Annotated in this window: 105 protein-coding genes and 6 pseudogenes (1 of these 111 cut by a window edge); 37 read left to right on the forward strand and 74 right to left on the reverse strand. The window is 64.9% G+C overall.

The window, feature by feature from the left end; translation table 11 throughout:
• Positions 1 to 391: 391 nt before the first annotated feature.
• The 4 genes from L6444_RS22185 to L6444_RS22200 all read left to right on the forward strand — a co-directional run bounded on the left by L6444_RS22185 (position 392) and on the right by L6444_RS22200 (position 6,084).
• Positions 392 to 2,023, forward strand: a complete 1,632-nt coding sequence (locus L6444_RS22185; RefSeq protein ID WP_012393911.1) for an alkaline phosphatase D family protein — start codon at positions 392 to 394, stop codon at positions 2,021 to 2,023.
• Between the two features lie 237 nt (positions 2,024 to 2,260).
• Complete coding sequence (locus L6444_RS22190; RefSeq protein WP_012393912.1) at positions 2,261 to 2,542, forward strand: DUF1490 family protein; 282 nt, start codon at positions 2,261 to 2,263, stop codon at positions 2,540 to 2,542.
• Positions 2,543 to 2,550: 8 nt separating this feature from the next.
• Positions 2,551 to 4,701: a manganese-exporting P-type ATPase CtpC gene (ctpC, locus tag L6444_RS22195; RefSeq protein ID WP_012393913.1), complete on the forward strand. Its 2,151-nt coding sequence runs from the start codon at positions 2,551 to 2,553 to the stop codon at positions 4,699 to 4,701.
• Between the two features lie 666 nt (positions 4,702 to 5,367).
• Entirely contained in the window at positions 5,368 to 6,084 is a 717-nt protein-coding gene (locus L6444_RS22200) for a hypothetical protein (protein WP_236977278.1), read from the forward strand.
• Positions 6,085 to 6,090: 6 nt separating this feature from the next.
• On the opposite strand, the gene L6444_RS22205 is transcribed toward L6444_RS22200, so the two are convergent.
• The 4 genes from L6444_RS22205 to L6444_RS22220 form a co-directional block, all read right to left on the reverse strand.
• Positions 6,091 to 6,882, reverse strand: a complete 792-nt coding sequence (locus L6444_RS22205; protein WP_236977279.1) for a CbbQ/NirQ/NorQ/GpvN family protein — start codon at positions 6,880 to 6,882, stop codon at positions 6,091 to 6,093.
• A 48-nt stretch (positions 6,883 to 6,930) separates the two neighbouring features.
• A complete protein-coding gene (locus L6444_RS22210) occupies positions 6,931 to 8,574 on the reverse strand; it encodes a nitric oxide reductase activation protein NorD (protein WP_236977280.1) in 1,644 nt (547 codons plus the stop codon).
• 119 nt (positions 8,575 to 8,693) lie between these two features.
• Entirely contained in the window at positions 8,694 to 9,869 is a 1,176-nt protein-coding gene (locus tag L6444_RS22215; RefSeq protein WP_236977281.1) for a spirocyclase AveC family protein, read from the reverse strand.
• Positions 9,870 to 9,916: 47 nt separating this feature from the next.
• Positions 9,917 to 10,747, reverse strand: a complete 831-nt coding sequence (locus L6444_RS22220; RefSeq protein ID WP_236977282.1) for a mycofactocin-coupled SDR family oxidoreductase — start codon at positions 10,745 to 10,747, stop codon at positions 9,917 to 9,919.
• Positions 10,748 to 10,939: 192 nt separating this feature from the next.
• Here L6444_RS22220 and L6444_RS22225 point away from each other — a divergent pair, with 192 nt between their 5' ends.
• From L6444_RS22225 to L6444_RS22250, 6 genes are read left to right on the forward strand one after another with little or no spacing between them, the layout of a single operon-like run.
• Positions 10,940 to 11,527: a PaaI family thioesterase gene (locus L6444_RS22225; RefSeq protein WP_236977283.1), complete on the forward strand. Its 588-nt coding sequence runs from the start codon at positions 10,940 to 10,942 to the stop codon at positions 11,525 to 11,527.
• Between the two features lie 51 nt (positions 11,528 to 11,578).
• On the forward strand, positions 11,579 to 11,881 hold the full coding sequence (locus tag L6444_RS22230; protein WP_236977284.1) for a nuclear transport factor 2-like protein: 303 nt from the start codon (positions 11,579 to 11,581) through the stop codon (positions 11,879 to 11,881).
• 44 nt (positions 11,882 to 11,925) lie between these two features.
• On the forward strand, positions 11,926 to 13,119 hold the full coding sequence (locus L6444_RS22235) for a thiolase family protein (protein WP_236977285.1): 1,194 nt from the start codon (positions 11,926 to 11,928) through the stop codon (positions 13,117 to 13,119).
• Positions 13,120 to 13,155: 36 nt separating this feature from the next.
• Positions 13,156 to 13,923 (forward strand): SDR family NAD(P)-dependent oxidoreductase, encoded by a 768-nt coding sequence (locus tag L6444_RS22240; RefSeq protein ID WP_236977286.1) that lies wholly within the window; start codon positions 13,156 to 13,158, stop codon positions 13,921 to 13,923.
• 7 nt (positions 13,924 to 13,930) lie between these two features.
• Positions 13,931 to 14,983, forward strand: a complete 1,053-nt coding sequence (locus tag L6444_RS22245) for an acyl-CoA dehydrogenase family protein (protein WP_236977287.1) — start codon at positions 13,931 to 13,933, stop codon at positions 14,981 to 14,983.
• Positions 14,980 to 15,738, forward strand: coding sequence for a hypothetical protein (locus L6444_RS22250; protein ID WP_236977288.1), 759 nt, complete (start codon positions 14,980 to 14,982; stop codon positions 15,736 to 15,738). Before L6444_RS22245 ends, L6444_RS22250 begins: the two co-directional genes overlap by 4 nt.
• Before the next feature lie 91 nt (positions 15,739 to 15,829).
• Here the strand turns inward: L6444_RS22250 and L6444_RS22255 are convergent, their stop codons facing one another.
• From L6444_RS22255 to L6444_RS22265, 3 genes are read right to left on the reverse strand one after another with little or no spacing between them, the layout of a single operon-like run.
• The gene (locus L6444_RS22255; protein ID WP_255730854.1) at positions 15,830 to 17,008 is read right to left on the reverse strand and encodes a wax ester/triacylglycerol synthase domain-containing protein; all 1,179 of its coding nucleotides are present in this window, start codon (positions 17,006 to 17,008) and stop codon (positions 15,830 to 15,832) included.
• Positions 17,001 to 17,141 (reverse strand): hypothetical protein, encoded by a 141-nt coding sequence (locus tag L6444_RS22260; protein ID WP_236977291.1) that lies wholly within the window; start codon positions 17,139 to 17,141, stop codon positions 17,001 to 17,003. The genes L6444_RS22255 and L6444_RS22260 overlap by 8 nt, the downstream gene beginning before the upstream one ends.
• A complete protein-coding gene (locus L6444_RS22265) occupies positions 17,138 to 18,178 on the reverse strand; it encodes an alpha/beta fold hydrolase (RefSeq protein ID WP_236977292.1) in 1,041 nt (346 codons plus the stop codon). The genes L6444_RS22260 and L6444_RS22265 overlap by 4 nt, the downstream gene beginning before the upstream one ends.
• Positions 18,179 to 18,306: 128 nt before the next feature.
• Between L6444_RS22265 and L6444_RS22270 the strand changes: the two genes are divergently transcribed.
• The 5 genes and pseudogenes from L6444_RS22270 to L6444_RS22285 all read left to right on the forward strand — a co-directional run bounded on the left by L6444_RS22270 (position 18,307) and on the right by L6444_RS22285 (position 22,859).
• Positions 18,307 to 19,104: a tetratricopeptide repeat protein gene (locus tag L6444_RS22270; RefSeq protein ID WP_236977293.1), complete on the forward strand. Its 798-nt coding sequence runs from the start codon at positions 18,307 to 18,309 to the stop codon at positions 19,102 to 19,104.
• 61 nt (positions 19,105 to 19,165) lie between these two features.
• Positions 19,166 to 19,885 (forward strand): alpha/beta fold hydrolase, encoded by a 720-nt coding sequence (locus tag L6444_RS22275; RefSeq protein WP_236977294.1) that lies wholly within the window; start codon positions 19,166 to 19,168, stop codon positions 19,883 to 19,885.
• 51 nt (positions 19,886 to 19,936) lie between these two features.
• On the forward strand, positions 19,937 to 21,367 hold the full coding sequence (locus L6444_RS22280) for a hypothetical protein (RefSeq protein ID WP_236977295.1): 1,431 nt from the start codon (positions 19,937 to 19,939) through the stop codon (positions 21,365 to 21,367).
• Positions 21,368 to 21,730: 363 nt separating this feature from the next.
• Positions 21,731 to 21,928: pseudogene (locus L6444_RS30805) on the forward strand (acyl-CoA reductase); the annotation flags it as partial.
• A 112-nt stretch (positions 21,929 to 22,040) separates the two neighbouring features.
• Positions 22,041 to 22,859: an acyl-CoA reductase gene (locus tag L6444_RS22285; RefSeq protein WP_255730861.1), complete on the forward strand. Its 819-nt coding sequence runs from the start codon at positions 22,041 to 22,043 to the stop codon at positions 22,857 to 22,859.
• Between the two features lie 7 nt (positions 22,860 to 22,866).
• Here L6444_RS22285 and L6444_RS22290 read toward each other — a convergent pair whose 3' ends face one another.
• Positions 22,867 to 23,673, reverse strand: coding sequence for an SDR family NAD(P)-dependent oxidoreductase (locus tag L6444_RS22290; RefSeq protein ID WP_236977296.1), 807 nt, complete (start codon positions 23,671 to 23,673; stop codon positions 22,867 to 22,869).
• A gap of 79 nt (positions 23,674 to 23,752) precedes the next feature.
• On the opposite strand from L6444_RS22290, the gene L6444_RS22295 reads away from it, so the two are divergent.
• Positions 23,753 to 24,871: a phosphotransferase family protein gene (locus L6444_RS22295; RefSeq protein ID WP_236977298.1), complete on the forward strand. Its 1,119-nt coding sequence runs from the start codon at positions 23,753 to 23,755 to the stop codon at positions 24,869 to 24,871.
• Here the strand turns inward: L6444_RS22295 and L6444_RS22300 are convergent.
• Together L6444_RS22300 and L6444_RS22305 are read right to left on the reverse strand one after the other, a co-directional pair.
• A complete protein-coding gene (locus tag L6444_RS22300; protein ID WP_236977300.1) occupies positions 24,868 to 25,446 on the reverse strand; it encodes a TetR/AcrR family transcriptional regulator in 579 nt (192 codons plus the stop codon). The genes L6444_RS22295 and L6444_RS22300 overlap by 4 nt on opposite strands.
• 53 nt (positions 25,447 to 25,499) lie before the next feature.
• Entirely contained in the window at positions 25,500 to 26,099 is a 600-nt protein-coding gene (locus L6444_RS22305; RefSeq protein ID WP_236977302.1) for a TetR/AcrR family transcriptional regulator, read from the reverse strand.
• Between the two features lie 94 nt (positions 26,100 to 26,193).
• Between L6444_RS22305 and L6444_RS22310 the strand changes: the two genes are divergently transcribed.
• On the forward strand, positions 26,194 to 27,288 hold the full coding sequence (locus L6444_RS22310) for a TIGR03857 family LLM class F420-dependent oxidoreductase (RefSeq protein ID WP_255730864.1): 1,095 nt from the start codon (positions 26,194 to 26,196) through the stop codon (positions 27,286 to 27,288).
• A 31-nt stretch (positions 27,289 to 27,319) separates the two neighbouring features.
• Here L6444_RS22310 and L6444_RS22315 read toward each other — a convergent pair whose 3' ends face one another.
• Both L6444_RS22315 and L6444_RS22320 read right to left on the reverse strand, forming a co-directional pair.
• Complete coding sequence (locus L6444_RS22315) at positions 27,320 to 28,603, reverse strand: sulfotransferase family protein (RefSeq protein WP_236977306.1); 1,284 nt, start codon at positions 28,601 to 28,603, stop codon at positions 27,320 to 27,322.
• The gene (locus L6444_RS22320; RefSeq protein WP_236977308.1) at positions 28,600 to 29,961 is read right to left on the reverse strand and encodes a hypothetical protein; all 1,362 of its coding nucleotides are present in this window, start codon (positions 29,959 to 29,961) and stop codon (positions 28,600 to 28,602) included. The genes L6444_RS22315 and L6444_RS22320 overlap by 4 nt, the downstream gene beginning before the upstream one ends.
• 62 nt (positions 29,962 to 30,023) lie before the next feature.
• Here L6444_RS22320 and L6444_RS22325 point away from each other — a divergent pair, with 62 nt between their 5' ends.
• Positions 30,024 to 30,629, forward strand: a complete 606-nt coding sequence (locus L6444_RS22325; RefSeq protein WP_236977310.1) for an acyl-CoA-like ligand-binding transcription factor — start codon at positions 30,024 to 30,026, stop codon at positions 30,627 to 30,629.
• 87 nt (positions 30,630 to 30,716) lie between these two features.
• On the opposite strand, the gene L6444_RS22330 is transcribed toward L6444_RS22325, so the two are convergent.
• Genes L6444_RS22330 through L6444_RS22340 form a run of 3 tightly spaced genes read right to left on the reverse strand, consistent with a single transcriptional unit; the run spans position 30,717 to position 34,337 of the window.
• Positions 30,717 to 31,703: a DUF7065 domain-containing protein gene (locus L6444_RS22330; RefSeq protein ID WP_236977312.1), complete on the reverse strand. Its 987-nt coding sequence runs from the start codon at positions 31,701 to 31,703 to the stop codon at positions 30,717 to 30,719.
• A 29-nt stretch (positions 31,704 to 31,732) separates the two neighbouring features.
• On the reverse strand, positions 31,733 to 32,266 hold the full coding sequence (locus L6444_RS22335; RefSeq protein ID WP_236977314.1) for a PEP-utilizing enzyme: 534 nt from the start codon (positions 32,264 to 32,266) through the stop codon (positions 31,733 to 31,735).
• Positions 32,235 to 34,337, reverse strand: coding sequence for a PEP/pyruvate-binding domain-containing protein (locus tag L6444_RS22340; protein ID WP_236977315.1), 2,103 nt, complete (start codon positions 34,335 to 34,337; stop codon positions 32,235 to 32,237). The genes L6444_RS22335 and L6444_RS22340 overlap by 32 nt, the downstream gene beginning before the upstream one ends.
• A 124-nt stretch (positions 34,338 to 34,461) precedes the next feature.
• Here L6444_RS22340 and L6444_RS22345 point away from each other — a divergent pair, with 124 nt between their 5' ends.
• The gene (locus L6444_RS22345) at positions 34,462 to 35,160 is read left to right on the forward strand and encodes a TetR family transcriptional regulator (protein WP_236977317.1); all 699 of its coding nucleotides are present in this window, start codon (positions 34,462 to 34,464) and stop codon (positions 35,158 to 35,160) included.
• On the opposite strand, the gene L6444_RS22350 is transcribed toward L6444_RS22345, so the two are convergent.
• A complete protein-coding gene (locus L6444_RS22350; RefSeq protein ID WP_236977319.1) occupies positions 35,157 to 35,813 on the reverse strand; it encodes a TetR/AcrR family transcriptional regulator in 657 nt (218 codons plus the stop codon). The two genes, L6444_RS22345 and L6444_RS22350, sit on opposite strands and share 4 nt — an antisense overlap.
• Positions 35,814 to 35,920: 107 nt before the next feature.
• Here L6444_RS22350 and L6444_RS22355 point away from each other — a divergent pair, with 107 nt between their 5' ends.
• A complete protein-coding gene (locus tag L6444_RS22355) occupies positions 35,921 to 39,460 on the forward strand; it encodes a PEP/pyruvate-binding domain-containing protein (protein ID WP_236977321.1) in 3,540 nt (1,179 codons plus the stop codon).
• A 3-nt stretch (positions 39,461 to 39,463) separates the two neighbouring features.
• On the opposite strand, the gene L6444_RS22360 is transcribed toward L6444_RS22355, so the two are convergent.
• Positions 39,464 to 41,158: a PEP-utilizing enzyme gene (locus tag L6444_RS22360; protein ID WP_236977323.1), complete on the reverse strand. Its 1,695-nt coding sequence runs from the start codon at positions 41,156 to 41,158 to the stop codon at positions 39,464 to 39,466.
• A 295-nt stretch (positions 41,159 to 41,453) separates the two neighbouring features.
• Here L6444_RS22360 and L6444_RS22365 point away from each other — a divergent pair, with 295 nt between their 5' ends.
• From L6444_RS22365 to L6444_RS22380, 4 genes are read left to right on the forward strand one after another with little or no spacing between them, the layout of a single operon-like run.
• Positions 41,454 to 42,569 (forward strand): TIGR03857 family LLM class F420-dependent oxidoreductase, encoded by a 1,116-nt coding sequence (locus L6444_RS22365; protein WP_236984335.1) that lies wholly within the window; start codon positions 41,454 to 41,456, stop codon positions 42,567 to 42,569.
• Complete coding sequence (locus L6444_RS22370; RefSeq protein WP_236977325.1) at positions 42,562 to 43,743, forward strand: sulfotransferase family protein; 1,182 nt, start codon at positions 42,562 to 42,564, stop codon at positions 43,741 to 43,743. The genes L6444_RS22365 and L6444_RS22370 overlap by 8 nt, the downstream gene beginning before the upstream one ends.
• A gap of 11 nt (positions 43,744 to 43,754) precedes the next feature.
• Complete coding sequence (locus tag L6444_RS22375; protein ID WP_236977326.1) at positions 43,755 to 44,513, forward strand: SDR family NAD(P)-dependent oxidoreductase; 759 nt, start codon at positions 43,755 to 43,757, stop codon at positions 44,511 to 44,513.
• Between the two features lie 21 nt (positions 44,514 to 44,534).
• The gene (locus L6444_RS22380) at positions 44,535 to 45,191 is read left to right on the forward strand and encodes a TetR/AcrR family transcriptional regulator (RefSeq protein ID WP_236977328.1); all 657 of its coding nucleotides are present in this window, start codon (positions 44,535 to 44,537) and stop codon (positions 45,189 to 45,191) included.
• Between the two features lie 27 nt (positions 45,192 to 45,218).
• Here the strand turns inward: L6444_RS22380 and L6444_RS22385 are convergent, their stop codons facing one another.
• Entirely contained in the window at positions 45,219 to 46,376 is a 1,158-nt protein-coding gene (locus L6444_RS22385) for an LLM class flavin-dependent oxidoreductase (protein ID WP_236977330.1), read from the reverse strand.
• Positions 46,377 to 46,488: 112 nt separating this feature from the next.
• Here L6444_RS22385 and L6444_RS22390 point away from each other — a divergent pair, with 112 nt between their 5' ends.
• Positions 46,489 to 47,079, forward strand: coding sequence for a TetR/AcrR family transcriptional regulator (locus L6444_RS22390; RefSeq protein ID WP_236977332.1), 591 nt, complete (start codon positions 46,489 to 46,491; stop codon positions 47,077 to 47,079).
• Between the two features lie 26 nt (positions 47,080 to 47,105).
• Here the strand turns inward: L6444_RS22390 and L6444_RS22395 are convergent, their stop codons facing one another.
• From L6444_RS22395 to L6444_RS22420, 6 genes are all read right to left on the reverse strand, one after another.
• Complete coding sequence (locus L6444_RS22395; RefSeq protein WP_236977334.1) at positions 47,106 to 48,092, reverse strand: DUF7065 domain-containing protein; 987 nt, start codon at positions 48,090 to 48,092, stop codon at positions 47,106 to 47,108.
• Between the two features lie 30 nt (positions 48,093 to 48,122).
• A complete protein-coding gene (locus L6444_RS22400; RefSeq protein ID WP_236977336.1) occupies positions 48,123 to 48,398 on the reverse strand; it encodes a cytochrome C oxidase subunit IV family protein in 276 nt (91 codons plus the stop codon).
• Between the two features lie 5 nt (positions 48,399 to 48,403).
• Positions 48,404 to 48,565, reverse strand: a complete 162-nt coding sequence (locus L6444_RS22405) for a cytochrome c oxidase subunit 3 family protein (protein WP_236984337.1) — start codon at positions 48,563 to 48,565, stop codon at positions 48,404 to 48,406.
• Positions 48,498 to 49,007, reverse strand: coding sequence for a cytochrome c oxidase subunit 3 family protein (locus L6444_RS22410; RefSeq protein ID WP_236984645.1), 510 nt, complete (start codon positions 49,005 to 49,007; stop codon positions 48,498 to 48,500). Before L6444_RS22410 ends, L6444_RS22405 begins: the two co-directional genes overlap by 68 nt.
• The gene (locus tag L6444_RS22415) at positions 49,004 to 49,741 is read right to left on the reverse strand and encodes a hypothetical protein (RefSeq protein WP_236977337.1); all 738 of its coding nucleotides are present in this window, start codon (positions 49,739 to 49,741) and stop codon (positions 49,004 to 49,006) included. The genes L6444_RS22410 and L6444_RS22415 overlap by 4 nt, the downstream gene beginning before the upstream one ends.
• A gap of 103 nt (positions 49,742 to 49,844) precedes the next feature.
• Positions 49,845 to 50,873, reverse strand: a complete 1,029-nt coding sequence (locus L6444_RS22420; RefSeq protein ID WP_373877982.1) for a type 1 periplasmic-binding domain-containing protein — start codon at positions 50,871 to 50,873, stop codon at positions 49,845 to 49,847.
• Between the two features lie 227 nt (positions 50,874 to 51,100).
• On the opposite strand from L6444_RS22420, the gene L6444_RS22425 reads away from it, so the two are divergent.
• Entirely contained in the window at positions 51,101 to 51,736 is a 636-nt protein-coding gene (locus L6444_RS22425) for a TetR/AcrR family transcriptional regulator (protein WP_236977338.1), read from the forward strand.
• Here L6444_RS22425 and L6444_RS22430 read toward each other — a convergent pair.
• The 7 genes from L6444_RS22430 to L6444_RS22460 form a co-directional block, all read right to left on the reverse strand.
• On the reverse strand, positions 51,724 to 53,355 hold the full coding sequence (locus L6444_RS22430; protein WP_236977339.1) for an FAD-dependent oxidoreductase: 1,632 nt from the start codon (positions 53,353 to 53,355) through the stop codon (positions 51,724 to 51,726). The two genes, L6444_RS22425 and L6444_RS22430, sit on opposite strands and share 13 nt — an antisense overlap.
• A gap of 181 nt (positions 53,356 to 53,536) precedes the next feature.
• Complete coding sequence (locus L6444_RS22435; protein WP_236977340.1) at positions 53,537 to 54,262, reverse strand: hypothetical protein; 726 nt, start codon at positions 54,260 to 54,262, stop codon at positions 53,537 to 53,539.
• Positions 54,259 to 55,002: a hypothetical protein gene (locus tag L6444_RS22440; RefSeq protein ID WP_236977341.1), complete on the reverse strand. Its 744-nt coding sequence runs from the start codon at positions 55,000 to 55,002 to the stop codon at positions 54,259 to 54,261. Before L6444_RS22440 ends, L6444_RS22435 begins: the two co-directional genes overlap by 4 nt.
• A 76-nt stretch (positions 55,003 to 55,078) precedes the next feature.
• Positions 55,079 to 56,602, reverse strand: a complete 1,524-nt coding sequence (locus tag L6444_RS22445; protein ID WP_236977342.1) for a PEP-utilizing enzyme — start codon at positions 56,600 to 56,602, stop codon at positions 55,079 to 55,081.
• Positions 56,603 to 56,697: 95 nt separating this feature from the next.
• Positions 56,698 to 57,477, reverse strand: a complete 780-nt coding sequence (locus L6444_RS22450; RefSeq protein ID WP_236977343.1) for a hypothetical protein — start codon at positions 57,475 to 57,477, stop codon at positions 56,698 to 56,700.
• Positions 57,478 to 57,487: 10 nt separating this feature from the next.
• On the reverse strand, positions 57,488 to 58,915 hold the full coding sequence (locus L6444_RS22455) for a cytochrome P450 (RefSeq protein ID WP_236977345.1): 1,428 nt from the start codon (positions 58,913 to 58,915) through the stop codon (positions 57,488 to 57,490).
• Positions 58,912 to 59,880 (reverse strand): TIGR03857 family LLM class F420-dependent oxidoreductase, encoded by a 969-nt coding sequence (locus L6444_RS22460; protein ID WP_236977346.1) that lies wholly within the window; start codon positions 59,878 to 59,880, stop codon positions 58,912 to 58,914. The genes L6444_RS22455 and L6444_RS22460 overlap by 4 nt, the downstream gene beginning before the upstream one ends.
• A 447-nt stretch (positions 59,881 to 60,327) precedes the next feature.
• On the opposite strand from L6444_RS22460, the gene L6444_RS22465 reads away from it, so the two are divergent.
• Complete coding sequence (locus L6444_RS22465; RefSeq protein WP_236977348.1) at positions 60,328 to 60,756, forward strand: TetR/AcrR family transcriptional regulator C-terminal domain-containing protein; 429 nt, start codon at positions 60,328 to 60,330, stop codon at positions 60,754 to 60,756.
• A gap of 335 nt (positions 60,757 to 61,091) precedes the next feature.
• Positions 61,092 to 61,790 carry a DUF7064 domain-containing protein gene (locus L6444_RS22470; protein WP_236977350.1) on the forward strand — a complete coding sequence of 233 codons (699 nt, stop codon included), beginning with the start codon at positions 61,092 to 61,094 and terminating at the stop codon, positions 61,788 to 61,790.
• A gap of 40 nt (positions 61,791 to 61,830) precedes the next feature.
• Here L6444_RS22470 and L6444_RS22475 read toward each other — a convergent pair whose 3' ends face one another.
• Positions 61,831 to 62,706 (reverse strand): hypothetical protein, encoded by an 876-nt coding sequence (locus tag L6444_RS22475; RefSeq protein WP_236977352.1) that lies wholly within the window; start codon positions 62,704 to 62,706, stop codon positions 61,831 to 61,833.
• Positions 62,707 to 62,745: 39 nt separating this feature from the next.
• Between L6444_RS22475 and L6444_RS22480 the strand changes: the two genes are divergently transcribed.
• Positions 62,746 to 64,344 (forward strand): PEP-utilizing enzyme, encoded by a 1,599-nt coding sequence (locus tag L6444_RS22480; protein WP_236977354.1) that lies wholly within the window; start codon positions 62,746 to 62,748, stop codon positions 64,342 to 64,344.
• 39 nt (positions 64,345 to 64,383) lie between these two features.
• Here the strand turns inward: L6444_RS22480 and L6444_RS22485 are convergent.
• From L6444_RS22485 to L6444_RS22495, 3 genes and pseudogenes are all read right to left on the reverse strand, one after another.
• Positions 64,384 to 67,255, reverse strand: a pseudogene (locus tag L6444_RS22485) (MMPL/RND family transporter).
• A gap of 267 nt (positions 67,256 to 67,522) precedes the next feature.
• Entirely contained in the window at positions 67,523 to 69,151 is a 1,629-nt protein-coding gene (locus L6444_RS22490) for a PEP-utilizing enzyme (RefSeq protein WP_236977356.1), read from the reverse strand.
• Positions 69,152 to 69,160: 9 nt separating this feature from the next.
• On the reverse strand, positions 69,161 to 70,051 hold the full coding sequence (locus L6444_RS22495) for a hypothetical protein (protein WP_236977358.1): 891 nt from the start codon (positions 70,049 to 70,051) through the stop codon (positions 69,161 to 69,163).
• On the opposite strand from L6444_RS22495, the gene L6444_RS22500 reads away from it, so the two are divergent.
• Complete coding sequence (locus tag L6444_RS22500) at positions 70,041 to 70,280, forward strand: hypothetical protein (RefSeq protein ID WP_236977360.1); 240 nt, start codon at positions 70,041 to 70,043, stop codon at positions 70,278 to 70,280. The two genes, L6444_RS22495 and L6444_RS22500, sit on opposite strands and share 11 nt — an antisense overlap.
• A 31-nt stretch (positions 70,281 to 70,311) precedes the next feature.
• Positions 70,312 to 71,109 (forward strand): SDR family NAD(P)-dependent oxidoreductase, encoded by a 798-nt coding sequence (locus tag L6444_RS22505; protein WP_236977362.1) that lies wholly within the window; start codon positions 70,312 to 70,314, stop codon positions 71,107 to 71,109.
• Between the two features lie 34 nt (positions 71,110 to 71,143).
• On the opposite strand, the gene L6444_RS22510 is transcribed toward L6444_RS22505, so the two are convergent.
• From L6444_RS22510 to L6444_RS22525, 4 genes and pseudogenes are all read right to left on the reverse strand, one after another.
• Entirely contained in the window at positions 71,144 to 72,298 is a 1,155-nt protein-coding gene (locus L6444_RS22510; protein WP_236977364.1) for an acyl-CoA dehydrogenase family protein, read from the reverse strand.
• A 75-nt stretch (positions 72,299 to 72,373) separates the two neighbouring features.
• A complete protein-coding gene (locus L6444_RS22515) occupies positions 72,374 to 72,979 on the reverse strand; it encodes a MarR family transcriptional regulator (protein WP_236977366.1) in 606 nt (201 codons plus the stop codon).
• Complete coding sequence (locus tag L6444_RS22520) at positions 72,972 to 74,600, reverse strand: pyruvate, phosphate dikinase (protein WP_236977368.1); 1,629 nt, start codon at positions 74,598 to 74,600, stop codon at positions 72,972 to 72,974. The genes L6444_RS22515 and L6444_RS22520 overlap by 8 nt, the downstream gene beginning before the upstream one ends.
• A gap of 11 nt (positions 74,601 to 74,611) precedes the next feature.
• Positions 74,612 to 75,753: pseudogene (locus tag L6444_RS22525) on the reverse strand (epoxide hydrolase family protein).
• 292 nt (positions 75,754 to 76,045) lie between these two features.
• Between L6444_RS22525 and L6444_RS22530 the strand changes: the two are divergent.
• Entirely contained in the window at positions 76,046 to 77,749 is a 1,704-nt protein-coding gene (locus L6444_RS22530) for a phytoene desaturase family protein (RefSeq protein ID WP_236977370.1), read from the forward strand.
• A gap of 44 nt (positions 77,750 to 77,793) precedes the next feature.
• Here the strand turns inward: L6444_RS22530 and L6444_RS22535 are convergent, their stop codons facing one another.
• The 11 genes and pseudogenes from L6444_RS22535 to L6444_RS22585 form a co-directional block, all read right to left on the reverse strand.
• Entirely contained in the window at positions 77,794 to 78,327 is a 534-nt protein-coding gene (locus L6444_RS22535) for a hypothetical protein (protein ID WP_236977372.1), read from the reverse strand.
• A complete protein-coding gene (locus L6444_RS22540; protein ID WP_236977374.1) occupies positions 78,324 to 80,897 on the reverse strand; it encodes a PEP/pyruvate-binding domain-containing protein in 2,574 nt (857 codons plus the stop codon). The genes L6444_RS22535 and L6444_RS22540 overlap by 4 nt, the downstream gene beginning before the upstream one ends.
• A gap of 42 nt (positions 80,898 to 80,939) precedes the next feature.
• Complete coding sequence (locus L6444_RS22545) at positions 80,940 to 81,935, reverse strand: hypothetical protein (protein ID WP_236977384.1); 996 nt, start codon at positions 81,933 to 81,935, stop codon at positions 80,940 to 80,942.
• A 37-nt stretch (positions 81,936 to 81,972) separates the two neighbouring features.
• Positions 81,973 to 83,043, reverse strand: a complete 1,071-nt coding sequence (locus L6444_RS22550) for a hypothetical protein (RefSeq protein WP_236977385.1) — start codon at positions 83,041 to 83,043, stop codon at positions 81,973 to 81,975.
• Positions 83,044 to 83,165: 122 nt separating this feature from the next.
• Entirely contained in the window at positions 83,166 to 83,852 is a 687-nt protein-coding gene (locus tag L6444_RS22555; RefSeq protein WP_238304888.1) for a TetR/AcrR family transcriptional regulator, read from the reverse strand.
• Positions 83,819 to 84,010, reverse strand: a complete 192-nt coding sequence (locus L6444_RS22560; RefSeq protein ID WP_236977387.1) for a ferredoxin — start codon at positions 84,008 to 84,010, stop codon at positions 83,819 to 83,821. The genes L6444_RS22555 and L6444_RS22560 overlap by 34 nt, the downstream gene beginning before the upstream one ends.
• Positions 84,010 to 85,396, reverse strand: a pseudogene (locus L6444_RS22565) (aldehyde dehydrogenase family protein). Before L6444_RS22565 ends, L6444_RS22560 begins: the two are co-directional and overlap by 1 nt.
• A complete protein-coding gene (locus L6444_RS22570) occupies positions 85,386 to 86,207 on the reverse strand; it encodes a coniferyl-alcohol dehydrogenase (RefSeq protein ID WP_236977388.1) in 822 nt (273 codons plus the stop codon). The pseudogene L6444_RS22565 and the gene L6444_RS22570 overlap by 11 nt, the downstream one beginning before the upstream one ends.
• Before the next feature lie 7 nt (positions 86,208 to 86,214).
• A complete protein-coding gene (locus L6444_RS22575) occupies positions 86,215 to 87,480 on the reverse strand; it encodes a cytochrome P450 (protein ID WP_236977389.1) in 1,266 nt (421 codons plus the stop codon).
• Positions 87,477 to 89,015 (reverse strand): acyl-CoA synthetase, encoded by a 1,539-nt coding sequence (locus L6444_RS22580; RefSeq protein ID WP_236977391.1) that lies wholly within the window; start codon positions 89,013 to 89,015, stop codon positions 87,477 to 87,479. Before L6444_RS22580 ends, L6444_RS22575 begins: the two co-directional genes overlap by 4 nt.
• A gap of 4 nt (positions 89,016 to 89,019) precedes the next feature.
• Positions 89,020 to 89,424 (reverse strand): SCP2 sterol-binding domain-containing protein, encoded by a 405-nt coding sequence (locus L6444_RS22585; RefSeq protein ID WP_236977393.1) that lies wholly within the window; start codon positions 89,422 to 89,424, stop codon positions 89,020 to 89,022.
• Between the two features lie 169 nt (positions 89,425 to 89,593).
• Between L6444_RS22585 and L6444_RS22590 the strand changes: the two genes are divergently transcribed.
• Positions 89,594 to 90,340, forward strand: a complete 747-nt coding sequence (locus L6444_RS22590; RefSeq protein WP_236977395.1) for a hypothetical protein — start codon at positions 89,594 to 89,596, stop codon at positions 90,338 to 90,340.
• Between the two features lie 129 nt (positions 90,341 to 90,469).
• A complete protein-coding gene (locus L6444_RS22595) occupies positions 90,470 to 91,486 on the forward strand; it encodes an NAD(P)H-binding protein (protein ID WP_236977397.1) in 1,017 nt (338 codons plus the stop codon).
• A gap of 62 nt (positions 91,487 to 91,548) precedes the next feature.
• Here the strand turns inward: L6444_RS22595 and L6444_RS22600 are convergent, their stop codons facing one another.
• From L6444_RS22600 to L6444_RS31240, 12 genes and pseudogenes are all read right to left on the reverse strand, one after another.
• The gene (locus L6444_RS22600) at positions 91,549 to 92,733 is read right to left on the reverse strand and encodes a DUF1214 domain-containing protein (protein WP_236977400.1); all 1,185 of its coding nucleotides are present in this window, start codon (positions 92,731 to 92,733) and stop codon (positions 91,549 to 91,551) included.
• Positions 92,734 to 92,748: 15 nt separating this feature from the next.
• Complete coding sequence (locus tag L6444_RS22605) at positions 92,749 to 93,909, reverse strand: sulfotransferase family protein (protein WP_236977401.1); 1,161 nt, start codon at positions 93,907 to 93,909, stop codon at positions 92,749 to 92,751.
• Positions 93,906 to 94,292 (reverse strand): DUF4286 family protein, encoded by a 387-nt coding sequence (locus L6444_RS22610; RefSeq protein ID WP_236977402.1) that lies wholly within the window; start codon positions 94,290 to 94,292, stop codon positions 93,906 to 93,908. The genes L6444_RS22605 and L6444_RS22610 overlap by 4 nt, the downstream gene beginning before the upstream one ends.
• 15 nt (positions 94,293 to 94,307) lie before the next feature.
• Positions 94,308 to 95,450 carry an LLM class flavin-dependent oxidoreductase gene (locus L6444_RS22615; RefSeq protein ID WP_236977403.1) on the reverse strand — a complete coding sequence of 381 codons (1,143 nt, stop codon included), beginning with the start codon at positions 95,448 to 95,450 and terminating at the stop codon, positions 94,308 to 94,310.
• A gap of 45 nt (positions 95,451 to 95,495) precedes the next feature.
• The gene (locus L6444_RS22620) at positions 95,496 to 96,122 is read right to left on the reverse strand and encodes a TetR/AcrR family transcriptional regulator (RefSeq protein WP_236977404.1); all 627 of its coding nucleotides are present in this window, start codon (positions 96,120 to 96,122) and stop codon (positions 95,496 to 95,498) included.
• 64 nt (positions 96,123 to 96,186) lie between these two features.
• Positions 96,187 to 97,882, reverse strand: a pseudogene (locus L6444_RS22625) (class I adenylate-forming enzyme family protein).
• A 9-nt stretch (positions 97,883 to 97,891) separates the two neighbouring features.
• Entirely contained in the window at positions 97,892 to 98,755 is an 864-nt protein-coding gene (locus L6444_RS22630) for an SDR family oxidoreductase (protein ID WP_236977405.1), read from the reverse strand.
• 155 nt (positions 98,756 to 98,910) lie between these two features.
• Positions 98,911 to 99,249 carry a PaaI family thioesterase gene (locus L6444_RS22635; protein WP_236977406.1) on the reverse strand — a complete coding sequence of 113 codons (339 nt, stop codon included), beginning with the start codon at positions 99,247 to 99,249 and terminating at the stop codon, positions 98,911 to 98,913.
• Positions 99,234 to 99,740 carry a PaaI family thioesterase gene (locus tag L6444_RS30810; protein ID WP_459551873.1) on the reverse strand — a complete coding sequence of 169 codons (507 nt, stop codon included), beginning with the start codon at positions 99,738 to 99,740 and terminating at the stop codon, positions 99,234 to 99,236. The genes L6444_RS22635 and L6444_RS30810 overlap by 16 nt, the downstream gene beginning before the upstream one ends.
• Before the next feature lie 36 nt (positions 99,741 to 99,776).
• Entirely contained in the window at positions 99,777 to 100,421 is a 645-nt protein-coding gene (locus tag L6444_RS22640; RefSeq protein WP_236977407.1) for a TetR/AcrR family transcriptional regulator, read from the reverse strand.
• Positions 100,408 to 101,082 carry a hypothetical protein gene (locus L6444_RS22645; RefSeq protein ID WP_236977409.1) on the reverse strand — a complete coding sequence of 225 codons (675 nt, stop codon included), beginning with the start codon at positions 101,080 to 101,082 and terminating at the stop codon, positions 100,408 to 100,410. The genes L6444_RS22640 and L6444_RS22645 overlap by 14 nt, the downstream gene beginning before the upstream one ends.
• Positions 101,083 to 101,570: 488 nt before the next feature.
• On the reverse strand, positions 101,571 to 101,729 hold the full coding sequence (locus L6444_RS31240; protein ID WP_370653210.1) for a hypothetical protein: 159 nt from the start codon (positions 101,727 to 101,729) through the stop codon (positions 101,571 to 101,573).
• On the opposite strand from L6444_RS31240, the gene L6444_RS31245 reads away from it, so the two are divergent.
• On the forward strand, positions 101,653 to 101,997 hold the full coding sequence (locus L6444_RS31245) for a cytochrome P450 (protein ID WP_370652962.1): 345 nt from the start codon (positions 101,653 to 101,655) through the stop codon (positions 101,995 to 101,997). The genes L6444_RS31240 and L6444_RS31245 overlap by 77 nt on opposite strands.
• 133 nt (positions 101,998 to 102,130) lie before the next feature.
• Positions 102,131 to 102,734 (forward strand): annotated as a pseudogene (locus L6444_RS22655) (TetR/AcrR family transcriptional regulator).
• Here L6444_RS22655 and L6444_RS22660 read toward each other — a convergent pair.
• Positions 102,693 to 103,370, reverse strand: coding sequence for a TetR/AcrR family transcriptional regulator (locus tag L6444_RS22660; protein ID WP_236977410.1), 678 nt, complete (start codon positions 103,368 to 103,370; stop codon positions 102,693 to 102,695). The pseudogene L6444_RS22655 and the gene L6444_RS22660 overlap by 42 nt on opposite strands.
• Positions 103,371 to 103,436: 66 nt before the next feature.
• On the opposite strand from L6444_RS22660, the gene L6444_RS22665 reads away from it, so the two are divergent.
• Positions 103,437 to 104,309, forward strand: a complete 873-nt coding sequence (locus L6444_RS22665) for a hypothetical protein (RefSeq protein ID WP_236977411.1) — start codon at positions 103,437 to 103,439, stop codon at positions 104,307 to 104,309.
• A 101-nt stretch (positions 104,310 to 104,410) separates the two neighbouring features.
• On the opposite strand, the gene L6444_RS22670 is transcribed toward L6444_RS22665, so the two are convergent.
• From L6444_RS22670 to L6444_RS22720, 11 genes are all read right to left on the reverse strand, one after another.
• A complete protein-coding gene (locus L6444_RS22670) occupies positions 104,411 to 105,046 on the reverse strand; it encodes a TetR/AcrR family transcriptional regulator (protein WP_370653197.1) in 636 nt (211 codons plus the stop codon).
• 196 nt (positions 105,047 to 105,242) lie between these two features.
• Complete coding sequence (locus L6444_RS22675; RefSeq protein ID WP_236977413.1) at positions 105,243 to 106,439, reverse strand: acetyl-CoA acetyltransferase; 1,197 nt, start codon at positions 106,437 to 106,439, stop codon at positions 105,243 to 105,245.
• Positions 106,432 to 107,790, reverse strand: coding sequence for an OB-fold domain-containing protein (locus tag L6444_RS22680; RefSeq protein WP_236977414.1), 1,359 nt, complete (start codon positions 107,788 to 107,790; stop codon positions 106,432 to 106,434). The genes L6444_RS22675 and L6444_RS22680 overlap by 8 nt, the downstream gene beginning before the upstream one ends.
• Positions 107,790 to 108,998 (reverse strand): acetyl-CoA C-acetyltransferase, encoded by a 1,209-nt coding sequence (locus L6444_RS22685; RefSeq protein WP_236977415.1) that lies wholly within the window; start codon positions 108,996 to 108,998, stop codon positions 107,790 to 107,792. The genes L6444_RS22680 and L6444_RS22685 overlap by 1 nt, the downstream gene beginning before the upstream one ends.
• Entirely contained in the window at positions 108,995 to 109,249 is a 255-nt protein-coding gene (locus L6444_RS22690; protein ID WP_236977416.1) for a hypothetical protein, read from the reverse strand. Before L6444_RS22690 ends, L6444_RS22685 begins: the two co-directional genes overlap by 4 nt.
• A gap of 6 nt (positions 109,250 to 109,255) precedes the next feature.
• The gene (locus tag L6444_RS22695) at positions 109,256 to 109,774 is read right to left on the reverse strand and encodes an aromatic-ring-hydroxylating dioxygenase subunit beta (RefSeq protein ID WP_236984341.1); all 519 of its coding nucleotides are present in this window, start codon (positions 109,772 to 109,774) and stop codon (positions 109,256 to 109,258) included.
• Positions 109,775 to 109,782: 8 nt separating this feature from the next.
• Positions 109,783 to 110,973: an aromatic ring-hydroxylating oxygenase subunit alpha gene (locus L6444_RS22700; protein WP_236984343.1), complete on the reverse strand. Its 1,191-nt coding sequence runs from the start codon at positions 110,971 to 110,973 to the stop codon at positions 109,783 to 109,785.
• 77 nt (positions 110,974 to 111,050) lie between these two features.
• Complete coding sequence (locus L6444_RS22705; RefSeq protein ID WP_236977417.1) at positions 111,051 to 112,700, reverse strand: class I adenylate-forming enzyme family protein; 1,650 nt, start codon at positions 112,698 to 112,700, stop codon at positions 111,051 to 111,053.
• On the reverse strand, positions 112,697 to 113,482 hold the full coding sequence (locus L6444_RS22710) for an enoyl-CoA hydratase/isomerase family protein (protein WP_236977418.1): 786 nt from the start codon (positions 113,480 to 113,482) through the stop codon (positions 112,697 to 112,699). Before L6444_RS22710 ends, L6444_RS22705 begins: the two co-directional genes overlap by 4 nt.
• Entirely contained in the window at positions 113,479 to 114,282 is an 804-nt protein-coding gene (locus tag L6444_RS22715; protein ID WP_236977419.1) for an enoyl-CoA hydratase/isomerase family protein, read from the reverse strand. Before L6444_RS22715 ends, L6444_RS22710 begins: the two co-directional genes overlap by 4 nt.
• Positions 114,283 to 114,719, reverse strand: partial view of an enoyl-CoA hydratase/isomerase family protein gene (locus L6444_RS22720; RefSeq protein ID WP_236977421.1) — the 3' portion only. 331 nt of this gene lie beyond the right edge of the window; only the last 437 of its 768 coding nucleotides appear in the window; its start codon lies beyond the right edge, outside the window; the stop codon is at positions 114,283 to 114,285.

Consider the following 114,719-nt stretch of genomic DNA (forward strand, 5'->3'; position numbering starts at 1 on the left):
TGCTCGCCGTATCGACAAGATGACCCGAGGCGAGGGGGGCGCAGCAGGGATTCTCTTCGATCCGCCGGCGCTCATCGATGACACTTCGCCGGGGGGTCCTGGACCGCGGGGCGTAAGCGGTGTCGGCGACGGCGACATCGGGCGGCAGCGCGTGCCGCTAACAACCGCGGCGCACCTTACGCCACAGCAGCCACCTGGCGATCACGCAAAGCAGTTGCACGGCAAGTCGATCGGCCAGCCCGCATCGACGCGGCGTCTCCTTGCATCTGCTTTGCGCCAACACGGCCCTCGGCCTCAATTCCTACGCTTGTGCCGTATGTCCTCCGTTGAAGGAAACTGCTCAGTGCCCGCCGATCAACCGGGTCCGGCTGGAATCGTGCGATCCCGCGTCGTGGCCGAGCTTGTGCTGGGGCCGCTGCTTCGCCATGTCGGTGAGTGTGACGCCACCGTGTGGGTCGAGACCTCGAAGCCCTGCGAAGTTGAGATCCTGGGTCATCGAGAACGCGCCTGGACCGTTGCCGGCCACCACTATGCTCTGGTGGTCGTGCGAGGCTTGCAAGCCGATTCCAGCACTCCGTACGAAGTGCATCTCGATGGAAATCGGGTCTGGCCGCTGCCCGACGCAGTCCGGCTTTCAACCATTCGCACCCTAAACAATCGAGATTCTCTGGATCTGGTCTTCGGCTCCTGCCGGTTCGCCACGCTCACGGCCACCGCAGGCAACACCCACTTCAACGCCGACGCGCTCGACGCCCTCGCATGGCGGATGTACGAACAACCACCCGACCGCTGGCCCGACGCCCTGCTGCTTCTCGGTGACCAGATCTACGCTGACGACCTCTCACCGGAGACGCTACGGTGCGTCATTGATCGGCGCGGCATCGATGACCCGCACAGCGCCGAAGTGCGCGACTTCGAGGAATACACCTGGCTTTACGCCGAGTCGTGGTCCGACCCGCAGGTGCGGTGGCTGCTATCCACGGTGCCCACCTCGATGATCTTCGACGACCACGACGTGCACGACGACTGGAACACCTCACAGTCTTGGCGCCAGGAGATCCAAGCCACACCCTGGTGGAAGGAACGCATCGTCTCAGCGCTGTCGTCGTATTGGGTCTACCAGCACCTGGGTAACCTCACGCCGGCGGCCCTGGCCGAAGACGAGCTTTATCAACGGGTCCGCGCGCACCCCGGCGACGCCGCGCCGCTGATACGCCAGTTCGCCACGGCTGCCGACGAGGAAGCTGACGGCGGCAAGGGAGCCCAATGGTCCTACCGCCGAGATCTGGGCAACACCAGACTGCTGGTCATCGACACCCGATGTGGTCGTATCCTCTCCGCTGGGCGGCGATCCATGCTCTCGGAGAACGAATTCAGTTGGATCGAGCAGCAAACCGGCGGGGACTACGACCACCTGCTTGTCGGGTCCTCGCTGCCCTGGCTACTGCCCCGCACTCTCCACGACCTCGAGTCCTGGGACGAGCACCTCGCGTCGGGCGCGCGGGGCCGGCTACTGGCTGGTTGGGCTGAAAAGCTCCGCCGTGCCGCCGATTTGGAACACTGGGCGGCGTTCGGGGAATCGTTCGACCGACTCACACGGCTGTTCAGTCGTGTCAGCCGAGGTCAGGTGTCTGGCCCGGCCCCGGCCACCATATGCGTGCTGTCTGGGGACGTGCACCACGCTTACGTGGCGCAGGCGCGATTTTCCGAGCCAGTGCACTCACGGGTCTACCAGCTGACCTGCTCGCCGCTGCACAACTACGTCCCCGCCGCGATGAAGATGGCATTCCGCATCTCCTGGAGCCGCGTCACCGAGCGGGCGACGCGTTTCCTCCTCAACCGTGTGAGCACCGTACCCCCGCCGCCGATCGACTGGGATCCGATAGCCGGGCCCTTCTTCGGTGATCAGGTGGCGACCCTGCGGGTACGCGGCCGAACCATCGGAGTTGTGTTAGAGCAGGCGGGCACTGACGACACCGGGCATCCGCGCCTTCGCATGGTCGCCGACATCGCGTTGGCCTAAAGACCGACATGCAGGTGTTACCGCACACGTACCGGGTATGGGGCCGCAGTCCGACCGCAAACGGGGGACCAACCACTCACAACCGCGAGCCGCCCCAGATGCCCTTTGCGGCCGAAGGAACACCGGGTGAATACCGGAGTCGAGCATGCTGATATTGTGATATTGTTATATGAACATCAATCGACGTTCGGGTTGGCTGATGTCATAACAATGTCTGAACGGAAGGAAGGTTGGGCGATGATCGTGCACGGGCTATTGGCGAAGGCAGGCGCGACGGTGGTTACCGGAGTGGTCGGGGTGAGCGCGTATGAGCTGTTGCGCAAGGCGCTGGGTTCGGCTCCGGTTCACCGGGCTGCGGTGGCCACGACGGAGGTGGGTCTGCGCGGAACGCGGGGCGCGGAGAAGGTGGCGGAATCGGCCCGGCTCAAGGTGTCCGACGTGGTCGCCGAGGCCCGCGAACGTATCGGTGAAGAGGCACCACCGCCGGCCATTGGCAACCACGACCAGCACGAGCACTGATCGCCGGCATGACAGCGGTAATCGAGCCTGACCTCGAGGTCGTCTCGGATGCGGCCGGGCGGATGCGGGTGCAGGTTCCCTGGGTGGTCTGCGATGCACGCCGCGCGGTGGCGGTGGAAGATGCGGTGGACAAGCACAACGGTGTGCGGGCGGTGCACGCCTATCCGCACACTGGGTCGGTGGTCGTGTGGTATTCGCCGAAGCGCTGCGATCGCTCGGCGGTGCTGGCGGCGATCGACACAGCCAAACACATAGCCGCCGAGCTGATCCCGGCGCGCACGCCGCGGTCATCTGACGTCCGCAACACCGAGGTGCTGCGCATGGTGATCGGCGGTGCGGCGCTGGCCTTATTGGGAGTGCGCCGCTACGTCTTCAAACGACCACCGCTGCTGAGTCCGAGCGGTCAGCTGGTGGCGACGGGCGCGACCGTTTTTATGGGCTACCCATTCTTCCGGGGCGCGCTGCGCTCGATCCGGTCCGGCCGCGCCGGCACCGACACGTTGGTGACCGCGGCTATCGCGGCGAGCCTGGTGTTGCGTGAGAACGTGGTTGCGTTGACCGTGCTGTGGCTGCTCAATATCGGCGAGTACCTGCAGGACTTGACGCTGCGACGGACCCGACGCGCCATCTCGGATCTGCTGCGCGGTACCGCCGACACGGCCTGGATTCGCCTGGACGACGGCAACGAAGTGCAAGTACCGATGGACACCGTGCAGATCGGCGACGAGGTGATAGTCCACGACCATGTGGCGATCCCAGTCGACGGCGAGGTCATCGACGGCGAGGCGGCGGTTGACCAGTCCGCGATTACCGGGGAGACCCTGCCGGTCAGCATGATCGTCGGGTCGCCGGTGCATGCCGGTTCGGTGGTGCTGCGCGGTCGGCTGGTGGTGCGCGCCAGCGCTGTGGGCAATGAAACCACGATCGGGCGCATCATCACCCGGGTCGAAGAGGCGCAGCACGATCGGGCGCCGATTCAGACCGTGGGGGAGAACTTCTCGCGCCGCTTCGTGCCCATCTCGTTCATCGTCTCGGCGATCACCTTGGCGATCACCGGGGATGTCCGGCGCGCGATGACCATGCTGCTGATCGCCTGCCCGTGCGCGGTGGGGCTGGCCACACCGACGGCGATCAGCGCCGCGATCGGCAACGGCGCACGCCGCGGCATCCTGATCAAGGGTGGATCGCACCTGGAGCAGGCCGGCCGGGTCGACGCGATCGTGTTCGACAAGACCGGCACACTGACCATCGGGCGTCCAGTGGTGACCAATATCATTGCCATACACAAGGATTGGCAGCCCGAGCAGGTCCTCGCGTATGCGGCCAGCTCGGAGCTGCATTCGCGCCATCCACTTGCCGAGGCCGTGATCCGCTCCACCGAGGAACGCCGCATCACCATCCCGCCGCACGAAGAATGCGAGGTGCTGGTCGGGCTGGGCATGCGGACCTGGGCCGACGGCCGAACGCTGCTGCTGGGCAGCCCGTCGCTGCTGCGCTCCGAAAAAGTCCGGGTGTCGAAGAAGGCGACGCAGTGGGTCGACACGCTGCGACGCCAAGCCGAGACGCCGCTGCTGCTGGCGGTGGACGGCACCCTGGTCGGGTTGATCAGCCTACGTGACCAAGTGCGGCCCGAGGCGCCGGACGTCGTGAAAAAGTTGCGCGCCAACGGTATTCGCCGGATCGTGATGCTCACCGGCGATCATCACGATACCGCCGAGGCGGTCGCCGGTGAGCTCGGCATCGACGAGTGGCGCGCCGAGGTGCTGCCGGATGACAAACTCGAAGTGGTCCGCGGGCTACAGGACGAGGGCTACGTCGTCGGGATGGTCGGTGACGGCGTCAACGACGCCCCCGCCCTGGCCGCCGCCGATATCGGCATCGCCATGGGCCTGGCCGGCACCGACGTCGCGGTCGAGACGGCCGACATCGCGTTGGCCAACGACGACCTGCAGCGCCTGCTCGACGTGCCCGACCTGGGCGCCCGCGCGGTCGAGGTCATCCGCCAGAACTACGGCATGTCCATTGCGGTCAACGCCGTCGGGCTGGCGATCGGCGCAGGTGGCGCGTTGTCGCCGGTGCTGGCGGCGATCCTGCACAACGCGTCCTCGGTGGCAGTAGTCGCCAACAGCTCCAGGCTGATCCGCTACCGCCTCGACTGAAGCGCGCGTCTAGGTCTACCAACCGCTTCGCGGGGCGGCGATGTCTCGGGAACACCGTGGTCAGCTGCCGCCGCACGCGGCATGTTCGTCCGCCAAATCCACCACTTGGCCGCACTGGCCTCAAATTGTGCTCAACGCTGATGCGGTGACTGTCAAGGCCACGCCGCTTTGCGGTCGGCTCCATGCCGAGCATTGACAGCCACCGAACCACCGCGCAAACCGGCACCTGCCAGCGAGCGATTGCCGTGATGCAAGCCGCTTCGGCGGCGTGAAGAAAAGGTACGTCGCGGTGCACAGCCGCGCTCCGTGTCTTACCGTGGCGCGGCGGGTGCGGCCGTCAACCCATGGCAATGGTGTCGCTGGCTGCTTATCGAGCCCGCGGAACTGGCGGATACCGCGACCGATACCGCAGCACTTCCCTACACATCCAGCTCCGGCCAACGCGACAAGCCGTATCGACACAGCTAGAAGCACGTACGCCCAAAACGTTCCAACGCTAGCCGACGCAACAAACGCCCAGGTACACCAATTATGAGTCCGTCGACTACCCTCAAACGCGGCGTCGCCGCCGGCGACATCTCGGCCAAGAAGCCCGCCGCAAACCCGTTATCGCTCGCCGTTGACTTCGGGGGGCGGCATAGGGGGTAGTTTGAGAACTTGTAAGTAATGTTCGGTGCCTGGTGCGGCCCTGGGTACCTGCTGTTGCTCTTCCTGGGCTGGGGTGCCTTCGCCGGCTTCCTCCCACCAGTTGCGCCGTCCCGCAACGCCGATGAAATCGCCCGGATCTTCCAGGAGAACACCAACGGTATTCGTATCGGCATGGTGATGGTGATGTGGGCAGCCGGTGTCTTCATCTTCTTCGCCGCCGCGATCGGGCAGTTCTTGTCCAAGATCGAAGGCGGCGCGGGCGTGCTCACCTATGGCGTGGTCATCGGCGGCTGCGGAAACATGGTCCTGTCGTTCTATCCTGCCATTTGGTGGTTGGTCGCCGCCTACCGTCCCGAGCGGGCTCACGAACTGACCTACATTTTCAACGACATGGCGTGGCTGCAGTTCATCGGTGGGGTATCCATGTTCGCCGCGATGCCGATCGCGATCGCCATCGCGGCCTTCATCGACAAGAGCGCCGATCCGGTATTTCCGCGCTGGGCCGGCTACGTCAACATCATGATCGTCATGCTGATCCTGCCCGACCAGCTGCTGTTCTTCTTCCACTCCGGACCGTGGTCGTGGAATGGGCTGTTCGGCCTGTGGATCCCGGTGGTGTTGTTCGGCGGCTGGTTCCTGGTGACCTTCTACCTGATGCGCGCCGCGGTGCAGCGGGCCACGCGCAATCCCGGCTCACCGGTCGAGAATCTCGACACCGTCTCGACCGGCAGGTAGTCCGCTTCAGAGATACGACTCGATCAGCACCGTCAACCGCTCGCAGGTTTCCGCATCGTCGGTCAGCGGACTGGCGATCGCGGAGACGGCCGCTGCACGCGGGCGCAGACCCGCGCGCACCAGGGTAGCTGTCGCGACAAGCGCACGGGTGGAAGCGGTTTCACGTAGCGCGGCATCATCGAGGCGCCGAATCGCCTGACCCAGCCGAATGATGTCGTCGAGCAGTTCGGAGTCCAGCCCGCTCTCCTGCAGCAGAATCCTTCTCTCGATATCGGGCGGCGGGAATCCGAGGTCGATGCCGACGAGGCGCTGGCGCGTCGACATCTTGAGGTCTTTGAGGACGCTCTGATAGCCGGGGTTGTAGGAGACAACGAGCTGAAATCCCATTGCCGCTTGTATTTTGACGCCACCCAATCGCTCGATGTTCAGCTCGCGACGGTGATCGGCCAGCGAATGCACTGCCACGATCGCGTCCTGGCGGGCTTCGACCACTTCGTCGAGGTAACAGATGCCGCCCTGCCGCACAGCCTGGGTCAGGGGGCCGTCCACCCACTCCGTGTGCGAGTCACGAAGTACGAACCGGCCCAGAAGATCTGACGATGTCATGTCCTCGTGACAACACACAGTGAACAGCGGCACCCCGAACTGCTCCGCCATGTGCTCGACGAGCCGGGTCTTACCGCAACCCGTCGGCCCCTTGAGCATGACCGGAAGTCCAGACTTCCAGGCCGCGGCGAACACGTCGACTTCGTCGCCGACAGGGATGTAGCCCTGCTTGGCTCGACCCGTGTCAGGCATCGAATCCCTTTGCTCCATTGTCAATTCGCTCATTCCCACCTCGCAGCTTCAGCTATATGTGTTGATCACGTTGCGTCTGGCCGCATGCAGCGACCGTAGGTATCCGTGGTGCTCTTCGGATAACAACTCGCGTCGCCGGCCGTTACTGCGCGTCACACTGAGCGCGTTGAGCAATAGGCCGCGCAGGTGCTGGGTAATATCGCCGCTCTGTCCGATCACCCTGAACGATGCGTCCGACCACACGTCCTCGAGAACCTCGGGTTCGGTCGACGAGCGGATGCCGATTCCGGCCACGCCGATGCCCTGCAGCACCGCTTCCTTGATCGCCTGCCGGGCGTCCGCGCGCGCGTAGCGATCCTCGTAGCCGTCGTCGTAAGGCAATCCGTCGCCGATCACCAACAGCACCATATTCTTTGCCAGCGCCTGCGATTGCAGGACGTGGGTGGCGTGGCGGATGGCGGCGCCGATCCGGGTGAACCCGGACGGTTGGACCGACCGCAGGCGGCGCTTGGCGGCCGCGTCGAACCTGGCGTCGAAACTCTTGACCCTGAGAAAGCGCACCGCATCTTTGCCGCGGGAATAGAATCCGTAGGTCCCGACCCGGTCGCCCAGCCTTTCCAACGCCACAGTGAAATCTCCGGCGAGCCGGCGCTCCTCCTCGAAAACCACGCGGCCGCCGGAGTCTTCTGCGGTCGAACCCGAACAATCCAGCAGTACGAGTACCGATAGGTCGCGCTTGGTCAGTCGACTGGCCTCGTAGATGTAGGGGTCCGGATTGTCGCCGTGTCGGCGGTCGGTCTCGTAGTCCACCAGCGCCGACAGATCCAGGGAATCGCCCTCGGCCTGACGTCGATGGCGTTGCGGCTCGATGCCGACTCGGGCCAGGGGCCGCTGCAACAGGGTTCTGCTGACGGTGACTTCAGCGGCGGACTCGACGTCGGCCGGATCGTATTCGGCCACCGCGCACCAGTCGAAACGATAGGCCCCCTTGTGGCAATCCCACTCCGGGTAACGGGTTCCGACGACCGGCGCCGGTTCCAGCACCGCGGACATCAACCGGCCCAGTGCCCCCTTGCGCGCATTCCGGCCGACCGGACCGAACCGCTGCTTACCCGCCGGGATCTCGGCAGAACCTTGATTCTTGTCCTGGCCGCTGCGGCCCATGCCGAGGAGCTTCTGGATCGCGTCGCCCAGCGGATTGGGAATTCCCGGGGCGGACAGCAGATTGACGATCTTGCTGTCGTCGTTCTCGTCCGCGGGGCCGTCGTCCTCCTCGGGATCCTCTTCCTGCAACTGCCCCAAGCGCGTCAGGTCGTGATCGGTGGGCGAGGCACGCAGCTCCTCCTGGCTCACCCGGCGCAGCCGGGAAGGCCGCAACACACCGACCCAATCCGGGGGTGAGGCAACCGGCTGGCGACCCAGCGCAAGGTCGTAAGACTCATCGCTGGAGCCTGAAAGTGCTTGCAAACCTGCCGATTTGATGCGTCGCGCGGTTCTGGTCGGCAAGACCCGATCCAACTGCTCTGCGACACGGCCGACTTCCAGAGCGAGATAGCGCTGGGCTGCGGTCGTGCGATGTCGCGCCAGTCGCATCATCAGGTCTTTGCGCAACGCGCCACCGGCCAGCAGCGCCGCCTGTACCGCGACCGCGTCACGTACGTCCGCGTCGTCGAGGCCGGCAGCGACGAACACCGTGCGGCCGTCCGTGTGAGTTGACTCGGCGCGCGTTTCTTCGACAGTCAAGGGCCGAGAGGCGATCGCGGTCGCCAGCACTGCGAATCTGGTGATCGATGAAATGTCGCGCCCTCGGTCTACTTTCCGCGGTCGAAAGGCACCATGCTCGGCAGCACGGTGTTGGGCGGCACTACCAGATGACCGTTCGGGTCCAGATGCGCCGAACCCCCGTTGGGATCCTGATTGTTGTTGCGGAACTGGGGAACTGCCGGGCCCGGGCACATCTGGTCGGTGCCCTCTCCGCACAGACCATTGGTCAGATACGAGCGCTGCTGCAGGTCCACCGGCCATTCGGCCATCCGCGTCGCGGTCCAGGTGTTGAGCACGTTGTACAGGACGAAGAACAACATGTTGACGAAACCGATCATTGCCAGCCCGCGCAACAGGCTCTTGCGGCGATCCGATACTTTCAGTGACTCGAGGCCACGGTCTGCCAGCGTCTCGCCGCGGTCGTTCTTGAAAAAGCGCAGGATGGCGACGGACGCGAATGCCGAACCGGCGGTGATCATCTCGGTGAGCGGGAAGCGGTGGTAGGTGTTCGAGAAGATGCTGAAGTGCCCGCCGGGATACTCCCAGACACCCAGCGGCATGAACATGACGCCTTCGAGCAGAACGTCGAAACCCCACATCGCTACGACACACATGGCGGCCAGCTTGACCGCACTGAGTTGCGGCCAGCGCTTGCGTGCGGTTCGCATCACCCAGGACCCGGCGAACATCGCTATCACGAAGCAGTAGACGTAGGCGCCGGGAATGATCAGAATTGGCTCGACCAGCATCGCGCCGGGTGCGGCCTTGCCGGTGGCGAAGGGAATGCTGTTCACCCAGGAGCCGTAGTTGAGCGCCCAGGCGTTGTAGGTGAACCAGGTGCCGCTGTACGCCGACAACGGATCCTGGAACCACACCGTCGCAAAGGCGATCGTCAGCGCCCCGTCCACGCTGAGTTTGCCGTCGCGCCGCCACGGTTTGACGACCATGAAGTAGAAGCACGCCAACACCGCGGGGATCGAGATGACCTCGAAGAAAACCACCGCGACCTTCATGAAGGTCGGAACCGGGGTCGGACCCACCGGCACGGTCTTGAACAGCGGGCCAAGAACCCAGGCGCTCAGTACGACCACCATGAACACCAGGTAAGCGCTGCCGACGGCCGCCCACCACCTCACCGGGGCCGACGTGCGAGGTGCGGTATCGACTGGTCGAGAAGCGCTGTCCCGCGTCCCGAGATCCGGTCGTTCAACCACCTGCGTCATCGTTGGCCCCTTCCGATCAGCGACTTCGATGATTTCCGGTTAGATGATCATCGGTTATTGGTGAACCCAGCATCCATGACGAACGTGCTGCCGGTGATGTAGCGGCCCGCGTCCGAAACCAGGTGCATGATCGAGTCCGTCACGTCCTGCGGCTCGAGCAGTCCGTTGGGGACCGGCAGGGGATTCTGCAGGTTCTGCGCGATCGTCGGGAACTCCTGCACGTAGCGCCCGAATGCTTCGTTGGCGATCATCGGGGAGTTGACCCCGGTCGGGTGGATGGTGTTCACCCGAATGTTATCTGGGGCAAGCACATTGGCCCACGCGCGCATCAATCCGACTACCCCGTGTTTGGAGGCGGTGTAGCCCAGCACCCCCGGCGAGCCGTCGCCGAGGCCGCCGACCAAGCCCGCAGTGGAGCTGGTGATCACGATCGATCCTCCCCGCCCGCCGGCCTGCAGGTGCGGAATCGCCGGCATCACGGTGTTGAAGACGCCGACCAGCATGATGTCGATGCCGGCCAGGAACGCTTCACGCGCTAGGCGCTGCTGGCCGGTAATGGCCATCACGCCGGCGTTCGCCAGGACGATGTCCAACCGCCCCAACTCTGCCACGCCCTCGTCGACAATCCGCTTAACCGCCTCGTGGTCGCGAACGTCGGCGACCGACAGCAGCGCTTTGCGGCCGAACTTCTCGATGAGCTTGCCCGTTTCGTCGAGATCATCGCGGGTGGCAAGCGGGTATTCCACCGAGGGGTCGTCGGCACAGATGTCGAAGCCGATGATGTCGGCGCCTTCCTCGGCGAGTCGCACCGCGTGCGAGCGGCCCTGCCCCCGCGCTACCCCGGAAATGAAGGCGACCTTGTTGTCGGCGAGTCCCATGAAGTTGGTGTCCTTGTCTTCAGTCTCTCCCGAACGGACGTTCTGCCGACGGGCTACGTTTTTAAGGTTCAATGTCTCATAATTGCCGATTTGGGTCGTTTGTGTCAATGGCCACACACGGCCCGGGGGCGACTACCCTAGCGGGAACGATCGTTTACATTGTCTCAGGAAAACGAGAACCGGAGCCTGAAGATGCCTGAAGAGCGGATCCCGCCCGAAGCGGAGTGGTGGAACCCGCCGTCGGGCCCCACCGTGGATTGGTTGACCTGGGTCAACGCTCTGCCCTACTGCCGCGACGTGGGCCTGGTGTGCACGGAGTTCAATGCCATGTCGGCGATCTTTCGTATGGAACGTTCGACGCTGACCCCCAACCCCAATGGGGCCGTGAACGGGGGCACCGTAACCGCTGCGGCCGATCAGATCATGGGCGCTCTTACCGTGCGGATGAGCGAACCCGGACTGTTGCCCGCGACCGGGTCGCTGCATATCCAATTTCATTCACCCGCCCACGCGCCGCTGACGTTTCGCGCGACCGGCTTGGGCGGGGGGCGGCGCACCAAGTTCGTCGAAGTCGTGGTCGAGGACCGCGACGGCAACCGCTGCGCCACCAGCCAGGGCACGATGATCGCCGGTGGCTCCGGGGGGGCCGCCATTGCCCAGCCCTTAATGAGACGATACGGTTCTAAAATAATCCCCCGCTCCGGACACAGTGAGGTACCCGATGTCGAACGCCCAGATCGTCGCCGACTTCTACACCGCGCTCAGCGGCGCCGACCCTGATGCGGTGGCGGCCGCGATCGACGCTCACTTTGCCGAGGATGCCTCGATCGAATGGCCGCCGTCGCTGCCGCATGGCGGCCGGGTGGAGGGCAGTCGACGGCTACGCGGGGGCTGTTCACCGGGATCGCGAAAGCCGGTAACCAAGCGGGCGCCACGAATCTCACCCTGCTTCGGACCATCGGCGACGGCGACCACGTGGTCGCCTGGATCACCTTCGAATGGAAGAACCCGGGCTCCGAGGACACAGTTCCCAACTCTGCCCTGGAGGTGTGGTCGTTCTCCGGCGACCGGGTCCAGGAAATCAAGGCGTTCTACTGGGACGCCGCGGCGATCAGCCAGCCGCAGCACGCCTGAACCGCCGCAAGTCGAACCAAAAGACACACCGAAGAGAGGCCGAGATGTCCCGTAGCGCAGTGATTGTCGATGCCGTCCGGTCCCCGATGGCCAAGGGGAAGCCACCGAAGGACGGCCGCCCCGGCGGGGCGCTGAGCGGCGTTCATCCCGTAGAGCTGCTGGGTCAGGTGATTGGTCAATTGATGGCCCGCAACGACGTCGATCCCGCTCGCGTCGACGACGTGATCGCCGGTTGTGTGAGTCAGGTCGGTGAACAGTCCGGGCCGGTCGGACGCTGGGCGTGGCTCTCGGCAGGCCTGCCCGAGAGCGTGCCATCAGTGGCGGTGCACCGGGCCTGCGGATCCAGCCAGCAGGCCGCCGACTTCGCCGCACAGGCCGTGATCGCGGGCGCGTGCGACATCGTGGTGGCGGCCGGTGTCGAGTCGATGAGCCGGATCCCGATGTTCACCGCGCGGATCGGGCAGGATCCGTACGGTTCGGCAGTGGCGCACCGTTATGCGCCGGGACTCGTGCCGCAGGGCGTCTCGGCCGAATTGGTGGCCGCCCGCTGGAAACTCGACCGCGAGTCCATCGACGAGTTTTCCGCCCGGTCCCATCGCAATGCCGCCGCGGCCGACTTCAGCGCCGAGATCGTGCCGATCACCACGCCCGACGGACAGACGGTCAGTACCGACGAAACCATCCGGCCATCGACCACGGTCGAGGGTCTGGCGACGCTTAAATCGTCGTTCTACTCCGACGAGATGGCCGCACGCTTCCCCGAGATCACCGACTGGCACATCACCCCGGGAAATTCGTCCCAGCTGGCCGACGGGGCTGCGGCGGTGTTGATCATGGGCGACGACACCGCCGCGGAACTGGGCCTGACCCCGCGGGCGCGTTTCCATGCGTTCGGACTCGCCGCCGACGATCCGATCACCATGCTGACCGGCCCCATCCCGGCCACCGAGCGGGTGTTGCGGCGGTCGCGGATGTCGCTGGCCGATATCGACCACTACGAAGTCAACGAGGCGTTCGCGCCGGTCCCGATGGCCTGGGCACAACACTTCAATGCCGATCCCACCAGGCTCAACCCCCGCGGCGGGGCGGTTGCGCTGGGCCACCCACTCGGGGCGTCCGGTGCCCGGCTGTTGACGACGATGCTGCACGCGTTGGAGTCCACCGGCGGCCGCTTCGGGCTGCAAACCATGTGCGAAGCCGGCGGAATGGCCAACGCCACCATCATCGAACGGCTCTGAAAAGGCCCCGTAAGGATCCGAAAGGACAAGCAAACCATGCAGATTGACGGAATCAGCGCGGTCGTCACCGGCGGCGCATCCGGGCTCGGTCGCGCGACCGTCGAGCGCCTCGTGGCAGGCGGCGCCGCCCGGGTCGTCATCGCCGACCTGCCCTCCTCGAACGGCGAAACCGTCGCGAAAGAACTGGGCGACGCGGTGCAGTTCGTCGCCGCCGACGTCCGCAACCCCGAGGAAGTCACCGCGGCGATCAACGCCGCCGTCGAGGCGGCCCCGCTTCGGGCGGTGGTGCATTGCGCCGGACGTGGCGGTCCGGTGCGGGTGGTCAACAAAGACGGCTCACCCGGCTCACTGGAGACCTATTCCGAGGTCATCGGTATCAACCTCATCGGATCGTTCAACGTGCTGCGCCTGGCCGCCGCACAGATGGCCACCAACGAGCCGATCGACGGTGATCGCGGTGTGGTCATCCTGACCGCGTCCGTGGCCGCGTTCGAAGGCCAGATCGGACAGATACCGTATGCCTCGTCCAAGGCAGGCATTGTCGGCATGACCATCGTCGCCGCACGCGACCTGGCGTCCAAGGCGATCCGCGTCTGCACCATCGCGCCCGGCACCTTCGACACGCCGCTTCTGGCAAAGGTCTCCGACGAGGTACGGGCCTCACTGGCAAAGACCGTCCCGCATCCGAGTCGGCTGGGCCTGCCCGACGAGTTCGCCCGGTTGGCACTGGCGATCATCGACAACGGCATGCTCAACGGTGAGACCATCCGTTTGGATGGCGCGATTCGCATGGCGCCGAGGTGATTTCGGGGTGAGTTCGAAGCGCCGACGCTTCTTCGACGAGGATCACGCGGCGTTCCGCGACAGCGTCAAGCGTTTCATCGCCACCGAGGTGGCACCGAACCTGGACGCCTGGCGTGAGGCCGATGCGACGCCCCGCAGCGTGGTCGCCGCGGCCGGTGCCGCGGGCTTCCTGGGTACCGCGGTGCCCGAGGAGTTCGGCGGTGGCGGTGCCGACGACTTCGGGTTTTTGACGGTCCTGATCGAGGAGACGGTCGCGGCCGGGGCGATCGGCCTGGCCGTGCTCTGGGCACTGCAGGCCGGCGTCGCTATCCCTTTTCTGCTCGATCACGCCACCGCGGCGGACCGACAACGGTGGCTACCCGGTCTCAGCGCCGGTCAGCTGGTCGCGGTTCCCGCGCCCGCCATCCTCTCGAACGTCGCCGCCGGCCGCATCGCCGACGCGCTGCTGATAACGGGCACCGACTCCGTTGCCCTGCTCGCGCTCGATCAACCAGGGGTCGCCGTCACACCGATCGTTGGCAACCTCGCCGGACGCGACGCCGGCCTGGCGGACGTCACGCTCAGCAATGGCACGGTCGACACCGCCGGAACCGAGATCGGTTCCCCGGCCGCACTGCGTCGTGACATCGATCTGTGGTTCGCGGTGTTGGCGCTGGCGAGCGCACGGTCCGCGACGACGCTGGCGGTGGATTACGTCCACGAGCGCAAGGTATTCGGCCGGCCGCTGGCGGAGTTCGAGAACACCCGCTTTCGGCTTGCCGAGCTCTGGGCCGAGGTGGCCGGGCTGACCGCCTTCGTCGATCTCTGCGTGCACGCGCGCAGCACCGGTGAGCTGGATGCAGCCGACGCGGCTGCCGCCTGCATCACTGCAACCAGAGTTTGTGGCGAAGCCGTCGACCAGTCCCTCCAACTTCACGGCGGCTACGGATATATGCGCGAATACCCGGTCTCGCATGCGTTCGCCGACGCGCGTTTGCTGCGCGTGCTCGCGTCGTCCTACTCCGATCCCCGCCGAACGTTGGCATCCACCGTCGCCCTGGATACCTTGGTACAGCAATGAATACCTACGATCCCCGGACCACGCTCGACGCGATCTCGCACAACGCGATCGCCGTCGTTGCAATCGGCGGGCTGTCGATTGTCGCGATGTTCGTCTTCTTCATCGAAGGCGCCCGGATGGGAAAACGCGACCGGGTTTATCCGATGGCGCTGTGGATGACGGCCCTCTGGTGGCCGCACGACGGGTCCTATCTGCTGCACTTCAGCGACTGGTTCGGCGGCCGGCACAGTCACTGGTTCATGCAGCTGTTCTGGTTCGCCATCATCGTGACGTTTGCCGCCGAGTCGATTTTCGCTTGGCAGACAATTCAATACGGCCGCGACGAGCTCTCCCCCGGCCGGTCCCAGCGGGAGCACACCATCCGGATCGTCGGCGCCATGTCCGCCGGCGTGGTCAGCTGGGCACTGTTGAAAGGCGCACTCGCCGACGATCTGTACCTGTTGTCGTTCATGGCGACGCTGTTGTGGGGCGGACCCTCGGCGAGCGCGATGCTGGGCCGTCGCCCCGACGGGCGTGGTCAATCCCTGCTGGAGTGGATCGGCTACTCCGTTATGGCCGTGCTCTATTCGGTCGTGTCGATTTTCTTCTTCGGCGGCGGATTCTTTCACTCCTGGCAGTACGTCGGCATCTGCCTTGCCGCGTGCGTCTGGAGCTTCGTGATCATCGTCGATGCCAAGCGTGCTGGAGCGCCGATGACGTCGTGGCGGTCGAGCCCCGCGCCAGTCGGCCGTAGCCCCGGGGCGCGGTCGAGGTAGGTCTAGCGGCCGAGCGCGAGAATTTCGTCCAGACTCTCCTGCATCGAGTTCCACAGCAGATCAAGGTCTTTGAACACCTCGCCGTCGGCGTTCATGGCGATACAGCACACGCCCGCAGTGGGTGCACATGGCCGAGGTCAAAACGGTGCCCGGCAACGGCGCGAAGACGAACATCCGGTCGAAGCGCGCGCCCGCCATGTAGCGGTCCTCGGTAATGCCCGGCCATGAGCTGGTGGTGAGCACCGCTCCCCCCGACAGCGCCGAGGATCGCCGCGGCCACACCCGAAGGGGTGCGGTTGAGCACCGGGGTGATGGCACCGAGGAAGCCCAGGGCGGGTTCGGACCGCACGTGCTGGACCCGCTCGTGCATCGCCCGGATCCGCTCGGCAGGATCTGCCACGCCGGACGGCACCAGGAAATAGGCGGCGGCAAAGTCATTGCCGCCGGTCGCGTTGTCCGCAGAGCGCATGGCCACTGGCATCGAGATCGGAACATCTTCCAGTTCTTCGCCGTTGGCGCTGCAATACCGCCGCAGCCCACCGAGGAGCGCACTGACGTACGCGTCATTTAGCGTGCCGCCTGCCGCTTTCGCCGCACGTTTCAGGTCGTCGAGTTCGCATTCCATGGTCCCGAAGCGCCACATCTTTCGGGAACCGCCCTGCAGGACCTTGGACGGATTCTTCGGGGGCGGTCCGGCCACCCGCGCCAACGAAGTCACGTAGTCCGCGGTAGAGCGAAGGTTGCCGACCGCTTTGACTACCGCTCGCCCAGTCCCGAAAAGAGCCTTCGGGGTGCCGGCGATCTGATGGCCGATCTGTTCGACTGCCACACCGATGGGGCTGCGCCGCACCGGTTCGTGCACCGGCATGGGTTTGTCGGGCTGATGCTCACGGCCCGTGTTGAGGACACGCTCGTGCAACCGTGCCAGCGCCAGCCCATCCATGAAGACGTGATGAGCGTGCATAACGTAGGCCGCGCGGCCACCCTCCAGGCCTTCGACCAGGTAGCCCTCCCAGGGCGGGCGGGACCGGTCCAACGGCGTCAGCCCGATCGTCTGCGCGAGTTCGAGCAACTGACTGCGCGTGCCGGGTGCGGGCAACGACACCCGCCGCAGGTGGTAGTCCAGGTCGAAGGACGGGTCGTCCTCCCACATCGGTGGGCCGACCGGAAGCACCGGATCGACCACTCGCTGCGCGAACCGCGGAACGATCTCCACGAACCACTCATGAGCAGCCCGAAGCCGCTCCCAATCCGGGACGGTGTCAAGCAAGCAGCTGCACCACCACCCCAGACCATGCGCCCTGCGGGTGCCGATCGGTACGCCACATCAGCGCATCCAGTTCGGACAGCACTGGATCGCGGCCCCAGTTCTCCAGGTCGGACCAAAGTTCCTCCCGGTTCATCCCCAGTTCTCCTCTCCGAAAGTATTCTCCCACTGCGCAATCCGGGCGCCGGCCTGACTATCGTCACGGTCGACCACGTCCGTTGCGGAGTCTCTCGCGGCCCGGCCGGCCCTGGGGTCGCGGACGAAATCGATGATCAAAGCCGCAGTCTCGGCGGGCTTCTCGAGCATCGCGCAGTGTGCGACGTCATCGAGTACCACCAGCTGCGCATCGGGAATGGCTGCTGCCAGTTGGCGTCCCGACGAGAGTGGAACGATTCGGTCGCCACGGCCCCACACCACCAACGCGGGAGCGCGGACAGCTTCGGGGGTAGCTTCTCCCACCGCCTTGCCAGCGGCTTCCATGCCGGCGATGAACCCCGGCGCCGCCATCCGCGGCACCAGTTCGGCGGCCAACGACCGCGTGATGTGATGTGTCTCCGCCACGGCGAGCTTGAAGAACGCGGCCCGTAGGCGACGCCATCGCACGATAATGCGCGGCACGGTGGGAAACCGGAAAACCCGGTCGAACAATCGGAAGCCCAACAAGATCGCCCGCAGTCGCGCCGGACCCATGATGTTGCTACCGGAGCCGATCAACATCAACCCGTCGACCCGGTGGGGGTGGTCGCACGCAACTTTGAGCGAGACGAGGCCGCCCATCGAGTGACCCACGATGGTCGCTTTGGCCAGCCGCAACTCGTCCAACAGTCCGACCACGGTAGCGACCTGTTCCTCGAAGACATCCCCGGCGCCCACCGGCTCCGATGCGCCGAAGCCCGCGAGGTCGAGCGCAATCACCCGGTGGTGGCGCGCCACCGCGGGGATGACCCGCAGCCACCATTGCCATGCTCCGCCCTGGCCGTGCGTCAGCACCACCGGCCGGCCGGTTCCGACGTCGACGTAGTGCACGTACCGGCCACGTACGGCAGCGCCACGCACGTGCTGATTCCAGTCCATCTCCGCCCACTCGCGGTCGGGGTGTTCGGAGTGCGTCGCGCCGGTATTCGGTCGCCGACGTCCGCGCAGACCCAGGCGTCGGCGCGTGCGATCCCGCATCGATATTTTGACCATCAGTCGCAATAAGTCCGATCGTTCACAGCGTGATACGCACTACATTAGAGGTATTACCAGCTATGTCGATGCTATAAAGAAACGATCGTTATCGCAATTATCTAGGTTGAGACATGCCCCACGCTGAGTTCGAGGTCGAGGCGGACGGCGCCGGTGATGACGGCGATATGAGCTGCGAACGCGCTCGCCTGCTCTATGAGACAGGCAACGTCGCGCTACGGGCGGCGGCCGAGAAGTGGTGGCGGCGTGCGGCAAGATCTGGAGACCACGAAGCTCAATACAGCCTCGGTGTGATGCTGCACGAAGATGCAACAGGACGATCGGGCGAAGAGGCCGAATACTGGTGGCGCCTTGCGGCATCGGGAGGCCATGTCGAGGCGCGGTATAACCTCGGCGTGCGGTTGCAGCTGCGGGGCGACCCCGAGGCAGAGGACTGGTTGCGCCTGGTCGCCGGAACCGGCCACACCGATGCGCAATACAACCTCGGCGTGCTGCTCGATCTCACCGGCACCGAATCGGCGCGGTCCGAAGCTCGGTGTTGGTGGCGCGTAGCAGCACAGGCGGGGCACGCCGGGGCGCAATACAACCTCGGGGTCGATTGCCAAGATCGTGGCGCCCAACGGGCTGCCGAGCGCTGGTGGCGCAGCGCCGCCGAGTCCAGTCATGTTGACGCCCAATATCATTTGGGCGTCAGTCATCACATGCGGGGCGAACATGACGTCGCCGAACACTGGTGGCGCATCGCCGCACGGGCCGGACACCGCGACGCCCAGTACAACGTCGGCACCTACCGCTATCAGCACGGCGACATTGCGGCCGCCGAGCGATGGTGGCGCGCTGCGGCCGAGGCCGGGCAGCCCGAAGCGAGCACTACGCTCTGCTGGCTGCGGAGCCGACGTGCTGGTGACTGAGCGCGGAGCGATCTGCACTGTCGTGCGATGCTGTTGACCTACCCGGGAGAAGGGCGCCGAAATGTCAACGTTCGTTCTCGTCCATGGCGCGATGCACGGATCGTGGTGCTGGGACCGGGTAGCGGAACCATTGCGCGAACAGGGGCATCACGTCGAGGCGGTCGACCTGCCGGGGCGTCCGGGCGGCGCCACGTTGGCGCGCCCGCACCTGGCCTCCTATGCGGCGACGGTGATCGCGGCGATCGACCGTTGCCAGGAGCCGGTGATACTCGTCGCGCACAGCTTGGGTGGTCTTGCCGCCACCCTCGCCGCAGAGGCGCGGGCAAAGTCTTTGGCCCGAGCCGTCTTCGTAAACTCACTGATCCTGCGTGACGGCGAGGGCGCGTTGCAGACCATTCTGGCGCCCACATCACAGAGCTTCTTCGCCCGCGAAGGCACGTTGACCACATCGGATGACGGGGCCAGTATTTTCGTGTCGTCCGCGCAGGCCGCGGTCGAAGGGTTCTTCAACCGGTGCGACCACGCGGACGCGATGGCAACCGCATCCCGACTCGTCCCCGAGCCGCTGCCTCCGGTCCTCGAAATCGTGCGGGTGACGGGATCGCGATTCGGTGCCGTGCCGAAGACCTACATCGGGTCGAGGGAGGACCGTGCGGTGCCCTGGCAGCTGCAACGGGACATGAGCGAACGGGCAGGAGCCGAATTCATCGAGCTCGACGCCGACCACTCGCCGTTCCTGTCGGCCACCGACGACCTGATCGCGGCCCTCACCGGACTTTGAGGCCACAGCCGTCTTGACGCTGGCGCGCGGCCGTCGTTACAGTTTTACACTGTGGGCGTACTCGGTGTAAAGCAACCTCAGCGGTCTCCGTCGCTCGACGGCTTCCTCGAGGACCCGATCGACGCCTTCGCGGGCTCGCTGACCCGGATGAACGGCATCGAGTCCGACGCCCTGCAAGACCTGCAACGGGATGCGCTTCGCACCCGGTTCACGCAGTTGCGCAACGAGATCCCGCTGCTGCGCCGAGTGGCCGACGAGCTGAATGTGCAGCGCGTCGACACGCTGGATGATGTCGTTCCGCTGCTGTTCGATCACGCCTTCTACAAGTCTTACCCGGCATCGTTGATCGACCGGAAACGCTTCGCGGACCTCACCCGTTGGCTTTCGCGCCTGACCACCGTCGACCTCACTGGCTTCGATGCCGGCGAATGTCGTTGCCTTGACGACTGGTTCATGCAATTGGACGCACAGACTCCACTGCGGGTCTGTCACTCCTCGGGCACATCCGGTTCGTTTTCACTGGTGCCGTGGAGCCAAGCGGAATTCGACACCCTGGGCGCCGCATTCGCCGCCGTGTTCATCCAAGACTTCGGTACCGATGAGGACTGCCGCCAGACCGCCCCGATCGAGGTCTTGTTTCCCTATTTCCGCCACGGCAGCGCAATGGTCACCCGGCTCAACGACGCAATCGCGGCACACGTCGCGAAGGGCGAGGAGCACTTTCACGCCGCCCTACCGTCGCGACTGAGCTCCGACGTGATGTATCTGGCCGGACGGCTGCGCGATGCCACCGCCAAAGGCACAGTGCGCCAGCTGAATCCGGATCCAACGCTATTGGCCCGCAAGGAGGAGTTCGACACCTTGCTCTCGGCGATGCCGCAACTGCTGCTGGAATTCCTGGACCGGGTCACCACCGAGCTGGCGGGCCGCCGGATCTTCACCGTCGCGGTCTGGCATACCGTGCACAACCTGGCGCTGGCCGGCCTGGCCGCGGGTCGGCGCGACGTGTTCGCGCCTGACTCGGTACTGGCGTTGGGCGGTGGCGCCAAGGGCATGGTCCAGCCCGACGGCTGGGAAGACGACGTGGTGGAGTTCTTCGGCGCGAAGCGGATCCGTCCCGGCTACGGCATGTCCGAAATCACCTTGGCCGCACGCGAATGCGATCATGGCCGGTTTCATTTCAACCCGTGGCTGATACCGTTCGTGCTGGATTCCCAGACCGGCGCTCCGCTGCCCCGATCCGGTAGCGTGACCGGACGCGCCGCATTCTTCGACCTCGCGGTGAAGACCCGTTGGGGTGGATTCATCACCGGCGACAAGGTCAAGGTCCACTACGACCCATGCCCCTGCGGGCAAACCACCCCCGGTTGTGAGCGCGATATCGAGCGGTTCGGCGCGGCGCGCGACGGCGAGGACAAGATCACCTGTGCGGCCACCGACGCGGCCCACCGCGAAACCGTCGAATTCCTGTCGTCGATATGAACGCCCCGAAGCTCACGCAGAACGTGGTGCCACTGGTCGTGCGGGGCCGGGTTGTCACCGAGGATCTGCAGGAGTTCGGTGCGCGCTCCGACAGCGGGGTGTTCCTGGCCCCCGACATCTCGCGTCACCTGGCGTCGCTGCCGCTGACCGATCCGACCGCGCTGAGCGACCTGCTGGCGTTGCCGGTCGCCGAGATCATTGACTACCTGGTCGAACTCGGCGGCCGGCTGGACTGCCGCAGCAACCAACACCTCGCGCTGGCGCGGGAGATGTCGTATGCGGCGGCGCCCACGACCCAGCCGATCGTCGACGAGCAATACCGTTTGATGCCGGCGCTTTTTCGCGCGCCCCGCGCTCGACGACATGGTCGATATCGGCATCGGCCGTGCCTACCTCGACGGCTGGGTCCCCACCGTGCTTTCGGACGGCCGAACGCTGCGGGTCCGCGCATTCGGCAGCAGGTGTGTGCACATCACGGCGGGCAACTCACCAATGCTGTCCGCGCTGAGCGTGATTCGCAATGCGCTGACCCGGGGCGACGCGATCATCAAGAGCCCCTCCAACGACCCGATGACAGCCACGGCGATCGCGATGACGATGTGCGAGATGGCGCCCGATCATCCCCGTCACCCGGCATCTGAGCGCCGCCTACTGGCGCGGCGGCGACGAGCGGGTGGAACGGTCGCTCTACCAGCCCGCTCACTTCGACAAGGTGGTGGCATGGGGCGGGTTCGCGTCCATCAAACACCTGACCCGGTATCTGCAGCCCGGCCTCGAGCTGGTGAGCTTCGACCCGAAACGCAGTGCGAGCGTGATCGGTGCCGCGGCGTTCGCCGGTGACGCGGCTTTCGGCGAGGCGGCCCGCCGGCTGGCGGTCGACATCGGTCACCTGAACCAGGCCGCGTGCGCCAACGCTAGAACGGTGTTCGTGGAGTCCGGTACCGACGGCCGGGGTGTCGAACGCCTCGCCGAATTCGGCGATCGGGTTTACCGCGAATTGATCGCGCTGCCCGAGCACGTCAGCACCCGGCCCAAGCGCGGAATCGCCCCCGCCTTGCGCGGCGCGCTGGATGCCGCACGCTTCGACGAGGACTGGTTCACCGTCATCGGTGGTCGCGACGGCGAGGGCGCGATCATCGTCTCCCGGCTTCCGGAGCCGGTGGACTTTGCCGCGGCCCTCGACGACCGCGTCGCCAACCTGGTTCCGGTGGACTCGGTCGCCGACGCGGTCAACCAGTTCGACAGCTACACACAGACTGTCGGTGTTTATCCCGAGGCCCTCAAAGAACAGCTGCGCGACGCTGCCGCCTTGTGTGGCGCGCAGCGCATCGTGTCGCTCGGCTACTCGTGCGTACCGACTTTCGCGGGGCCGCAAGACGCGTTCGAGCCGCTGCACCGGCTCTGCAGGTGGGTGACCGACGAAGAGCTCACTCCCGCGTCGCACCCGCTCGGGAGCCTGTTCCTCGACGGCAGCCAAGCCGGTAGCTGCTGAACCGCGCTCAGACGCGGAAGAAGGCGGGCAGCACCCGGGAAGCGACCACGGCCGGTGTCCTGCGCGCCGCTGTGGCGGCAACGCGGACAACGGCGTTGGGGATGGCCTCCCGCCTGCCGCGCTGCAGCGCCGCGAAGGCGGCGGCGACGCAATCCGCGGGGGTGGCCTTGGCGAAAGCCGGCATCGCGGACATCGTCTTTTCCAGGCCGGAGCTGACACCGAACTCCGTGTCGATCGGGCCCGGGCACAGCGCGGTCACCGAAACGTCGACTTTGGCCATCTCGTAGTGGAGCGCGTGCGCGTAGCGCAACGAAGCCCCCTTGCTGGCCCCATAGGCTGCGAAATTGACTGGTGGACAGAGTATCCCGGCAAGGGACGAAACGATCACCACAGCGCCGGACCGGCGCGCGGCCATAGCCGGCGTCAGCGCCCCGCACAACGCGAACACCGCTTCCACATTGGTGCGCAGCATCTCCACCGCGCGGTCCGGGTCGAATTCGCACACCGGCCCGCCGCCGCCGAAGCCGGCGCAATTGATCAGCACGTCGACCTGCCGGCCCGCGTCGGTGATGGCGCCCAACAGATTTGCGCGGGATTGCGGATCCGCGACGTCGCATCTGACCGGCAGCGCGTCGCCGAGTTCACCGGCCAATTTCTCCAACCGGTCCGCGCGCCGGGCGGCCAGAGTGACGTGGTGGCCCCGGGCGGATAGTTGGCGGGCGAACTCGTCGCCGATGCCGGAGGACGCGCCGGTTACCAGAGCAGTGCCGGTGCGCCGCGGTGCGGGTAGGCCGCGTCGGGATCCAGATGTCATACAGAGTTCTTACAGCATGTCCGCACTGCGGGTAAGACATCGTTGACATTGAGTGCGCACTCTTCGTAAGGTCTTGCGAATGGCGCTCGTGAGCAACATCGATCCAGCCCTGGCGACCGAGTCGCTCGCCGGATGGCTCGCCGGGCGTCTTCCCGCCGGCGCGGACCCGGTGATCACCAATTTGCGCGTGCCGAAGGAAAGTGGGCTCTCGGCCGAGACGGTGATGTTCGATGCCGAGTGGACGCAGGACGGCGTACGCAGCGCGCGGCCGCTGGTGGCGCGGGTGGCGCCGACCGGACCCGGCATCTACATGGATTACGACGTGCTGCGCGAGGCTCGGGTATTGCGCGCGGTGGCCGAGCATTCGAGCGTCCCCGTCCCGGAGGTGCTGTGGTCGGAGGGCGACACCTCGGTGCTGGGTGCGCAGTTCTTGGTGATGACTCACCTCGACGGGCGGGTGCCGCGCGATGATCCGCCTTTCACCGCCGAGGGGTGGGTGCTCGACCTCACCCCTGGTGAGCAGGCGACGATGTATGACAACAGCCTCGCCGCGATGGCCGCGGTGCATGCGATCGATGTCGACGCCACCGGACTACGGTCTGCGTTCGCCCGACCCGATCTCGGCGACACACTGGTGGCGCAGCACGTCGGCTATGTGGCGTCGATGGTGGATTGGGCCTGCGGCGGCCGACCTAATCCGGTGATCGATGCGGGCCTTGCCTGGCTCCGCGCCAACCAGCCGGCCGAGCCCGATCGGTCGTGTTTATGTTGGGGCGACGGCAGATTGGGTAACGTCATGTTTGCCGACGATCTGTCGGTGGCCGCGGTGCTGGACTGGGAGGCCGCCACGGTCGCAGTCCCGGAATACGACCTGGGCTGGTGGCGCTTTGCGATGCGCCATCACTCCGATGGCATGGGATTGCCGCTGCCACCGGGCTTTCCGCCGGACGACGAGGTGTCCGCCCGGTTCGCGGCGATCAGCGGCCAAAACTTGGCCGACGTCGAGTTCTGGGAGATCCTCAACGGGGTGCGGTTCTGTTGCATCGTGGCCCGCGGCGCTTCCCTGATGATCGCCGGCGGGCTGCTGCCTCCGGACGCCCCGATGGCGGTGAACAACCCCGGCACCCGCGTACTCGCGGATATTCTCGGAATCCCAGCCCCCACTGGGCAATCCGCATACTACGTCGGAAATCGTTAGACGCTGCCCGCCGGTTGGTACAGCGTGAACCACACCGTATCGGCCCACGCTTCGACCAACTCCCGCACACCCCGCTCGGGTGCGGGACCGATAATGTGCCGCAGCCCGTTCTCGGTCAGATAGATCAACCACCGCGCCGTTTCGCCGTCGTCCAGCGCGGCGTTGGCCCACCCCTCCTGCTGGCCTCGCGAGATATGTTGGCGCAGCGCACCTTCCATCGACTCGAGCGCCGCCGCGAGCTGTGACCGCAGTTCGGCGTCGCTTGCCGCAGTTTCGTACACAGCGGCAACCAACGGCAACCGCGGCCGGTACACGGCCGCGACCTTCCGCATCCCTTCGGCCAGCCCGGCGCGAGTCGGTGCCGCCACACCGGACCATGTTCGCGGCGCCTGGTCGAGCAATTGGATGAATTCGCCGAGCCAGCTGGCCAGTACGTCGACTTTGCTATCGAAATATTTGTAGAAGCTGGTGCGTGAAATGCCTGCCGCAGTCACGAGCCGCTCCAGCGTCAACTCCGTGAACCGCGGTTCATCGGCGATCAGGCGCTCCAGCGTCGCGACCAACGTCCGCTCCACCTCGGAACGTCGCTGTGCCCGAGAGTCGGCCCGAGTCCCGTTTCGCACCACGACTAAACCGCCTCGTACAAGGTGAACCAGTGCACATCGGTCATCGCAGCGACCGCCTCGGGTGCGGCCGTCGAACGCCCGGCGAAAGCGCGCCGCAAACCGAGCTCGGTCATCCATGCCAGCCACCGCGCGGTCGCCAACGGGCGCAGACCGGCTCGGACCAGCCCCGAACGTTGGCCTTCGGCGATGTGTTCGGCCACGCGACGCGCCGCGGCCTCCATGGAGGCGATGAAGGCGTCGTGCAATTCGGCATCATAGGCCGCGACCTCGGCGGCCGCGGCCATCACTTTGCGGTGCGGAGCGTATCCCTCGAACAGCTGTGTCATCGCCTGATTCAGCTCGGCCCGGGTGGACTTCGGGGCGTCCAGCCAGGAGGCCGAGACACCGACCAGTTCGCCGATGGTGTCGGCGGCGATGGCGCGAATCAGCTCGACCTTGTCGTCAAAGTACGCGTAGAACGTCGGCCGCGAGGTGCCGGCTGCCGCGCAGATGGCGGCGACGGTCAGTTCGGTGTAGTTGCTGATCTCTTGCTCGAGAAGCGATTCCACCGCCGCGCGCAGACGTGCAATCAACGCTTCGCGGGCCGAAAGTGGGCTGCTCATCAGGACCAAGGTACTGCACCGCGCTGATTGACACGTAGTACGCACTCTTTGTAAACTGCCGCAATGTCAAGTCTGACCGCAGTTGATGAGATCGATGCTCCGGCGCCCGTGCTCGAGGACCTCGGTATTTTTTCTCACCGCGGGCCGCCAGCGCAGGCCCGGGGTGATCCTTGAGGAAGCCGTCCTGGCGGAGCGCCTCGGGCTGCGCCGGGGGTTCCTCTCCGAGCGGTACGACATCAAAGTGACCGGCCCGCTGCTGGGCGGTGTTGGCGCGGTCACCTCACGACTGTCGCTGGGCACCGGCGTGCTGGCCGCGGGTGCCCGTCACCCGGTGCTCACCGCCGCGCTCGGCGCCACGATGCAGGCCGCCTACGGTGAACGGACCGTGCTCGGGCTGGGCCGCGGCCACACCACCTGGATGGAAACCCTGGGGCTGGCGAACCAGCCGGGTGCCTTGGGCAAGATGTACTCGCTGGGCGCATTCGTCGACTACATCGACATCATCCGCAGGCTGTGGCGCGGCGAGACCATCGATTACGACGGTCCGGCCGGACGCTACGAAGGCATCTTCATGGCCGACCCGCCCCAGTGCGCGCCACCCCCGATCTGGTGGGGCCTGATGGGCGGACCCAAAGCAGCAAAGCTGGCCGCCACCGCCGCCGATGGGGCCATCATGCTGGATCTCGTCACCCCGGACGCCGTCGCGCGGACCGCACACATCATCCGGACCGAGCGGGAAAAGGCGGGCCTCGACCCCGCGGCATTCCGATTGGCCGTCGGCGTCATCACCACGCCCGACTTCGACGACGTCGGCGTGCTCAACCAGACCGCTGCTCGGTTGCTCACCTACATCGTCGGCATGCCGTCGGTCGTCGAGACCTACTCGAAGGTCAACGGCTGGGATGCCGAGACCTTGCACAAGCTCACCGAACACGAACTGTTCAAGGCACAGAAGACCAAGACCGCCGACCTGACCTATCACCGGCACCAGCTCATCGAAGCGGCCAAGCATGTGCCGATGGAATGGATGCGGGACAGCTGCGCCATCGGCACCGCCGCCGAATGCGTCACCAGCCTGCAGCGCTTCCGCGACGCCGGTGCCGACGAGATAGTCATCTACGGCAGCAACCCGACGGACAACGCCAAGCTGGTCGATCTCTGGCGTAACCGCCCGCACGCCGGCAACTGAGCACGGTCAACGCCTTCAAGGCAGTGACCGGCTACTCGATCGGGATTCCGAAGTAGTCCTGGTAGCCCTGCAGTGCCTGCCGGGCGCGAGCGACCACGTCGGATGAGCCGAAATTGAACCGGTGCGGCGGGCGGTTGTCGCGCGGGTTGTCGATCATGTACTGGCCCATGGCTTTACGTCCTTCTTCGGTCAGCTCGATGCCGAAGTGGCAGTACATGTCCTCGATCGTCCCCAGCACGTCGCCGACCAGATCCTGGTAGAGCACGTTGAATATCTGATCCGACGGAATGGCGCCCGTTTCCATCTGGTTGATCACCGCGGCGAACCGGGCCGCCGAAATATTGGGATCTGTCATGTATTCCAGTGACACGCCGTTGAACGGGTGGTCACTGCGGCTCCACTGGATGGTCCCGATGATGCTGACCAACGACGCCAATGCACGGGTGGGATCACGATGCGGCCAAACGAATTTGGCGTCGGGATAAACCTTGAGCAGGTCTGGCATCCGATCAAGGTGCATCGGATCTTTGAGCACCCAACGCTTGCGGGGATTGCGCCATTGCAGCAGCTTGAGAACCCGCTGGTGCCAGTGAAAAGCCGGTGCGGTGTCCTGGGCGAAGATGTAGGCGTCGTAACTGGGTACCTGGCCGAAACAATCCAGCCAGGTGGGCGCCATGAAGTTGATGGCCATCATCGCGCTGTCCTCGAACGGCATGTCGCCGGCGAGTTCGTGCATCGAGGGCATGGTCGGCGTGACCCGGTTCCATTGGTCGACAAGCTTGTTGGCCTTCGCGATGCGCGGATCGGTGCGGTAGGTCGCGGTTTCCGGTGGCGGACAGGGAAACATCATCTCCCAGTGCATCAGGGTGCCGTTGTCGGGGTGGGCGGCCAGGACATTCTGCAGTAGAGACGTTCCGGAACGGCCTTGCCCGACGATGATGATCGGCTCGACGATCTGCTCGTCGTCGATCTCCGGATGGCGTTTGTAGGTATCTTCGATACGAAGTTTTGCTTCGAGCAATATCAGGATGTCCGAGCGCGTCCGCAGTCGCCCCACGAGGTTCAACTCGGCTTCGTCCTCGAGCGCCCTGATGAAATATCGGAAGGGCTCGCGCCAGTCGTCGGCGCCGAAGTCATCCAGACCCGTGTTGCGCTTAGCCGTTTCGAGAAGGGAGCGTTCGTCCAATGGCACGATGCCCCGGATGTCCATGCAGGCGCCCTCTTCGTTGACCACCCGGACCCAGTCCGGGCGCGGTGGCGGCTGCCACTGCATGCGGTGGTCGGGTTGCGCCGTTGCCGTCCCGAGATCTGTCACCGTCGCACTCCTCCTGATACCGGTTGGCTGGTCAAATGATGTGACGCTGCTGGAAAGCCGCGAACCGCTCGGCGAGTTGGTGTTCGCGTTCCTGCGGCGACAGCCACGTCGTGCCCGTCGGCAACGTGACCTTGAGATCGACGAGCTTGACCAGTTCGCCACGCGCAGAAGGATTTCCGCCCGCCCACGGCTGGTCGTCGGCGCCCGTATCGGCGCGCGGCAACAGTTGCCAACGCTGCATGAACAGCGTCTCGTGCAGTCCCAGGGTGTCCACCCAGTTGTGCACCCCCGGGATCCTGAATGGAAAACACATAGGTGTACGTGCCGTCCGGGTTGGCGACGCTTTGGGTGGTGTTGAGACAACTGGTGCGACTCCAGAAGTTTCCACTCATCAGCCACCAGTCGTACAACGTGAGCACCCAGTAATCCGAGCCGCCCGGATCGAGCGTGAGCACGTAGGCCTCGTCGTCGGCCAGGCTCAGCCGACCGCGTAGCAGTTGTTGGGTCTGCATCCCTCCGACCCCGGAACTGTTGGCCGGCGCGGTGATCGTGTTGGGCTCCAGGAAGGCGACCATTTGTTTGAACCAGTAGTTCGTCGGGACATCGTCGATGATGAACCGTTTCGCCACTGCCGTGAGTTGTTCGACGGTCCGTGGCGGCGCTGTCGGCGCATCCAAGCGTTCGATCCGGTAAGCGTTGGGAACCTGCCCCCAATCGCGGCGGCCGTCGCGGATGAACAGGTACTTGGCATCGAGCGTCGTTTGCAGGTGATTGGGCCGCCCACTGGCCGGTTCGGGATCGATGGTGATGACGAAGGTGCCGTCATCGGCGATGACCACGTCGCGCCAGTCCAGCCAGGCTACGTTCATCGATTGGGACAGATTGCTGGTGATGAACATTGGACAGTCGCCGACCGGCTGGTCGGATACCTTGCCGTACAACGCAAACCGTGAATGCCCGTCGACCGGGACGAAGCTGTAGTGGTTGTCCGGGTTCTCCCCCGTGCCCAGGCCGCGGCAGCCGGGCACCTTCATGCCGAACCACTCGTGCGGCGGGCCGTATCCGTGGCCCAGCACCTTGGGGTAATTGGAATCGGAGTTCAGCGCCAGGATCACGTAGTGAAACGCCCACTCCGCCATCTTTTCGTCGATCCCGTCCAGCGCCTCCGCCGGAATGTCGGATCCGCCCATGATCTTGAAGCGCGTGGTGGCCTGCGCCTGCGCATCGACGATCGTCGGGGATTTCACGATTTCCAGCGCCAGTGCCTCCAGTTCGCGCTGATCGGCGGTGGCCGTCGGGTTGACCCGGGAGAGAAAGAATGCCTCGTCGGCGAAACGGTCGTTCACGGATCTCGACATAGCTGTCAACATAGGCACTGACTGCCACGACGTCAATACATGACAGTTGTATGCTGACTGCCATGGAACGTCCCACCCGTCTGATGGATCGCCGGCGGCAGGACGCACGGGCAGAGATCGTCGCCATCGCGCTTGACCTGTTCGTCCGCGACGGTTTCGAGGCGACGACCGTCGAGGCGATCGCGGGGGCCGCCGGGTGCGCCCCGCGCACGTTCTATCGGTACTTCGGATCCAAAGAAGACGTCATGTTCCACGACCTGCCGGATGTAATCGCTGGGCTTGGCACGCTTCTGGATGCCAAACTTGCAGCCGGAGTGGCCGAGTGGACCGCGGTGAGCGAGTCGTTGATCGACTTCATCGGGCGGTTCGATGCCTCCGACGTCCGCGCCGCGACCCAGCGAATGGACCTCTGGTTGCACGAGCCGGCGCTGCGAGCGCGCTACCTGCAATATGTCGCGCAAGCCGAAACCGTCGTCGTGGACTCGTTGTGCCGACACCGGGGCACCTCAGCGGACGAAGACGACGTCGCCAAGCTGATCGCGGTCGCCGCGGTCGGGGCGTACCGGGTCACCGTCAGCACCCACCGGGGTCGGGCACAACGCAGGCTCGGCGATCACCTTCGGGAGGCCCTCAGCACCCTGGGCGCCGGCCTCGCGGGACTTCGTTAACCACGACCAATCGACGACTGCTGGGTCGGGTGCGCACCGAAACCGTTGTGCCACAGCGTCTGTTGATGACTACCCGGATCGCTGTCGTTAGCTTTGCCCCGTCCGCCGCCGGCGTAAGAATGTGCGTGAGTGGTGCAGTGGCCAATAGTCTTGGCCTTCACCTAAAGCTGTTTGCCCGTCGAAGTCCCATTCGACCAACGACCAGAAGGTAGTCAGCCAGGCATATCCCTGCCAATTGAACATATTCCGCACGCGGCCCGTCGCCGCCAGGCGCCGGCCCAGCGAATCGGTTGCTTCGACCCGATAGGTCGCCGGTCGACCGGATTCGTCTCGCTGGGTCACCGCGATCGTGTTGCCTTCGCCAAGCGTCAGATCGCCGTAGCGTCCGTCCCTCAGGTAGTAGCCGAGGATCATGTCTTCTGCGGTGCCGATCACCGGATCATCCTCAGGTTTGCGGAAACTCACCGCCAGGGCATGGAAGCTGCTGCGCTCGCCCACCGCCCAGACCATCTGGCCGCGCGGGTTGTTGACGATGTCGCGGATACCCCATGACCGATCGCGCTGAGCGACACAGTTCACGGCGATCACTTCTCCGTCCACACACAGGGTTCCGGTCATTCGCCCCGGCTGGTCATAATGGCCCTTGCCCCACTCTTGGAGGCCACTCGGGAAACCCGTGTCGTGCGGGGGACAGTCGGCGACGAAGTCGAGGTCGACGGCCACGCCCGCGTTGAAGGCGGTCTGACCCCGATAGGTGAACCGGTAGTGGCGCAGTGGCTCGAGGAGTTCGACGCGCAACCCGTTGGCCAGCTCGAAGTCGAACATCTGTGCGCCGCTGGGAGTTTGAAAGCCTTCGCCCCAGTCGTACAGCAGGCAGTCGTACGTCTCGCTCCCGCTGCCGTCCCAGGCCGCTACTCCGCCCACCGTATAGCCGATGTTGGGCCGGTGATACAGGTAGACAAACCCCGAGAGGTCGCGTTCGGGGACCATAAAGGAGAACCAGCTGGCCTCGTTCCAGAATGGCTCGCCGTGCGGTGCCGGGTGAAACAAGTCGTCTTCGGCGGTGATGCCCATCGGCTCCTCCTCGTGATGGTCGGATGTGGCTACGTGGCCCGTTCGAGAACCTCGACCGTGCCGCTGGCGCCGTCGACGCGGACCCGGTCGCCGGTGCGCAGGCTCCTGGTGCCGGTACCGGTGTTCACGACGCACGGGATCCCCAACTCGCGGGCGACCACCGCGGCGTGGCTGAGCGTTCCGCCGATGTCGACCACCAGGGCCGACGAGATAAGCATCGCCGACGCCCACGACGGATCGGTGGTCGCGGCGACGAGCACATCTCCCGGTTGCGCCTCAGCCAAACTCGGGTCGGTGATCACCCGCACGACGCCCTCAACGACACCGGCACTCGCGCCGATACCGGACAGATCGGCAGTGGATTCCCCGGGTTCGGCGGACGTTGTCCAGACCGGCTCGGGGCAGCCCCAGAACGCGGTCGGGATGTCAAAGGAGCGGTAGCGGACCTGCTCTGCCCGGCGCTCGGCAACCAAGGTGCGCGCATGGTCGGGGATGACACCGGAGATCTCGGCGGCGGTCAAATACATGACGTCATCCACGGTGTCGAGAGCTTGCGTCGCCACGAGAATCTCGCCGATGCGGCGGGCGGCTGCACGAGCGACGTCGAGTGAGCGCAGGAAGTTGGCTTTGCCGATGCCTCGCATGGGCATGTTGCGACGGGCCAGCCAGAGGATGAGCCGCGCCGCCGTACGGCTGAGGGGGTTGGGCATCCGCGACAGCAGTTCGGCTTCCGCCGCCTTTCGCTCGACTGTTCGCCGCGCGGCGGTGCGACGAGGATCCTTGTCGTCCGGCTGGTTTCGGTAGATCTCGGCCAGCCGTCGGATGGGGGCCCGGATCTTCGCGCCACACGCGTCCGGCGATGTCGCCCTCCAACGTTCCGTGAAAACCGTGCCGGCGCAGGAACTCTTCCTCGGTCAGCCGGCCACGCCCGAGGTCCCATAGGTCGATGACCACTTCCGTTTCGGCGTGCTCGCCACCACCAGCGGTCAGCGCTCCGAAAGAGTCTGCCATGCCGGCGCGGGCGACGAGCTTGCGCAGCGCGTCGAAGACCGGTGGCACCCCGACAATGTTGCCCTGCGCCTGTAACGCGGTCGCTTGCCGGAAGCGTCGGTTAGCCTCGCGGAATTGTTCCTGCGCACCAACAAGATCCAACTTCGGGGCGCGGAGCACCTCCGCTGCCCACCATGGCGCAATCTCTTTGTTTTGTTTTACGAGAACAGCTTTGGCGCGAGCAAAATTGCGCGGCATGTTCCACGCGACATGCGGGTAGCGGCGCCGGGTCGCGGCCTTCCTCATGCCCTCGGGCACGCTGCCCAGTAACTGCTCGGCAAGCATTTCACCGCTAGCGCCCGGAATCCGTTCGCCCATCGCATAAAACGCACTGACCGAGGCGACGGCGCGCCCGTAGGCGATCTGGATGATCCGCTCATGCGGGTCGTCGGGAACCCCAGCGGACGAGCGCTCCAGCACTCCCATCTGGACGAAGCCGTAGCGGGCAGCGATCTCCGCGGCGGGACCCCACACCGACCAGGTCAGCGGGGACAGCACACCCGGCGCGGCCTCACCGAGGTTGGCCGTGGAGTAGAACTGGGCGGGGTCGAGATCGCCGTGCAGGGTGCTGGGTGTGCCCAGGTCGGGGCGGTTGCTCCAGACGGTTTCGGGACGCGCCTGCAGTAGCAGCAGCGTGCCGTCGCGGTCGAGCGCCCATTCGACATCCATCGGATGACCGAACGCGGTCTCGATCGTGGCGCCGAGTTCGGCGAGGGACCGGGCCTGCGATGCATCGAGACTGGGCTGAGCGCCGATGGCGGGGTCGAGTGGTTGCAACGTCACCTGGCCGGTGGCGCGGTCGAACGCATACTGAGCGGTCTGCTCGCTGATCCGCGTTTTCCTCGGTGCTGCCAGGTCGCCTTTGGCGAACCAAAACTGGTCGGACAGCACATCGCCGACCACCACACCCTCACCGAGTCCGTGCGCGGATTCGATGTAGATCAGCCCCCGGTATCCACTGACCGGCTCCAGGGTCATCATGACTCCGCCCGCAGCCGCCTCGACCATCCGCTGCACCACGACGCCCATGGCCGTATGGTCGGCGTCGACCTCGAAGCGGCCCCGGTATCCGATCGCACCGGCGTTGTAGAGACTGGCCCAGCATCGCTTGATCTGTTGGTGTAGCGCATCTCGGCCCTGCACCCACAGGTAGGTGTCATGCTGGCCGGCGAAGGACGCGGCAGCGGTGTCCTCCGCGATGCCACTGGATCTCACGGCGACGGGCCCATTTCCGATCTCGGCGTAGGCGGCGTCTATCGCGGCGACCAGATCGACCGGTAGCCGCACCGCGGAGATCAATTCGCGGATCGCCGTTGACTTGTTCTCGTCGTTGAGATCTTGGCGCGCAAGCACTTCGGCGATTCGCGGCCCGATACCGGCGGCTGCGATCACGCTGCGGTAGGCGTCGGCAGTGACCACGAAACCGGCAGGTACCGGCAAACCGAGTTGAATCAGCGCATACAGGCCTTTGGCTTTGCCGCCGACTTGGTCTGTACGTTCGGGCGAGCATTGCGCCAGCGGGAGGACGACAGGCCGGGACGACTCGAGGCCATCCCTGAACTGCTGCGCGTCGTCTCCGTCCATGGCGTGGTCCCTCACTCTGCGTCCACTCTGACCCGAACAGAGCTAACTGTACACAGTGTGGATAGATCCGTCGTCGGCGGGTTACGCTCGGGTGGACGTGTACGTCCGAATCCCAGGAGGGACCATGGCGGTGCGGCAGCACCAACGCGCGCGCCCGGGACCGAAGCCACGGCTCAACCGGGACGAGATCGTCAGCGAGGCGCTGCAGATCCTGGCGGTCGATGGACCCGATCAACTTTCGTTGCGTCGGCTCGCAGCTCGGCTCGGCGTCACGGCCCGCACGTTGTACGGCTATTTCGACTCCAAGGAATCGCTGGAGTCGGCCCTGGTGCGGCGTGTCATGCCGGTGCCGCCGGCACTGGATCCGGCTCAACCATGGCATCAGCAGCTTCGCTCCTACGTTCTGCGAATTCATGACGCCTTCGTCGAGCAGCCCGGGGCAGCCCAGCTTTTCGCGGCGCGTTCGGCACGCAGCAGCGCAATGGACCAGGTACGCGAATATCTGTTGACGCTCTTGGTGGATGGCGGTCTGAGCCATGCCGACGCAATCGCCGCCCTGGGCACTCTAAGTCGCTACCTGATGGGCTGTGTCGTCATAGAAGCGCAGCGTCATGCCGAGGCCGACGTCATGGCCGGTCGGTTCGCCGGGCTTTCTCCTGAGATGTTCCCCGTGCTGGCGTCCTTCGCCGACGAATACGACGGGCGCGACTCGGAGGAATCGACGCGATATGGCTTAGACCTGATCCTGACAGGACTGCGGGATGTGGCGAATCGTCAAGCGCCAAGTGGCCGGACCAACGGCGCTTTGCCGGCCCGGGACTAATCAGTACGCCCGGCGTCCATGGTGTCGAGGACGGCGTTGACACCATATTCGAATGCGCGTTCCGACCAGTGCTGCGCATACTCGCCGGCCATCGCGGTCAGGTGTGGGTAGTCGTCCGGCGAGAGCTTGCCCAACCGTTCGTAGGCGTGATCGTTCAGGCCGATGTTCCTGGCGCGGGCTCCCACGGCGAAACCCAGCGTCAGCGCCACCAGGCTGCCAAGACCGTCGACCGCGGTGCGGTCGTCGATGCCGGCGTTGCGCAGGATCCCCAGCAGGCCATCGCGTTGCCTGTCGGCGCTGGGCGCCTCGTCGTCTTGAAAGCCGAGCAGTTCGATGAGACCGGGATGCTCGCGCAACGCGGTCCGCAATTTTCCCAACTCGGTCTTCAGCTGGTCCCGCCAACTCAGCGCCGGGTCCGGCGCGGGCGCTATGGAACCCATTGCGTGCGTGCCCAATTGAGAAACCAGGTCGTCTTTGCTCTCGAAAAAGCCGTACAACGTCATCACGCCGATGTCCGCGGCTTCGGCGAGCCGGCGCATGCTCAGCGCCGCCAGCCCCTCCCGATCGACGATCGTGAGTGCGGCGTCGAGGATCTCGCCCTTGCTGATGACGCGCCGCCGCCGGCGCGCCGAGGCGGCCCTCGCTGACGTCATCTGCTTCCTCCGGCCCTTGACGCGAATTCCGTCACAGCGTAGCGTCCGTACGCATGTACGTAAACCGTACGTTTGTACGTGCCAGCGCCGACCCTCAGGAGAAGACGATGCCCCGCTATGTCGTCGGCTTGGCGGACTGCTCAGGCGAGCGAGCAGCGGAGGTCGGCGGGAAGGCGGCCGGGCTGGGCGCGTTGCTGGCGGCGGGCATGCCGGTGCCCACGGGCTTCGCGGTGACCACCTCGGCCTACCGGGACTCAATTGCGGCCATCCGCAGTGCAATCGAAGCGATTGCAGCGGTGCCCGAAATCAGCGACGACGACGCATCTGTACGACTGCGCGCGCTGTTCGAGGAGCTGCCGCCGCCCGAGGCAGTAGCAGCTCAGTTGCGGGAGGCCTACCTGGCCCTGGATCCTGCTGGCACCGCGCTGGTCGCGGTCCGGTCCAGCGCCACCGCCGAGGATATGGCAGACGCGTCATTCGCCGGTCAACAAGACACCTACCTCGGCATCCGCGGGGTGGATTCGGTCATCACCCACGTCGCACGGTGCTGGGGAAGCCTGTTCACCCCGCACGCGATCGGCTACCGGCGCCGCTTCGAGGTCCCCGTCGACGATCTCGCCATGGCGGTGGTGGTGCAACAGCTGGTGGACGCGCAAGCGGCCGGCGTGATGATGTCGCTGGATCCTGTTACCGGCGACCGCGCAACGGTTTTCATCTCCGCGGCACACGGCCTCGGCGAAGGCGTCGTGGTCGGCGACGTCGAGTCGGACAGCATCTGGGTCGACAAGGACGGTCCGTCGGTCATTCGCCTGGAATCGGCGCACCAGACAGAGTCCTACCGCTACGACGTCGACGGCCGCGTGCGCCGGCAGCCGCTGGCTGCCGAACTGCAAGACCAGCCTGCGATTTCGCCCCGGGAGGCGATCGAGCTGGCGTGCATCGCGATTCGGATGGAACAACGGCAGGGTCGCCCGCAAGACCTCGAATGGGCGATCGACCTCGACGACACGGGCTCACGCAGAATCTGGCTGCTGCAGTCGCGTCCCGAGACGGTGTGGGCAAACCGAACCACCGCGGACCGCCCGCCCGCCCTACACGGCCCGACCCGACCCGACACCACCTGGACCACCACCAACGTCGGCGAATCGGTGCCCGGAATCCCGACTCCGCTGGGTTGGTCGATGTGGTCGGTGGCCGGCGAAATCGCCATGCGTTCGGCGTTTCACGCGATCGGCGCGCTCTCGCGTGACGAACTCGCCATACCGGCCGCGCCACAAGACCGTCTGCTCGGCATATTCCTCGGGCACGCAGCGCTGAGCGTCAGCCTGCTGTGTGAGTGGGCCGAACGGGTACCGGGAACCGACCCCGTCACCATGTGCGAACAGATCTTCTCGGCGCGGCCGCGAGACTACGTACCGCGCAGCCAGAAGCGGTACTACCCACGGGTGGCCCTCAAGGCCGGGGTACCTATGTTCCGCGTCAAGTCGATGGTGCTGCGCGACCGCGCCGACGCCGAGGCATTTCGGTCGAAAAGCCTTCGCGCGCTTGCCAGCTCCGACGACGAGACCACTCGTCGTATTCTTGCGGAGGCGCTCGAAATCCACCGGCGTTGCCTTTCGACGCAGACCCTGCTCACGATGGCGGTCTGCCAGCCCATCACCGACGCATTGCTACGGATCGCGGCCAGCGTAGGGTTCTCCGGCGAGGAATTGATGGCGGGCTACGGTGGGCACGACGAAACCGCAGCGGTCACCGACATGTGGGCGTGCTCGCGCGGCAAGCTGGACCTCGACACGTTCCTGGCCAGACACGGATTCCACGCCTGGCAGGAGGGTGAGCTCTCGGCCCGCAGCTGGCGGGAAGACCCCACGCCGGTACGCAATCTCATCGAAAGCTACCGGGCACGCGGCGACGAGGCCGACCCGGCCATCGCCGAGTGGTTGCGGATGGCGGCCCGGGAAAGGCTGGAGCGGCAATTCCTGTCCGCGCTACCCCGCACGCGAAAGCCGTTGGGCCAGTTGTTACTTCGCATGGCTCGCTCGTATGTTCCCCTGCGGGGAATTGCCAAAGGGTCGTTCGTCCAATCGCTCGATGTGGTTCGCGCGGCGGCGCGCCGACTCGGCACTCTGCTGCGCGACCGCGGCGTACTGGCCGAGAGCGACGACATCTTCTACCTGACTCTGCCCGAGCTGCGCGGCGGGTTGCCGGCCGACGTGCGCGCGGTAATCACCGAGCGCAAGCGCGAACGTGCCAGTTATGCAGCGCTCGAATTACCCACCGTGTGGGTTGGCGAAGCGGCCCCGACGCAGACCACACCCATCGCCGACGACGACATGATCGTCGGCTCCGGGGCCAGTCCAGGCGTCGTCGAGGGACGGGCACGAGTGGTGACGCATCCCGACCACGCTCACATCGCCGAGGGCGAGATCCTGATCGCCCACAACACGGACCCCAGCTGGGCGTCGTTGATGTTCCTCTCGTCGGGGCTGGTGGCTGATATCGGCGGCGTCATGTCGCACACGGCGATCGTCGCCAGGGAACTCAGCCTCCCCCTGCGTGGTCAACACGAAATCCGCCAGCAAGGCGGTGCGGACCGGCGACCTCATTCGCGTCAACGGAGCGCGCGGCACCGTGGAAATACTCGAGCGATTCTCAACGCCGCCAACGACCGTCGAAACCCAGTCATTACCAACATCGCCGAGCGGACGGGACGCCAGATGACCATCAACGAGATAACAAGCACCGTGCAGGCTGCCGAATACCAGCGCGACCCGATCTGGGGCGCCATGAGCCATCCCGCGCTCGACAGCATCGCGGAAGGCTGCGCACCGTGGAAAGACCACATTTACATCGCCTTTTGGGATCCCACCCACGAGGCTTACGGGTTTTTGCACTGGAACTCATCGCCCAACCACGACACCACCAAGGTCCAGGCAAACATCTCGCTGCGCGGACAGCAGATCGACATCATCGAGGGACTCCGTCCGCAGACGGATCATTTCAGTAGTGACTCAGCCGAATTCGACCTCAAAAGCGAGATCAGGTACCACCACGAGCGACTTTCGGGGACGCTCACCATGGCGCCCCGCTTTTCGATCATCGACTTCGGCCCGGGCGGTTCGCTTCCGCCCCTCGGTGACAACGAACCCCTCCAGCACTTCGAGCACGGTCTCACCGTCACCGGACGGCTCACCCTCGACGGCGCGAGTCACGACATCGATGCAGTCGGATTCCGCACTCGCACTTGGGGTTACCGGGATGACTCGCAGCAGTTCGCCGAGTACTTCTTCCTTTGGGCGACCTACGAAGATTATGCGGTCGGCTTCATCAAGCAGCTGCACCCGGACGGCAGCCAGCGAACGGGCGGCGGGCTGGTCCGTGACGGTGCCGTGCAGACCATCGTCGATGCCCACCTACCGAAGAACCGGGCGGGTTTCGCCCAACGGGTCATCGTCGAACTGGACGACGGCACCGAAGTGACGCTGCAGCGCGGCGAGCGGGTCTGGGGCGGCTGGTGCCCGATCGGTCTACCCGAACGGAATGGTCCCGCCTTCAGCGCCTACGACGAGATCGTCGACTGGACCGGACCCGGCGGCGAAGTGGGCTTCGGACTCTCCGAATACGGCCAGATTCGCAACGTGTACTGACGCCTAGGCGTACTGATCGGGCGGTGCGCCGCCGAGGATCTCGACGCAACCCGTCGTGCCGTCCACCCGCACCCGCATACCGTCTCGCAGGGTGGTGGTCCCGGTACGGGTACCGGCAACACACGGCAGGCCCAATTCACGGCAGACGATGGCGGCATGGCTCATGGCACTCCCGACATCGGTGATCACGGCTTCGGCAAGCGGGAACAGGGAGGCCCAGCTGGGATCGGTCGCCCGGCACACCAGCACGGTGCCCTCGTCTATGTCCGCCTCGTCGAGATCGTGGATCACTCGCACGACGCCCTCGGCGATCCCGGCGCTGACGCCGAGACCCTCCAGCATGCCGGGCCACCGGCCGGCTTGCGTTGTGTCGATTTGCGTTGTGTCGTCTTGCGTTTCGACGGCCGGGGCGGTGACCTCGACCGGGGGTTCGCCGCGCCAGACGTGTGGAAGCACGATTCGGTCGAACGCCGCGTGTTCACGCCGGCGCCGGCCCACCAGCTCGGGCCAGCGGTCGCGATCGCCTTCGGCGATCTCGTCGATGGTCAGAAACCGGATGTCCGCGGGATCGTCGAGCACTCCGGCATCGGCCAGGTCACGACCCACAATCCGCGATGCCGCTCGGGCGCCGTCTACCGCTCGCAACATGCTGGCACGGCCGGTCTCACGCCAGGTCGGCGCGTGTGCGGCGAAGCGGACGAGAGCCCGCGCCGGTATGGCACGGATCGGGCCGAGCGCCTGTTCCAGGCGCTGGACCGCCGCGGCATGCTCGTGCCGGCGGCGGACTACCAACTGATCCACGTCCTCGGAGGCCTGACGCGAGCGGTAGGTCGCCGCCAGCTCGAGGATGGGCCGCGAATCCTCGCGCCACACCGTCGATTCCACCAGTCCCTCGCGCGGCCCGTGGTAGCCGTGCCGGCGCAGAAAATCCTCGACTGTGATCCGGTCAGCAGACAACCGCCACAGGTCGCGGACCAGATCGAATTCGGCGGTCCCCTCCTCACTCTTGATCAGTTCGTGTTGCAGGCCCTCGAGACCGGCATTGATCGCCAAAGTCTCGACCCGCCCCATGACACCTTGGCACGCCATCGACAACACCATGTGAATGACCAGAATGGTCTCGAACCGTCGGCGCGCTTCGACCAATGCACGCACCGCCGAATCACCCCGGAGCCCTTCGTGTTCGAAGACGGTGGCTCGCCACCATCGCGCGGTCTCATCAGCGCATGGCTCGAGGGCGCGCATCGCACGTCGCAGCGCGACCGGAAATTTCGCGATGACAAAGGGATATCGGCGCATCTTACGCAGGCCGGTGGGCTCGGGGTCCCCTCCGCGCTGCACCGAGCCGAAAAGCTGTGCTTCCATCAAGGCAGCAGATCCGCCCGGCACCCGTGCGGCCATTCGGCCCATCTGGTCGAGGTTGGCGATGGCATGACCGTAGGCCACAGACAGAAAGCGAGCGTCGACGTCGTCGGGAATGGGCCGCTGCGACTTCGGCAGCACACCCAGGTCCACCCAGCAACCGCGCATGGTGGCTTCGGTCGGCGGAAAGTACATGGACCAGGTCAACGGCGTGACCGTTCCGGGCAAGCCCTCGTCGACATTGGCTGTGGTCCAACGCAGCCGGGTACCGGGCCAGTGCACCGGGCTGGCGGCCAGCACATCGGGCGTGAGGTCAGCTGCGGGTTGCGGCTGCATATCAGCGCACCTTCGGCGAAAGGTGAAGGACTGTCGGTAGGGCGAGCACAGCCGAGGGGCCGTCGCCGATCGGTACACGGCGAACGATGGCAGACCGATGCATGCTCCAAGCATATGTAATCGCGATTAAATTCTTCGCAAGGTCGGGCGATCTGCCCGTCCCGGCGCGAAAGTGCGCTTGCCGAAAGATCGTAACGACTGCAAGCAACAGTGCGTCTCTTGACAAGGGACATTCTGTCCTCAATAGTGGGCGGCGTCACTGTCCGCAAAGGAGCCCGTCGTGTCAGTCGCCGCAATGTCCGAGGCAGGGAAAACCGGAGCGACGTCGATCCCGGTGGTCAACGATCTGAGCATCACGCTGCTGCCGGGGCGACAAAGCAGTTCACTGCCGGGACTACACGAAGCGATCGACGCGGAACGCCTCGGTTTCAAACGGGCTTGGTTGCCGGAGCGCTACAACGTCAAGGAAGCGGGTGTACTGCTCGGCGCGATGGGCGCCGTCACGTCGCGGATTCCGCTCGGACCGGGCCCGTTGTCGATCTCCTCTCGACCTCCGATCGTGATCGCCTCGATCGCGGCAACCTTTCAGTCCCTGTTCGGTGAACGCTTCATGCTCGGCCTGGGCCGCTCGAACGCGCTGTGGTTACAGGGCCATGGGTTCACCGAGCAGGGATACCGGGCCACGATCGACCGCGCGCGCATCATGAAGCAACTGTGGGCGGGTGAAGTGGTCGACTATGACGGACCTGCCGGTACCTACCGGCGGCTGACGATGATCGACCGCCCTGAAGGCCTGAGCCCACCGCCCGTGGTGTTCTTCCATCTGGGCGGCCCCGCTGCTTCTCGAGCGGCGGCCGACCCGGTGTGGGACGAGATAGCGCTGTGCAATCTGGTCAGCGCCGAAGCGATGGCCGAATCGATCGACATAACCAAAGCCGAGGCGGAACGCCAAGGCCGCGACCCCGATTCGCTGCACTTCATCGCCCCGGTCACGACGGCACCGGACATGGACGAGCTGGAAACCCGCGCCATGGTGGCCGCCCGGATCGTGATCGGGATACAACTACCCGGCATGGGCGATCGCCTCATAGAGCTCAATGGGTGGGATCGCGATGTGGTCGAGGACATCCGCAACCACCCACAGTTCGCCGACATGAACCGCGCCCTGATCGACCACAGCTTTCACCGCACCGGACTGCTGGGTCCCGCTGAACTTGTCCCCGAACGCTGGATGCGGCACAGCGCGGCAATCGGTTCGAGCGAAGAGGTGGTTGCCAAACTGCGCGAGTTCAAAGCAGCGGGCGCCCACGAGGTCGACCTCTACGGCTCCACGCCGGCGCAGAACGTACGGGTAATCGAACTTTGGCGCACCACTGCCGATAGCAAATCGGAAGCGGGACAACATGTCTGACAGCGAGGAAGTTACCCTATTGCAGCCAGAGGCACTGATGGCTGCGGCCTGCGCGCAGACGGGCCTGACCGACTTCCGCGACGAAAACTTCCGCGAGCCCCTAGCGCAGTTTCTCGCCTCGGCGCGTGCGGAAGCACGCATGAGCGATATCGGCGTGGCGACCCTGGCCCAGGACGTTATCCGGCTGCTTGCCAATCGGCTGCTGCTGCAGGCCGACTTCACCGCTCATCCCGAAATCGCCGCTGAGGATGCCGCAGACCCGATCGTGATCGTCGGCAATCCACGAACGGGCACCACGAAGTTGCAGCGCATGCTCGGCGCGCACCCCCACATCCAATCGGTGAAACTGTGGCAGATCCTGTTTCCCGGTCGACTGCCCGGCGATCCCGATCCCCGCCTGGGCCTGGCCACAGCGTTTCAGCAGCAGCTCACCGACGCCTTTCCGGCATTCATGGCCGCCCACCCGATGGTGGCCGACGAACCCGAAGAAGAAGCGCTGCTGTTGCAGATGACTTTTGACCGGGTCGGTGCGCACAACTGGTTTTACCGCACACCGACCTATCACTCCTGGCTCAAAGACCGCGACCAGCACGCCGCCTATGCCTACCTGCGCGAGGTGTTGCAACACCTGCAGTGGCAGGGTGGCGGCCGGCGCGGTCCGTGGGTGCTGAAATCGCCCCTGCACACCGGGAACATCACCACATTTCTCGAGACATTTCCGCGGGCCACGCTTGTCCATTGCCACCGTGACCACGTCAAGACGGTGCCCTCGTTCTGTGGGCTCGTCGAGCTCATCCGGATGTCGCGCGGTCAAGAGGTGGACCGGGACGAACTCGGCGCGTTCCTGCGCGACGAATTGGCCGAACACTGGCGCCAAAACCTGGCCGCCCGAGCCGCCCTGCCCGCAGAGCAGATCCTCGACGTCGGCTTCGACGAAATAGTGACCGACCCGATTGCGGTGATACACAAGGTATTCGCGGCGCGCGAGGATCGGCTCGACGAGGCGGACGCCGAGACGATGCTGAGATGGAATCTCGACAATCCCGCGGGAAAGTACGGTGTTCACCACTACTCGCTCGAGCAGTACGGGTTGTCCGCCGATTCCGTCCACGATGCGTTCGCGGATTACTACGCGCATTTCGGACGGCTGCTGCCATCGGTAGCGCTCCGGTGAAACTCCCCGGCATGCACGCGGTGGTCACCGGGGCCTCACGGGGCATCGGTGAAGCGGTCACGCGTGAACTGATCGCACGTGGTTGCCGGGTGACGATGGTCGCCCGAACGGTCACGGCACTAGACACCATCGCCGCCGAGACCGGCGCCGCGGCTGTACCCATGGACCTGGCCTCCGGCGGTGGAATGGACACGGCAATTGCCGGCATAGAGACCCAGCACGGTCCCATCGACATCCTGATCAACAACGCGGCCCTGGGCGACGTTGCGCCGTTTCTCGAGCTACCGGTCGACGCGAGCCGACGCCATATCAATGCCAACCTCATCGCCCCCATGGAAATGACGCGACAGGTGCTACCCGGAATGGTCGAACGCAGACGCGGCACCATCGTCAACGTCTGTTCCCTCGCGGGCGAGATCGCGACCCGTAACGCAGCTCCGTACGCCACGAGCAAAGCCGGCCTGAGCATGTTCACCTCGTACCTGCACAGAGAACTGCGCAAATCACCGGTGACCCCCTTGCTGCTCCTACTCGGCGAAGTCGACACCGCGATACTCGAGCAGGTCCGCGCGGACCCGGTGATGAGTATCGTCGCCAAGCGGGTGGGCAAGCTGCGGGCGCTGACCCCACAGCAGGTGGCGACGAAGCTGGCCGACGCAATCGAAAAAGACAAGCGGATCCTGGTGTTACCCCCCGCTGCCCGCCCCATTCTGGGCGTGCGCCACGTTCCGAGCCGACTGATGGATCTGGCGATGATCGGTGTCCGGTGAGCCCGCCGATAGCATCACGTGATGGCTTCAACCGGTCCAGCACGCCGCCGCACGTCTGCAGAGGTCGTGGCGCTCATCCTCGCTGCCTCGGAGCGGGTGTTCCATGAGAAGGGCTACCTTGCGGCAACGACCGATGAGATTGCGGCAGAAGCCGGGGTGGCACGCTCGGTGCTCTACCGGCATTTCGCGAACAAAGCGGACCTGTTCCGCAGGTCGGTCCTGCTACCTTTCGTCGAATTCTTGCGGGACTACGGCCGGGCTTGGCGCTCACAGCTCGAATCGCCCTGGCCTGACGAGCGACTCATGCAGACCATGGTCGGGCTGTTCTACGACAGCTTCGAAACCCACCGCGACACGATCCTCACCATCGCGATCGCCGCGGATGACATCGATGCCGAAACCAACGCCTACCTCGAGACCGAACTCGACGAGTTCTTCGCCACCATGCTGATGATCAGTGAGAACGAGATCCACCGGCGGCCCTGGATGTCGCTGGACGGCCTGGACTTGACCATCCGGCTCACGCTGGGTTCCGTCGCCGCTGCGGTCGTGTTGTCGCGGCTGTTCATGCCACACGGCACTGCTCGCCCCAGCCGTGACCAAGTGGTTGATCACATTGCGCGAATGACACTTTGGGGCCTTCGGATGCGTGATCCCGACGAGGTCGCGCAGGGATGAACGCTGCCGGAATTACCGCTTAGGCGCCTAACTCTGCACGGCGACAGGCTGTTTGATCAGCCGGCAGATCTCGGCTGAGGCCTCGATGGTGGCTTCGGGCTCGACCGGTACCAGGATCGGACCGAAATCAGCGACCAGATTGATCGTGGAGCCAGCTTCGACGAAAGGCCTTATCTCCTTGGCGATATCGTCGGGAGTGCCATAGAAGAAAGTCCTACGCACCATTTCCGGCGTGACTCGGTCCGTGACCGCTTTGATCTCGTCAAGCGTCATCGAATTGGGCTTCATGTGGAAGGCGTAATGCCAGTCGAGCGGCATCACCGGCTCGATTCCCTCTGGCTCCCAATCCCGTTGGTTGATCCGACCACCGGTCGCCGCGTACCACTTCACCAGCGGGTTGTCGACGTACTGTTCGAAGTCGTCTTTGCTCTTGGTGATGAATGCGATGTGGTGCAGCGCGAAATGGAATGTGTCGTCGCCGCGACCCAGGTCGTTCAAGGTCTGCCGGTGGCCCTGCACCAACTTCTCGAAGCGTGCGGGGTCGGCGTAGACGAACGGGGCACCGGTGCCGAAACCGTCGGCGTATTTCAGTGCCATCTCCGTCAGCCGAGGTCCGCCGCCCATCGCGATGACCTCGGGCCGGCGGTCCTTACCGGCGTTGCCGATGAACGCATCCTCGAGTTTGAAGATCTCGCCATCGAAACTGACGGGTTCGCGGGCCGTCCACAACAGCCGGAGCACCTGCAACGTCTCGTTGAGCCGCTTGAGACCCAGTGAACGCTTACGGCCGAAAGGCCCGATGTTGCGCATCTCGCCGGCTCCCAGCGACAGCAACGCGGGACCGGACGTCGACGAGGCAAGGGTAAGCATGGTTTGCGCCAATTCCGGTGCGTCGCGCCGCAGCGCGTCGGTGCATATCGCAAAACCCAACCGGTCGACGGCGCTGAGCGCGAACGCCATCGTCGCGAAAGGATCTTGCAGAGAGTCGATGTCGGGGAATTCCGCTGCCAGCGGCGTGTTCTCGGGAGTGAACAGCTTGTTGGGCCACCAGCTGGTCAGCTGGTCCCAGATCACCGCGTAGTCGATCTGGCCAGTGGCCTGCAACGCTGCCGCGTAAGGCCCCGCGACTTTGGGATCAATGTGCCTGGATGCCCAGATACCGATGCCGGCACGGATTTCGTTCATGAGTGCTCCCACCTGCGACAGTGCTGCGGCGACAATATGGCCAATTTGTAAAGCCATATTGTGCAAACGTAGGTGCAAGCATCGCGCGATGTCAACAGTTACTCTGCTGCTTATGGCGAGCATCAACGTTTCCCCGCCCACCGCACGCGACGCGGCACGTGGCCAGGTTCTGGACGCGGCCCGCCGCTGCTTCCTGCGCGACGGATTACGCGCCAACACCATGGAAGACGTGGCACGCGCCGCGCAGACATCGCGGCAAACCGTGTACAAGTACTTCTCCGGGCGCCGCGAACTGATCGAAGCCGCGATCGCCGCGCGCATCGCCGAACTCGCCGACGACATCCTCGCTCACGACTGGAGCGCGACCACGTTGGTCGATGCGTTCGTGGCCCGCACCGCGGCCATCGTGCAGTCCATCCGCGACGACCATGAACTGGGTGTGTTGCTCGGTGAGGGATCGCCGCTGACTTTGCACGAAGCGCTGTGGCAACCGTCGGTACGGCAGCGCGGACTGGCCGACTGGCGGCCGTGGCTGCGAGAAGCCAGACGTGCCGGACTGATTCGCGGCGACGTCACCGACGACGATCTCTACGACTGGTTGCAGACCGTGCTTACCTCGGTGATTCTGCGTCCCGATCCCGACCCACCCTACGAGCGAATGCTTATCGAGACTTTCCTACTGAAGTCGTTGCGCGATGGCTGATTGACACAGGCCGGCCGGCCAGGCCGCTACCGCGCCCGGAGCAGGGCACGAGCCTGCTCGGTCGGCAGGCAGGACCAATCCTCGCCACCCGCAGTGAGCCCGTCGAAGCTCCATCTCATGCCCGCGCACAACTGGTAGGTGCGGTCATAGACGGGCCACACCAAGGTGTTCAGACTTGTCCCAGCGGCATCGAGCACACGGCCCCGGTCGTCGACGGCGTGCAACTCCGCGCGTCGGGCGCTCAGATCGGGCCCACGCTCGAGGACACGGCACGTCCCACCGGTGACCAGCCCACTCTGCCCGTCTCTGCAGTAGAAGCCGAAGGCAACGCTGTCCTGGACCCCGAGAACCGGATCCCGTTCGGGCCCTTGGGTACTCACCGAAAGCACCGAGAAATAATTGCGCTCCGACGCGCAGCACCACATCAGTTCCATCCGCCGCGCGGCAACCGCATCGCGCGGACCCCAAGACCGGTCGCGGATCGACGGCTGGTCAACCACGAGCGTCTCGCCGCCCACGGTCACCGTTCCCGTCATCCGGCCAAACTGCTGATAGTGGCCGTTGGTGAAGCCCTCTTCCGCTGTCGTCCATCCGTCCAGACCCTGGTTCTGGCCGAACGCGAATGGGTCGGTAAGTCTGCGCCACTCCAGATCAAGGTCCAGCGCGCCGCGGTGGCGGATCCGGAAGTGCCCGAAAGGCTCGATCATCTCTACCGACAGCCCGTTTTCGAGAGTGAAGTCGAACATGTCCGCCCCGGCGGGAAGTGCGAGATGCCGGTTGTAGTCATAGCCCAGGCAGTCGTACTCGCTGCTTCCGGACGGATCCCAGACCTTCACACCGCCGGAAGACAGATTCATGTTCGGCCGATGGAAGAAGTACACGTAGATGGTGGTCCGGCGCTCCGGCAGGACGACGCCGAACCAGGCGCTCTCATTCCAGTGCGGATGGGCGCTGCGGGCATGGAAGTGTTCGTCGGCGGCGTCGATCTGGATCGCATGGGTTTCCACGCTCATCTGGTCTTCTCCTGCTGCGTATCGGCGCTTCTACTTGACGAAGATGTCGAGGCCCACCAGAACCAAGAAGACCACCAGCACGTAGGCCTCGAAGAGCGCCCGTAGGGCGAGCGGCGCGGACCGCAAATCCATGAAGTGGACCCCGATCAGGCGAACCTTGAACAGCGCGATGCCCACGATGATGATCGCACCCACCGAAGCGAATCCGGCGCCCTGCTCGATGCCGACCAGAAACGATCCGAAAGTCAGCACCAGCAGCAGTACCCACACCAGCGTTACGCGACGGGTTGCCGTCATTGCCGTCATGCCGGTCACCTCACCAGGTAGAACAGCGCAAAGAGGACGACCCACAGCAGATCGACCATGTGCCAGAAGATCCCGCCGGTCTCACACAGTCGCGCCTGCTTATCTGCGAACTCCGGCCGCCGGACAACGACGATCAACCGGCTCAAGATCGCCATCCCGATCAGCACATGCAACAGGTGGATACCGGTGAACATGAAGTAGTACGAGAAGAATTCCCCCGCTGCCCACACCTTTGTGGGCAGCGAACAGCTGGGTCCATTCGACAGCCTTGACGACGACGAAGCCGGCTCCGCACGCCAACGCACCCGCGAACAGCCGCCACGTGTCGGCCCGCCGTCCGGCGAGGACCCGCTGGACCGCCAGCACCACCAACAGCGAACTCGACAGCAGCAGAACGGTATTGATGGTCCCCAGCGCGACGTGCAACTGCGTGTGGTCGCGCGCGAAGATCTCCCGATTCTTGCCGCGGGAGAACATGAAGGTGGCGAAGAACAAGGCGAACACCGTCATGTCGCCCAGGACGAAGACCCAGATTCCTTCTTCGCCAGGGATTTTCCGCGAGGAATCGGCGGCTGCCTGGTGCACCCGCGATTGCTTGATCAAGGTCATCGCTGCAACTGGCTCCGTCGTAACTCATCCCCGGATGCCACCGGTTCGATCGGCTCGTCCTCGGAGACACCGACAGTCGCCCACAGCTGCCACGCCATGGTCAGGAACCAGACTCCGAAGAAAACCGCCACCAGCCAGAACGCCAGCAGACCGTTCCACGCGAACACACCGTTCTTGAACAACACCACCAAACCACCTGCGGCGAAAAGGAACCCACACCATACGTTGAAGTAGCCCAGCCAGCGGGGCCAAATCTGGTGCTTGGCACCGAAGATGGCAAATCCGATGGCCAAGCACTGGATGGTGGCGGCCGGCCAGTTCATGACGAAAGGCAGCCAGCCGAGGTCGTTGAGCGCCTGGGTGATCTGCGGATCACGCTCGGGACGGTAGGACGCCGCGGCGAAGAAGAAGACGGGCATGATGATCGCCATCACGGCCAGCCCGACCCCGACGAGCTCGGTATAGGCAAGCGCGGAGTATCGGCTACCCTCCATCTGCCTGATCCGCACCGCGACGAGCGCACCGAACGGCGCCTGTAGGCCCGAACCGGTCAACATCAAGACAAGCCCCAGCCGTTTGAGACCGGTGTTGGTCGACCAGAATTGAGCTATCTGATTGGCGTCCCGCATCGGTGATATCGGCGGCAGCAGACCGATCATGAGCATCGCCGGGAACAGGCACAGCACGAACGCCGCGCCGCAGATCGCCATCGTCTTCTGCATGCCTGGTGTCATGACAGGACTCCCTTATTGCCTAGGTGCAATTCGGCTCAGCGCCAATGGAACTCGCGTGGTGGGTCGTCCAGGGCTGCCCTGGACGACCCACCACGGAGATGCGTCAGACCGAGGCTTCGTGCCGACTCGGTTTCGCGGCCGCGCCGTTGGCGAACACCACCGTCGGGCCGACGATCAGCGCCTGCGTCGGGTCCTCGGGATCGGTCGCGATTCCGTCGCCGGGCTGCACGCCGCCTTCTTCGCACATCTTCTGCCACATGTGCATCCGCGTCGAGCGCTTCGGCGTCAGCTTTCCGTAGGCAAAGATCCGCCACAGCGTCCAGTTCGGCGCCGGCAGAGACTGCGGACGCCCAACAAGCTTGTGCAGGACGAACATCCAGCCCACCATCATCGCCATCATGATCGTGGTGGCGACCCAGCGCGCCGCGACCGGCAGCGTCGAGTTGTGCGCGAGCAGGTGGATCCAGCCGATCCCGAAGTAGTTCATCATCATCCCGGTCGGTGCGATGAGCAACAGCCACAGCTTGTGCGCACCCTTCAGGCGCGGCACCGCGAAGGCCAGCATCGCGCCAATGGTGACGAACGAACCGCCATTGATGAAGCCCCACCAGTACGGGAAGCCGAGGAACTTGTAGGGCTGCACACCGTAGTACTCGTAGGTCCGCAAATTGATGCCGATGGTCTCCATCAGCGCGTCCGTGGCGATGCCCAGCCCCAACAACATATAGAAGTGCCGGACGTGCGCTCCGTTGCGGATGACGAAGTAGCAGAAATAGGCCTCTAGACCCAGGAACGCCACGTAGCACAACGGGATCAGCGCCGGAACGGTGATGCCGAAGTTGGTGAAGGCGGGGACCAGGTTCTTGGCCCAGTGCAAGTGGCCCAGCATGTCGAGCATCGGCTCGACCTGGCTGCAGATGAATCCGCTCGCGATGACCAGCAGCGGAATGTAGTTCCTGCTCCGCATGGCAGCTCTGATCGCCCATGGCAGCGCGAAGATGACCGCAGCGGCGCCGGCGACGAAGAAGAAGGTGATCTGGGCGGGAGCGCTGGCGATGAAGTCCCCAGGGCTCGGTTTGATGTTGGGTGGCCAACCCTCCTCGCCGACTAGCGGCCACCAACTGCTACTCATCAAATTCATCGAACTCATCGATATCGGACCTTTCTTGCTACCGACGACATGCATCGCAATTCGAGTGCGGGTCATCCGCGCCAGCCGTGACGGCATCCCCCTTGCTGGTGTGGACCAGCTCACACTAACATGATGTTCAGACAAGGTGTATACCTAATTTGAAATCCGCTTAGATTTGTTCCGGTGAGGCGCGGTGAGATGCAGAGATCGCGGGTAAGGTTTCGGCGATGACCGAGATGACGCGGCGCGCGGTCAGTCGGCGACGAGTGGCTGATATCGACACGTCGGCGGCGGAAAGCATCTTCGCAGCGACCGCTCGGTTGTTGGCGCAGCAGTCGTTCAACGACATCAGCGTCGCCCAGATACTCACCGAGGCCGGAGTGTCGCGGGCGACCTTCTACTTCTACTTCGCTTCGAAGTTTTCCGTACTCAGCGTGCTGCTCGAGCGCGCCATGAACGACATCTTCGAGACCGTCCAGCCGTTCTTGGCGCGATCACCCGATGACCCCCCGGGGGCTGCCCTGCAGCGAAGTATCCGAGCCGTCACCCAAGCCTGGCATCGTCACCGTCCGGTACTGCAGGCGGCGAACCATCACTGGCACTCCGAGCCGGAGTTGCGCAAGCTGTGGTTGGCGATCACCGAACGATTCATCACCGCGGGAGCCGTCGAGATAGATCGCGAACGTGCCGCGGGGATCATCACCTCGCGCGTGCCGAGCAGAACCCTGGCCGCAACGTTGTTCTGGGGGACCGAACGCGTGCTTTACATCGCCGGGCTCGGCGTTGAACCGAGCCTGGTCGACGAGGAAGCCACCGTCGAAGTGCTGGTCACCATGTGGCGCGGCACCCTCTACGCGTCCTGACGCGCATTCGTCGATTCGGCGGTCGTGGCAACGCCGAGCATCTCGGCGAGGTCGACGAATTTTATCCGGGGCCGGCCGGCTTGCTCGCCGCGCCGACGCTCAGCCTCATCGATCGCAAGCCAACCCTGCCAGTCCACCCGTTCAACGCCCCGCTCGACCAGCAGTCCCGCCAGCGCGTCCGGCTCATCCAACTCGCGGTCCAGCAGACCCCTGTCGAAGTCCGCCCACAGGCTGGCCACGGATTCTTCGGCGCAACTCCGGTTGGTGCCAATGACGCCGCGCGAACCGCGCTTGATCCATCCGGTGACGTACACCCCCGGGGCGGGCACCCCGTCCTCGCCGAGGACACGACCCCCGTCGTTAGGCACCACACCGACGGCCGCGTCGAAGGCGACGCCGCCGATCGGCTCGCCGCGATAGCCGACCGAGCGCAAGATCAATCGGGCGTGGATCAAGTCCGTTTCTCCGCCAGGCAGACTCACCCGCAGACCCTGCGCACGGTCGTCACCGACTATCTCCAGCGGAGAAGTGAGGAACCGGAAGACAATTCGCTTGTTCTCCGGATGTCGCGGGCGCTCATTGAATTCGCGAGCGATCTCCAGTTTCATCGTCGTCGCCACGTCGTCGCCGGGACGCGGCTCCAAGTCGTCACTGTCGATGACGACGTCGACGCCCGGAAGTTGCCCGAGTGCGAGAAATTCGCCCACCGAGAATGCGGCGTCGCGCGGGGCGCGGCGGCCAATGATCTGCACTTCGCGAACCGCGCTGTCGGACAGGCTGTCCAGCGCGTGCTGGGCGATGTCGGTCTGCCCTAGTTGCTCGGATCCTTTGAGCAACACACGGGCCACGTCCAGCGCTACATTGCCGTTTCCGATGACCACTGCGCGCTCCGCGGACAGATCGAATGTCTGTCGGGCGTGGTCAGGGTGCCCGTTGTACCACCCGACGAAGTCGGCCGCCGGATAACTTCCAGGTAGCTGTTCGCCGCCGATGCCAAGATCCCGGCTCCGCGATGCGCCCACCGCATAGATCACCGCATGGTGGTGCGCCAGCAACTCCTCGTGGGAGATGTCCCGGCCGATCTCGACGTTGAGGTGGCAGGTTAAGGTGCGACTGGTCAATGCGGGGCCGAAGACGTCGACGACGGATTTGGTGTGCTGATGATCCGGCGCCACCCCGGCCCGCACGAGGCCGAAAGGTGTTGGCAGACGGTCGAATACCGAGATTTCCACTCCCGCGACCCGCGCTAGTGCACCGGCCGCGTAGCAACCCGAGGGACCCGCTCCCACGATGGCCACCCGCAGTGAACCGGCACCCACCGGCGCATGGGTGTCGACCGTCGACACAGCGCCGATCTCCAACGGCGTGTGCTCGAAGTATCGGGCGTTGATGTCCAAGTACCGCTGGAGATCAGGCGGCAGTTCTTCCTCGTAGTAGATGGCGTCGACCGGGCACTCTTCCGCGCATGCGCCACAGTCGATGCATGTCGCCGGATCGATGTAGAGCATCTCGGCGCCGATGAACTCGCCGGGGCCGCCGACGGGGCGAATGCAGTCGACCGGGCACACCGGTACGCAACTGGCGTCCTTGCAACAATTTTGAGTGATGACGAAAGTCACTGCGCCGCAATCCTCGATAGCCGGTGCGTTGGCCGATGGGTTGCGCCCTGCTCGAAGGCGGCCGGGCCCGCGCACAGATTATTTATTCTAGGTTCAATTTTCAGCCTAACATAAGTCGACTTATGGTGGCTACCGGCCGGCGCCGGCGACAGCGCTGTGGGCTACCCCCGGCGAGAGATGGCTAGCCCCGGGCAGTCAGCGCCGCTTCTCGAGCGGGCCGCTCCCCACGATCGTGACGTGCCGCAGCGACCACGAGATAAGCGGTGACACAGATCCAGACGAAGAAGATCGCGACGCCGATCCCCCAGACGACGATCCCGTTCCAGGCGAGCGGCCCCTCTTTGAAGAACACCACGAAGCCCGCGGGGAAGACACCTAGTACGGCGAAGAAATTCAGGTAGGCGTACCAGCGGGGATACACCGGCGACGAATTGCGGTCCTGCAGCACGATCACGCCGATGATCGCGTTCTGGATCAGCACGGTGGTCGTGGTGCCGATGAAGGTCAACCAGGCCACATCGTTGAGCGCCTGGGTGACTACCGGGTCGCGCTCCGGTCGATAGGCAACGCCCTGCCACAACATCAGCGGCAGGATGATCTCGAGCACCGTGCATGCTGCGGCTGCGAGCTGGGCGTAGACCAGGGTCCGCGGCGCCCCCTCGATGCGACGCATCTGGGCGGAGATCACCGCGTAAAACGGTGCGAGTAAACCCGTTCCGAGCATTGCGATGAACAGACCGATCCGCTTTGCGACCGTGTCGTGGGCGAACCATGCCGCGATCTGCGTCGCACTCAGCGAGGGCGCCGGCGGCCAGATGAAATGCCCCACCGCCAGCAGGCCGATGAAGAACAGCAGTGTCATCAACGGGCCGCACCAGGCGCACACCACCTGGTTGCGGTACGTCACAGCGGTACCCCTTTCCGCTCGCCGGCCAGCCGGGCGACCGCGGCGCGCAGCTCCTGCACCTGGTTCGCCAAATCATCTTGGGCTGAACCGCTTTCGGGTCGCGCACCCGAGGTACCGATCGCCTTCAGCATCAAGACTGACATGGTGATCATCCAGATCGCGAAAACGGTCAAAGGGAGATACCAGGTGAACAACCCGTTCCACGCGAACGGGCCGTCGTGGAAGAAGACCGCGATCGTCCCCGGCGTGAACAGCACCGCCACCCAGTAGTTGAGATAGCCTGCCCACCGGGGAAACACCGGGTCTGGGAGTCCGTCGCGGGTGTCGAGGAAGATCGCGGTGCCGACCGCAACGGTCTGCAGCATCGGCGTCGAGGTGATGCAGACGAACAGAAACCATGCGGTGTCGTTCATCGCGAGCAGGATCTGAGGGTCTCGGGCCCGGTAAGTCATGGACTCCCAGATGATCAGCGAAATGATGAACTCCAACACGAACAGCGCGCCGACGGCCAGATTGGTGTAAGCCAGCGCCCCGACGCGCCCGCGCATGCGCAACATCAGAACGGTGATCGCCGCGCTCCACGACGCGAGCAGCGCCGCGGCAAATACCGAGACGATCATTCCGATCCGGATCCGCACGGCATTGTCGGTGAACAGCTGCCCCAGCTGCGCACCGGTCAGTTTCGGGGACGGTGGTGGAATGAAGCCGGCGATCACCCAGAATCCGGCGAAAAAGGCCACGAGGCAGGCGATCCCGCTCCAGGCGCAAATGCGTTGAGCCGTGGTGTTCATTCGGTGGCCTCTCCGTTGAGGTGTGTTACTTCTCGGCGCGTTTGATCAGCTGCACGGTGCCGGCGGACCCGTCGACCCGGACGAGGTCGCCGTCACGCAGTACGCGAGTTCCGGTGCGGGTGTTGACCACACAGGGCAGCCCGAGCTCGCGGGCCACCACCGCCGCGTGGCTGAGGACGCTTCCGATGTCCACAACCAGCGCGGACGACACGAACATGATGGACGCCCAGCTTGGGTCGGTGGTCGGGGCGACCAGAATCTCGCCGGGCTCGACTTCTACCACCGCCGGGTCGTGGACCACCCTGACGGGTCCTTCCACCACACCGCTTCCGGCGGCAATCCCAGTGAGGCTCACCTCGTCGGCGGAAGTGTCGTCCGGCGCCTGGATCTCCGTGGGTTGCGGGGTGCCGCGCCACCATGACGGCAGCTCGAGGCGCTGATACTGCGCGCGTCTTTCGCGACGGCAGCTGACGAGTTCCCGCGCAACTCCTTTGTCGGCGGGCGGATCCCCGACGATTTCATCGACGGTCAGGTAGAAGACGTCACTGGCGTCGGCCAAGACACCGGCCTTCGCGAGATGCTCGCCGACGCGGCGCGCAGCGGCTCGAGCCACGTCGAGTGCCTGCAGAAACGAAGCCTTCCCCACCCCGCGCAGCGGAACTGTGCGCGCGGCGTGGTTGAGCAGCAACCGAATTGCGGGCCGTGCGGCGGCGGGCAACGCCGCGAGCACCTGCGCCTGCATCGCGGGCAGGCGGTCGCGGGCCGCCCGCTCCCGGGCCAGCGGGCCGGCACTTTCGTCGATTGCTGCGTAGCGCTCGATCACAGCCGCCAGCGGGGAAGGATCCTCGCGCCAGACGCGGCTGGAGATCTCACCTTCCAAGGGTCCGTGGAAGCCCTGGTTGGCAACCACCTCATCGAGGGTCAACTCACCACGCGAGGCTTTCCAGATGTCCTCGATCATCGACATTTCGGCACCCCCGGTACCGGAGAGCACCCCGACGTCGCCGATGCCGGCGCGTTCAACCAAAGCCGTGAGCGCGTTGATCAACGGGGTGATCGCGGCGAACAGTGCGATACCGTGCGCGGTCATCGTCTCGGAGAATCGTCGGGTTGCGCCGTCGAAAATCGTGACAGCTCCGGCCAAATCGGTAGCTGCCAGCCGCGGTATCTCGGCCCGCCACCACGCATCGATCTGCGGTGCCAGCCGTCGAACCTTGCCCGGCATCGTCAACGCCGCATACGGCAGCCGGTAGGCGATGACGGGATAACGCCGCATCGTCGGCGCGAAGGTCATCGTCGGTGGGGCCTCGCCGAGCATGCCGGCGATCGCTACCTCGCCCGTGGTGCCGGGCATCCGGTCGCCGACGGCGGCCAGCCACTCGGTCCGCATCGCGATACGTCCGTAGAACGTGGTGATGATCCGATCGGGTCCAGGCGGCGGCTGGAGACGTTCGGTCTTGTCGAATACCCCGATCGCATAGGACAGGTCGCGGCACATGCGGTCGCCGATGTCCGACCAGATCGACCAACCCAGGGGGTGTGGCGACACCTGGCAGCGCCTCCCCCACACATTGACTGTGGACCAATGGGTTTCATCCCGGCCCGGTTGATGCAGCGGATCCCATCCGGCGGTCATGCTTGGCGTCACCGGAGTTTGAGTGATCGCTCGGTGTGGCCGTAGCCTATCTCACCGTCCCACTCGAACCGCGACAGATTCTCGAAGTTCGCGGTCGCGGTGACGGCCGGGTCGTAGCCGATGCAGATGTCGTTGGGCCCGTCGAATCCGTTGGGGAGCGGATGAAGGATCTCCGCGCTGATACGGTGCTCGCCCAACTCCAGCACATAGGGCTCGGCATGTTGGGAGCGTTGTGTCAGCACCGGCGAGTTGTGCAGTTCCACCGCGGTCAGCGTGCCGTTCTCCTGGATTACGGCACGCGTCAGGTACTGGCCGTTGACCACCAGGTGGAGCAGGATGAACCCGCGCCCACTGGGAAAATTCGCCCAGGACCAGATGTGGCTGGAGAATATGGTGAAGTCCCGCGCGCCGCTGGTGTGGTCGCGCAAGCCGTGACCGTCGAACGGAATCGACTGTCCACCAACGGCGATCGTCCCCTTGACGCCGACGAGCTGCTCGTAGTGCAACTTGCCCCACTTATGGGCATCCTCGACCTCGCCCCAATCCCACACTCCCCCAGAGCAGTCCAGGGTGAGATCGAACGCTACGCGTTCGTGGCGCTGGTCGGCGACCATGCCGTCATAGAGACGGTCCACGGTCGTGCGTATCGAACCGCCATCGCGACTCATTCGCCACTGCCGGAACGGCTCGACACATTGGAAGGCCATGGTCGCTCCCCCGGGGCCGTGCGGTGTCTCGCTGCGGCCATAACCCTTGTTGACCAGCCGGTCGCCGTCGGGCAGGTACACGATGGAAAGCTCACGCCACAGCGTGGAATCGAAAGGAGCGCGGCCCAGATGCGTCCACAATCCCACTTGGCTGCCGGGGTCGTAGGCGACGAAACAGTAGTTTTCGGTCCACAGGGGGATGTTGTCGGGGTAGCTCTGCGCTGGGAACTCCCGCTCCGGTTCCAGGCCGTGCGGCAACTTCAGCGAGGCGCTCATGGTCGTGCCTCGCTGGAATCCCATGCCAGCACCAGCTTCTCGGGCCCCCGCGGAAAAGCAGCGCGTCACGCTCCCATTCGAGTTCTTCGATCCGCAGTCCGCGCAACCGGGTGAGCAGGGCTTCGACGCCGATGCCGATCACCGCGCGGGCCATGTGTTGTCCCGGGCACTTGTGCGGACCGTGGCCAAACGCGAGGTGATCAGATGGCACGTCGCGGGTGATGTCGAAGGACTCGGCATGCGGACACCAGCCTTCGTCGTGATTGGCCGCTGAGAGGTACACCATGATCGGCGTATCCGCCGGGATGTGGTGGCCACCGAGCTCGATGTCCTCGGTGAGCAGTCGGTGGGTGCCGTGCACGGTTCCGATGTAACGCAGAATTTCCTGGACAGCGTTGGGCAGCAACGACATATCCGATTGCAACGCAGCGAGTTGGTCTGGGTGCAGCAACAACGTCGCCACCGCGTTACAGATGGACAGCGCGCTGGTGTCGTGGCCGCCGACGTAGATACTCCACAGGTTGGCGATCAGTTCGTCCTCGGTCAGCGTGCCGTCGTCGGTGTCGGCGATCATGCTGTTGACCAGATCGTCTTCCGGTTCGGCACGCCGCTTGGCGACCAGACCCCGAAAGTAGTTGTCCAGCGCGATCATCGAGTCGTTGGCCACTTTCAGCTGGGTGGCGTCCAGCGGCAGCATCTGGATACCGAGTTTGAAGCCGTGCATCCACTCGTGGATGTCGGCTTCGTCCTCGTGCGGGACGTGCAGCAGTTGGCTGATCGCCGACAGCGGTAGGGGTGAACCGTAGGCGGCCATCAGTTCGACCCGGCCGGGTCCGCCGCTCGGATCGGTGAAGGCATCGATCAGTTCGTGAGCGCGGTCGGTGATCACCGGCCGCAGGCTGTCGACCAGGCCGGGACGAAAGTTGCGCTGAAACGTCTTGCGCACCCGGGTGTGATCGTCTCCCGCCTTCATCAGGACACTGTCGGCCATGATGGTGAAATACGGTTCGTCGATGACACCGTCGCCGTGCCGCATACGTTGGAACTGTTCCCAGCGCAGGTCACCGTCTCTGCGTGCCAACACCTTCCAGGCCGGGTCGTGTCCGGTGACGACGAAGGAGCCGAGCGCGGCCGCGTGGAACACCGGATCGATCTCGCGCAATCGTGCCAGGATCGGGAAGGGGTCCACCGCCAAGTCCGGGTCGAGCGGGTTGAACACGAACTGATCGTCCTGCGTGGTCATCGGTTTCTCCATGCCTCGATCAACTTGGCATTCTGGCCGGGTGTGCTTCCGTACGTGGCGATTTCGTCTGCACCGGCGTCACGGAACCGCTGCAGCGAGGTGACGCACTCGTCGACCGATCCGATCGCGCAACTGTCGATCATGTACTCGTCGGGGATCAGTTTGGCAGGCTCCAGCAATTGGTGGCGGTGGTAAAGCCGGTCGGCCACTTTCTCGTTGGCGGCCAGCTGGCGGTGCGCCCGGAGCTGGTGAATCACCGCCATATCCCAGCCGTTCTCCTCGATCAACGTCTCGCCGTAGCCGGGATACTGCAGATAGCCGACCGCTCGGCCGTGCGCCAACGAACGTGTCTCGATGTCGTCGAGCCCGGGCGCGGTGATGACCGCCTGGCAGATCCGAATCGTGGTGGGATCACGGCCGATTCGTTCACACGCCACCTTGATGCGTTCGACCGCGTTGGCGGTGGCCTGGGGGGTCAGCACCGGCGGCAGCAGCACTCCGTCGAACGACGAAGCCAGCAATGCCGCCCCCTTGGGTCGGGCGAACGTGCCGAACCACACGGGCGGCGGCGGACCCGGCACCGTCTCGGAGAAGGCCAAGGCCGGGAAGCGGCCCACGGGTCCGTCGTAATTCACTGTCTCGCCGCGCCACAGCCGGCGGAGGATGTCGACGTAGTCGGCCATCTCTGTGTAACTCGGCATTTTCAGGCCCATGTCATTCCAGATCGCATCGGTGCCGCGTCCGAGGCCGAGCGTGAACCGGGGGCCGTAGCAGGCCTGCATGGTGGCCGCCAGCGCCGCCATCAGCCAGGGTTGCCGGGTCGGGGGGCACACCATTGCGGTGCCCAATTCGATGCGGGAGGTAAGCGCCGCCGCACCGGACAAAATCACGTCGGCCTGTTTGATATCCCAGCGTTCGGAGAGGAAAACAGCTCGGAAGCCCAGCTTTTTCGGCTTCGACGGCATCTTGGATTCCCTGCGCGGGTGTGCGCTGATCGGACTCGTAGTCCACGTCGCCCTGCACCGCGCTCACCGCGCCCGAAATCACGTAGGCGCTGAGGTCGTCGACGACCTCACCGACTACCCCGTCGTTTATCGTCATAGCCACCTCGACAACCCAATTGGCACCCGTCTCCACCCGACGCGGGGGTGCACTGCGATCCTTGACGCAGTATGTACAGTAGAAGCCATTCTTACACTTGTAAAGAGAAAGCTCGATGACGACAGATGAACGGCGCCGCCGCGGCCCGAAACCGACGCTGAGTCGCGAGATGGTGATCGAGGCCGCACTGGACCTGGTGGACGCCGAAGGACTGGCGGCGTTGAACCTTCGCAAACTCGCCGGGCGCATGAAGATCAGCGCGATGACCCCCCTACCACTATTTCGAGGACAAGGCCGACCTGCTCGCGGCGATGGTCGGGCATGCGCTCGCCCCGCTGGCCAGCGACCTGGACCCAAACCTGGCCTGGGACGACCAGATTGACGCGGCGATGCACGATTTCCACGACACGTTGAAGCGTCACCCCGGCGTGGTCGAGCTGATCATCGCCGAGGCCGACACGGTGCGACTCGACGATTTCCGGCAGGCGCTCATCACGACGCTGCGCAAGGCCGGCCTGTCGCAGGCCCACAGCGCCGACGTGTTGCGCTCACTGACCAGCTACATCCTGGGATACACCTTGCTGGACCGGCTCCGGCCCAAGCAACCCGGCCGCCCCGACCCGCCGGCCTCCTTCGATACGGGGCTGGAAATGATGATGCGCTCGCTGCGCGAGGACGTCGCCGCGCGCCAACGCGCCGGCAAACCTCGGGCGGGCCGAACTCGTGCGGGGACGACGTGAATCCGATGACCGCTGCCAAACCCATGAGTTCTCAGCCTGATATTTCCCTGGACCACAACGTCGCCACCCGCGACGACATCGCGCGGTGGAGTGAGACGCGGTGGAACGGGTGCTGGAACCCGGACCAAGGCGTCGGGCTCTATCTGCATGCCGGCCGCCATCCCACCGATCTGGCCATGTGGTGGGTGCAGGTTGTCGTTTACCTGCCCAATCGTCGGCTTACCGTCGACCGTCGTTGGGGCCGCAGCACCAATCCCCTCGGTGTGACGCTCGAGGGATTCGATCTCACCATGACACCCGCCGGATGGACGGCACGCTTCGACAGCGTCGCACAGTTGACGACGATCGACAGCTTGGCACTGCGCCACGAGGGCAGCGGGGCACCGCTTGCGACCGTCACGTTTGACGTCGAAGCGATTGGGCGCCAACACGAATGGGACATGTATTCGGGCAGCGACACGCGGCTGGATTTCGCGGGCGAAAAACACATCCAGCAGGGGTTCACCACCACCGGAACCGTGCGGGTAGGCGACGAGGTGTACTCACTCGACGGCATCGGTTTCAAGGACCACTCAGCCGGGAAGCGGGATTTCACCGGCTGGCACCGCCATCATTTCATGATGCTGGTCCACGATGACTGGACCTGCCACGCGGTCCGCATGCTCACACCCGACGGGGGCGGTCATACGCTCGGCGCGCTGATCCGCAATGGAGTGCAGCACAAGGTCACCCGCTTCGAGCTGGCCGAGCTTGCGGACACCGCGGGCGGACCGAGCACCGGTGATGTGCTGATCGAAATCGACTCGGGTGAGCGCCTTGAGTTTTCGTCGGAGTTGCGCCATGCGCTGCCGATGCTGATGACAATGGACAACGAATATGTCAACGGCATCGACTGGCAACTTGCCGACGATCCGATCGTCCTCATCGAGGGCAAGGCGAGACTCGTTGCGTCCGACGGATCGATCGTGCACTGCTTCCACGAGCGATCCGCACGGCGCAGCCTGGTCAGTCGACCGATCACCGGAGAGCAGTAAGACGATCCGCGCGCACCGGATACGCGCCTGGGAGTGTGTCTCAGAAGAGCCTGCGGACGACGCCGTGTTCGGCGAGCCCGAAACCGGCGCGCCCACCCGTTGTGGTGAAGGACGCGAATTCATCGAAGCAGCTCATCGCCGGCCCAGCCCGCTCCTCGCCCATCGGCACCCAGAACCCGGCCCGCCTACCGTTGGAACGCATTTCGAACACATGGCCTCCGTTGCGGCTCAGCACCACACCGGCACACAGCCCCGTCGCATCCCGAGTGAGTGCCATGCCGTCGACGGGTTGGCACCCGTGCTCGTCCAGCACGAACCCGTCGGTGACATCGTGGCCGCCGTCGCCCAGAAATCGCATCACCGTCACGGAGAAATCGGCGAATGTCACGAAGATCCAAGCGTATTCGGAGATATTGACCGACTCGTCGCGGTGGCCCCAGGTGCGATCACGGATACCTCGCCCGTCGATCACGCTGTCGCGTCCGTCGATGCGACAGCGCCCTGAAACGACCACCGTCGTTTGAAAGTGTTGCAGCGGTTCGCCCCCCATCCGCGGGATCACCTCTTTGGACCTGAAGTCAGCCACTGTGAAACACGGCGCCGTCTGCAGATCGAGCTCGAGTCCCGGCGCGTCGACGCTGGCGCGACCGGATTGCAGGTCGAAGGATATGCTCGCGCTGCGAAACGATCCCGGCTGCAGGGGTTCGATGACTTCGCGAACCAGGCCTGCGATGCTCACGCTCACGCGTGCCCTTCTGCCGCCACTGTTCGGCGACGTGGAGACGTGCACGGTACCGAAGACCTCCCGTGCCGGGTCCCAGAACGACAGGAACGCGTTGTCGCGCCACGGCGTAAGGCCGCCCGGATCGTCGGCGCGGATGGGATGGGCAAGTGGCGAGGCCGTCGCGGAACTCATACTTTACGAGCGTAAAATATTACGATAGCTTCGGCAACCATGAGCGACGCCGATCCGCTGCACTGCCCCGGCTCGGGCGCTACGCACTGGACGACTGACAACGTCGGCGAAGCCATGCCGGGTGTGGCGAGTCCGCTCGGCTGGAGCATCTGGGAATCCGACAGCGACCCGGCCAACCGGGAACTCTTTTACCGCATCGGAATCATCAGTCGCGCCGAGCGTGACTCCATGGGCCCCATCAGCGAGCCCGTCATCCGAATCTTCTTCGGCCGCATCGCGATGTGTATGGAATGGCTGGGCATGGTCGGCGATCGCATGCCGGGCACCACGGGTCCCGATGCCATCGCCGGGATGCTCGGCCGGGTTCCGGACACCATGGCGTTCACGCCCACCCGCAGGCGTTACCCCTTCATCGCCACCAAGATGCCCATTGCCGCGCACCGCGCGATCCGCGAAGTACGTGCCCTCTCCCACCCCACGAAACAATGGTGGAAGGACAGCGTTTCGGTCGCCGGCAACGCTGACGAGCTCGCGGCCCGGGCGATCCTGCTCGACGGCGCCGCCCGCTATCGCCAGTTAATCACCGAGCATGGGGTCGTGCTGTTCTCCGCCACCACGCCGGTGACACACGCATTGAATGCGTTGGTGGCGCGGGCCGGTGTTGGCGACATCGGCACCCTCAGCGGAACCGGCGGAGCCGAAATGCGTATCGTCGAGGATCTCTGGCACGCATCGCGGGGCGAGATCGACATCGACGACGTCGTCGCCGAGCACGGATACCATGGACCGCTGGAGGGCGAAGTAGCAAGCCACGTGTGGCGAGAGGACCCGGAACCGTTGCGGCGCATCGTTTCCGCGTATGCCGAGCGACCCGCCGATGAGAGCCCGATCGTCCGCAATGCCCAGCTTCGCGCGGAGCTGCCGCCGATGCAGCGGGAGGTGATCTGTGCGTTACCCCGGACCTACCGGACACCGGCGCGCGCAATCCTGGCGCTGGCAGCCCGGGTACTGCCCATGCGCGGAGTGGGCAAGGCGGCTTTCGTTCAGGCACTGGACGTGTCGCGGGCGGCGGCGCGTCGACTGGGGCAGATATACGTCGACGGCGGCCGCCTCGACGATCCAGATGACATCTTCTACCTCACGCTCGCCGATCTGCGCGGTGGACTGCCCGCCAATGCCCGCGACCTGGTGGCGACCCGACGTGCCCGCCGCGAGGACTACCGGCGCATCCAGCTACCCCACTCTTGGCGTGGCACACCGGATCCCGTCGACGTCACGGCCGAGCGCGCCACCATCGGAGACGTGATCTGCGGGGTGGGCGCGAGCGCCGGGCGCGTCGAAGGTCCGGTGCGAATCGTCACCGACCCCAGCTTTGCCGAGGTCGAGCCCGGCGAGATTCTGGTCAGCCACACCACCGACCCGAGTTGGGCATCGATCATGTTCGTCTCGGCGGCACTTGTCGTGGACATCGGCGGGTTGATCAGCCACGCCGCTGTTGTCGCGCGTGAACTCGGCATTCCAGCGGTGGTCAACACCCGTCACGGCACGGGACTACTCCGCGACGGAGACCGGGTCCGCGTCGACGGCGGCGCCGGCACGGTGGAGCTACTCGAGCGAGCCCCGCTCTCGGTCGGCTGAGGGCGCCGTCGGCTCCCGTGCCGCAATGCGCCGGAAGGCCTACTGCGGCACCGGTATTGGCCGCGTATTCACACCCTCGGACCGTGCTGACGCGCGGTTCACATTGTCAATGCCCCGCGGATGGACAATTTGCGGCCACCAGAACCAGCGGCCCAGCAAGGTAGCGATCGAGGGCATCAACAGCGTACGGACGATCAGTGTGTCGAGCAGCAGGCCCAACGCGATGGTGGCCCCCATCTGGGCGACAATGCGATCGTCGCTGCCGAGCATCGCCGCCATAGTGAACGCGAACACCAGGCCGGCGGAGGTGACCACGGCACCCGTTCCGGCCATCGCCCGGATCGTTCCTGTCTTCAGCCCAGCGTGAATCTCGTGCCTGATTCGATGAACCAACAACAGGTTGTAGTCGGAACCGACAGCCAGCAGGACGATGACCGAGAAAAGCATCACCGAGAAGTGCAGCCGGATACCGAACAGGTCTTGCCAGATGAGCACGGAAAGCCCGATGGATGCCGCGATCGAGCTGGCTGCGGTGCCGACGATGACCAGCGCGGCAACCAGGCTCCGCGTCAGCACGAGCATGATCAAGAAGATCAGCGTGAGCGAGGCCACCGAGGTGATCATCAGGTCGTAGGTGTTGCCGTCGTGCATGTCTTTGTAGGTGGCGGCCGTGCCGCCGAGGTACACCTTGGCAGTCGACAGCGAGGATTGCTTCAGACCCTCCTGCGCCGCCGCTCGCTCGGCGTCGACTCGCGAGATGCCCTCCGGGGTTGCGGGATCGCCCGCGTGGTTGATGAAGAACCGCGCGGACCTGCCGTCCGGCGACAAGAAGAGCTTGAGGCCCCGCTGGAATTCCGCGTTGTCGAAAGCCTCCGGGGGCAGATAGAAGAAGTCGTCGTTTCTGGCAGCGTCGAAACTTTGCCCCATCACCACGCCGGTGTTGCTCATCGCCTCCATCTGATTGATCATCGCCTGGAAGGTGCTGTGCGTTGCAAGCGTGAGCGCCCGAGTTGTCCTCAAACTGGCCAGCATCGGAGGCAACAAGTCGGCCACTTCGTGTGTCAGCGAGGCGGTGCGACCGATGTCCTTGGTCAGCTCGTGCAGCTTCTCGTCCAGCTGATCGATCCCGTCCAGGCCATCGAACAGAGAACGAATCGACCAGCAGATCGGGATGTCGAAGCAGTGCTTCTCCCAGTAGAAATAGCTCCGGACGGGCCGCCAGACATCCTCGAAATCCGCAATGTGGTTTCGTAATTCGTCGGTGATAGCCGCCGTTTGCGCGGAGTCGTCGGCGGTTTCGTGTGCGACGTTGGCAAGCCGCGTCGAAATCTCATACATCCGCTGCAGGTAATCGATCGATACCTGTTGTTCGTCGGCCATCTTGAGTATGTCGTTCATCCGCTCCCGCAGAAATGCCATGTTCTGCATCGTCGTCTGGCTCTGCATGCTCATCAGGAACGGTATCGAGCTGTGTTCGATCGGAATGCCCAGTGGTCGCGTGATGTCCTGCACCATCACAATGCCTGGGACCCGCTGCACGTTCTTGGGCCACTCTGTCCAGCACCAGCATGTCGGCGGGGTTGCGCATATCGTGGTCGGCTTCGATCATCAGCGAGTCGGGATTGAGCCGCCCCTCCGAGAAATGGCGCTGCGCGGCCGCATACCCGACGTTGCCCGGGGCACTGTCGGGCAAATAGTAGCGTTCGCTGTACAGCGTCTTGTATCCCGGCAATGCGATCATCCCGATCAGGACGGCCACCGCACTGGCGGCAAGGATCGGCAGGGGCCAGCGCACCACGGCGGTACCCAACCGTCGCCACAATCGACCCTGATGCGCCTTCTTGGGCTCCAATAGGCCGATGCGGCTGGCCACCGTGAGCACGGCCGGACCCAGGGTGAGCGCGGCGGCGACGACGACCAACATGCCGATTGCGACCGGCAAACCCATTGTGGTGAACCAGGGCAGTCGGGTGAAGCTCAGGCAATACGCCGCTCCCGCGATCGTCAAACCCGAACCCAGTACGACGGGACTGACTGCGTGAAAAGTGGTGTAGTAAGCCGTCTCTCGGTCTTCACCTGCCGTGCGTGCCTCTTGGTAACGTCCGATCAGGAATATTCCGTAGTCGGTTCCGGCGGCGATGGCCAACATGGTCAGCAGCGCCGTCGCGAATACCGCAAGCTCGATGAATCCGTAATTACCCAACACCGCGATCACGCCCCGGGATACCGCCAATTCGACCAGGGTCATGAAGAGCTGGATCAATGTGGTCCCGATCGAGCGGTAGACCAGGAACAACATGATCGCTATCGCGGCAAGCGTGAACAGGGTGATCTTGTTCATGCTTGCGTTGCCGATCATGTACTCGTCATAGCTGTGCGCAGTTGAGCCGGTGACGTAGGCCTGCACACCCGGCGGGGCCTGCGTGGAAGCGACGACCTTACGGACGGCTTCGACGGACTCGTTCGCCAGCGTCGTGCCTTGCTCGCCGGCGAGATTCAGGATCACGTAGGCGCCTTTGGCGTCGGCGCTTTGGACTCCGGCCGCGGTTAGCCGATCGCTCCAGAAGTCCTGAATGTGTTGCACATGCTCGGGGTCCTTCTTCAACTTTGCGATGATTTGGTCGTAGAAACGGTGCGCCGCCTCGCCGAGTTCGTGTTCACCTTCCAGGACGATCGTGACCGTACTGTTGGAATCGAATTCCTTGAAGTTGTGGCCCTGGCGCATCATCGCTTTCATCGACGGCGCATCCATGGGTGCCATCGGCGCCGCGTGCCGCTCTCCGACCACTTCCAACTGCGGCGCAATCATGTTGACGACGACGGTCAGCGCGATCCAACCGATGATGATCGGCACCGCAAACCAACGGATCAGGCGGGCCAGGACGGGCCGCCTGGTATCAACGTCGGTCATACCGTCTTGACCCGGCCGACGACAGGAGCTTCGGCGCCATCGATGCCCCCCTGATCTCGGGCGCCTCTGTCATGCTCCCGGACTCCGGAGCTGTTGACGTCCAACGTCGCGACACGTCCGGCTACGCTGGTGCTGCGCCACAGTGACCGCCGGTGCGCCAATGGTTTTAAGTAAAGTTAAAAACACAATGGCTGGTTTTTACCACACGCCCACCGTCGTGGTCTAGGTCTTGACCACTCGCCTAGCAAACTCAGATCCAACTCAAATCTAACCCGGGGAATTCACCGCAGGTGCCATGATCTCGACCACGCCGGCGTCGCCATCCACCCTGATCATCTGGCCGTCCCGGATTCGCCGGCTGCCGATCTCGGTACCGCACACGCAGGGGATGCCCAATTCGCGGGCCACGATCGGACCATGACTGAGCATGCCGCCGTGATCGGTCACCACGGCCGCGGCCACCAGGAACAAGGCAACCCAACTGGGGTCGGTGGTCTCGCATACCAGGATGTCGCCCTCGTCCAATTCGGTGGTTGACGGATCGTGCACCACCCGCGCCCGCCCGGTCACGACGCCGGGACTGGCCGCCACGCCCTTCAGACTGCTGACATCGCCCGCGGCCGAATCATGCTGTGCCACGGTGGTGATTTGCGGCCGGCCCGACCAGGCGTGTGGCAGCCGGTGCGACTGACGCTCGACGAATTGCGCACGGCGAGTGGCAATCTCACCGATTTCACGATCGAGTCGCCCGCTGCGCAGGGCTGCGTAGCTGAGGTGAAAGACGTCGTCGGGCTGTTCCAGCGACCCGGCCGCAACCAGATCCGCGCCCAGTCGTCGCGCGCAGGCGCGGGCCACATCGAAGGTCATCAGATATCCGGCCTTGCCCTGTTGGCGCAGCACGAGAAAGCGCACGGCGGCACGGATTGCCAAGTCCAGCACGGGCCGCTGCAACGCGGGCGCCGCCGCCTTAGCACGCGCCATCGCCTGGCGCCGCGCTGCCATTTGCTGAGCGCTACGCCGGTGCGGTGCCCGTGGATTGTCGGCCTCGATAGTGCGGTAGTCGTCCAGCCGCGCCAACACCGGTGACGGGTCTTCGCGCCACGACACGCCGGACAGCTGACCCTCGTCGCGCCCGTGGTAGCCATGACGATCAGTGAAGTCGCGCAACGTGATCCGATCGTGCGCCAACGCCCAGAGGTCGGCGGCAACCTGATTCTCAACGGCACCGACGCCGGAGAGAACGGGCGCCTCCAGTTCAGCCAGCCCTAGCCTGCCCAACATCGCAGTGACCCGCTCGGCCAGCCCGGAGCTGGCCAACGCGACGATCAAATGCAGGATCATCATGTCCTCAAACCGCTGGCGCGCGTCGGCGAGCAGCTCGAGAGTTCCGGCACGGTCGAGTCCGTCAAGGCGCGCCAACGCAGCAAGGCGCCAGGAGCGCAGTCCGACGACCATGCTGTCGTGCCGGCGTGGCAGGGTGGCCATCAGCAACGGCGCCTTGGCGGCGATCGCCGGGTACCGGCGCCGGGAATTGTGGTCGACGGTTTCGGGGCGCACGTAGCCGAACAGCTGCTGTTCCACCGCGGAGGCCGAGGTTCCGGGCATCAGACCCGCGATGTCGTGAAACTTGTTGATGTTGGCCACACCGCGGCCGTCGAACAAGGTGAAGCACATGTCCTCGGCGCGCTCGGGCAAATACACCTCGCCGGCCTCATACACCCCGAGCCGGACCAGCATCTTGCGGAACGCCAGCTCCATCGGTTCTTCGACGAAGGTGTAACCGAAAGTGGTGAACACGCCGGGGAAGGCCTCGGCGATATTTCCTGTCGTCCAGGTCAGCGCCGGATCGACCTCGGGATTGTCCAGCTGCTGCGCGACGATCGATCGACTACTCATGCGACGCGTTCAGTGCACCCGGTGCAGGATGCCCTGCTCGAAAAACCCGGCACCGGAACCATTTTCGCTGTCCAACGCCATGAAGTCGTCATAGGTGCCGAACGACGGACCGTCGGAGTCCGCGCCCATCGGCACGAAGAATCCGGCCAGTCTCGAGGACAGTGTGACCACGCGGGTATCGCCGTCGACGTCGCGCAACCGGGCTGTCCGGAACTGTCCGGCGGCGTTGCGACCGAAGTTGACGTCGGCGATCGTGCGGGATCGGTCGGCGTCGATCAGGAAGCCGTCGGATCGCAGCGTGCCGTCCGCGCCCAGAAACTTCATCACCGTGATGAAGGTGTCGCCGATGACTGCCACCAAACCGGCATATTCGATCCACTGTGCGGCCTCGTCGCGGAAACCCCAGGTTCTGTCGCGCATACCGTGCGCCCGCACCGTCGTCTCGGCGCCGTCGAGCACCAGAGTGCCGGTCAACTCACAGGCTTGCTGGAAATGTTGCAGCGGTTTGCCCGGCACCAACTCGGGCACCACCCCGCCGACCGCGTAATCCGCCGCGACGAACAGCGGAACGTTGACCAGATCGGCTTGCAACCGCGGGTGACGCACCTTGATCACGCCGTCGAGTCCGAAGTCGATCGATTCGCTGGTGAAGCTGCCTGGTGGCAGATCCTCGATGATCTCGAGAACTTTGCCCCGTACCGTGACACTGCACCGTGCCCGCCGGGCGCCGGTGCCATTCGGGGACGTCGAGACGTGGAAGGTGCCGAAAATCTCGTTCGCCGTGTCCCAGAAGGCAAGGTAGGCATTGTCTTTCCACACCGGGTCACCAGGCTGGGCGGCATCGGGGTGGATGGGTTCGGCCAACGGCCCCCAGGTCTTGGCGATCTCGGTGACGGTCATCGACTTTGCCGCTCCTATCGATTGCAGTTTTCCGACGGTGCCGGCGGAACGCATCACGTCGCCGGTATTTGCGGCGGTGCCGCTTGCTGCGTCGCGAGTCCGCCCGCGCAAGCCACGATCCACCATTTTCTTACTAACATTAAAATCTAGCACGTATGCGACGCTTGTTGTAGCGTTTTCCGAAGTGCGGGACAGCGAACGCGCCGGCGCGGCGACCGGAGGTTTCTGATGACAGCTACGTCGGTCGACCTCCCTCACCGATGAGTATTCCTGCACCCAAACCGAATTCGGCGGCATTCGTCACCGGAGCGTCGTCGGGAATAGGTCGGGCATTTGCCGAAGAACTCGCCGGCCGCGGCCACAATCTCGTACTGGTGGCCCGCCGCCGTGCCCGCCTGGAGACGCTGGCGGCCGACCTTCGGACCCGGCACGGAATCCGGGCCGACATCCTGGCCTGCGATCTTTCCGATCCGCTGGACCGCGCACGCATGTTGGTCGATCTCGGCGCCCTGGATTATCAACTCGACGCCCTGATCCTGTGCGCCGGATTCGGGATGGTCGGCCCCTATCTGGATCACGATGTCGACCGGCTGATCACCATGGTGCGCACCAACGTCGAGGCAACCGTTGCCCTGACCCGCGAATTGGCCCCGCCGATGGTCAGCCGCGGACACGGAGCAATATTGCTGGTCTCCTCGATGGCCGGTAACCAGCCGATGCCCTACTTCGCGCCGTACGCGGCCACCAAGGCCGCGATCACGTCGCTGGGTGAAGCGCTGCACAGCGAACTCAAACCGGCCGGAATTACCGTGACGGTGCTCGCACCGGCGAACGTCGACACCGAGTTCGCGGAGACGGCCAATGCCTCGCGCCAGACCAATCGTCAACCCGCGTTTCTGACAGCTACCGCCGAAGAATGCGCGCGGGCAGGCATGAAAGCCCTGCAGGACGGCAGGCGACAGCTGGTGCCGCTGCCCCAGGCCGCCGCCTTCGCATGGCTCGCCGCCCACCTGCCGCGGCGGATCTGGTTCCGTGCCTGCCGCACAATGCTGCGTTGAACAACCCCGGCGCGCAGGGACCTTGCTGCGTCGCTCAGATCCCGCCGCGTGCGACGAGTTGAGCGGCGATCACGTTGCGCTGGATCTCGTTGGTGCCCTCACCGACGATCATCAAGGGTGCATCGCGGAAGTAGCGTTCCACGTCGAACTCAGTGGAGTAGCCGTAGCCGCCGTGGATCCGCACCGCGTCCAGCGCGATCTCCATGGCCACCTCCGAGGAGAAGAGCTTGGCCATGCCGGCCTCCATATCGCAGCGCTCACCCCGGTCGTAACGCTCGGCGGCATGAAGGGTGAGTTGGCGAGCCGCAGTGAGCTTGGTGGCCATATCCGCCAGATAGTTGCCCACCGACTGGTGTTTCCAGATCGGCTTGCCGAAACTCTCCCGTTGCTGCGCATAGGCGAGCGCGTCCTGCAGGGCGGCCGTGGCCACACCGAGCGCACGCGCGGCAACCTGAATACGTCCGGTTTCCAAGCCTTTCATCATCTGGGCGAATCCCTTTCCGGGAGTGCCGCCCAGAATCGCCGACTTGCTGATGCGGTAGCCGTCGAAGGACAGCTCGCAGCTCTCCACGCCCTTGTAACCCAATTTGGGCAGATCACGCGAAACCGTCAGGCCTGGACCGTGTTCCACCAGAACGACAGAGATGCCGGCGTGCCGCGGTGTGGCCTTGGGGTCGGTTTTGCAGAGCAGGGCGATCAGCCCCGAGCGACGTGCGTTGGAGATCCAGGTCTTGGTGCCCCCGATAACCAGATCGTCCCCGTCTGATACCGCGGTGGTGGCCATGTTCTGCAAGTCGGAGCCCCCGCCGGGTTCGGTCAATGCCATCGTCGCGCGCACCTCGCCGGACGCCATGGCCGGAAGATAGGTCTTCTTCTGTTCCTCGGTGCCGAATAAGGTCAGCAGCTTGGCCACCACGGTGTGCCCACCCATCGCGCCGGCCAGGCTCATCCAGCCGCGCGCCAATTCCTGGGTCACCAGCACATAGCACGGCGTCGATACCGGCGAGCCACCGTATTCCTCGGGGACGGCCAGCCCGTAGATCCCGATCTGCTTCATTTGCTCGATCCACTTCTCGGGATACTCGTTGGCGTGTTCGACATCGCGGACCGTCGGCTTGACGTCGCGATCGACAAACGCCCGGACCGTCTCTACCAGCAGGCTTTCCTCGTCGCTCAACGCAGAGCTCACATCCACCACCTCTCAACCAGAGATTTTTATTCTAGATTAAACACCTGGCTGCGGCGCGGGACGTCGGGGTGCGAGCTAGCTCGCGTGACCCGCCCTGGCTTCTTCCTCGCGAGTGAGTCCCGAGGCGGCAATGAGCTCCTCATGCAGCTCAAACCATACCGTGTGATAGGAGTCGATGATCGGTCGCGCGAGCCAGATCGTGTCGCCGGCCTTCACCTTGGCCAAGGCCGACTCCAGTTTTGTGCCGTATGCGCTCAGCCTCGGCACCAGCGCGGTTACCGTGGCCACGATGGGTTGTACCTGCTCATGCACGGTGTCGAGGCGGCTCAGCACGGCGGCGTCATAGTCGGCGTCATCGTGGGCATTGGGTTGGCCGTCCTTGATCTGCCAGTCGGCCATCAGCGCCTTGAACGTGTTGTTGACTACCCGGAAATCGTCGTAAGCCTTCGCCAGGACACCCTGGTCTATTCCCGAACGCTCTTCTGCCAGAAGAGAATTGAGCCGCTCACGACCCTCGGGGCTGATACGAATCGTTTTGGCCGCGACCAGCAGGCCGGCGGCCGTCAGTTCGGCCAGCGTCGCCTTCACGTCGGAGGGGTCTTCGCCCAGAGTCGCGGCGAGATCGTCTTCGGCGACGCGGCCTTTGAGCCGGACGGCCTGCAACACGGTCAATTCAGACATTCGCCAGTCCTTTCTTGTCTTCGTCCAGTCGTAGCGCGATCAGCATGGTGATGAGTGGGTGAGGTGAGACGACATCGGTCTGACCGGCGGCGAGGGCGTCGGCCACTGCCGCCGGAGACGTGTCGGCAAGCACTGCGTAGTCACCACCTGGGTGGGCACGGATCGGGCTGATGCTTCGGGCGATCTCGGTGAGCTCGGCCAAGTCCGGCGAGCCCGTCTCGGACCACGCCGTGCGTTCCAGGATGCCCTCGCGCACCTCGCCTTGATCGCCGTCAACGGTGATCATCTTGCCGTCGAGGGCGGCCGCCACCCCTGCACCGCACCCCACCACGGCGGGACGACCTATCTCCCGGCTCACCACCGCCGCATGCGATGTCGCGCCGCCGATCTCGGTGACGATGCCCCGCGCGGCAAGCATTCCGTGCACGTCGTCGGGATTGGTCGCCACGCGCACCAAAATGACGTCCTCGCCTTCTTCGGCCGCATCGATGGCGTCGTCGACGTCGGCATAGGCCTTTCCGGAGACGACGCCGGGGCAGGCCGGTAGTCCGCTCGCCAAAAGCGTTGCGGAAAAACGTGTTTCCGGCTGCAGCGCAGGCTCGAGCAGGGTTTCGACATGCGTGGGTGTCACCCTGCGCAACGCCTCCGTGTCGTCGATCAGTCCTTCATGGCGCAACTGCAATGCCAGGCGCACCGCTGCCTGTGCCGACCGCTTGGCGGTCCGGGTCTGCAGCAGCCACAGTTTCCCTTCTTCGACGGTGAATTCGATGTCCTGCACATCGGCGCCAATGCGCTCCAGCGTGCGTGCCGCGGCCATCAGTTGCTCGTAGACCGCAGGTTGCTCAACCTCCAATGTGGCGATGGGGTGCACGTCCACACTGCCCGATACGACGTCCTCACCTTGGCCGTTGGCAAGCCATTCGCCGAACGGCTCGTTGGCCCCGGTGATGGGATTGCGGGAGAACAGCACGCCGGTTCCCGAATCGCGCGCCAGATTGCCGAAAACCATCGCCTGCACGACGACCGCGGTGCCGGCACTGTCGTCCAGGTCGTGATGCGCCCGGTAGCTTATCGCCCGCGGGCTGTTCCACGAGGCGAAGACGGCCTCGATCGCGCCCCGCAGCTGCGCCCAGGGATCGGTAGGAACTTCGGCGTTTTGGTCACCGCCCAGCACGATGCGGCGGTACATCTCGACGAAGCGCCGTCGGGTGTCGCGCGCGAATTCCACCGAGCCGGCGGCCGCAAGTTCTGCTTCGACCGCGTCGTCGATACCGAGGTCGAGCACGGTGTCCATCATCCCGGGCATCGATTGCGCCGCTCCGCTGCGCACGCTGACCAGCAGCGGCCGCGGACCGTGCCCGAACGTGCGCGATGTCTCGCTTTCGAGGGCTTTCATCTTGTCGCGCACGTCATTCCAGATGTCGTCGAGACAGCGTTGCGGATCGGCGAAGAACCTGGCGCACACCTCGGTGGTGATGCAGAATGCCGGGGGCACCGGCAACCCTTGCCGGCGCATCGCATCAATGCCATAACCCTTATTACCCAGCACCATCCGAGGAAGCTGGGCGCCACCGTCCAGCGTCACGACCAGGGGATGCGCTTCGCCCGTCATTTTTGACATGAGATTAGATTCTAACCGAGTGCCCGGATAGCGGAACGGACCTCGTCGACGAAGACGTCGGGCTGTTCCAATGCGGCAAAGTGGCCGCCCTTGCTGACGGCGTTGTAGTAGCGGAGGTCGGTGAATCTGGTGCGTAGCCAGCGTTCGGTGACTCTGATGATTTCTTTCGGAAAGAGGCTGAAGGCGCTGGGCAGGGCGACCTCGGCAAACGAGCTGATCGCCGAGAAGCTTTCCCAATACAACCGGGCCGAGGAGGCGGCCGTGTTGGTCAGCCAATACAGCATCACATTGTCCAAAATGACATCGCGCGCCACGGCCTTCTCCGGATGTCCGTCACAATCCGTCCAGGCGTAGAACTTCTCGGTGATCCAAGCGAGCTGACCGACGGGCGAGTCGGCGAGCCCATACCCCAGCGTCTGCGGGCGGGTGGCCTGCTGCACGGCGTAGGCACCCTCCTGCTCCAGGTACGCCGGCAGTCCCCCCGACGGCCTGCTCGTCGGGGGGTGAGTTCACCGAGGCCGGCCAGCGCTTCGGGCGAAGCCAGCGCCATGTTGACGTGAATCCCGAGCAGCCCGGCCGGACGCTTGATGCCCATCGCCGTGGTCACGAAGGCGCCCCAGTCACCGCCCTGAGCGTAGTAGCCGTGATAGCCCAGGGCGGCCATCAGTTCATCCCACGCGTCGGCGATTCGCTCGATGCCCACGCCCGTTATCGTCGGCTTGGCACTGAACCCGTATCCCGGCAATGAGGGAATGACCACGTGGAAGGCGTCTTCGACCGCGCCACCGAACCGCTCCGGCTCGGTCAGCGGACCGATCACGTCCAGGAACTCCAGCACCGAGCCCGGCCAGCCATGCGTCAGGATCAACGGCCGGGCACCGTCGTGCGGGGAGCGCACATGCAGAAAGTGGACCCCTAAATCGCCGAGTGTCGCGTGGTAGTTCGGATAAGCATTGAGGCGCTCGGCGAGCCGGTTCATGTCGTAGTTCTCCGCCCAGTACCCGGCCAACTCGCGAACATACGACGACGGGATGCCCTGCGACCAGTCCGAGACGGTCTCGGCGTCCGGCCACCGGGTGCGCTTCAACCGCTCGCGCAGGTCGGCGATGTCGGGCTCGGAAATCGTGATACGGAGGTCGTGGATCTCGGCCATTCCGACATTGCCTTCCCATTCGGGTTAACGATCGCTTGCCACCACGCACGCAGCCGATGGTTTGCGCTCTGCTGCAACGAGAATAGTTCGCTAAATGCGGTGGTCAAGAATTTTGGTTCACAAGTTCTCAGAAATATTCGCCGGACGGTGTGCCCGAGCGACGGCCCGCCCCGGCTCTGAGTCCGGTGCACGAGACTCCATCGACACAGCGGGTCTCATCCGATACGATTTTAATGATAATTAGATTCACGCTGGGCGCAGCACGGCGCCCCACCGCACCGAAGGGCTGGTCATGAAGGACGCTCCCGTACCACGTGAGGCAGACGTCGTCGTCGTCGGCTCGGGCCACAACGGGCTGGTCGCGGCCGCGTATCTGGCCAAGGCCGGGCTCGACGTTCTCGTCGTCGAAGCCGCACCCACCGCGGGCGGTATGACATCGACGAATCCCTTTGCCCCCGAGGCGCCCGAATACACGATCAACGAGGCGTCCATCCAGGCGTCGCTGTTCCGCACCACCACCATCGACCAGGACTTGGGCCTGTCCCGCCAGTACGGGCTGCGCCAGACCGTCATCGATCCCGCACACTTCCAACTCGCGGCTGACGGCGCGTCCTTGGGCCTGTGGCGCGACCCCCGCAAGACCGCGGCCGAGCTGGAGTACTTCTCCAAGAAGGACGCTCGCGCGCTGCTGGAACTCTACGAAGTGATCGACGCCGCCGTCGAGATCGGCCTGCCGATGATGCAGACCAGCGTCACCGAGCCGGAGATCAAGAACATCTTGAAGTCGGCTCGCGCGGTGCTGAAGAACCGTAAGCAACTAGCCGCTCTTGGCCGCTGGATGTCCAGTTCGCAGGCTGAGGCCGTCGAAGAGAGCTTCGAGCACGACATGATCCGCGCGCCGATGCTGTCGAGCCTGCCGTTCATGCCGTTCGACGCCGATATGTCCGGCTGGTCGTTGATCTACCTCGGTGTGCTGAGCAAGTACGGCGTGGCAATGTTCCACGGCGGCACCGGATCCTTGCCCAAAGCGCTGATCGGCGTGATCAAGGACAACCACGGCGACGTGATAACCAACTCGCCCGTCGAGGAGCTGATCGTCACCAACAACCGGTGCACCGGGGTGCGCATCCGGGGCGGAGCCGAAATACGGGCCCGTCGCGCAGTGCTCACCGCGTGCAGCCCGAAGACCACGCTGACCAGGTTGTTGCCCCGCGGCGTGCTGGAGCCCAAGAAGCAGAATGCCGCCGACCACATTCCGACCCGCAAGCGGGGTATCGCCGACGCCAAGGTGAACGTGGCGCTGTCCGGGCGGGTCGACATGTCCAAACACGAGAAGTGGCGTGGCGACGGCATCGACATGCGACAGGCCTGCAACTGCTACCACACCTACGAGCAGGCCCTCGAAGCCGCACGTGCCTGTGTGCGCGGCAAGGTTCCCGACGCGATTCCGGGGCTGGCCCAGGTGACCAACTCCTTCGACCCGTCGATGTCGCCGCCGGGTAAGGATCTGTGGTGGTTCTGGACCGGCCTGACCCCCTCTTACCCCGAGGACGGCTGGGACGTGGCCCGCAAGAAGATCACCGACAGCATCCTCAGAGACGCTGAGATCTACTACAAAGGCGTGGAAGACATGCAGGTCGCCGTCCGCCCGCTGGTGCTGCCCGACATCGAGGAGCGGTTCTGGGCGATCGACGGTTCGGTCTATCACGTGGATCCGACCATCAGCCGGTTCGGCCCGAACAAGCCGGTGGCCGGCTTCGCCGGCTACAAGACTCCCGTCGACGGCCTCTACCTCACCGGGTCGGGCACGCACCCGGTCGCCGGCATCAGCGGTATGCCCGGGCAGAACGCGGCACGCGTCATGCTCAAGCACCTCCGCCTCGAGGACAAGGGCGGCCGACTCGGCGTCCTCAAGGAGTTGGTGACGCGCCGTAAGAAGGTCGAGGCCGACCCGTACTCCAGCGGACAGAACGACCCCTTCCCGGGCCAGTTATAGCCGCGAAACCCCGCCCGGCAGCGGCTGCCGTCGAATTCTTCTATTTACCAACCATTCTGGGTGCACCGGACACTCGAGTGACGGTGCCGCGGCTCCCGTCGACTCGAATCGTGTCCCCGTTTCGAATGAGTGCCGTTCCGGTTCGTACATTTGTGACGCCTGGCCAGCACAACGGGATAGCGCATTGGGGTGTTCGGGGGAAGCGCGGTGATGTTGTCCGCGGTATCGCCGAGGATGTTGGCGGCCACTTCCGCGGCGTTGGTGCCGGGCAGTCCCGCGCCCACCGACAGGATCAGGTTCACGTTGAGCACGGCACGCCCGAATACGATACCGAGTGCGGTGTCATCGGGATCGTCGGTGACCTTTCGCCCCTGGGCGCGTGATATCACACCCATTTCCGCGTAGCTGCCCCGCACACTCCGCTCGAAGGGCCCAGTCCAGAACGTATATGTCAACGGGGTTAGCACGCCGGGCACCGCCTCGGCGACATTGCCTGTGGTCCACCAAGTTCGGCTGCTCGACGGCCGGTGGATGACGCCAGGATCGGTCGTGCTCCGCGTAACGGGTTCGGCGCTCATGCGGACGCCGGATCCACCCGCCGCACGATCTGGATCAGGCCGTTACCCCCGTCCAGCCGGATGACATCGCCGGTGCGCAGCATCCGCACCGCATGCCCGGTGCTGACGACACAGGGGATGCCCAGTTCGCGAGCCACCACGGCCGTGTGGCTCATGACGCCGCCGATATCGGCGACCAGGCCGCCGGAGACGAACATCAGTGACGCCCAACCGGGATCGGTATCGCGGGCGACCAGGATCTCTCCCGGCACAATCTCGCATGTGCCCGGGTCCAGCGCCACCCGCACCGGAGCCTCGACCACGCCGGGACTGGCGGCAACGCCGGAAATGGTCTCGGCGGCTGGATCGATCACGGGCTGGTCGACCACCGGTTCGGGTACCCCGACCCAGACGGCAGGCACATCCATCGAGGTATAGATCTGGTGGATCACGCGGCGCTGCGTGACGGCATCGCGGAAGCCCGCGGAATCGGCGCTCACGATCTCGTTCGCGGTCAACATGAACACGTCGTCGCGATGGTCGAGTACCCCGTCGGCCACCAGCAGGTCACCGAGATGGCGCGCCGCGGCCCGAATTACGTCGAAGTTCTGCACAAACGCGCCTTTTCCTATCCCGCGCATCGGGACATAGCGGCGCGCGAGCTTGAGCAGCAACCGCGCGACCGGCCGCTTGACCGCGGGCACCCGCGCGATCAGCTCACGCTCGGCGGCTTCGCGGTCCGCGATCCGGCGACGCGCCGCGGCAGCGGGCGAATCTTCCTCGCGCAGGGAACGATACGTTTCGATCAGCCGGATGACCGGCGCCGGATCCTCCCGCCAGGGCACCGACAACAGGTCCCCTTCAGCGGGCCCATGGAATCCATAGCGGTCGATGAACTGCGCTAGCGACATGCGGTCATGCGCGCACTCCCACAGGTCGACCAACACCTCGGTCTCCTCGTGCCCGCCGTGGCCGGCCATCAGGCGTTGCGGGTCGATACCGGCAGATTTCGCGAGTTTGACCAGCTGCTCGAAGGCGGGCTGAACCGCCCCGAACACCAGGGTGGTGTGATCGACGATGGTACGGCCCGTCCTCGGGATGGCCTCGGCGAGCAGCCGCCTGGTGGCGTCGGCGTCGAGCCCGGGTAACGTCCGCAGCGATTCCGACCAGTAGCTGCGAGCGTCAGCACGCTGCCCCGCAACGATCCGGGGATATTTCACAAACGGCACCCACATGCGGCTCAGCACCCGCGGGTAATGACGGAACTGGCGACGACGTACGTACCCGTCGGGCACATAGCCGAAAATGTCCTTCGCGGTAGCCTCGCCGTTGCCGCCGGGGATGCGGTCGACCCAGTCGCAAAGCAGGTCAACGCGCAGTGCGCAGCGACCGAAATGAAAGCCGATGATGCGGTTGGCGCGGTCCGGTGTGTACCGGGCCTCCTCCGGCGACAACGCGCCAATCACCTTGAACGTCTCCCGGAACGCCAACTCGGCATGCTCCTCGAAAATCGAAGCGCCCAGCGGCGATTGCACTCCGGGGACCGCCTCGCCCGCATTGGTGGTGCTCCACGTCGCATCCGGCGGAGAACCGAAATTGGTCACACTGATTGCGCGCCAATGTGGTTCGGCGGCGCCGGGCGGGTCAGGACGGTTGCTCCACACCGTTTCCGGCCTGCCTTGTACCAGGTGCACTTCGCCGTAGGCGTCCACCGCCCACTCGATGTCCATCGGGCGTCCCGCGGCCTTCTCGATGCGCAGGCCGAGTTGCGCTATCCGCCGGGCCACTTCGTCGCTGATGCTCGGCGCGCTCCCCTCGTCGGGTGCAAGTTCGACCAGACGGACCGTGGAAGTGAGCCGATCGAAACGGTGCGCACGCGACTGGGCCGCGATCTCGCACCTGCTGATTTCGCCGGTGGCCTTGTCGATCCAGAACCTGTCGGTTTCGACATCGCCTTTGACGACGCCCTCCCCCAGCCCCAGCGCCGACTCGAGGTAGATCTGTGAGCGGTCGCCGGTGACAGGCTCGAGCGTCATCGCAACACCCGCGGCGGCCGCGGGCACCATGCGCTGCACCACGACGGCAATCGCGACGTCCTCCGGCGCGACACCCACCCGCGCCCGATAGCCGATCGCCTGTGGCGTGAACAGGCTTGCCCAGCAACGGATTATCGAGCGCTCAACGGCCGCGCAGCCCACGACCCACAACTCCGTTTCCTGCTGGCCTGCGAACGATGCGTCCTCGCGGTCCTCGGCGATGGCACTCGAGCGAACCGCGACCGGTCCGGTACCCAGTCGCTCCCAGGCGGCCCGGATCGCCGTCGTCACCTCACCGGGCAACGTCATGTCGGCGAACAACGACGCGATCTCCTCCGACGCATGCCGGTCGGCGGCGGGATCCCCGGTGCCGGCAAGGATCTCGGGCAGCATGGTATCGAGCCCGGCGGCTACGACCGCATTGCGGTATGCCGTTGTGGTGACCACGAATCCGTCGGGCACAGCGAGGTCGAGAGCCCTGAGGTCATACAGTCCGCGTGCCTTACCCCCGACGGCGCCGGCCATTTCCGGGGTGCACTCGTCGAGCCACAACACCGCCGCACCTGCAACCCTCGCCGGCTCCTTCGGCATGGTCGATCACAACTCGTCGACGGCGAACGTGGCGCGGGAGACGCGCGAGCGTTTGCAGCTGCGCTCGAGGTGCCCGTAGCCGACGACTCCGGCCCCTGTGGTGAACCGCGCCGGACATTCCGCCAGAAACAGCGGTTCGCCGGGGGCACGCCAATCGAGCCCGTTGGCATTGTCGTTGAGTTCGGAGATGGTGGCTGGAAGTGTGTGCAGCACTTCGACACTCCACTCCTCGCAGCGCCCGGACTCGGTGGTCACACCGAGCTCGAAGCGTTGCGGTGCACCCAGCAGCGAGCTGAGCCGGACCGCCTTGGCCTCGATGATCGGATCGGTTGCGCCGTCCTCGAGCAGCAAGGCACCCACCGTCGACGCCGGGGCGCCGTCCGGGGCATCCACCAGAATCAACACCAGACCCAGATCGGGCAGCGGCGCGTTGACGAACACGTGCCCTCCGAAGCCATCCCAGGTCCGCACCCCGGACGAATGGTCGCCCCAGCCGGGGCCGTTCAGGCTCCACGTCTGCCCGTCGACAGTGAGCGAACCATGCACCCGGTACTGGTGCTGGGTGTGTACCTCGGCCCACTCCGCGGAATCCCCCGCATGGCTGAACGGCGACCACAGAGCACGAATCGGTTCGGCGTCGAGCTGCCAGGTCATGTAAACGCTGGCGCCCTGGCCCGCCGGGTAGTGCGCGAGCGCCGCCGTCGGCTGCCGTTCGGGAGCGCCGCGGAACGAACAGGTGGCCCCGCCGTCGGGTCTTCCGCGCAAGCTGCAAATGTGCGACGCGACGGTCCACTCGTCGGGATCGCTTCCCCACGAACGGTCGACCGCGAGCGTGCCGTCCGGCAAGTAGGCCACCGATTGGATCCACCACAGGTCGAGATCGTCACGGTAACGTCCGGCGTGCAGGAACAGGCCGACCCGGTCGTCGTCATTCCAGCAGCCGAACCATTTGGTTTCGCTCCATGCCGCAACGTCGCGCTTCGGCAGCCGATTGGGAAACACCGCTAGACCACGGCGCTGCGTAGGTCTTGGCGCCAGTTCAACGCCGGCCCGAATGACGGCAGCACCCCGGGGCCGCTCGCGACAAGGTGGGGGAATTGCCTGCAGACACGAGGCGATGACGCCGTGGTAGCCGGGGCTGCTTTGCAGATTCCCGAAGTCGTAGGCCAGCGGGGCATCGTCTGTCAGTGTCGTGCGCATGTCGATCGACATCCGAATCGATGGGGTGCCTTCGATCTCGGCGACCCAGTACTCGTTTTCGGCGACACCGTCGGGCAGCTCCGATGTCCCGACGAACCAGTGGTACTCCATCGTGAAAAAACGCCTCGTTACCGATGGAATCGACCCAGCCCTGAAAGCGGTGTACGACGCGGCCCAGAGTGCCCTTTTCGATCTTGGTGTGCAGCATGGTGACGTCAGTGGTCGCCGGCAGATACTCGTGGGTCTCCTCGACGCGGTCATAGCTGACGCCGAGTGTCTTCTCGACGGTGCGGCCGATCGCGTGCAGGAAGTTGGTGGAGATACCCGGTCCGATCGGGCTGGCCTCGGCCACCTCCACGGGTCCGCCGAAGCCGACGACGGCCAGCAGCTCGGCGGGCACCGCGTGACAGTCCCACAGCTCTTGCAGCCGAATGGTTTTGATGTCCGTGCAGATTCCGGTGATACCCATCAGCACCCGGTCGCTGATCAGGTCGGGGTCGATGCCGGTGGCGTGGAAGGTCGAACCTCCCTTACTGCAGGCCTCGGCGAGGCGATCGCCGAAGCCGTCGGAGCGATAGAGCACGGCGTTGTGGTACGGCAGCGGAGTAACGACGTTGTGGCCGGCCGCCAGGATTGCGAGCAGCTCGGCGTCGGCGTTGTTGATGCCGAAGTCACGAGGCGTGTAGATCACGCAGTCCGCCTCGACCGCGAGCAGGGCGTCGACATCATCGGTCGCGGTCACCCCGAGGGGGTTGATCCCGATCAGCTCGCCCGCGTCCTTGCCAACCTTGCCGGCGGAGAAGGCGCGCAGGCCCACCAGCTCGAATGCCTCCAGCCGGGCGATCTCCCAAAGTGCAACGCCGCCAAGGCCGCCCGGGCCCCAAACGATGACCTTGTAGCTCTCGCGCATACCGCTCCCCGTCCGACAACTCGCTGTCCAAATTAATTATGAACGTGTGTTCAGAGATACTGTGCTGCCGGTCACATGTCAAGAGGGTGGAGCCGGAGATTACGCCCGGCGGTAACGGGCAATCAGCTTTGCGTACGCAGCCCGGAGATCGCATCGAGCAACGCCTCGAGACCCGTCCGGAACGTGTCGTCGCCCGGTTCCTCGTTCTGAACGCGAGCCGCCGCGTGCAGATACGGAAACACATCCGGGCTCAAGTCACGGCGACGCTTCAATTCGGATGCCCGGTGCGCGCGGGTGTGCGCCTGAAGCACGACGATGTCACCCACCGCGAGGGACACCAGCATATTCAACGCACGCAACTGATTCGGGGTCGAAAGCCCAGCGCCGGCAAGCGAACCGAGCAGGTGCTCGCGGATCGGGTCCATGGCCTCCGCGCCGACACCAGCGCCTACCAACGACACCGCTGCAGGTCGAGCCCGCAGTGCTGCATGAAAGGCGACCATGGTGTCGCGCAGCTCAGTACGCCAATTCCCGGACCGAACAATGCTGCGCATGACCGGCGCGAGTGCTCGCGCCAGGGCGGCCTCGACCATCGTCTGCTTGCTGTCGAAGTAGTTGTACAGCGTGCCGGGGCTGGCACCGAGACGGGCGGCGACCGCACGGACATTGAGACCCTCGAGTCCGTGCTCAGCGAGCAGCGATAGCGCTGCGTCGAGGACCTCGTCCTCGGTCAGCTTTCGTGGGGGGCCTGGTCGGACAGCGATGGACCCGCAGTCTAGTCCTGGATTGACAATGCGCCAGTGGGGCACTCGCTCACAGCCTGTTCGACCGCGGGGCGTTCGCCCTCGGGCGGTTCGGGATCGATTGCGTGCGACTGGCCGTCGTCACCGACCTCGAACACCGCCGGCGCGGTGACCTCGCACAGTCCGATTCCCGAGCACTTGGTGGGGTCGACCGCCACGCGCATCAGAAAACCTTCCGCATGATCTTCAGCGCCCGCGGACTGTACGGCGGGTAGACCAGCCGCAGATCGGGTTTGGCCGTCTTGGAGAGCACCGCGCGCCGATGACTCAGCGCCTCGAAACCCCACTTTCCGTGATAGGCCCCCATGCCGCTGGCGCCGACACCCCCGAACGGCAGCGAGGGCACCAGACACTGCATAGCGACATGATTGATCACGGCGCCGCCGGACGGAATGCGGTCGATCAGGTCGCGGCCGATCTGGCCAGAAGCGAAGACATACAGCGCCAACGGCTTTGGCCTACTGTTTACGAAATCGACTGCCTGATCGAGCGATTCGACCGCCAAGACCGGAAGTATCGGACCGAAGATCTCCTCGGACATCACCGGATCGGTCGGTGCCGGATCGACGATCACCGTCGGTTCGATCCGCAGGGTGGCGGCATCCGACCGGCCCCCGGTCACGACTTTCCCGTCGGTGGCGCTGATCAGCGAAACCAGGCGGTCGAACTGGCGTTGATTGACGATCCGCAACGCCGGATCCGGCTCCCCCGAACGGAAATCACGGACATTGGCGACGATCCTGCCGACCAATTGGTCGACGATCCGGCGGTCGGCCAGCACGTAGTCCGGCGCGATGCAGGTTTGACCCGAATTCAACAGCTTCACCCACGCGATGCGGCGCGCGGCGACATCGATGTCGGCGTCGGCCGCAACGATCACCGGGCTCTTGCCGCCCAGTTCCAGCGTCACCGGGGTGAGGGTCGGTGCTGCCGCGGCCATGATCTTCTTTCCGACCTCGGTGCCGCCGGTGAACAACACGTGATCGAAGCCCGCCGCCAGCAACTCCTGGGTCACGGTGGCATCGCCTTCGACGACGCGGACTGCCTCCGGGTCGACGTAGAGCGGAAGCAACCGCGCCAACAGCGCCGACGTCGCAGGTGCCAACTCCGACGGTTTGATGACCGCGCAATTGCCCGCGGCCACCGCGGCCACCAGCGGCGCCAGGCTCAGATACAGCGGGTAATTCCACGGCCCGATCACCAGCACCACGCCCAGCGGATCGTACTGCACCCAGGCGCGGCCGGGTAACTGCGCCAACGGTAGTGACTCACGGCGTCTGCGCATCCACCGCTTCAAATGCTTGCGCGCATACACCGCTTCGCCTTTGGTCGAAGCGACATCACCCAACCACGCCTCGGCCGGCGAGCGACCCAGGTCTTGGGCCAGGGCCGCGGCGATGTCCGGCTCGCGCTCCTCGACCAACCGCTCGATTCCCCCGCAACTGCTCCAGCCGCCACTTCAGGCTGCGGGTGCGGCCGGAACCGAAGACACGGCGCAGATCGCCGAGCACGCTGGCATTGTCGGTGGTCTGAAGTTCGTCAATAGTCATGGCTTCTCCTGAGCCGGCTCAGATTTCGGGGGGCCGGCACCACGCCACTGGCCACCGCCCCGCTGATCCCGCCGTCGACCGCGAGCGCCTGCCCGTTGACCCACCGCGCATCGTCTGACGCCAGGAACAACACCACATCGGCGATGTCCTCCGGGCTGGCGTGCCGCCCGAGCAGATTCTTCAACCCGTCCAGGGTGTCCTTGCCCATCGACTCCTCGAAGTCCACCAGAATCGGTGTCTCCACGGGCCCGGGCAACACCGCATTGATCCGAAAACCCATCTCCGCCAACGCCAGACCCATCGACATGGCGTAGACGGTGGTGACCTCCTTGGAGAAGTTGTAGGCATTGCCCTGCTGCGGGTTGGCCTTGAACCATGCCGCACCCTCTTCGAAGGTGTCGGTGCACAGCAGATCGCGAATCGCGTCGAGTCGCTGCGGCCAGCCGAAGCCGGCGGTCGACGACACAATTGTCACCGCCGCGCCCGGGTTGAGCCGCTCGAAGAACGACTCGGTCAAGTGCCGCACCGCAAAACTGTTGACGGCCATGACCAGATCGGCGGGAGCGGTGCCGGGAATGCCGGCAACGTTGATCAGCCCGTCGAACTCACCAGTGAGTTGCTCCACAGCGGTGTCGATACTGTGCGGGTTGGCCAGGTCGACCTCGATGTGTTGGGTCACCTTGGCGGTCGGTTGATTGCGGTCCAGGCAGTAGACCTCAGCGCCGGCAGCCAGCAGTCGCTCGGCGACCGCATGCCCGATACCTGATGCGGCGCCGGTGACGACGTAACGTTTGCCCGTGAACTCGGCCATGATTCTCCTAATCGAGGGTGTACGGCAGCGATTTGACTGCGGTGATGAAGTTGCCGGTCAGATACTCGGGTTCGCCCACCCGCAGCGTCGGCGCGCGGAAGATCAACTCGCGGAAGATCGACTCCAGCTGCATCTTGCCCATGAACGCACCCATGCAGAAATGCGGACCGCCACCGCCGAACGCGACGTGGGGGTTGGGTGATCGGGTGATGTCGAACTGGTACGGGTTGGCGAAGACCCGCTCGTCGCGGTTGGCCGAGGAATAGACCATCGTGACCCAGTCGCCTTCGCGGATGTGCTGGCCGTGCAACTCGGTGTCCTGAGTGGCCGTGCGACGAAATGTCATCACCGGCGTCGTCCAGCGGACGAACTCCTCGATCGCCACCTTGATGTGCCCGTCGAAATCCTGCTCCAGCAAGGCCTTCTGGTCGGGGAACTGTTGCAACGCAAGGGTCGTGAAGGTGGTCGTGGTGCGGGTGGTGTCGTTACCCGCCACCGAAAGCAGCACGAAGTACGGACCCAGCTCGTCGTCGGTGAGGCGGCGCCCGTCGACCTCCGCCTGCACCAGCGAGGTCATCAGGTCGTTCTGCGGGTGGGCGCGTCGCGCCTCGGCCAAGCCGATCCCGATGTTGAGCAGGCCCACCAGGGAATCGGTCAGGACTTCCCCGGGCTCACGGCCGGCCGCGACATCGGGGTCTGCCCAGGCCACCATTCCTTCGGCCAGGTGCGCTGCCTCGTCGCGTTCTTCTTCGGGCAGGCCGAGCATTTCGTAGATCGTCCACATCGGAAGGCGTTTGGACACCTGCTGGACGAAGTCGCCGTCCTTGGTCTTGAGGAGGTCATCGACGATCGACTTCGCCTGGTGCTCGATCTGGTCCTTGATCTTGGCGACCTGCCGCGGCGTGAAGACCGAGCTGACGAGCCGTCGCAGACTCGAGTGCTTGGCCCCGTCCATGCCGAGGAAGGACTGCGTGGCATCGAGCATCTCTTCGGGAACGGCCTCGAAGGTGATGCCTTGCCCGGAGCAGAACAGTTCCGGGTTCTTGCTGACATAGCAGACGTCTTCGTGGCGCGTGACCACCCAGACTCCGTCGATCTCGGGTTCCATCATGGAGCCCTCGATCGGGCGGTGCCAGCTGACCGGGCGTTCGTCACGAAGAATCTTGAAGGACTTCTCGCGTTCGTCGAAACTCTGCGCCCAGAAATCCAGCGACGAGATGCTTACCGGGTCGAAGGGCGGACGGTCGATCTTCGACGTCGTTTCGGTGGTCATGCGTTTGCCTCCATGTAGCGGGCCTTCAGGCTTCTCTTCACGAGCTTTCCGGTGGCTGTCCGGGGTAGCTCGTCGACGAAGTCGACGGTGCGGGGTGCCTTGTAGTGCGCGATACGGTCCCGGACGTAGCTGATGATCTCGTCGGCCAGTTCGGCGGAAGGTGTTGTGCCGGGCTTCAATTGGACGACCGCTTTGACTTGCTCGCCCATCTCCGGATCGGGCACGCCGATCACCGCGACATCGAACACCTTGGGGTGCAACGCGAGCACGTTCTCGACTTCCTGCGGATAGATGTTCACCCCGCCGGAGATGATGACAAAAGCCTTGCGATCGGTCAGGAACAGGTAGCCCTCTTCGTCGACATAGCCGATGTCGCCAACGGTAGCCCAGTTTTCATGCGCGGGATGCCTTGAGGAAGCGGTCTTTTCGGGATCGTTGTGATATTGGAAGGGCACGACGTCGCGCTCGAAGTAGACGGTGCCGACAGTGCCGGGCGGCTGTTCGTTGCCGTCGTCGTCACAGATGTGCAGGACTCCGAGCGCGGCTTTGCCTACCGACCCGCGCTTGTCCTTCCACTCGGCGGTGGTAATCACCGTGGTGCCGTGTTGTTCTGTCGCACCGTAGTATTCGACGAGGATCGGGCCCCACCAGTCGATCATGGCGTCTTTGACCTCGGGCGGGCAGGGCGCGGCGGCGTGCACCGCCATGCGCAGAGAAGACACGTCGTAGGCGTTGCGAACCGCCTCGGGCAATTGCAGCATTCGGACGAACATGGTCGGCACCATCTGGGTGACGGTCACCCGATACCGCTGGATGGCGGCCAAGGCCTTTTCGGCGTCGAAGCGCTCCATCAGGACAACGGTGCCGCCCAGCGCCTGCACGCCGGCGCACCACTTCAGCGGGGCGGTGTGATAAATCGGCGCGGGAGAAAGGTATACGTCGTCACTGGAAATCTTGAAGGCGTGCGCCAGCAGCCCGACAAGCGGATCCCCCGGCTGGTCAACCTGGATCGGCAGCAGATGCGGCTTGATGCCCTTGGGCCGACCGGTGGTCCCCGAGGAGTACAGCATCTCCGCGCCGCGCGGCTGCTCGGTCAGGCGTGCTGTCGTCGTGGACAGCAGGTCGACGTACGGCTGGTAGCCGGTGATGACACCGCCGAACGAGTACCACTGTCGCACGCCGGAAACCAGGTCCAGCAGTCGCTCTGCCAACTCCCGCACGCCGGATGAGGCGAGGACCACTTGAGCCCCGCTGTCTTCAACGATGTAGGCGGCCTCCTCGGCCGCCAAATGCCAGTTGACAGCGGTGATGTAGAGGCCGGACCGTATTGCGGCCCAGTAGATCTCGAATGCCTCGGCGGAATTATCGGAGAGTAGCGCGATCACATCGCCCTTGCGCAGGCCCATCCCGTACAGCGCTGCCGCGAGCCGGGCCGAGTTGTCGTCGAGTTGTTGGTAGGTGAGCACCCGTCCCGAATCAGCCATGATCACCGCCGGCCGCTCGGGCGCGGTTACCGCATGAGTACCTGGAAACATGGGCTCAGACGAGCAGGTCGTCGCGACCGTCGTTCTTCAATCGTTCGATGTAGCTCGGGTAGAGCTTCTTGCCCATCGGCGCCAGCTTGAGCAGGCTGGCCACGTTGCCCTCGACCTTGATCTTCTTCTTCGCCATGGCCAGCGGCAGGTTGACCTTGCCCTGCCAGTAGCCGTTGCCGGTGTCGGCCGTCATGGACATCGTCGCCACTGGCGCCGGTCCACCGTCCAAGCCCTCGCGGACCGATTTGTTCGGCATGTCGATCACGACGACAGCCTCGGGATCGGTGAAGTCGAAGGCGACCACCAGACCGGTGGCAACCAGCTTCGGGCCGATCTCCTCGTCTTCGAAGGCAGTCTCGAAAATGCCGCCGATGTACTTCCTCACCTCGGCAGAGTCTTTGAACCCCATCGTTCTCCCTCTAATTTACTTTCGATTAAATTCCCGCCCCAGAAGGCCGCCGCGCCAAGGGGTTGAACCCTCGAAGACAGGATATGACCTCTATCACAAAAACGATAGCATAAGTTGACTTATGGTCAAGCCTCCCTAGCGCCCAACTCATTGGCTAACATCGCTGAACATGTACGACACCCACGCGATCCTGGATGCCATCGACAATCACACCGTTCCGATCCTGGTCGGATTCGGGTTGGCGATGGTCCTGCAGAACATCGGGATGATCACCGCGGTCATCATGACGCGGCGTGAGGGTTGGATCTCGATCCCGCTGCCATGCACATTCCTGTGGTTCGCTCACGACCTCGGTGTGGTCGCCCGATTCGATACCTGGTTCAACGTGTACAACCACTGGTTCCTCAAATTGTTCTGGCTCGGCCTGCTCAGTGCGCTGATCATCGAACTGATCTTCTTCGCTCAGGCCATTCGCGTCGGTCGTGCCGAATACCTGCCGAACGGCACCCAGGCCCAGTGGTGCGCGCTGGTAGTCGGCGGAGCGGTCGCATTCGTGGTCATCTGGGAGTACATGAAGATCGTCTGGGATGATCCGCTGTACCAGGCCGCACCGGCGATCACGCTGTTCCTGCTTCCGCTGGCAACCACGGCACTGCTCCTACGCCGGCGATCGGCCGTCTCGCAGACTCCGCTCATCTACGGCTGCTTCGCCGCGATGGTCGTGCTGTGGTGGGGTGTGACGGCGGGCTACTACGGCTACGGATTCGGCAGCTGGCAGTACCTGCTCGCCGGTGTCATCGCGTTCGTGATGTTGGTCGGCGTCACCGTCGCGGTCGCGCGGATGCGGTCGGGTGCGGTCGGAGAATCCCATCCGGCAGCGTCAAGGGACTTTCAGTCCCTTGACGGATTTCGATGACCGCTATAACGTCGGCCGCGTGCGCAACCGGCGCGATACGTCTGGCTCCCGAGACCGCTTGACGTTCAGGCGGATCCGTCTCGATCGTCGTACTCGCCACCGGTCAGTCGGCACACCTGGATCAGCCCTATGACGCTGGTGGTGTACGGCGCGACCGGAGCCACCGGGCATCGCGTCGTCGAATTAGCCTCAGCCGGCGGCATTCCCGTGATCGCCGCAGGGCGGAATGCGCAAGCACTCGCCCGGCTCGGTGTCGAACATCGGGTGGCATCCCTGGCACCCGGGGAATTGGACAGTGCATTCTCGGGCGCATCGGTAGTGGTCTCGTGTGCCGGTCCCTACACCCAATTCGGGCCCCCCGTACTGGATGCGGCCATCCGCGCCGGCGCCAGCTATGTGGACTGCACCGGCGAACCGCGTTGGGTGCAGACCATCATCGACAAGTTCGAAAGCCGGGCCATCCAAGCAAGAGTCGCGGTGGTGCCGTCGCTGGGGCTCGGCGTGGCGACCGACATCGCCGCCGCGGCTGCGGCAGACCGCGTCGGCGGCCCCGACACGGTGCGCCGGCTGCACTGCGCGGTACGGATAGTCGGGATGCGGCCGTCACCGGCGACCATGCGTTCGACGGTCGAGCTAGTGGCCGGCGGTGCGCCGGTCGTCGACAGTGGTTGCATCCGTTGGGAATTGGCGGGACGGCGCGTTCACCGATTCGCATCCGGGCGTGGGGCGCTGTTCGCCACGCCCGACGCGCTGGTCCTGTCCAGGGCGTATCCGCACGCCCATATCGAATGCCACGTCCAACCTGTCGTCATGGGTGCGGCGCTGGCCACCGGCGGCTTGATATGGCGGATTCCGGGGTCGTTGCCCGCGACTCGTACGTTGTTGTCCCGTCTCGGGCACTCCGGCACTGATGCCGGCGGCGGGCGCTCGCTGGTGACTGCCGAGGCCGAGGGCGGCGCAGGGGTATGCACAGTCACCGGCGCAGTGGAGGACGTCTACGACGTCACCGGCCGCGGAGCCTTCGAAGTCGCTCGAGCGCTCCTGGCCGGACCCGGGAAGCGGACTGGATTACGCAACGCCGGACAGTTCTTGTCCGCACCGCAGCAGGCCGCCGAAGACCTCGGTGTCCAGCTTGCGTTCTGCTGACTCGATGATGTGACGGGCCTAGCTAGGCGCGGTGCTTGGCACCAGTCACGGCTGTGGACTACTCATACCCGCCTGCGCCACACTGACCTGGCACGCCGGCGTAGCGCGTCTTGCCGCTCGGTGGGCGTGACCCTGGCTGTCGCCTCCGGCAGCTCGGCTGCCAACGACGCAAGCGGTACCGTCCGGATCTTCGGCAATGGAGTGGTGTCCGCTTTGTAGTAGCGGGCGGTGATTAGTCCGACCGTATGTCCGCCCGCATCAAGCCAATTCGTGTAACCGGGATCTTCGTGGGCGATCACGGCGCGGAACACACCGTCGTCGTCGAGCACCGCCTGGTGACCGTTCAGCGACGTTTGCCGCAGGTTCCAGTCCAGCGCTTCCCAGAAGTGCGAGGTGAGCTGGTATTGCCAATACCTGGCGTTGGGCGGCGTGACCTCGATGATCACCGCCTCGTCCTGCTCGCAGCGATAGATCCCCTTGCCGTACAACAGATCCGCCCATGCGAAGTCGATCTCGACGAACTTCAACGAGTCCGGTGGCGCCTGAAAGTATTCGTCGACGGCATGCTTGCATGCAGCCGGTACGATCCGAACCCAGTCGATCAGCAATTGCAACCGCTCGGCCATGTCCGCCGGCTGCAACGTCGGCGGCGGGTACGTCACACCGTCACGCTCGATCAGAAGCTCCGCGGGTTCTTCGGTGTCCCAGTCGTAGTAATACTGGCGCACGATGATCGAGCCCGGACCTTCACACGTCCGCACCCAGTTGCCCGGCTGCTCCGTCGCCGACAGCACAACTTCGATGGTGCCGTCGTCCTCGACGTGAAAGTCGCTCTTGCGGTCCACCAGCTTCCAGTCCGCGAGATGCGACGTGTGTCCGGTGCGGGTCTCGACGTCGAAGAGGCGCGCGGTTCCACGCTTGCCACGGATACGGTAGACGCCATCGCCGTGCACAGCCGCCCAGTGATAGCAGCAATCGGTCGCCGGAATGCCGTATTGCATATAGGGACTGATGAACTTGACCAGCCACGGATAGTGGGCGTCCCACCCTTCCATCGTCATCATGATTCCCGACTGCAGCAGCCGGGTCAGGTAACGGATGCCTTCGGCACGCAGCAGGGGCGTGTCGACCTTGTCGTTGTCGTGGACGTAGGCCGTCATGTCGGCGATCGCCTCAGCCAGCGTTCGCCACAGGTCCGCCTCGGACACCCGGGGATCGTCGGCGACTTCTCGGTCCATGATTGTCATCGGGTGCAGATCCTTCTAATTCGGCGCAAGTTCCGGAAATTCGGCGAGATACGCCGTGAAACACTCCCGCACCAGGTCAGGAGTCACGCCCCAGCGCGTCGGTTTGTACTCGTGTGCACCGAAATGCCCTTCTGGCCGGCGCGCGTTGTAGGCGTCGAACGCGGCCTGCGCTTCGTCGGTGATGGGCCGGCCCGCCCGCCGATAGATTTCGGTGACCACACCGTTGATGTCGTCGCGGATCTGCGTGTAGTCGACGTCGAAGATATCCAGATCCGGTATCGATTTCCGGGCCTCGAGGTTCCGCGCGGTGTAGCCGCCCCAGAATTGTGCGAAGTCCGGGCCCAGCGCCGGCAGATCCACGACGTCGCTGTTCATCCCCCGCGCCACCTCGATCAGCGAACAATAAGATCCGAGCACCGTGTAGACGTCCCGGTGACACTGCACGAACGTGGCATCCGGGAAAAGGCCGTGCAGCACCGCTACCTGGCCAATGTGCATGGGCGACTTGAGAACCCATGGTCGGCCACGGGCGCCGCCGTCCTGCCATTGCAGATACTGCAGCACCGTGCGCAGGTAGGCGTAGGCCGACTCCTGGCGGTCGGCGATCCACTTGCGATGGTTGGGTAGGTGCAGGCGGTGCGAGGCCACCGGGGCGTCAAAGGTGAGCTCCATCAGCCATAGATCCTCGTCGGGCTCGCGCGCTTCCATCGGATGGCGGGCCATGAATTCCGGGGCCTGACGCAGCATCGCCTCGAACTGCTCACCGATCGCGATACGGGTCTGCGGATCGCCGGGCATCGGAGCCGGATTCAGCAGCCGCCATACCTCGAGTCGCTGCATCCCCGGATCCGACGCGATAGTGCGCTGCAGCTTGGAGGTACCGGTGCGTGGCAATCCCAGGATCACGATCGGCGGCACCAGCTCCTCGTCCAGAATCTCCGGATGCTCACGCAGGTCCCGGGTGAATCCGAGCCGGTTGATCAACAGCCGCAGAATGTCTTGGACCTGGGTTGCTACCCCAATCTCGTTGAGATCGGCGGTAGTTCGCATATCGGCGAGCAAGATGTCCAAGCTGTCGAGAAAGCCTGTGTCACTTCCCCAATCGTCGAGACCGCTTGCCGCCGAGGCCGCCGCCAGCAACGGTTCGCGCTCAAGCGGTGGTAGCGCGACGGTCACGATGCATCGGCACCCGAGACGCTGACCCGTTCCAGTCGCTCGGTCAACGGCAGACACAGCGACGCGCCGAGCTTGCTCATGTCCAGGTTCGGTGAGATGTCGGCGGTGCCGTTGGCGAGCGATTCGCGCAGCACAGCGGCGAACTTCTCCAGATCCGCCTCGGTCTCGCCCTCGATCTCATAGATCGCCAGATAGGCCTGCTCAGGACCGACAACGCCGGGCAGCGTCTCGACCTCCTGGGCGATCTTGTATCGGGTGGCCGCGATGACACCCGGAATCGTCACCAGATCATGGATGTGTTTGTTGGAATACCAGTCGTTGTAGGCGTCTTCGGTCTCCGCCGACGTGGGCTGGGTGAAGGCGAGCATGATGGCATGCGGCACTTGAGTTCTCCTCCGCTAGTGGTTTGTGGTCTGGGCCTTCAGGCCGGCCGCAACCTGCAGCAGCCGGACGATCGAGGAGGGAAATCCATCCGCTCCGGTATGCAGCGGCATGACGTCGAGCAGTCCGACGAATGTCGCGCCGGCCTCGATCCATTCACGGCCGATCTTGACGGCTTCTTCCGGTGTGCCCCACGTCGCCGACTTCGCGCACATCTCGCGAGGCACCTGTGCAACGACGGCTTCCGCGTCGGCGGCCGTCATCGTGAACGGCAGGTAGTCATTGGAGTAGTGCCAGCCGCGTGGAAAAACGCTCTGCAGACCCTCATTCCGCCACTCGTCCTGGTTCATGCGTCCGTAGCTGGCCGAGTACCACTTGATCTGCGGGCTCTGCTGTGCTGCCGCAATCACATCCGGATCCTCGTGCAGACCGCACGGCAGCCATACCCCGAACCCGAATTCGTCGGGGTCGCGACCGGCAGCTTCCACCCGGTCGCGAATGGCGGACACTCTTGAAGCGAACACATCCAGGTTCGGCACCGCGTTCGGAAAGGACGATTCGATGCCGTCGGCGTATTGGGCGCACAATTCGGTGAACTTCGGTCCGCCTCCCAGCCCCCAGATTTCCGGCCGGGCCGGCCGGTACGTGCCCAGGTATCCGTGGTCGAAGCTCCACCGTTTTCCGGTGTAGGAGAACGGTTCGTCGGTGTCGAGCAGCTTGCGGATCAGGATCAGGACATCCTTCAGGCGCGATAGCGCCTGGCCGGTGGGGTGCCCGAACGGCGTCATGTGCCGGGCCTCCCCCAGACCGATGGCGCAGGTGACGGTGCCCTGCGTCGCCGATGCGAGCGACAGTAATGTCCGAGTCAACTCGGCGGGTCGCGATCGGACCGCGTCGGTAGTCATCCGTACGCCGATGCGCGGGCTGGCGGCGAGCGCGAATGCGCACTCGATGAAGGGGTCGTGTGTGGAGTGCGCGTCCGGGGCTTCCATACCCGCCGGGACACCGAAACCCTGTGGCGCCCAACCTGTCAACTCGTCCCACACCCAGAACTGGTCCACCACCCCGGATTGTTCGAGGGCACCGACGAAGTCCTGGATTCCGGCCAACGGAGTGGAGCGGTGGTTGGGGTACGCGACGGCGATGCGTGGGGAGCGCATAACGCTCGACATTAAGGGACTGACAGTCCTCTAGTCAAGGGACTCTCAGTCCTTTGCCAACCGGGCTCCGTACAAGAACACCCGAGTCACGTGGTCGATAACCTCGTCGCGCGAGGGTTTATCGCCACCGCTGGGGACCAACGGGTGATCGAAGACCACGATCGATGCGATCGTGCCGAAAAGCAGCCGCATGGTCAGGTCAAGACCCGTCTGCGGGACCCAGCCGCGCCGATGCGCTTCGATGCTGGTCGTCCGCATTATCTCGGCGAAGAATCGGTCGAATTGCTCGTCCAGGCCCGCCAGCGTGGCCGAGTCGAGTTCATGACCGACGACGGCGACGCCGACGAGCGCCTCTCGGTGCGCCGTGCAGCTGTCGTAGAACATCTCGACGATCGTCCGGGTGATCTCGAAGTCTCCCCATTTCGGGTTCCCGATGTCGTAGGCGACCGTGTAATTTTCCAGGAATTCTATGAACGGTTGCAATACCGCGGCCCCGAAAAGGTCTGCCTTGTCGGTGAAATGGCGCCAGATCGCCGAGCGAGCGACGCCGGCTTCGGCCGCAATATCGTCGGCCGTCGTCGCGGCATAGCCCTTGGCGGTGAATACCCGGGCCGCGGCGTCTATCAGCAAATGGCGGACTTCCGCGGTCGATCGCCGTGTTCGAGCGGGCATCCTGAAATGGTAGCCAGGTCCGTCAACTCGCCGCTGCGCACGTTCGCGCAGCAACGTCGCCTGGTCAACGACCCGTCGAGGTGAGCTGTTCGACGAGCTTGTACTTCTGCACCTTGCCGGTGGGGGTCTTGGGTAGATCCTCCGCGCGGTAGAACACCACCCGCTTGGGCACCTTGAAGCGGGCCAGCTTCGCCCGGCAGAGATCGAGCACATCGTCTTCGGTGAGGGTCGATCCCGGCACCGGAACCACCACGACACAACCGATCTCACCCCAGCGCTCATCGACCAGCCCGACGGCAAAGACCTGGCTGATGTCGTCGTGCGCCGCGAGCAGATCCTCGATCTCCTTGGGCATCACCAGTTCTCCGCCGCTCTTGTACAGATCCTTGTGACGGCCGGTCACCTCGAGGTAACCATCGGCGCGCACCCGGCCAAGGTCCCCCGAGAAAACCCAGCCGTCTCGCAGGGTCGCCTCGGTCTCCTGCGGACGGTTCCAATATCCGAGCATCGACGTCGGTCCCGCGGAAATCAACTCGCCCTCTACTCCGACCGCCAGGTCCTCCCCCCGTCTCGGGATCCACTGCCTTATAGACCACAAGTGCATCGGTTCCCGGAATCGATGCCACGCCAGCCATTTTCGGCTTGCCGACGGTTTCGGAGGTCAGGTGCAGCGGATCCTCGGGCCGCGTCAGGGTCATCGCGCCACCGCATTCGGTCATCCCGTAACCGGTGACGATCTCGTGGACATCGAAATCTTCGGAAATCCTGCGCCAGAGCCAGATCGGCGCCGGGGCTGATCCGCACAAGATCGCGTTTATCGAGCCGAGATCGTACTGCCGGCGGGTGGGATTCTCCAGCATCGCGACCGCCATGGTGGGGACGCACAGGATGTCGTTGGCTCGGTGGCGTTCGATGCCGGCGAAATAGCCCTCGGCGCTGAACACCGTCTGCGGGATGATGGCGCCGCCCACGAACATGACGGACAGCAACCCCTCGATGTAGCCGAACATGTGGTAGCAGGGCAGCGAGAAGAGGATTCGCCGGCCGTCCTCATAGGCTCGCGTCAGCGCGGATGCGTACGCCGTGCGCAACACCGCGTCGTGGGTAACCAGCACACCCTTGGGCGAGCCGGTGGTGCCCGAGGTGTACAGCATGTCGCTGACGTCGCGCGGATGCATATTCAAAGCGCTTCGGGTGCCAGGGTTTTCGTCGCCGAGGGCGCCGAGGCCGGCCACCGTCAAGCAGCCGGGCCGTGCCCGGCCATCGGTATCGAGCAACACCACCACGAAGGGTGCCCGGGATGCCGGTGCATCCCAGCCCGGGGCGATGGCATCGAATATCGCCTGGTAGTCCAGGTCGCGGAAGCCCGTCATGGTGACCACGACGCGGCACCCGGAATCAGCCAGGACGTACCGCAATTCATCCTGCCGGTACAGGAAGTTGAGCGGGACCGCGATCGCCCCGAGACGGGCAATCGCGAACTTGACGGTGACGAACTGCGGATAGTTCGCCATGATCATGGCTACCCGGTCGCCGGGGCAAACACCCAGTGCGGCAAGGCCATCGGCCAGTCGGCGCGATTCGGCCGTCACGTCAGCGTAGCTGAGTTCGACCTCGTCGGTCAGCACAAAGGGGCGCCCACCGAAGCGGTCGGCGCAGTGGTCAAGCCAGTCGGCCAGTGTGCGCTCGCGCCATATCGGGAAGCGCTCGCGAAGCGTTTCTCGTCGCGCTCCGATATCGATGGTCAACGGTTCGACCATATGGCGTTGCTATCCCACCGGATTGCTGCCGAGCTTCGCGTCGGACATGTCGCTGATCTCCGGCCAGCGCTTGGCGATCTCCTCGAGGCTCGGCGGTTTGCCGAATGTGACGCCGGCGTTCTGGAACTGCGCCACCCGTTGGACCAGGCCGCCGCCGACGACGAACACCGAGCCGGACTCCTGGTTTTCCTCGGACAGCAGGTAGCCGACGGGCGGCGCGACGTGGTCGGGGTCCAGCTTGTCCAGGACCTCCTGGGGAGCGATGTCGGCGGTCATGCGAGTGGCCGCCATCGGCGCTATCGCGTTCGCGGTGATCCCGTACTTGGCGCCCTCGATCGCCAGGGTGTTGAGCAGGCCGACCAATCCCAGCTTGGCCGCCCCGTAGTTGGCCTGGCCGAAATTGCCGTAGATTCCGCTGGTCGAGGTTGCCATCACCACCCGTCCGAAACTCTGCTCACGAAAGTGCGGCCATGCGGCGCGGGTGACGTGGTAGCCGCCGTACAGGTGGACCTTGATGACAGCATCCCAGTTCTCGTCGCTCATCTTGTGAAAGGCCCCGTCACGCAGAATGCCGGCGTTGTTGACCACTCCGTGCACGGCGCCGAAGTGCTCGATCGCGGTGGCCACGATCGCTTCCGCCCCCTCCCGGGTGGCCACGGTGGAATAGTTCGCGACCGCCCGGCCGCCGCTGCTACGGATCTCTTCGACGACAGCGTCGGCCATGCTGGTGCCCGACCCGGAGCCGTCGCGCGACCCGCCGAGGTCGTTGACCACGACCAGGGCGCCGTTGTCGGCGAGGAACCGGGCATAGGACCGCCCCAATCCGCCGCCGGCTCCGGTCACGATCACGACTTTGTCCTGCACTCCGGGCACTTTCGATCCTCCACTGATTTCATGTCCACTACTGGCGGGCCGAGTTTAATTTAGTTTCAAATTTTTGTTCGCGTCAAGGTGATGGCCACCTGAGCGCTGCGGTCCAGCGATGCGGTTCAGCCGCTCGGCCTGTTGTCTCCCGGGCACCCGGTATATCACCCATTGACGGTGTCACTGCGTTCCCGTGCGGTGACCGTTGAGATCGTGCACAGCGTGTCGTCGGCGGACCGTCCGAGGACTTCGACGACAGCGAACGACGATCCCACGTGACGTGCACTTGCGCTGACGGTGACGGGCCCGTCCCCGCGTGCGGCGCGGACGAAGGCGACGTGCAGTCGCGCGGTGCCGAGCCTTGGATTGCGCTCGCTGAGCAGTCGCGCCGCCGCAATCTCGGACAGGCAAGCCCAGACCCCGCCGTGCAGTAGTCCGAAGACATTGGTCCACGAATCCGAAGCCCCCCAAGGTGAGCAGGATCGAATCAGGTTGGCTCGCAAGGCGCTCGAATCGTAGATGGTCCTCGAGGGGAGGCCGCGGCCGTTATCGGCTGGCATGGTGGCCGCACCACGCGCCGCAAAGGGTTGCCCCGGGACGGCAGGTGGTGCGCCCACGTCGAACCCGCGGCCACGACAGTCCCGTGCTCATCGATGATCCGGCCTTGGGCATAGCCGCCGCGGTATTCGACCTGAATCGGATCGGCGGTGGCCCGTAACCGACTCGGCCGATCAAACGGGGCGAGGAAATCTATGGCGAGTTCCGACGTCGTCGTCCACCAGCCCTCCGGGCGGTGAACAGCCAGGGATTCACCCAGTACATGGTCGAGCGCAGTGGCAAGCGCACCGGGCCGCGGTGTGCCGTCGCGGTCCAGCGACCATGCGCCGACGACAACGTCACAGCGCCGGCCACCCTCGTGTGCCGCGCATCGCGAAAGCCCGAACCGAGCTTCGACCGACGTGCGATCATCGACCTCACATGTAGACGCAAGCATTGTCGCACAAGTCCTTTCGCGCGAAGCCTGTGTTGCTCACGGAGCGCGCTCGTCAATCCGACTGGCGGCGAGCAGCCGGCGCAACACCACCGTGGTCGCTACCAAGTCGTCTGGATCCTGCAGTGTCGCGCCCAGGCTGCCCAGGCCCTCCAGGATGCCGACGATCGTCAACGCAACCCCGCGGACGCCGACACTCTCTGTCAGGGCCGCCGGCGCCGTCCGCGCGATATCGGTGACAAACGCCGAGAATGACGCGAACGTAGCGCTCATCGCCGCACGGATCTGTTCGCTGCGCGCCACCTCGAGTTGGACGGTAACGGTCATCGGCGCCAGAGTCGGATCCGACCGGTGCAGCTCGCCGGAGGCCCTCATCAGCGCATCCAGCCGGTCGTCGAACGACTCCGCCGAGGCGACCGCGGCGCGCAGGTGGCCGATGAAGACGTCATAAACCTCGGCGCCGACCGCGACGAACAATCCCAGTTTGTTGCCGAAGTGGTGGTAGAGCGCCGTCGGCGCCACCCCGGCTGCCGCCACGATGTCCTGAGTTCCGGCGCCAGCGAAGCCCTCTTCGGCAAAGATTCGCCGACCGCTGTCCAACAGGCGACGCCGCGTCGCGTCGCCGGCCGGGCGTCGCGGTCGCCCGGCGACGCGCAACACCGACGCAGGATCATGCTGCGGCATCGGCACGCGCTTCCGAACTGCGCGGGCCGCGCGCAATCGCCGCCCTCATCGCCCAGAACATCACCGCGAACCACGCCACGAACACCACCACCGGAATCCAGAAACTCAGAATGCCGTTCCATGCCAACGGTCCGTCCTTGAAGAACGGGATGAGGCAGGCCGGCACCAACAACAGCCCGATCCATAAGTTCGCGTAGGCGACCCACCGCGGGAAGATCGGCGCGGCCGATCGATCGAGCAGGATCGCCGTACCGATAGCGATGTACTGCAGGGTGAACGGCGCGACGGGTGAGAACGTCATGATGAAGCCGAGATCGTGCAGTTGCTGGGTGATCTCCGAAGGCCGAGCCGGGCGGAACGCGACGACGGCGAGGATAAGGAAATTCAGCGTGAAGAACACTGTCCCAAAGGTCCCCAGCGCCGTCTGGGTCGTCGACAAGACGCGCTCACCCACTTCGGTTCGACGCAGCAGCAACCCCACCGCCAAGGTAAATGGCACGTAGAGGGTTCCGCCCCAGACACACATGACCATGCCGAGCCGCTTGGCATTGGTGTGGTGAGACCACAGGTCGGCCACCTGCTCCGGCGAGAGATCCGGCGAGGGCGGCGGTAGGAAACCGGCCAAGACCATCCAGCCCAGCAGCACCAGTGCGATGCCCACCGGCCCACTCCAGACGACAACCATCAATCTGCGATCGGGTGCTGACACCGTGCGACCCTTCCAAACTTCCGTCTAGCTAATGTAGTGGCTAATACTGTAGAAATTACTACAGTAGGGTCCAGTCAATCGCAAGTTTCGCGCGCCCGCCAGCAGGAGACCCAATGAACGGCACCTTCGTTAGTCGCGAACACGACACCATCGACTTGTCCGCCGACGGCCTGTGGCACGGCCCCTGCGATGAGCGCGATGCACTATTAGCCCAGCTCCGCCTGGAACGGCCGGTGAGTTGGCAACGGCCCGTCCGCAGCCCGCTGATGAACCTGCTCGGCCAGGAGGATCCGCCCGGTTACTGGGCGGTGGTCCGACACGAGGACATCGTCACAGTGAGTCGGCACGCGGACGCGTTCTCCTCAGCAGCCGGCGGGGTGACATTCGAGGAGCTGCCGCCCGAGGTGCTAGAGGCGTCATCCTCGATCCTCAAATCCCGATCAACGCGCATGCCTGCTGGCGGATTTCGCCTCCCACATCGACACCGCGATCGAGGAGTTCCTGCGATGGGCGTCGCCGGTGATGACATTTCGCCGCACCGCGTTGCGGCGGTTCGAACTTTCCGGCGTCACGATCGAGCCCGGCGACAAAGTGGTCATGTTCTACAACTCCGCGAACCGCGACCCTTCGGTATTCGCCGAACCCCGGCGATTCGATGCGACCCGCAAGCCCAATCCGCACCTGGCGTTCGGGGGCGGCGGGAACAGATTCAGACCCGCTCAAAGCTGCGCGACATCCGCACCTGGCGTTCGGGGGCGGCGGACCGCAATTCTGTCTCGGCAGTCACGTGGCGAAGCTGCAGCTGAAAGCCATTGTGGGCGAACTGTATCGTCGTCTGCCCGACATCGAGACCGTCGGTGCGCCTGAATATCTCACCAGCACGTTTATCAACGGCATCAAGCGACAGTACGTTCGCTTCACCCCGGAGTCGGGGTGACTCTGGGTCCTGAGTCATCCACCTGAAATCGCGGGCGGCCGATCACGAACTAAAGTCCCACCCATGGCGAGCGGCGTCTCCCGGGTGGCCTACTTCGAAACGGGCCTCGAGGTGCTGTCCGACCTCGGTTACGGCGGGCTGAAGCTCGCTGAGGTATGCAGTCGGCTGGGTGTCAGCACCGGGTCCTTCTACCACTACTTCCACAACTGGCCGACCTACACGCGGGAATTGGTCGAGCACTGGCGTCAGGCCAACACCGTGCGACTGGTGGAATGGATCCGCTCCGAACCCGATCCGCGCCGTCGCATCGACAGCATCATCGACATCGGCTTGAACCTGCCGCACGGGGCGGAAGCCGCGATCCGCGCCTGGAGCGGCGCGGACCCCGGTGTACATGCCGTCCAAGTGGACGTCGATCACGAGCGTCATCAGATTTTGCGGGGAGTCCGCGCTGCAGATACTGGGTGACGAACGGCAGGCTCAACTGTTCGCCGACTGGGCCGTCTACCTGCTCGTCGGCTACGAGCAGGCGACCCTGCCGCCGGACAAGGCGGCTCTGGAGTGGATCGTCGGTCAGCTTCTCGACGCGCTCGACGGGGGCCGGTTTCGACTCCGTCCCGCCCAGTTAGGAATTGGTTTGCCGCGCTTGGCCTTCCGGCACGCGTAGACCGCGGACGGTGAGTTGGGTCATGGCGTCGATCATGCGTTTGTAGGAAACCTTTTTCCCCAGGCCCATCCAGTCGCCGTGCAGTGCGGTTGACAGCACCATCGCGAACATCGCCCGCACAGTGGGGCGAAGGTCGAAGTCGGAAAACTGGCGTTCCGCCGCCTCGGTGGCGACCACTTCTTCGAATAGCGCCAGTAATCGGTCGAAGGCGGTGTCGATCTGCGCCGAAGCCTCTCGGCTCAGTTCGTGGTACTGATGTGCCGACATCAGGGCGAGCAGGAGCTCACGCTCGCCGTGCAGCACGTTGAACAGCCCGGTGTACAGGGCCGCACCCTCCTGCTGGGGACTGAGCGTGCCGTGCTCCCGTGACCGGTAATCGCTGATGTAGTCGTCCATGAACTCGGTGAACGGAGTGATCACTGCCTCTTGGAACAGGTTGGCCTTGGTGCCGAAGTGGCGGAAGATCATCACTTCGGTGAGTTGGGCGCGCTTGGCGATGTCGCGCGTCGCGGTGCCCCTGAATCCCTTCGCGGCGAACTCCTCTCGGGCCGCGCGCAAGATCAATTCCCGGCCCTGCCCGTGGGCGCGACTGCGGGTGCGCTCGGCGGGCCTGCCGGAGCTTGCCGGTTCCGTCATATAGCACTTACTATATCAGCGGCTGAGCAGACTCGGGCCGGCGTCGGCGACCTAAGGACGTGGGAAGTGAACCCACCGGTAGATGCACCGATCGACATGGTGGTCGACCCGTTGTGGCAGTGGATCTTCGGTGTGCTGCACTTCGCGGTGGCGGCCCTGACCATCTATTTGGCCCTGCGCAACCCGCTTCGCCGCCGCGACTGGTGGGAGGCGCTGTTCCGGTCGGTCATCCTGGTCAGCGGCGCTCTGGGCGCGGTCGTCTTCGAAGGTGCAGTCGACCGGGCCGGGAAGCTTTGGTACGCCGAGCACGGGGCCTGGCCCCTGGTGCAGTTCTGGGGAACCCATGTCCCGCTCTGGGTCGCACCGGTGTACCTGTGGTTCATCGGCGGCGGTTCGCTGTTCATCATCCAGCGCATTCGCAGTGGCTGTCGGCCCAGGGATTTTCTGTACATCTTCGGCGGAATCGCGATAGCCGACCTGCTGCTGGAGATCCCGATCATCAAGATCGCCAAACTCTATACCTATTACGGGGACAACCAACCGTTCTTCAACCAGCGCTGGTTCCCCTTGCCGCTGTGGTTTCTCAGCACCAACCGTCTGTTCGACCTGGTGCCGGCGCTGTTGATCCTGCTGCTGATGAGTTTCCGGACGAGATGGGTGATCCTGGCGATCCCGTTCGTCATGTTCGGATCGATGTATGTGTCCTACGGTTTCGTCACCTGGCCGACGGTGGCAGCGCTGCACTCCGGAGCCAGCCCGCTGGTAGCCGGCCTAGCCGCCACCTACACCATTGTCTTCGGCGTCGGCGCGACCTTCGCCGGCGCACACCTCGGTCCCAAAATGACGAACATCATGACCCATCACGACGGGCCGTCGACCCGACCCGAACGACCCCTTCGGCCAGCCGTCGCACCCGAACTCGCCTCGAGCGCTATGTGATTTCCACGCGGCAGTCCCGACCGCAGGTCACCCACTCGGCGCGAAACCGGCAACCGCCGCCCAACCGGGTACCGGCAACGCCAACCAGCGCCGGAGACCTTTCAGGAACGGCGCCGCGCCGGCACCCGTGGTTGCGAGCGGCCGAATAGGCGCCAGCGCGAGCCTGGCTTGACGGCGCCCTCGCGCGATGCGCTCGGGTCACTGTTGGATGTCAGGCCCCTTCGGAGGATGAGTTGCGCCTTCGCCACGATGTCATCGACCGATCCGCGGCGAGGATCCCACCACTCCGCGACCCAGTTCAAAGCCCCGAGCGACAGCAACATCGCAAGCGCGACATCCAATTCGGGATCAACCTGCCCCGCGGCCGCCGCATCGTAAAAGAGACTCTGCCAAAGCTGCCCGTAGGCGGCCTCTTCTTTCTTCTGTCGTTTGCTCAATTTCTCGGGAAGCTGACCCGAATTCCGGATCGAGGCAGTGCAGTAATCGGAGAGCTGCAGCTCGTTCCGGAGGTGCGCTTCGACGGCGACCATGATCCGATCCATCGGCGACGCGCCTGGCGGCAACGCGTCCAGCGCTTGCTGCAAACGCTGGCGCATATCGCTGATCCCGCGGTACATGACCTCTTCGATGAGGTCATCGCGAGTCTGGAAGTGGTCGTAGATCGCCACCGGCGCGATGTCGGCCGACTCAGCAATGTCGGTCATCCGCGTCCCGGCGTAGCCCTTGCTGCTCAGCACGTGGGCGGCAGCATCCAGGATCCGCGTCCGGGTTCGTTCGGACTCATTGTTTTCAGTGTTTGCCTTAGTAATAAATGGCACCTTGGACATATATTAATTTTACGCTTCTAACGCGGCCCTGAAAGGTATTTCCCGGCCGGAAATTTTTGCTCCGTCAGCCGTGCCTCGCCCCGCGATCAGGCGGTGGGCGACCGCCTCAGCGACCGTCGTGGCGGCTGAGCACCGACACGAACGAAACGCAGGTGCCCGGCCGTCCTCCCAGGTTGTGAGTCAGCGCGGTGTGCGGGTCGGGCAATTGCCGCTGGCCCGCCGCACCACGGAACTGCAACCAGGCTTCGTAGAGCATCCGCAACCCACTGGCGCCCACCGGATGCCCGAACGATTTCAAGCCACCGTCGGGATTGATCGGCAGTCGCCCGTCGGCGTCGAAGTCGCCGGCCAGTACGTCCTTCCAGGACTGGCCGGGATCGGCGAAACCCAGGTCCTCCATGAGCACGATCTCCGTCGGGGTGAAACAGTCGTGCACCTCGGCGAACGAGAATGCGGTGCGCGGGTCGTCGATGCCGGCTTGCCGGTAGGCGTCGCGGGCCGAGCGAACCACCTCGGGAAAGCTGGTGTAGTCGTAGTCCGGGTCCGTCGCGCCCAACCCCGAACCGGCGACCAGCGACAGTGCCCGCACGTACATCGGGGTGTCGGTGTAGCGCAAGGCGTGTTCGGCCGGCACGACGATCGCGCACGCCGCACCGTCGGAGACTCCGGAGCAATCGAATACACCAAGCCGGCCGGCCACCTTCGGCGCGTTGTCGATGGTTTCCTTGGCGACGGCAGACCTGAACTGCGCTTTGGGGTTACGGGCCCCGTTCACGTGGTTCTTCCACGCCACGTGCGTCATCGCGTCGCGCATCTCGCCGGCGTCCACCCCGTACTTCGCGCAGTAGGCGGGGTCGAGCAACGAGAACGCCGCGGGCGCGGTCATCGAGAGTTCGGGGGCAGTGCCGTCGCCAGGCGGGTCCTGGCGTAACAATCCCGAGAAGCCGGAATCCTTCAGCTTTTCCACCCCGACCGCCATCGCTACGTCGTAGGCGCCGGCGGCGACGGCATAGCAGGCGTTACGGAACGCCTCCGACCCACTGGCGCACATGTTCTCGACGCGAGTGACCGGCTTGTCCCCGATCCCCAACGGCCGGCTCAACGTCAAACCGGACATGCCCGAGCTGAGAGTGCCCAGCCAGTAGGCGTCGATATCGTCCCGGTCCAGCTCGGGTACTGACGCCATACATTCGGCGACCGCTTCCATGAGCAGGTCTTCGGTCGAGCTGTCCCAGCGCTCGCCGAACCGCGAGCACCCCATTGCGACCACCGCTACCTTGCCGGCAATACCGTTGCTAGGCATGGTCTCTCACGTCCAGTCGGGCCTTCCAGAAGTAGTTGTGCACGCCGCCCGCGGTGAACAGGCGACGGAAGGTGAAGTCCACTGACGACCCGACGCGGATTCGCTCCGGTTCGGCGTCGGCGACCTCACAGGTGAAGCGGCCGCCGCCCGCCACATCAATGACGGCCTGCACGACCGGCGGCGACGGCGAGTAGGCCAGGTGGTCGACGGTGTAGGTGGCCACCGACCCACGCAGTCCGGCTACCGGCACCGCACTCATCTGATCCTTTGCGCCGCACTGCTTGCAGACGCGCGCCGGCGGAAGGTGGATGAAATCGCATGCCGCACAACGTGAACCGCGCAGACCGAATTTCCAGGGGGCGGCGCGGCCGGCGGCCGGCCCAGACGGACGGTCCGGCTCGGGACGACGCGGCGGCTCCAGCTCGACCAGCCCTCGCCACGACAGGTAAGTGAGATAGTCGACCGGCAGGCCGCCGGCCCGCTGCGCGCTGACCGGATGCGGTTGGCGCGCGCCGGGCAGCGCCGTGGTGGTCCGCAACAGCAGCGCGTCGCAACCGTCGACGGCCGACAGCATCAACACGGTTTCATCGGGCTCGGCGATGTCCAACACGCTGCACAGTGCCAGCGCGGCGTCACAGGCACCGGAAAAGCCGATCGGCGACGTGACCACCGACTTCTCCCCCTTCACCAAGGTGGCCGCGCGTTTGACGATCCCGCTGTTCGGGCAGGTGAGCACGACATGGTCGACACCGGGCAACCCCGAGGCGTCCAGCACCCGGTCCGCGGCGGTGCGGATCAGGGTCGCGTAACGCTCGGCGCCGAACCGCTCCTCCCATTGCTCGCCGGTCGCCGAAGTCGTCGCGCGCCAACGGTCGATGAACTCCGCCGTCAATGAGTACGTCTCGAGCACCTCGGCGATCGCGGGTGCGTCGGCCCCGAAAACGAGGGCCGCCGCGCCATCGCCGCCGAGTTTCTCGTCGGCTGACTTCGGCCGGCCCACCCGGACATCGGCGCTGGCCGCGATTCCTCCGGTGCTCGCCGCCGCCAGAATCGCGGCGAAGCCGCTCCGCCCCGATCCGCACAAATCGACGGCAAGCGCCTCGAACGGCAACCCCAGCGCGGCGTGGATGGCCGTGGCGTTGGTCTTGTCCGCGTAAGCCGGTGTGCTGCTGGCGAAATACAGGGCCGCAGCGGTACGCGAGTGGGGTATGTCGGCGATGGCCGCCACCGCCATGGTGGTGCTGTCCTCATCGAACCCGGCAACGACCCGGTCGCCCCGGCGCAGACCGATGTCGCCACCGGCCAGCCGGTACCGCGGCACATACGCCGCGTAGCCGATCAGGCCCTTCATCACGAGACTCCCCGGAAGATCGCGGCCAGGCCCTGGCCACCGCCGATGCACATGGTCTCGAGCGCCAGCCCCCCACCGCGCCGGCGCAGCTCGTGCAACATGGTCACCATGATCCGGACACCCGTTGCGCCGATGGGATGTCCCAACGAGATACCGGAGCCGTTGACGTTGAGCCGGTCGTCGACGTCGTCCGGCTTGACGCCCAGGCCGGCCAGCACTGCCAGCACCTGGACGGCGAACGCTTCGTTGATCTCGATCAGATCCATCTCGTCAAGACCGAAACCTGTTCGGCGAAACAGCTTTTCGACGGCTGCGACCGGTCCGATGCCCATCCGCGACGGCTCACAGCCGACCGCTGCCCAGCCTTCCAGAAAGCCAAGCGGAGTCAGGCCGAGTTCGTCGAGCCGATCCTCGGCGACCACCAGGCACGCCGCCGCGGCGTCATTCTGCTGACTGGAATTGCCTGCCGTAACAGTGCCGTCCTTCATCAGCGGACGCAGCCGGCCCAACGTCTCGACAGTGGTGTCGGGGCGGATGCCCTCGTCGCGGTCGAATTGCACCGGGTCGCCTTTGCGCTGCGGCACTTCCACCGCGACGATCTCTTCGTCGAAGCGGCCGGCCCGCTGGGCAGCGGCGGCGCGCTGCTGACTGCGCGCCGCGAAACTATCCGCGGCTTGGCGGTCAATCCCGTAGTCGGCGGCCAGATTCTCCGCGGTCTCGATCATGCCGCTGATGGGGCCGAATCGCCATATCGGCTGCGACATTTCGCGACCGCGGTCGAGCCGGTCGTAGAGCGTCTGGTTGCCCGAACGCGAACCCCACCGCGCGGTGGTGGTGTAGTGCTCGATGTTGCTCATCGATTCGACGCCACCGGCCACTACCACGTCGGCGGCCCCGGTCTGCACCATCATCGCGGCAGTGACGACGGCCTGCAGACCGCCGCCACAACGCCGGTCGATCTGCAATCCCGGAACACCGATCGGGAGCCCGGCGTGCAGCGCGGCCCAGCGGCCGATGCACGGCGCCTCGGAATTGGCGTAGGACTGGGCGATCACCACATCCTCGATAGCGTCGGGGTCGACGCTGCTGCGCTCGACGACTGCCTTGATCGTGCGGGCGGCGAGGTCCTCAGCCCGCAGCGGCCGCAGGCTGCCGCCGAACGTTCCTACCGCGGTTCGCACCGGACTCGCTATCGCGGCGCGCCTCATGTATCACCGCGCCAACGCCCGTCGGAGGGATCGAGCAATTCGGTCAGGTGCTCGTCTGACAGCCAGATGATCGTCTCCAGTTCCAACGCGTCCAGAAAGCGGACCCGACCGGAGCGCAGGTCCTCCAACCGCAGCCGCGGAGAGTTGCCGGATATGTCGAAATTAACTGATACCTGGGCGAATTCATTACTGATCACCGGACCCACCCCAGGCACGCTCACCGGATCGCCGTCGCCGACTTCAATGGTCATGGCGGCTCAGATCAGAAAGCCAAGTGTCGGGATCGGCTGGTCGTTGTTCACCAGCACGACCTTCTTATACGCCAGCCGCAACTCGCCGTCCTGGCGGCGCAGCCGATAAGTGGTCCGTCCGCCCCACAGCTCGGTGCCGCGGGCGCGGGACTCCAGGACCAGGAAGTTCGCCGCCACCTCCAGGTCGACCCCGCCGCTGGAATTGGTACGGCCGCCGAGGAATTCGATGTTGGACACCAGGCGCCGCAGGTTCGATGGGGGTGCCTGAGCGTAACGTTTGCCGGTGCGGACCTGCTTGAGCCGGGTCGCGATACGGCTGCGGTTGTCGTAGATCACCGACATCGTTCTGGCAGGGTCGTCGGTGCCGGCCACCGGCACCCAATACAGCGCATCATCGGTCCACAGCGCTTCCCACGCATCGTAGTCCGACTCGTCGGCCAAGCGGGCTTCGCGGTACAGGAACTGCTCGACCTCCCAGCGATCGAAGCCGTCAGGTACCGGTCCCGGTGCGGACTGCTTGTCCAGTGCGGTAGTCACGATTCGGCCTCCATCAGCGTCTTGTACTGTGACCAGAACCCCCGCATGCCGGTCTCATCGGTGGCTCCCCCGATGGTGAAACCGTTCTCGTCCACCCGCTCCCGGTTCAGCCCGCGGCGGATATCCAGCCACTCGGGCGTCAGGCACTCCAGGCCGAGCTGGTTGCGCTCGTACATCTCGGTGTCGTCGGCCAACAGCATGCCGGCAGGACCCACCGAGCCCATGCATTGCGACACCATGCGCTCGTTCAGCTCCGGGGCCCCGACCATCTGCACCGCGGTGGCGTTCTGGATGCACTCGCCCACCGAGACCGGTTGGAGGTTGAAGACCTGGATTTCGGCGATGAACAAGTTCGGGAAGATCATCACGTGCGGGCCGCCCTCGATCATGATCTTGTCCGCCTCATCGCCGTAGCGTTCGCGCATCGCCGCGACGTACTTCGGCACCCGCGACTCGGTGGTGCCGAACCACCGCATCGGCTCGGCGAACTTACGAAATTCCGGGCGCAGGTCGTTCTCGCTGTGTCCCTGGCCCAGGTCTCGGGTGACCGCGGTCGAGCTGTCGCTGTAGAGGGCCCCGATGGGGCTACCGGTCACGCCGAAAATCGAGCCGTGCACGAACTGCGGGTGGTATCCGTCAGTCTCGTTCTCCGCCAAGAGTTTCCAGTTCGCACGAGTCTTATGCTGCAACCATCCCGCGGTGAGCTCGACCCTGCCTTCCGGAGACAGCCGGGCCAAGCGGTCGATCTCGCCCGCCGCGGCACCGAGGTGTTCTGACAACCCGGGCCCGTCCTCGGCGAAGCTGCCGAACACGAAACCCTGATAGCTCTCCATCCGCGGAACCCGACCCAGGTTCAGGTCCAGCTTGCGCTCACCGTAGCCCTTGAAAAACGGAAAACCCACCAGCTCACCGTTGTTGCGGAACGTCCAGCCGTGATACGGGCAGCGAAAAGTCGACGAATTGCCTTCTGCGTCGTCACAGATCTGATTGCCGCGATGAGCACATCGGTTGAGCAGCAGATGTAACTCCCCGTCGCGGTCGCGGGTCATGATCACGTCCTGCAGGCCCAGCCGCCTGCGCACGTAATCGTTCGGCTGCGGCACCTCGCTTTCATGGCCCACGAAAACCCAAGTGCGATACCATATTTTGCGTAATTCCTCAGCGAAGATAGCCGGGTCGGTATACATCGACCCATGCACCTTGTCTCGTCTGATCAACCGGTCATAGCGGTCGCCGGTAGCGGCGGCCGGCTCGATGAGCGATGTCACTGGTCGGGCTCCTCTCTGAACAACTCGCGTACGCTGCCCTGCGCGATCAGGTTGGGCAGGGCGAACTTACGCACCTTCCCGGTGGGCGTTCTCGGCAGATCGCCGGCGGCAAACCAGCGCTGCGGAATTTTGTGCGGCGTCAGGCTCTTGGCGGCGTGAGCGCGCAATCGCTTCGCCGCATCCGCCGGCAGGTCACCTCGCGCGACGACGACGGCGGCCACGATCTCGCCCAGCCTGTCGTCGGGCAGGCCGATCACGCAGGCTTCCGCGACCATCTCGTGGTCGGCCAGGCACGCCTCTACTTCGGCGGGGGCGATGTTCTCGCCGCCGCGGATGATCAGCTCTTTGAGCCGACCCGTGTGGGTCAGGTAGCCGCGTTCGTCCATCACACCGAGATCTCCGGTGTGGACGAACCCATCGGCATCCACCGTGGCCGCGGTGGCGGCGGGGTCGTGCAAGTAGCCGATCATCTGTTGATAGCCGCGTGCGCAGATCTCCCCCGGCTGGCCCACCGGCACGACCGCGCCGGACTGCGGGTCGACGATCTTGCAGTCGACCTGCGGAAGCGGCCGGCCTACCGTGCCGAGTTGATCGTCCCGGCTGTCGTCGGGTCGGGTGGCGGTGAGCACCGGCGAAAGTTCGGTTTGACCGAACACGTTGACCACGGTAGCTCCGAACGTGCGCTCGGTGGCCATGATGAGCTCGGCGGAGACCGTGGCGGCACCGCCCAGACAGATCGACAACCGCGGCGCCGGCTCGATGGATTCGCGTTGCGCCGCCAGGAGAGCGGTCAGCATGGCGGGCACGAAGAACAATACCGACGCGTGCTCGCGGCGCATGGCGTCGAGCACTGCCGCCGGCTCGAACCGGCTCAACAGTATCTCGGTGCCACCGATCCAGAGCGGGCCTAGGGTGCCGACCACGCAGGCCGCCGTGTGAAACATCGGCAGCGGGTTGACGGTCACCGCGCCCGCGGTGATGCCGGCGGCCTCGAGTGTCAGTTTGGCGACATTGACCAGAGAACGGTGGCGCAACAACACCCCTTTGGGTGTCCCCGTGGTTCCCGAGGTGTACTGCAGCATCACCGGCTGGTCCGGATCGGTAGGCGCCCGGGCGATCACGTCCGGGTCGACGTCGTCGCTTCGCCACTCGGCGCGTGCTGACAGGCTGATCGTGCGCACACCGAGCGAATCCGTGTCGATTTCACCGACCGCGGCGGCAGTGTCGTAGTTGCGGCTGCGGTCGGCGTGGATCAGCACCTTGGCCTGCGAATGCCGTAGCGCGTATTCCAGTTCGGCGGGGCGCAGCGCAGGGTTCAAGGCGACGAGCACGACACCGGCAAGTGCTGCCCCGTACTGAATCACCGGCCACTCCACCACATTTGGCGCCCACAGCGCGACATAGTCGCCGGGCGCTGTGCAACATGCCAATGCGGTGGCGACGCGGCAGGCCTCGTCGAAGAGCTCACGGTAGGTCAACCGCACCGTAGCCCCGTCGTCGTGGGCGCTGCCGACCAGGGCTGCGACGTCACCGTGCGTCTGCGCCCGCTCGGCCAGCAATGCGCCGACGGTGTGGTCCTCCAGCTTTGTGCTGGAATCGGCGGGGAGGTACGACAGCTCGAGGCGGCTGCGCAGTTTGGCGGTCATCTCGGCGCCGCCCCGAACTGGGGGCGGCGCTTTTCGCGGAATGCCGCAATTCCCTCCGCGAAGTCATCGCTGTCGAAGAGCTGGGCCTGGTGCTCGGCTTCGATCTCGAGCAGATCGAACGGGTTGAGCGCCGATCCGGCGGACAGCAGCGTCTTGATGACCCCGTATGCCCGGGTCGGGCCGGCAGCGAGTCGCTCGGCGTCCGCCAGCGCGGTCGACAGTGCCTGACCGGGGTCGGCCAGCGCATCCACCAGCCCGATCGTCAGGGCCGAGGCCGCGTCCACGGGCGTCGCCATCATCAACATCTGGCGTGCGCGGGCGATGCCGACCCGCGCCGGCAAGGACGCGAAGGTGCCCATGTCACCGGCCAGTCCGACATTGGTGAACGTGGTCGCAAACCGTGCGTCGCTGGCCGCGATCACGCGATCGCATGCGGCGGCCAGCGCCGCACCCGCGCCGTAGGCGCTGCCCTCCACCGCGGCGAGCACCGGCTTGCCCGCGTTCCAAATAGCGCGAATCACTCGCTGCGCCAACTGTGTTCGCTCCATCGCACGCTCGGGCGACATCCGTTCCATCGAGGTGATATCGCCACCTGAGCAGAACGCCGCGCCGGCGCCGGTCAAAACTATGGCTCGGACGGAGTCGTCGGCCCCGGCACCCTCGATCGCCGCGGCAAGCTCGAGCCGGACGGGGATGTCGATCGCGTTGCGCTTGTCGGGGCGGTTCAGCGTGACGATCCGCACCGCGCCGCGGTCCTCGACGAGGACGACAGGCGTGCTCATTGCCCGGTGAAGTTTGGTTTGCGTCGTTCGATGACTGCCCGCAGGCCCTCGAGCGCGTCGGCGGTTCCGGACAACTCGGAGACGGTTCGCGCTTCCTCGGCCAATCGTTCTTCGACCGATGCTCCCAGTCCGCTCCAGACCAGCCGCTTGGTGGCTGACAGCGCGCGGGCCGGCATCGCGGCCAGCTCGGTGGCGATTTGCCCTGCGCGACCGAGCAGTTCAGCATCCTCGACGACCTCGGTCACCAATCCGATCTCTAGTGCTTCGGTTGCGGTCAGCGTCGGATTGGTCAGCAGAATCCGCAATGCTTGTCGCAACCCCACCAATTGGGCCAGCGTGACCGACGAGCCACCATCGGGCGCCATGCCGACCCGAACCGCGCCGGAAAAAAACTTTGCCGACCGTGCCGCGACGACGATGTCGGAGGCACAGACCAGTCCCAACCCACCGCCACCGGCGGCAAAGCCCTGCACCGCGGTCACCACCGGCGCGCGCAACTGGATCAACGCGGCCGTCGCCAATTGCAACCAGGCCGTGGCCTCGCGCAGATAGTCGGGGAGGTCGGCCCCCTTGGATTCGAACGTGTGAATGTCGCCGCCCGCGCAGAAGTTCCGGCCTTCACCGGTGAGTAACACCACGCGCACGGCGGGATCCGCATGGCAGGCCAGGGCCGCCTCATGCAGCGCCTTGAGGAACTCGACGTTCATCCCGTTGGACGCCTCGGGCCGGTTCAGCCGCAACCGGGCGATGCCGGCCGAGATCTCAAGGGCGACCGGGGCTTTGGTCTCCGCATTGCTCATCTAGCGGGCTCCTCGCTGTCGAAAGGCGGATACACCGTTGTGTCCGGAGTGCCCGCAGATGTGGTCCACTACGAAGTCGATTTCGCGTTCCAGCCCGCTGGCCAGCGGGACCCGCAGACCCTCGTACACGAGGCGCTTGATCCTGACCACAGCCTCGCGCTGCCGCCCGGCCAGATCCATGACGAACCCACGGACACCGTCGCTGAACTCGGCCCGCGCAAAGCTGCGATACGCCAGACCGCGGCGCACCGCCTCGACGCCGGAGATCCGGTCGCCGGACAACAACAGCCCCAGCGCCTCCTGACGGCCCACCAGCCGGCTCAGCCGCTGGGTACTTCCCCCGCCCGGGATCATTCCGAATCTGACGTGGTTGTCGGCGATCCTGGCGTCGTCGCTGACCAGCACGATGTCGCTGGCCTGCATCAGTTCGAAACCGC

The sequence above is a fragment of the Mycobacterium kiyosense genome (assembly GCA_021654635.1).
In the GTDB taxonomy this organism is placed as follows: Bacteria; Actinomycetota; Actinomycetes; order Mycobacteriales; family Mycobacteriaceae; genus Mycobacterium; species Mycobacterium kiyosense.

Excerpts from the sequence above, each read along its gene's own strand:
- L6444_RS22190 (WP_012393912.1), top strand. The coding sequence starts at position 2,261 with ATGATCGTGCACGGGCTATTGGCGAAGGCAGGCGCGACGGTGGTTACC.
- ctpC (WP_012393913.1), top strand. The coding sequence starts at position 2,551 with ATGACAGCGGTAATCGAGCCTGACCTCGAGGTCGTCTCGGATGCGGCC.
- L6444_RS22200 (WP_236977278.1), top strand. The coding sequence starts at position 5,368 with ATGTTCGGTGCCTGGTGCGGCCCTGGGTACCTGCTGTTGCTCTTCCTG.
- L6444_RS22205 (WP_236977279.1), bottom strand. The coding sequence starts at position 6,882 with ATGCCTGACACGGGTCGAGCCAAGCAGGGCTACATCCCTGTCGGCGAC.
- L6444_RS22215 (WP_236977281.1), bottom strand. The coding sequence starts at position 9,869 with ATGACGCAGGTGGTTGAACGACCGGATCTCGGGACGCGGGACAGCGCT.
- L6444_RS22220 (WP_236977282.1), bottom strand. The coding sequence starts at position 10,747 with ATGGGACTCGCCGACAACAAGGTCGCCTTCATTTCCGGGGTAGCGCGG.
- L6444_RS22225 (WP_236977283.1), top strand. The coding sequence starts at position 10,940 with ATGCCTGAAGAGCGGATCCCGCCCGAAGCGGAGTGGTGGAACCCGCCG.
- L6444_RS22230 (WP_236977284.1), top strand. The coding sequence starts at position 11,579 with ATGGCCGCCGTCGCTGCCGCATGGCGGCCGGGTGGAGGGCAGTCGACG.
- L6444_RS22235 (WP_236977285.1), top strand. The coding sequence starts at position 11,926 with ATGTCCCGTAGCGCAGTGATTGTCGATGCCGTCCGGTCCCCGATGGCC.
- L6444_RS22240 (WP_236977286.1), top strand. The coding sequence starts at position 13,156 with ATGCAGATTGACGGAATCAGCGCGGTCGTCACCGGCGGCGCATCCGGG.
- L6444_RS22250 (WP_236977288.1), top strand. The coding sequence starts at position 14,980 with ATGAATACCTACGATCCCCGGACCACGCTCGACGCGATCTCGCACAAC.
- L6444_RS22260 (WP_236977291.1), bottom strand. The coding sequence starts at position 17,141 with ATGAACCGGGAGGAACTTTGGTCCGACCTGGAGAACTGGGGCCGCGAT.
- L6444_RS22265 (WP_236977292.1), bottom strand. The coding sequence starts at position 18,178 with ATGCGGGATCGCACGCGCCGACGCCTGGGTCTGCGCGGACGTCGGCGA.
- L6444_RS22270 (WP_236977293.1), top strand. The coding sequence starts at position 18,307 with ATGCCCCACGCTGAGTTCGAGGTCGAGGCGGACGGCGCCGGTGATGAC.
- L6444_RS22275 (WP_236977294.1), top strand. The coding sequence starts at position 19,166 with ATGTCAACGTTCGTTCTCGTCCATGGCGCGATGCACGGATCGTGGTGC.
- L6444_RS22290 (WP_236977296.1), bottom strand. The coding sequence starts at position 23,673 with ATGACATCTGGATCCCGACGCGGCCTACCCGCACCGCGGCGCACCGGC.
- L6444_RS22295 (WP_236977298.1), top strand. The coding sequence starts at position 23,753 with ATGGCGCTCGTGAGCAACATCGATCCAGCCCTGGCGACCGAGTCGCTC.
- L6444_RS22305 (WP_236977302.1), bottom strand. The coding sequence starts at position 26,099 with ATGAGCAGCCCACTTTCGGCCCGCGAAGCGTTGATTGCACGTCTGCGC.
- L6444_RS22310 (WP_255730864.1), top strand. The coding sequence starts at position 26,194 with ATGCTCCGGCGCCCGTGCTCGAGGACCTCGGTATTTTTTCTCACCGCG.
- L6444_RS22320 (WP_236977308.1), bottom strand. The coding sequence starts at position 29,961 with ATGTCGAGATCCGTGAACGACCGTTTCGCCGACGAGGCATTCTTTCTC.
- L6444_RS22325 (WP_236977310.1), top strand. The coding sequence starts at position 30,024 with ATGGAACGTCCCACCCGTCTGATGGATCGCCGGCGGCAGGACGCACGG.
- L6444_RS22330 (WP_236977312.1), bottom strand. The coding sequence starts at position 31,703 with ATGGGCATCACCGCCGAAGACGACTTGTTTCACCCGGCACCGCACGGC.
- L6444_RS22340 (WP_236977315.1), bottom strand. The coding sequence starts at position 34,337 with ATGGACGGAGACGACGCGCAGCAGTTCAGGGATGGCCTCGAGTCGTCC.
- L6444_RS22345 (WP_236977317.1), top strand. The coding sequence starts at position 34,462 with ATGGCGGTGCGGCAGCACCAACGCGCGCGCCCGGGACCGAAGCCACGG.
- L6444_RS22350 (WP_236977319.1), bottom strand. The coding sequence starts at position 35,813 with ATGACGTCAGCGAGGGCCGCCTCGGCGCGCCGGCGGCGGCGCGTCATC.
- L6444_RS22355 (WP_236977321.1), top strand. The coding sequence starts at position 35,921 with ATGCCCCGCTATGTCGTCGGCTTGGCGGACTGCTCAGGCGAGCGAGCA.
- L6444_RS22360 (WP_236977323.1), bottom strand. The coding sequence starts at position 41,158 with ATGCAGCCGCAACCCGCAGCTGACCTCACGCCCGATGTGCTGGCCGCC.
- L6444_RS22365 (WP_236984335.1), top strand. The coding sequence starts at position 41,454 with ATGTCCGAGGCAGGGAAAACCGGAGCGACGTCGATCCCGGTGGTCAAC.
- L6444_RS22370 (WP_236977325.1), top strand. The coding sequence starts at position 42,562 with ATGTCTGACAGCGAGGAAGTTACCCTATTGCAGCCAGAGGCACTGATG.
- L6444_RS22375 (WP_236977326.1), top strand. The coding sequence starts at position 43,755 with ATGCACGCGGTGGTCACCGGGGCCTCACGGGGCATCGGTGAAGCGGTC.
- L6444_RS22380 (WP_236977328.1), top strand. The coding sequence starts at position 44,535 with ATGGCTTCAACCGGTCCAGCACGCCGCCGCACGTCTGCAGAGGTCGTG.
- L6444_RS22385 (WP_236977330.1), bottom strand. The coding sequence starts at position 46,376 with ATGAACGAAATCCGTGCCGGCATCGGTATCTGGGCATCCAGGCACATT.
- L6444_RS22390 (WP_236977332.1), top strand. The coding sequence starts at position 46,489 with ATGGCGAGCATCAACGTTTCCCCGCCCACCGCACGCGACGCGGCACGT.
- L6444_RS22395 (WP_236977334.1), bottom strand. The coding sequence starts at position 48,092 with ATGAGCGTGGAAACCCATGCGATCCAGATCGACGCCGCCGACGAACAC.
- L6444_RS22400 (WP_236977336.1), bottom strand. The coding sequence starts at position 48,398 with ATGACGGCAATGACGGCAACCCGTCGCGTAACGCTGGTGTGGGTACTG.
- L6444_RS22410 (WP_236984645.1), bottom strand. The coding sequence starts at position 49,007 with ATGACCTTGATCAAGCAATCGCGGGTGCACCAGGCAGCCGCCGATTCC.
- L6444_RS22415 (WP_236977337.1), bottom strand. The coding sequence starts at position 49,741 with ATGACACCAGGCATGCAGAAGACGATGGCGATCTGCGGCGCGGCGTTC.
- L6444_RS22420 (WP_373877982.1), bottom strand. The coding sequence starts at position 50,873 with ATGAGTAGCAGTTGGTGGCCGCTAGTCGGCGAGGAGGGTTGGCCACCC.
- L6444_RS22425 (WP_236977338.1), top strand. The coding sequence starts at position 51,101 with ATGACCGAGATGACGCGGCGCGCGGTCAGTCGGCGACGAGTGGCTGAT.
- L6444_RS22455 (WP_236977345.1), bottom strand. The coding sequence starts at position 58,915 with ATGACCACGCAGGACGATCAGTTCGTGTTCAACCCGCTCGACCCGGAC.
- L6444_RS22460 (WP_236977346.1), bottom strand. The coding sequence starts at position 59,880 with ATGCCGTCGAAGCCGAAAAAGCTGGGCTTCCGAGCTGTTTTCCTCTCC.
- L6444_RS22465 (WP_236977348.1), top strand. The coding sequence starts at position 60,328 with ATGGTCGGGCATGCGCTCGCCCCGCTGGCCAGCGACCTGGACCCAAAC.
- L6444_RS22475 (WP_236977352.1), bottom strand. The coding sequence starts at position 62,706 with ATGAGTTCCGCGACGGCCTCGCCACTTGCCCATCCCATCCGCGCCGAC.
- L6444_RS22480 (WP_236977354.1), top strand. The coding sequence starts at position 62,746 with ATGAGCGACGCCGATCCGCTGCACTGCCCCGGCTCGGGCGCTACGCAC.
- L6444_RS22490 (WP_236977356.1), bottom strand. The coding sequence starts at position 69,151 with ATGAGTAGTCGATCGATCGTCGCGCAGCAGCTGGACAATCCCGAGGTC.
- L6444_RS22495 (WP_236977358.1), bottom strand. The coding sequence starts at position 70,051 with ATGACCGTCACCGAGATCGCCAAGACCTGGGGGCCGTTGGCCGAACCC.
- L6444_RS22505 (WP_236977362.1), top strand. The coding sequence starts at position 70,312 with ATGAGTATTCCTGCACCCAAACCGAATTCGGCGGCATTCGTCACCGGA.
- L6444_RS22515 (WP_236977366.1), bottom strand. The coding sequence starts at position 72,979 with ATGTCTGAATTGACCGTGTTGCAGGCCGTCCGGCTCAAAGGCCGCGTC.
- L6444_RS22520 (WP_236977368.1), bottom strand. The coding sequence starts at position 74,600 with ATGTCAAAAATGACGGGCGAAGCGCATCCCCTGGTCGTGACGCTGGAC.
- L6444_RS22530 (WP_236977370.1), top strand. The coding sequence starts at position 76,046 with ATGAAGGACGCTCCCGTACCACGTGAGGCAGACGTCGTCGTCGTCGGC.
- L6444_RS22535 (WP_236977372.1), bottom strand. The coding sequence starts at position 78,327 with ATGAGCGCCGAACCCGTTACGCGGAGCACGACCGATCCTGGCGTCATC.
- L6444_RS22550 (WP_236977385.1), bottom strand. The coding sequence starts at position 83,043 with ATGCGCGAGAGCTACAAGGTCATCGTTTGGGGCCCGGGCGGCCTTGGC.
- L6444_RS22560 (WP_236977387.1), bottom strand. The coding sequence starts at position 84,010 with ATGCGCGTGGCGGTCGACCCCACCAAGTGCTCGGGAATCGGACTGTGC.
- L6444_RS22570 (WP_236977388.1), bottom strand. The coding sequence starts at position 86,207 with ATGGCCGAGTTCACGGGCAAACGTTACGTCGTCACCGGCGCCGCATCA.
- L6444_RS22575 (WP_236977389.1), bottom strand. The coding sequence starts at position 87,480 with ATGACCACCGAAACGACGTCGAAGATCGACCGTCCGCCCTTCGACCCG.
- L6444_RS22580 (WP_236977391.1), bottom strand. The coding sequence starts at position 89,015 with ATGTTTCCAGGTACTCATGCGGTAACCGCGCCCGAGCGGCCGGCGGTG.
- L6444_RS22585 (WP_236977393.1), bottom strand. The coding sequence starts at position 89,424 with ATGGGGTTCAAAGACTCTGCCGAGGTGAGGAAGTACATCGGCGGCATT.
- L6444_RS22590 (WP_236977395.1), top strand. The coding sequence starts at position 89,594 with ATGTACGACACCCACGCGATCCTGGATGCCATCGACAATCACACCGTT.
- L6444_RS22595 (WP_236977397.1), top strand. The coding sequence starts at position 90,470 with ATGACGCTGGTGGTGTACGGCGCGACCGGAGCCACCGGGCATCGCGTC.
- L6444_RS22600 (WP_236977400.1), bottom strand. The coding sequence starts at position 92,733 with ATGACAATCATGGACCGAGAAGTCGCCGACGATCCCCGGGTGTCCGAG.
- L6444_RS22615 (WP_236977403.1), bottom strand. The coding sequence starts at position 95,450 with ATGCGCTCCCCACGCATCGCCGTCGCGTACCCCAACCACCGCTCCACT.
- L6444_RS22620 (WP_236977404.1), bottom strand. The coding sequence starts at position 96,122 with ATGCCCGCTCGAACACGGCGATCGACCGCGGAAGTCCGCCATTTGCTG.
- L6444_RS30810 (WP_459551873.1), bottom strand. The coding sequence starts at position 99,740 with ATGCTTGCGTCTACATGTGAGGTCGATGATCGCACGTCGGTCGAAGCT.
- L6444_RS22640 (WP_236977407.1), bottom strand. The coding sequence starts at position 100,421 with ATGCCGCAGCATGATCCTGCGTCGGTGTTGCGCGTCGCCGGGCGACCG.
- L6444_RS31245 (WP_370652962.1), top strand. The coding sequence starts at position 101,653 with ATGACATTTCGCCGCACCGCGTTGCGGCGGTTCGAACTTTCCGGCGTC.
- L6444_RS31240 (WP_370653210.1), bottom strand. The coding sequence starts at position 101,729 with ATGACCACTTTGTCGCCGGGCTCGATCGTGACGCCGGAAAGTTCGAAC.
- L6444_RS22660 (WP_236977410.1), bottom strand. The coding sequence starts at position 103,370 with ATGACGGAACCGGCAAGCTCCGGCAGGCCCGCCGAGCGCACCCGCAGT.
- L6444_RS22675 (WP_236977413.1), bottom strand. The coding sequence starts at position 106,439 with ATGCCTAGCAACGGTATTGCCGGCAAGGTAGCGGTGGTCGCAATGGGG.
- L6444_RS22680 (WP_236977414.1), bottom strand. The coding sequence starts at position 107,790 with ATGAAGGGCCTGATCGGCTACGCGGCGTATGTGCCGCGGTACCGGCTG.
- L6444_RS22685 (WP_236977415.1), bottom strand. The coding sequence starts at position 108,998 with ATGAGGCGCGCCGCGATAGCGAGTCCGGTGCGAACCGCGGTAGGAACG.
- L6444_RS22690 (WP_236977416.1), bottom strand. The coding sequence starts at position 109,249 with ATGACCATTGAAGTCGGCGACGGCGATCCGGTGAGCGTGCCTGGGGTG.
- L6444_RS22700 (WP_236984343.1), bottom strand. The coding sequence starts at position 110,973 with ATGTATACCGACCCGGCTATCTTCGCTGAGGAATTACGCAAAATATGG.
- L6444_RS22705 (WP_236977417.1), bottom strand. The coding sequence starts at position 112,700 with ATGACCGCCAAACTGCGCAGCCGCCTCGAGCTGTCGTACCTCCCCGCC.
- L6444_RS22710 (WP_236977418.1), bottom strand. The coding sequence starts at position 113,482 with ATGAGCACGCCTGTCGTCCTCGTCGAGGACCGCGGCGCGGTGCGGATC.
- L6444_RS22715 (WP_236977419.1), bottom strand. The coding sequence starts at position 114,282 with ATGAGCAATGCGGAGACCAAAGCCCCGGTCGCCCTTGAGATCTCGGCC.